This window comes from Gemmobacter aquaticus (genome assembly GCF_007859075.1).
GTDB classification, from domain to species: domain Bacteria; phylum Pseudomonadota; class Alphaproteobacteria; order Rhodobacterales; family Rhodobacteraceae; genus Gemmobacter; species Gemmobacter aquaticus.
Map to the genome: position 1 here is coordinate 664,838 of NZ_VOAK01000011.1, position 109,158 is coordinate 773,995.

At 63.0% G+C, this 109,158-nt stretch carries 123 protein-coding genes and 2 tRNA genes (2 of these 125 only partly in view); 77 read left to right on the forward strand and 48 right to left on the reverse strand.

Going from position 1 to position 109,158, the window contains the following annotated elements; translation table 11 throughout:
- The 13 genes from FQU74_RS05290 to FQU74_RS05350 form a co-directional block, all read left to right on the forward strand.
- Positions 1–79, forward strand: the 3' portion of a protein-coding gene (locus tag FQU74_RS05290) for a hypothetical protein (RefSeq protein WP_146285373.1). 353 nt of this gene lie to the left of the window's left edge; only the last 79 of its 432 coding nucleotides appear in the window; its start codon lies beyond the left edge, outside the window; the stop codon is at positions 77–79.
- Positions 80–114: 35 nt separating this feature from the next.
- A complete protein-coding gene (gene nuoH, locus FQU74_RS05295; protein ID WP_146285374.1) occupies positions 115–1,152 on the forward strand; it encodes an NADH-quinone oxidoreductase subunit NuoH in 1,038 nt (345 codons plus the stop codon).
- Position 1,153: 1 nt separating this feature from the next.
- Entirely contained in the window at positions 1,154–1,657 is a 504-nt protein-coding gene (nuoI, locus tag FQU74_RS05300) for an NADH-quinone oxidoreductase subunit NuoI (protein WP_146285375.1), read from the forward strand.
- 18 nt (positions 1,658–1,675) lie between these two features.
- On the forward strand, positions 1,676–2,086 hold the full coding sequence (locus FQU74_RS05305; RefSeq protein WP_146285376.1) for a carboxymuconolactone decarboxylase family protein: 411 nt from the start codon (positions 1,676–1,678) through the stop codon (positions 2,084–2,086).
- Positions 2,083–2,697, forward strand: coding sequence for an NADH-quinone oxidoreductase subunit J (locus FQU74_RS05310; RefSeq protein WP_146285377.1), 615 nt, complete (start codon positions 2,083–2,085; stop codon positions 2,695–2,697). Before FQU74_RS05305 ends, FQU74_RS05310 begins: the two co-directional genes overlap by 4 nt.
- A gap of 27 nt (positions 2,698–2,724) precedes the next feature.
- Positions 2,725–3,375, forward strand: a complete 651-nt coding sequence (locus FQU74_RS05315) for a hypothetical protein (RefSeq protein ID WP_146285378.1) — start codon at positions 2,725–2,727, stop codon at positions 3,373–3,375.
- 74 nt (positions 3,376–3,449) lie between these two features.
- Complete coding sequence (gene nuoK / locus FQU74_RS05320) at positions 3,450–3,755, forward strand: NADH-quinone oxidoreductase subunit NuoK (RefSeq protein WP_146285379.1); 306 nt, start codon at positions 3,450–3,452, stop codon at positions 3,753–3,755.
- A gap of 4 nt (positions 3,756–3,759) precedes the next feature.
- A complete protein-coding gene (gene nuoL, locus FQU74_RS05325) occupies positions 3,760–5,970 on the forward strand; it encodes an NADH-quinone oxidoreductase subunit L (RefSeq protein ID WP_146285380.1) in 2,211 nt (736 codons plus the stop codon).
- Positions 5,970–7,511, forward strand: coding sequence for an NADH-quinone oxidoreductase subunit M (locus FQU74_RS05330; RefSeq protein WP_146285381.1), 1,542 nt, complete (start codon positions 5,970–5,972; stop codon positions 7,509–7,511). The genes nuoL and FQU74_RS05330 overlap by 1 nt, the downstream gene beginning before the upstream one ends.
- 9 nt (positions 7,512–7,520) lie before the next feature.
- The gene (gene nuoN / locus FQU74_RS05335; RefSeq protein WP_146285382.1) at positions 7,521–8,960 is read left to right on the forward strand and encodes an NADH-quinone oxidoreductase subunit NuoN; all 1,440 of its coding nucleotides are present in this window, start codon (positions 7,521–7,523) and stop codon (positions 8,958–8,960) included.
- The gene (locus FQU74_RS05340; protein WP_146285383.1) at positions 8,920–9,720 is read left to right on the forward strand and encodes a biotin--[acetyl-CoA-carboxylase] ligase; all 801 of its coding nucleotides are present in this window, start codon (positions 8,920–8,922) and stop codon (positions 9,718–9,720) included. The genes nuoN and FQU74_RS05340 overlap by 41 nt, the downstream gene beginning before the upstream one ends.
- A 12-nt stretch (positions 9,721–9,732) precedes the next feature.
- Positions 9,733–10,512: a type III pantothenate kinase gene (locus FQU74_RS05345; protein WP_146285384.1), complete on the forward strand. Its 780-nt coding sequence runs from the start codon at positions 9,733–9,735 to the stop codon at positions 10,510–10,512.
- Positions 10,509–12,188 carry a ribonuclease J gene (locus tag FQU74_RS05350; RefSeq protein ID WP_146285385.1) on the forward strand — a complete coding sequence of 560 codons (1,680 nt, stop codon included), beginning with the start codon at positions 10,509–10,511 and terminating at the stop codon, positions 12,186–12,188. Before FQU74_RS05345 ends, FQU74_RS05350 begins: the two co-directional genes overlap by 4 nt.
- 51 nt (positions 12,189–12,239) lie before the next feature.
- Here FQU74_RS05350 and FQU74_RS05355 read toward each other — a convergent pair whose 3' ends face one another.
- The 4 genes from FQU74_RS05355 to FQU74_RS05370 all read right to left on the reverse strand — a co-directional run bounded on the left by FQU74_RS05355 (position 12,240) and on the right by FQU74_RS05370 (position 17,792).
- Positions 12,240–13,796: a DEAD/DEAH box helicase gene (locus FQU74_RS05355; protein WP_146285386.1), complete on the reverse strand. Its 1,557-nt coding sequence runs from the start codon at positions 13,794–13,796 to the stop codon at positions 12,240–12,242.
- Between the two features lie 674 nt (positions 13,797–14,470).
- Positions 14,471–15,094, reverse strand: coding sequence for a hypothetical protein (locus tag FQU74_RS05360; protein WP_146285387.1), 624 nt, complete (start codon positions 15,092–15,094; stop codon positions 14,471–14,473).
- Positions 15,091–16,689, reverse strand: a complete 1,599-nt coding sequence (locus FQU74_RS05365; protein ID WP_146285388.1) for a peptide chain release factor 3 — start codon at positions 16,687–16,689, stop codon at positions 15,091–15,093. The genes FQU74_RS05360 and FQU74_RS05365 overlap by 4 nt, the downstream gene beginning before the upstream one ends.
- 89 nt (positions 16,690–16,778) lie before the next feature.
- Entirely contained in the window at positions 16,779–17,792 is a 1,014-nt protein-coding gene (locus FQU74_RS05370) for a Hint domain-containing protein (RefSeq protein ID WP_229704318.1), read from the reverse strand.
- Positions 17,793–18,002: 210 nt separating this feature from the next.
- Here FQU74_RS05370 and FQU74_RS05375 point away from each other — a divergent pair, with 210 nt between their 5' ends.
- Positions 18,003–18,782: an SDR family oxidoreductase gene (locus FQU74_RS05375; protein ID WP_146285389.1), complete on the forward strand. Its 780-nt coding sequence runs from the start codon at positions 18,003–18,005 to the stop codon at positions 18,780–18,782.
- 91 nt (positions 18,783–18,873) lie between these two features.
- Positions 18,874–19,962: an ABC transporter ATP-binding protein gene (locus tag FQU74_RS05380; RefSeq protein WP_146285390.1), complete on the forward strand. Its 1,089-nt coding sequence runs from the start codon at positions 18,874–18,876 to the stop codon at positions 19,960–19,962.
- On the opposite strand, the gene FQU74_RS05385 is transcribed toward FQU74_RS05380, so the two are convergent.
- Both FQU74_RS05385 and FQU74_RS05390 read right to left on the reverse strand, forming a co-directional pair.
- Complete coding sequence (locus FQU74_RS05385) at positions 19,859–20,650, reverse strand: helix-turn-helix transcriptional regulator (protein WP_146285391.1); 792 nt, start codon at positions 20,648–20,650, stop codon at positions 19,859–19,861. The genes FQU74_RS05380 and FQU74_RS05385 overlap by 104 nt on opposite strands.
- 33 nt (positions 20,651–20,683) lie before the next feature.
- Positions 20,684–21,052, reverse strand: a complete 369-nt coding sequence (locus tag FQU74_RS05390) for a hypothetical protein (RefSeq protein ID WP_146285392.1) — start codon at positions 21,050–21,052, stop codon at positions 20,684–20,686.
- A gap of 164 nt (positions 21,053–21,216) precedes the next feature.
- Between FQU74_RS05390 and tatA the strand changes: the two genes are divergently transcribed.
- From tatA to FQU74_RS05410, 4 genes are read left to right on the forward strand one after another with little or no spacing between them, the layout of a single operon-like run.
- Positions 21,217–21,438, forward strand: a complete 222-nt coding sequence (gene tatA, locus FQU74_RS05395) for a twin-arginine translocase TatA/TatE family subunit (protein ID WP_146285393.1) — start codon at positions 21,217–21,219, stop codon at positions 21,436–21,438.
- Positions 21,439–21,483: 45 nt separating this feature from the next.
- Positions 21,484–21,933 carry a Sec-independent protein translocase protein TatB gene (gene tatB, locus FQU74_RS05400; RefSeq protein ID WP_146285394.1) on the forward strand — a complete coding sequence of 150 codons (450 nt, stop codon included), beginning with the start codon at positions 21,484–21,486 and terminating at the stop codon, positions 21,931–21,933.
- On the forward strand, positions 21,930–22,814 hold the full coding sequence (gene tatC / locus FQU74_RS05405; RefSeq protein WP_146285395.1) for a twin-arginine translocase subunit TatC: 885 nt from the start codon (positions 21,930–21,932) through the stop codon (positions 22,812–22,814). The genes tatB and tatC overlap by 4 nt, the downstream gene beginning before the upstream one ends.
- Positions 22,811–23,668, forward strand: coding sequence for an ATP-binding protein (locus FQU74_RS05410; RefSeq protein WP_146285396.1), 858 nt, complete (start codon positions 22,811–22,813; stop codon positions 23,666–23,668). The genes tatC and FQU74_RS05410 overlap by 4 nt, the downstream gene beginning before the upstream one ends.
- Before the next feature lie 75 nt (positions 23,669–23,743).
- On the opposite strand, the gene FQU74_RS05415 is transcribed toward FQU74_RS05410, so the two are convergent.
- The 4 genes from FQU74_RS05415 to FQU74_RS05430 all read right to left on the reverse strand — a co-directional run bounded on the left by FQU74_RS05415 (position 23,744) and on the right by FQU74_RS05430 (position 28,846).
- Positions 23,744–24,991 carry a M23 family metallopeptidase gene (locus tag FQU74_RS05415; protein ID WP_188781563.1) on the reverse strand — a complete coding sequence of 416 codons (1,248 nt, stop codon included), beginning with the start codon at positions 24,989–24,991 and terminating at the stop codon, positions 23,744–23,746.
- 68 nt (positions 24,992–25,059) lie between these two features.
- The gene (locus tag FQU74_RS05420) at positions 25,060–25,737 is read right to left on the reverse strand and encodes a protein-L-isoaspartate(D-aspartate) O-methyltransferase (RefSeq protein WP_146285397.1); all 678 of its coding nucleotides are present in this window, start codon (positions 25,735–25,737) and stop codon (positions 25,060–25,062) included.
- The gene (gene surE / locus FQU74_RS05425; RefSeq protein ID WP_146285398.1) at positions 25,734–26,522 is read right to left on the reverse strand and encodes a 5'/3'-nucleotidase SurE; all 789 of its coding nucleotides are present in this window, start codon (positions 26,520–26,522) and stop codon (positions 25,734–25,736) included. The genes FQU74_RS05420 and surE overlap by 4 nt, the downstream gene beginning before the upstream one ends.
- Before the next feature lie 143 nt (positions 26,523–26,665).
- Positions 26,666–28,846: an esterase-like activity of phytase family protein gene (locus FQU74_RS05430; protein WP_146285399.1), complete on the reverse strand. Its 2,181-nt coding sequence runs from the start codon at positions 28,844–28,846 to the stop codon at positions 26,666–26,668.
- 168 nt (positions 28,847–29,014) lie between these two features.
- Between FQU74_RS05430 and tgt the strand changes: the two genes are divergently transcribed.
- From tgt to FQU74_RS05505, 15 genes are all read left to right on the forward strand, one after another.
- On the forward strand, positions 29,015–30,145 hold the full coding sequence (tgt, locus tag FQU74_RS05435; RefSeq protein ID WP_146285400.1) for a tRNA guanosine(34) transglycosylase Tgt: 1,131 nt from the start codon (positions 29,015–29,017) through the stop codon (positions 30,143–30,145).
- A gap of 146 nt (positions 30,146–30,291) precedes the next feature.
- Positions 30,292–32,697, forward strand: a complete 2,406-nt coding sequence (lon, locus tag FQU74_RS05440; RefSeq protein WP_146285401.1) for an endopeptidase La — start codon at positions 30,292–30,294, stop codon at positions 32,695–32,697.
- A gap of 129 nt (positions 32,698–32,826) precedes the next feature.
- Positions 32,827–33,183 carry an HU family DNA-binding protein gene (locus tag FQU74_RS05445; RefSeq protein ID WP_158635533.1) on the forward strand — a complete coding sequence of 119 codons (357 nt, stop codon included), beginning with the start codon at positions 32,827–32,829 and terminating at the stop codon, positions 33,181–33,183.
- Positions 33,184–33,202: 19 nt separating this feature from the next.
- Positions 33,203–33,277, forward strand: a tRNA-Val gene (locus FQU74_RS05450).
- A gap of 134 nt (positions 33,278–33,411) precedes the next feature.
- Entirely contained in the window at positions 33,412–34,860 is a 1,449-nt protein-coding gene (gene cysS / locus FQU74_RS05455; RefSeq protein ID WP_146285403.1) for a cysteine--tRNA ligase, read from the forward strand.
- On the forward strand, positions 34,860–35,903 hold the full coding sequence (locus FQU74_RS05460; RefSeq protein WP_146285404.1) for a cysteine desulfurase family protein: 1,044 nt from the start codon (positions 34,860–34,862) through the stop codon (positions 35,901–35,903). Before cysS ends, FQU74_RS05460 begins: the two co-directional genes overlap by 1 nt.
- Positions 35,904–35,909: 6 nt before the next feature.
- Positions 35,910–37,439 (forward strand): Fe-S cluster assembly protein SufB, encoded by a 1,530-nt coding sequence (gene sufB / locus FQU74_RS05465; RefSeq protein ID WP_146285405.1) that lies wholly within the window; start codon positions 35,910–35,912, stop codon positions 37,437–37,439.
- Positions 37,440–37,481: 42 nt separating this feature from the next.
- Positions 37,482–38,237 carry a Fe-S cluster assembly ATPase SufC gene (gene sufC, locus FQU74_RS05470; RefSeq protein WP_146285406.1) on the forward strand — a complete coding sequence of 252 codons (756 nt, stop codon included), beginning with the start codon at positions 37,482–37,484 and terminating at the stop codon, positions 38,235–38,237.
- On the forward strand, positions 38,237–39,514 hold the full coding sequence (gene sufD, locus FQU74_RS05475; protein ID WP_146285407.1) for a Fe-S cluster assembly protein SufD: 1,278 nt from the start codon (positions 38,237–38,239) through the stop codon (positions 39,512–39,514). Before sufC ends, sufD begins: the two co-directional genes overlap by 1 nt.
- Positions 39,514–39,999, forward strand: coding sequence for a YIP1 family protein (locus FQU74_RS05480; RefSeq protein WP_146285408.1), 486 nt, complete (start codon positions 39,514–39,516; stop codon positions 39,997–39,999). Before sufD ends, FQU74_RS05480 begins: the two co-directional genes overlap by 1 nt.
- Positions 39,999–41,219: a cysteine desulfurase gene (locus FQU74_RS05485; RefSeq protein WP_146285409.1), complete on the forward strand. Its 1,221-nt coding sequence runs from the start codon at positions 39,999–40,001 to the stop codon at positions 41,217–41,219. The genes FQU74_RS05480 and FQU74_RS05485 overlap by 1 nt, the downstream gene beginning before the upstream one ends.
- A gap of 47 nt (positions 41,220–41,266) precedes the next feature.
- Positions 41,267–41,343 (forward strand) — tRNA-Arg (locus FQU74_RS05490).
- 559 nt (positions 41,344–41,902) lie between these two features.
- Entirely contained in the window at positions 41,903–42,166 is a 264-nt protein-coding gene (locus tag FQU74_RS05495; protein ID WP_146285410.1) for a PepSY domain-containing protein, read from the forward strand.
- Positions 42,159–42,746 carry a cytochrome b/b6 domain-containing protein gene (locus tag FQU74_RS05500; RefSeq protein ID WP_146285411.1) on the forward strand — a complete coding sequence of 196 codons (588 nt, stop codon included), beginning with the start codon at positions 42,159–42,161 and terminating at the stop codon, positions 42,744–42,746. Before FQU74_RS05495 ends, FQU74_RS05500 begins: the two co-directional genes overlap by 8 nt.
- Before the next feature lie 148 nt (positions 42,747–42,894).
- Positions 42,895–43,191 carry a DUF718 domain-containing protein gene (locus FQU74_RS05505; RefSeq protein WP_146285412.1) on the forward strand — a complete coding sequence of 99 codons (297 nt, stop codon included), beginning with the start codon at positions 42,895–42,897 and terminating at the stop codon, positions 43,189–43,191.
- 4 nt (positions 43,192–43,195) lie between these two features.
- On the opposite strand, the gene FQU74_RS05510 is transcribed toward FQU74_RS05505, so the two are convergent.
- Positions 43,196–43,699, reverse strand: a complete 504-nt coding sequence (locus tag FQU74_RS05510) for a GNAT family N-acetyltransferase (RefSeq protein WP_206664998.1) — start codon at positions 43,697–43,699, stop codon at positions 43,196–43,198.
- Between the two features lie 43 nt (positions 43,700–43,742).
- Entirely contained in the window at positions 43,743–44,846 is a 1,104-nt protein-coding gene (locus tag FQU74_RS05515; protein ID WP_146285414.1) for an alpha/beta hydrolase, read from the reverse strand.
- Positions 44,847–45,066: 220 nt separating this feature from the next.
- On the opposite strand from FQU74_RS05515, the gene FQU74_RS05520 reads away from it, so the two are divergent.
- Both FQU74_RS05520 and FQU74_RS05525 read left to right on the forward strand, forming a co-directional pair.
- Positions 45,067–45,669, forward strand: coding sequence for a superoxide dismutase (locus FQU74_RS05520; RefSeq protein WP_146285415.1), 603 nt, complete (start codon positions 45,067–45,069; stop codon positions 45,667–45,669).
- 133 nt (positions 45,670–45,802) lie between these two features.
- Positions 45,803–46,114: a hypothetical protein gene (locus tag FQU74_RS05525; RefSeq protein ID WP_146285416.1), complete on the forward strand. Its 312-nt coding sequence runs from the start codon at positions 45,803–45,805 to the stop codon at positions 46,112–46,114.
- Here FQU74_RS05525 and FQU74_RS05530 read toward each other — a convergent pair.
- A complete protein-coding gene (locus FQU74_RS05530; protein WP_146285417.1) occupies positions 46,089–46,277 on the reverse strand; it encodes a hypothetical protein in 189 nt (62 codons plus the stop codon). The two genes, FQU74_RS05525 and FQU74_RS05530, sit on opposite strands and share 26 nt — an antisense overlap.
- Before the next feature lie 49 nt (positions 46,278–46,326).
- On the opposite strand from FQU74_RS05530, the gene FQU74_RS05535 reads away from it, so the two are divergent.
- Both FQU74_RS05535 and FQU74_RS05540 read left to right on the forward strand, forming a co-directional pair.
- Positions 46,327–46,650, forward strand: a complete 324-nt coding sequence (locus FQU74_RS05535) for an antibiotic biosynthesis monooxygenase family protein (protein WP_146285418.1) — start codon at positions 46,327–46,329, stop codon at positions 46,648–46,650.
- Between the two features lie 15 nt (positions 46,651–46,665).
- Positions 46,666–47,274, forward strand: coding sequence for an NYN domain-containing protein (locus FQU74_RS05540; RefSeq protein WP_146285419.1), 609 nt, complete (start codon positions 46,666–46,668; stop codon positions 47,272–47,274).
- A gap of 4 nt (positions 47,275–47,278) precedes the next feature.
- Here FQU74_RS05540 and uvrB read toward each other — a convergent pair whose 3' ends face one another.
- Positions 47,279–49,459, reverse strand: coding sequence for an excinuclease ABC subunit UvrB (gene uvrB / locus FQU74_RS05545; protein ID WP_146285420.1), 2,181 nt, complete (start codon positions 49,457–49,459; stop codon positions 47,279–47,281).
- A gap of 347 nt (positions 49,460–49,806) precedes the next feature.
- Between uvrB and FQU74_RS05550 the strand changes: the two genes are divergently transcribed.
- A complete protein-coding gene (locus FQU74_RS05550) occupies positions 49,807–50,118 on the forward strand; it encodes an ETC complex I subunit (protein WP_146285421.1) in 312 nt (103 codons plus the stop codon).
- Positions 50,119–50,142: 24 nt separating this feature from the next.
- Here FQU74_RS05550 and FQU74_RS05555 read toward each other — a convergent pair whose 3' ends face one another.
- Genes FQU74_RS05555 through FQU74_RS05565 form a run of 3 tightly spaced genes read right to left on the reverse strand, consistent with a single transcriptional unit; the run spans position 50,143 to position 52,244 of the window.
- Complete coding sequence (locus FQU74_RS05555) at positions 50,143–50,517, reverse strand: AAA+ family ATPase (protein ID WP_146285422.1); 375 nt, start codon at positions 50,515–50,517, stop codon at positions 50,143–50,145.
- Between the two features lie 30 nt (positions 50,518–50,547).
- The gene (locus FQU74_RS05560) at positions 50,548–51,552 is read right to left on the reverse strand and encodes an endonuclease/exonuclease/phosphatase family protein (RefSeq protein ID WP_146285423.1); all 1,005 of its coding nucleotides are present in this window, start codon (positions 51,550–51,552) and stop codon (positions 50,548–50,550) included.
- Complete coding sequence (locus tag FQU74_RS05565) at positions 51,549–52,244, reverse strand: molecular chaperone DjiA (protein ID WP_146285424.1); 696 nt, start codon at positions 52,242–52,244, stop codon at positions 51,549–51,551. The genes FQU74_RS05560 and FQU74_RS05565 overlap by 4 nt, the downstream gene beginning before the upstream one ends.
- Before the next feature lie 157 nt (positions 52,245–52,401).
- Here FQU74_RS05565 and FQU74_RS05570 point away from each other — a divergent pair, with 157 nt between their 5' ends.
- From FQU74_RS05570 to FQU74_RS05595, 6 genes are all read left to right on the forward strand, one after another.
- Positions 52,402–53,493, forward strand: a complete 1,092-nt coding sequence (locus FQU74_RS05570; protein ID WP_146285425.1) for an AI-2E family transporter — start codon at positions 52,402–52,404, stop codon at positions 53,491–53,493.
- A complete protein-coding gene (locus FQU74_RS05575) occupies positions 53,490–54,161 on the forward strand; it encodes a P-loop NTPase family protein (protein ID WP_146285426.1) in 672 nt (223 codons plus the stop codon). Before FQU74_RS05570 ends, FQU74_RS05575 begins: the two co-directional genes overlap by 4 nt.
- A gap of 48 nt (positions 54,162–54,209) precedes the next feature.
- Positions 54,210–56,399 (forward strand): RNA degradosome polyphosphate kinase, encoded by a 2,190-nt coding sequence (locus FQU74_RS05580; protein ID WP_146285427.1) that lies wholly within the window; start codon positions 54,210–54,212, stop codon positions 56,397–56,399.
- 91 nt (positions 56,400–56,490) lie between these two features.
- Positions 56,491–58,047, forward strand: a complete 1,557-nt coding sequence (locus FQU74_RS05585) for a Ppx/GppA family phosphatase (RefSeq protein ID WP_146285428.1) — start codon at positions 56,491–56,493, stop codon at positions 58,045–58,047.
- 60 nt (positions 58,048–58,107) lie between these two features.
- Entirely contained in the window at positions 58,108–58,497 is a 390-nt protein-coding gene (locus tag FQU74_RS05590) for an MbcA/ParS/Xre antitoxin family protein (protein WP_373288988.1), read from the forward strand.
- Positions 58,494–59,195 carry an RES family NAD+ phosphorylase gene (locus FQU74_RS05595; RefSeq protein ID WP_146285429.1) on the forward strand — a complete coding sequence of 234 codons (702 nt, stop codon included), beginning with the start codon at positions 58,494–58,496 and terminating at the stop codon, positions 59,193–59,195. The genes FQU74_RS05590 and FQU74_RS05595 overlap by 4 nt, the downstream gene beginning before the upstream one ends.
- Before the next feature lie 20 nt (positions 59,196–59,215).
- Here FQU74_RS05595 and FQU74_RS05600 read toward each other — a convergent pair whose 3' ends face one another.
- From FQU74_RS05600 to FQU74_RS05635, 8 genes are all read right to left on the reverse strand, one after another.
- Positions 59,216–59,959, reverse strand: coding sequence for an outer membrane beta-barrel protein (locus FQU74_RS05600; RefSeq protein WP_229704317.1), 744 nt, complete (start codon positions 59,957–59,959; stop codon positions 59,216–59,218).
- A gap of 363 nt (positions 59,960–60,322) precedes the next feature.
- The gene (locus FQU74_RS05605) at positions 60,323–60,931 is read right to left on the reverse strand and encodes a DUF6134 family protein (RefSeq protein ID WP_146285430.1); all 609 of its coding nucleotides are present in this window, start codon (positions 60,929–60,931) and stop codon (positions 60,323–60,325) included.
- Between the two features lies 1 nt (position 60,932).
- Positions 60,933–61,796, reverse strand: a complete 864-nt coding sequence (locus tag FQU74_RS05610; protein ID WP_146285431.1) for a TauD/TfdA family dioxygenase — start codon at positions 61,794–61,796, stop codon at positions 60,933–60,935.
- 13 nt (positions 61,797–61,809) lie between these two features.
- Positions 61,810–62,583, reverse strand: coding sequence for an SDR family NAD(P)-dependent oxidoreductase (locus FQU74_RS05615; protein WP_146285432.1), 774 nt, complete (start codon positions 62,581–62,583; stop codon positions 61,810–61,812).
- Entirely contained in the window at positions 62,580–63,944 is a 1,365-nt protein-coding gene (locus FQU74_RS05620; RefSeq protein ID WP_146285433.1) for an AMP-binding protein, read from the reverse strand. Before FQU74_RS05620 ends, FQU74_RS05615 begins: the two co-directional genes overlap by 4 nt.
- Positions 63,941–64,522, reverse strand: coding sequence for a thermostable hemolysin (locus FQU74_RS05625; protein WP_158635534.1), 582 nt, complete (start codon positions 64,520–64,522; stop codon positions 63,941–63,943). Before FQU74_RS05625 ends, FQU74_RS05620 begins: the two co-directional genes overlap by 4 nt.
- Positions 64,523–64,632: 110 nt before the next feature.
- Positions 64,633–65,889, reverse strand: coding sequence for a histidine kinase dimerization/phospho-acceptor domain-containing protein (locus tag FQU74_RS05630; RefSeq protein WP_146285435.1), 1,257 nt, complete (start codon positions 65,887–65,889; stop codon positions 64,633–64,635).
- On the reverse strand, positions 65,886–66,539 hold the full coding sequence (locus tag FQU74_RS05635; protein ID WP_146285436.1) for a response regulator: 654 nt from the start codon (positions 66,537–66,539) through the stop codon (positions 65,886–65,888). The genes FQU74_RS05630 and FQU74_RS05635 overlap by 4 nt, the downstream gene beginning before the upstream one ends.
- A 140-nt stretch (positions 66,540–66,679) precedes the next feature.
- Here FQU74_RS05635 and FQU74_RS05640 point away from each other — a divergent pair, with 140 nt between their 5' ends.
- The 4 genes from FQU74_RS05640 (at position 66,680) to FQU74_RS05655 (ending at position 70,796) form a co-directional block, all read left to right on the forward strand.
- Entirely contained in the window at positions 66,680–68,329 is a 1,650-nt protein-coding gene (locus tag FQU74_RS05640) for a phosphoethanolamine transferase (RefSeq protein WP_146285437.1), read from the forward strand.
- A 17-nt stretch (positions 68,330–68,346) separates the two neighbouring features.
- Entirely contained in the window at positions 68,347–68,724 is a 378-nt protein-coding gene (locus FQU74_RS05645; protein WP_146285438.1) for a diacylglycerol kinase, read from the forward strand.
- 154 nt (positions 68,725–68,878) lie between these two features.
- A complete protein-coding gene (gene dusA / locus FQU74_RS05650) occupies positions 68,879–69,889 on the forward strand; it encodes a tRNA dihydrouridine(20/20a) synthase DusA (protein WP_146285439.1) in 1,011 nt (336 codons plus the stop codon).
- 88 nt (positions 69,890–69,977) lie between these two features.
- On the forward strand, positions 69,978–70,796 hold the full coding sequence (locus FQU74_RS05655) for a sulfite exporter TauE/SafE family protein (RefSeq protein ID WP_146285440.1): 819 nt from the start codon (positions 69,978–69,980) through the stop codon (positions 70,794–70,796).
- A gap of 4 nt (positions 70,797–70,800) precedes the next feature.
- Here FQU74_RS05655 and FQU74_RS05660 read toward each other — a convergent pair whose 3' ends face one another.
- From FQU74_RS05660 to ccmI, 3 genes are read right to left on the reverse strand one after another with little or no spacing between them, the layout of a single operon-like run.
- Entirely contained in the window at positions 70,801–71,076 is a 276-nt protein-coding gene (locus FQU74_RS05660) for a DUF1289 domain-containing protein (protein WP_229704314.1), read from the reverse strand.
- Positions 71,069–71,554, reverse strand: a complete 486-nt coding sequence (gene ruvX / locus FQU74_RS05665; protein ID WP_146285442.1) for a Holliday junction resolvase RuvX — start codon at positions 71,552–71,554, stop codon at positions 71,069–71,071. The genes FQU74_RS05660 and ruvX overlap by 8 nt, the downstream gene beginning before the upstream one ends.
- On the reverse strand, positions 71,551–72,780 hold the full coding sequence (gene ccmI, locus FQU74_RS05670) for a c-type cytochrome biogenesis protein CcmI (RefSeq protein ID WP_146285443.1): 1,230 nt from the start codon (positions 72,778–72,780) through the stop codon (positions 71,551–71,553). The genes ruvX and ccmI overlap by 4 nt, the downstream gene beginning before the upstream one ends.
- A gap of 219 nt (positions 72,781–72,999) precedes the next feature.
- Between ccmI and FQU74_RS05675 the strand changes: the two genes are divergently transcribed.
- The 4 genes from FQU74_RS05675 (at position 73,000) to FQU74_RS05690 (ending at position 78,187) form a co-directional block, all read left to right on the forward strand.
- On the forward strand, positions 73,000–74,247 hold the full coding sequence (locus FQU74_RS05675) for a sarcosine oxidase subunit beta family protein (RefSeq protein ID WP_146285444.1): 1,248 nt from the start codon (positions 73,000–73,002) through the stop codon (positions 74,245–74,247).
- Between the two features lie 82 nt (positions 74,248–74,329).
- Positions 74,330–74,653 carry a sarcosine oxidase subunit delta gene (locus FQU74_RS05680; protein ID WP_146285445.1) on the forward strand — a complete coding sequence of 108 codons (324 nt, stop codon included), beginning with the start codon at positions 74,330–74,332 and terminating at the stop codon, positions 74,651–74,653.
- Positions 74,650–77,628 (forward strand): sarcosine oxidase subunit alpha family protein, encoded by a 2,979-nt coding sequence (locus FQU74_RS05685; protein WP_146285446.1) that lies wholly within the window; start codon positions 74,650–74,652, stop codon positions 77,626–77,628. The genes FQU74_RS05680 and FQU74_RS05685 overlap by 4 nt, the downstream gene beginning before the upstream one ends.
- The gene (locus FQU74_RS05690) at positions 77,621–78,187 is read left to right on the forward strand and encodes a sarcosine oxidase subunit gamma (RefSeq protein ID WP_146285447.1); all 567 of its coding nucleotides are present in this window, start codon (positions 77,621–77,623) and stop codon (positions 78,185–78,187) included. Before FQU74_RS05685 ends, FQU74_RS05690 begins: the two co-directional genes overlap by 8 nt.
- A gap of 349 nt (positions 78,188–78,536) precedes the next feature.
- On the opposite strand, the gene FQU74_RS05695 is transcribed toward FQU74_RS05690, so the two are convergent.
- The 19 genes from FQU74_RS05695 to FQU74_RS05770 all read right to left on the reverse strand — a co-directional run bounded on the left by FQU74_RS05695 (position 78,537) and on the right by FQU74_RS05770 (position 88,006).
- A complete protein-coding gene (locus tag FQU74_RS05695; protein WP_158635535.1) occupies positions 78,537–79,436 on the reverse strand; it encodes a tyrosine-type recombinase/integrase in 900 nt (299 codons plus the stop codon).
- A gap of 77 nt (positions 79,437–79,513) precedes the next feature.
- Positions 79,514–79,675: a hypothetical protein gene (locus FQU74_RS19240; protein WP_158635536.1), complete on the reverse strand. Its 162-nt coding sequence runs from the start codon at positions 79,673–79,675 to the stop codon at positions 79,514–79,516.
- Positions 79,676–79,813 carry a hypothetical protein gene (locus FQU74_RS19245; protein ID WP_158635537.1) on the reverse strand — a complete coding sequence of 46 codons (138 nt, stop codon included), beginning with the start codon at positions 79,811–79,813 and terminating at the stop codon, positions 79,676–79,678. It lies immediately after the preceding gene.
- A complete protein-coding gene (locus FQU74_RS05700; RefSeq protein WP_146285449.1) occupies positions 79,813–80,196 on the reverse strand; it encodes a hypothetical protein in 384 nt (127 codons plus the stop codon). Before FQU74_RS05700 ends, FQU74_RS19245 begins: the two co-directional genes overlap by 1 nt.
- Positions 80,193–82,391, reverse strand: a complete 2,199-nt coding sequence (locus tag FQU74_RS05705) for a DNA cytosine methyltransferase (protein WP_146286219.1) — start codon at positions 82,389–82,391, stop codon at positions 80,193–80,195. The genes FQU74_RS05700 and FQU74_RS05705 overlap by 4 nt, the downstream gene beginning before the upstream one ends.
- A 19-nt stretch (positions 82,392–82,410) precedes the next feature.
- Positions 82,411–82,632, reverse strand: coding sequence for a hypothetical protein (locus tag FQU74_RS05710; RefSeq protein WP_146285450.1), 222 nt, complete (start codon positions 82,630–82,632; stop codon positions 82,411–82,413).
- The gene (locus FQU74_RS05715; RefSeq protein WP_146285451.1) at positions 82,625–82,807 is read right to left on the reverse strand and encodes a hypothetical protein; all 183 of its coding nucleotides are present in this window, start codon (positions 82,805–82,807) and stop codon (positions 82,625–82,627) included. Before FQU74_RS05715 ends, FQU74_RS05710 begins: the two co-directional genes overlap by 8 nt.
- Positions 82,804–82,971: a hypothetical protein gene (locus FQU74_RS19250; RefSeq protein WP_158635538.1), complete on the reverse strand. Its 168-nt coding sequence runs from the start codon at positions 82,969–82,971 to the stop codon at positions 82,804–82,806. The genes FQU74_RS05715 and FQU74_RS19250 overlap by 4 nt, the downstream gene beginning before the upstream one ends.
- A 59-nt stretch (positions 82,972–83,030) precedes the next feature.
- Positions 83,031–83,285, reverse strand: coding sequence for an acyl carrier protein (gene acpP / locus FQU74_RS05720; RefSeq protein WP_146285452.1), 255 nt, complete (start codon positions 83,283–83,285; stop codon positions 83,031–83,033).
- 130 nt (positions 83,286–83,415) lie between these two features.
- On the reverse strand, positions 83,416–83,691 hold the full coding sequence (locus FQU74_RS05725) for a DUF2312 domain-containing protein (RefSeq protein ID WP_146286220.1): 276 nt from the start codon (positions 83,689–83,691) through the stop codon (positions 83,416–83,418).
- Between the two features lie 98 nt (positions 83,692–83,789).
- A complete protein-coding gene (locus FQU74_RS05730) occupies positions 83,790–84,002 on the reverse strand; it encodes a hypothetical protein (protein ID WP_146285453.1) in 213 nt (70 codons plus the stop codon).
- Positions 84,003–84,068: 66 nt separating this feature from the next.
- On the reverse strand, positions 84,069–84,395 hold the full coding sequence (locus tag FQU74_RS05735; protein ID WP_146285454.1) for a hypothetical protein: 327 nt from the start codon (positions 84,393–84,395) through the stop codon (positions 84,069–84,071).
- The gene (locus FQU74_RS05740; protein WP_206664999.1) at positions 84,392–84,682 is read right to left on the reverse strand and encodes a hypothetical protein; all 291 of its coding nucleotides are present in this window, start codon (positions 84,680–84,682) and stop codon (positions 84,392–84,394) included. The genes FQU74_RS05735 and FQU74_RS05740 overlap by 4 nt, the downstream gene beginning before the upstream one ends.
- A 220-nt stretch (positions 84,683–84,902) precedes the next feature.
- A complete protein-coding gene (locus FQU74_RS05745) occupies positions 84,903–85,283 on the reverse strand; it encodes a hypothetical protein (RefSeq protein ID WP_146285456.1) in 381 nt (126 codons plus the stop codon).
- A gap of 6 nt (positions 85,284–85,289) precedes the next feature.
- Positions 85,290–85,814 carry a helix-turn-helix domain-containing protein gene (locus tag FQU74_RS05750; protein ID WP_146285457.1) on the reverse strand — a complete coding sequence of 175 codons (525 nt, stop codon included), beginning with the start codon at positions 85,812–85,814 and terminating at the stop codon, positions 85,290–85,292.
- Positions 85,786–86,412, reverse strand: coding sequence for a hypothetical protein (locus tag FQU74_RS05755; RefSeq protein WP_158635539.1), 627 nt, complete (start codon positions 86,410–86,412; stop codon positions 85,786–85,788). Before FQU74_RS05755 ends, FQU74_RS05750 begins: the two co-directional genes overlap by 29 nt.
- A gap of 48 nt (positions 86,413–86,460) precedes the next feature.
- The gene (locus tag FQU74_RS05760) at positions 86,461–86,913 is read right to left on the reverse strand and encodes a YbjQ family protein (RefSeq protein WP_146285459.1); all 453 of its coding nucleotides are present in this window, start codon (positions 86,911–86,913) and stop codon (positions 86,461–86,463) included.
- A 117-nt stretch (positions 86,914–87,030) separates the two neighbouring features.
- The gene (locus FQU74_RS05765) at positions 87,031–87,330 is read right to left on the reverse strand and encodes a hypothetical protein (RefSeq protein WP_146285460.1); all 300 of its coding nucleotides are present in this window, start codon (positions 87,328–87,330) and stop codon (positions 87,031–87,033) included.
- A gap of 358 nt (positions 87,331–87,688) precedes the next feature.
- Complete coding sequence (locus FQU74_RS05770; RefSeq protein ID WP_158635540.1) at positions 87,689–88,006, reverse strand: helix-turn-helix domain-containing protein; 318 nt, start codon at positions 88,004–88,006, stop codon at positions 87,689–87,691.
- 94 nt (positions 88,007–88,100) lie between these two features.
- On the opposite strand from FQU74_RS05770, the gene FQU74_RS05775 reads away from it, so the two are divergent.
- From FQU74_RS05775 to FQU74_RS05875, 22 genes are all read left to right on the forward strand, one after another.
- Positions 88,101–88,346: a helix-turn-helix transcriptional regulator gene (locus FQU74_RS05775; protein WP_146285462.1), complete on the forward strand. Its 246-nt coding sequence runs from the start codon at positions 88,101–88,103 to the stop codon at positions 88,344–88,346.
- A 59-nt stretch (positions 88,347–88,405) separates the two neighbouring features.
- On the forward strand, positions 88,406–88,708 hold the full coding sequence (locus FQU74_RS05780; protein ID WP_146285463.1) for a hypothetical protein: 303 nt from the start codon (positions 88,406–88,408) through the stop codon (positions 88,706–88,708).
- Positions 88,709–88,977: 269 nt separating this feature from the next.
- Positions 88,978–89,205, forward strand: a complete 228-nt coding sequence (locus tag FQU74_RS05785; RefSeq protein ID WP_146285464.1) for a DUF3310 domain-containing protein — start codon at positions 88,978–88,980, stop codon at positions 89,203–89,205.
- Complete coding sequence (locus FQU74_RS05790; RefSeq protein ID WP_146285465.1) at positions 89,202–90,635, forward strand: helix-turn-helix domain-containing protein; 1,434 nt, start codon at positions 89,202–89,204, stop codon at positions 90,633–90,635. The genes FQU74_RS05785 and FQU74_RS05790 overlap by 4 nt, the downstream gene beginning before the upstream one ends.
- On the forward strand, positions 90,635–91,069 hold the full coding sequence (locus tag FQU74_RS19580; protein ID WP_229704313.1) for a hypothetical protein: 435 nt from the start codon (positions 90,635–90,637) through the stop codon (positions 91,067–91,069). The genes FQU74_RS05790 and FQU74_RS19580 overlap by 1 nt, the downstream gene beginning before the upstream one ends.
- Before the next feature lie 109 nt (positions 91,070–91,178).
- On the forward strand, positions 91,179–92,984 hold the full coding sequence (locus tag FQU74_RS05800) for a DNA primase family protein (RefSeq protein WP_146285466.1): 1,806 nt from the start codon (positions 91,179–91,181) through the stop codon (positions 92,982–92,984).
- Positions 92,985–93,253: 269 nt separating this feature from the next.
- Positions 93,254–93,421, forward strand: a complete 168-nt coding sequence (locus FQU74_RS19490) for a hypothetical protein (RefSeq protein WP_206665000.1) — start codon at positions 93,254–93,256, stop codon at positions 93,419–93,421.
- Positions 93,418–94,284, forward strand: a complete 867-nt coding sequence (locus FQU74_RS05805) for a hypothetical protein (RefSeq protein ID WP_146285467.1) — start codon at positions 93,418–93,420, stop codon at positions 94,282–94,284. Before FQU74_RS19490 ends, FQU74_RS05805 begins: the two co-directional genes overlap by 4 nt.
- Positions 94,285–94,376: 92 nt before the next feature.
- A complete protein-coding gene (locus FQU74_RS05810) occupies positions 94,377–95,093 on the forward strand; it encodes a hypothetical protein (RefSeq protein WP_146285468.1) in 717 nt (238 codons plus the stop codon).
- Positions 95,094–95,245: 152 nt separating this feature from the next.
- Positions 95,246–95,872, forward strand: coding sequence for a helix-turn-helix domain-containing protein (locus FQU74_RS05815; RefSeq protein ID WP_229704312.1), 627 nt, complete (start codon positions 95,246–95,248; stop codon positions 95,870–95,872).
- Positions 95,872–97,935: a phage terminase large subunit family protein gene (locus tag FQU74_RS05820; RefSeq protein WP_146285470.1), complete on the forward strand. Its 2,064-nt coding sequence runs from the start codon at positions 95,872–95,874 to the stop codon at positions 97,933–97,935. Before FQU74_RS05815 ends, FQU74_RS05820 begins: the two co-directional genes overlap by 1 nt.
- Entirely contained in the window at positions 97,932–98,135 is a 204-nt protein-coding gene (locus FQU74_RS05825; RefSeq protein WP_146285471.1) for a phage head-tail joining protein, read from the forward strand. Before FQU74_RS05820 ends, FQU74_RS05825 begins: the two co-directional genes overlap by 4 nt.
- 11 nt (positions 98,136–98,146) lie before the next feature.
- On the forward strand, positions 98,147–99,628 hold the full coding sequence (locus FQU74_RS05830) for a phage portal protein (protein WP_146285472.1): 1,482 nt from the start codon (positions 98,147–98,149) through the stop codon (positions 99,626–99,628).
- A complete protein-coding gene (locus FQU74_RS05835; RefSeq protein WP_146285473.1) occupies positions 99,625–101,688 on the forward strand; it encodes a ClpP-like prohead protease/major capsid protein fusion protein in 2,064 nt (687 codons plus the stop codon). Before FQU74_RS05830 ends, FQU74_RS05835 begins: the two co-directional genes overlap by 4 nt.
- 82 nt (positions 101,689–101,770) lie before the next feature.
- On the forward strand, positions 101,771–102,100 hold the full coding sequence (locus FQU74_RS05840) for a DUF2190 family protein (RefSeq protein WP_146285474.1): 330 nt from the start codon (positions 101,771–101,773) through the stop codon (positions 102,098–102,100).
- Positions 102,101–102,104: 4 nt separating this feature from the next.
- Positions 102,105–102,434, forward strand: coding sequence for a head-tail joining protein (locus tag FQU74_RS05845; protein ID WP_229704311.1), 330 nt, complete (start codon positions 102,105–102,107; stop codon positions 102,432–102,434).
- Complete coding sequence (locus tag FQU74_RS05850; RefSeq protein ID WP_146285475.1) at positions 102,431–102,853, forward strand: hypothetical protein; 423 nt, start codon at positions 102,431–102,433, stop codon at positions 102,851–102,853. Before FQU74_RS05845 ends, FQU74_RS05850 begins: the two co-directional genes overlap by 4 nt.
- 65 nt (positions 102,854–102,918) lie before the next feature.
- Positions 102,919–103,263 (forward strand): hypothetical protein, encoded by a 345-nt coding sequence (locus FQU74_RS05855; RefSeq protein WP_146285476.1) that lies wholly within the window; start codon positions 102,919–102,921, stop codon positions 103,261–103,263.
- 8 nt (positions 103,264–103,271) lie between these two features.
- Positions 103,272–103,559 carry a hypothetical protein gene (locus FQU74_RS05860; protein WP_146285477.1) on the forward strand — a complete coding sequence of 96 codons (288 nt, stop codon included), beginning with the start codon at positions 103,272–103,274 and terminating at the stop codon, positions 103,557–103,559.
- 114 nt (positions 103,560–103,673) lie between these two features.
- On the forward strand, positions 103,674–104,111 hold the full coding sequence (locus FQU74_RS05865) for a hypothetical protein (RefSeq protein ID WP_146285478.1): 438 nt from the start codon (positions 103,674–103,676) through the stop codon (positions 104,109–104,111).
- Positions 104,112–104,208: 97 nt separating this feature from the next.
- Positions 104,209–104,652 (forward strand): hypothetical protein, encoded by a 444-nt coding sequence (locus FQU74_RS05870; protein ID WP_146285479.1) that lies wholly within the window; start codon positions 104,209–104,211, stop codon positions 104,650–104,652.
- A 35-nt stretch (positions 104,653–104,687) separates the two neighbouring features.
- A complete protein-coding gene (locus FQU74_RS05875; RefSeq protein WP_146285480.1) occupies positions 104,688–105,017 on the forward strand; it encodes a phage tail assembly chaperone in 330 nt (109 codons plus the stop codon).
- Positions 105,018–105,034: 17 nt separating this feature from the next.
- On the opposite strand, the gene FQU74_RS05880 is transcribed toward FQU74_RS05875, so the two are convergent.
- Positions 105,035–105,802: a DUF4145 domain-containing protein gene (locus FQU74_RS05880; RefSeq protein WP_146285481.1), complete on the reverse strand. Its 768-nt coding sequence runs from the start codon at positions 105,800–105,802 to the stop codon at positions 105,035–105,037.
- Between FQU74_RS05880 and FQU74_RS19255 the strand changes: the two genes are divergently transcribed.
- Positions 105,801–105,992 carry a hypothetical protein gene (locus FQU74_RS19255; RefSeq protein WP_158635541.1) on the forward strand — a complete coding sequence of 64 codons (192 nt, stop codon included), beginning with the start codon at positions 105,801–105,803 and terminating at the stop codon, positions 105,990–105,992. The two genes, FQU74_RS05880 and FQU74_RS19255, sit on opposite strands and share 2 nt — an antisense overlap.
- A 141-nt stretch (positions 105,993–106,133) precedes the next feature.
- Positions 106,134–109,158: the 5' portion of a hypothetical protein gene (locus tag FQU74_RS05885; RefSeq protein WP_146285482.1), read on the forward strand. It continues 1,538 nt past the right edge of the window; 3,025 of the gene's 4,563 nt are visible here — the first part of the coding sequence; the start codon lies at positions 106,134–106,136; its stop codon lies off the right edge, out of view.

Sequence of the window (109,158 nt, forward strand, 5' to 3'; positions counted from 1 at the left end):
TCTGCCCCGCGGAATCAAGGTCATCACAGCCGGGGAAACCCTGGCAGAGTGCCGAAAACTTGAAATTCCGACGGTATGAACGAACGAGACTTGGGCTGAGGGACCAGAGGCAAAATGGCTGAATTTCTTCAAACGGGACTGGGGACGGCGCTGCTGATCGCGGCGCAGAGTCTTCTGGTCATCGCCTTCGTGATGATCTCGCTTCTGTTCCTCGTCTACGGCGACCGCAAGATCTGGGCGGCCGTGCAGATGCGGCGCGGGCCGAACGTGGTGGGGGCCTTTGGCCTGCTGCAATCGGTGGCGGACGCCCTGAAATATGTGGTGAAGGAAGTCGTGGTCCCGGCGGGTGCCGACCGGGCCGTGTTCTTCCTGGCGCCGATGCTGTCCTTCGTGCTGGCGATGATCGCCTGGGCGGTGATCCCGTTCAACGAGGGCTGGGTTCTGGCCGATATCAACGTGGCCATCCTCTATGTCTTCGCGATCTCCTCGCTTGAGGTCTATGGCGTGATCATGGGGGGGTGGGCGTCGAACTCCAAATACCCGTTCCTCGGCTCGCTGCGCTCGGCCGCGCAGATGATCTCGTACGAGGTGTCGCTGGGCCTGATCATCATCGGGATCATCATCTCTACCGGCTCGATGAACTTCTCCAACATCGTCGCGGCGCAGGATACCGGCTGGGGCCTCTTTGGCTGGTACTGGCTGCCGCACCTGCCGATGGTGGCGCTGTTCTTCATCTCGGCGCTGGCTGAGACCAACCGCCCGCCCTTTGACCTGCCTGAGGCGGAATCGGAACTGGTGGCCGGCTATCAGGTGGAATACTCGGCAACGCCGTTCCTGTTGTTCATGGCCGGCGAATACATCGCGATCTTCCTGATGTGCGCGCTGATCTCGCTGCTGTTCTTTGGCGGCTGGCTCTCGCCCATTCCGGGACTGCCGGACGGTCCGCTGTGGATGGTGGGCAAGATGGCGTTCTTCTTCTTCATGTTCGCCATGGTGAAGGCGATCGTGCCGCGCTATCGCTACGACCAGCTGATGCGGATCGGCTGGAAAGTCTTCCTGCCGCTGTCGCTCGCCTGGGTGGTGATCGTGGCGTTCCTTGCAAAATTCGAAGTTCTCGGCGGCTTCTGGGCTCGCTGGGCGATCGGGGGCTGAAATGGGCCAACAACGCGCAATCGACTTCAACCGGGCGGCCAAGTACTTTCTGCTGGTCGACTTCATCAAGGGTTTCGGTCTGGGGCTGAAGTACTTCTTCGCCCCCAAGGCGACGCTGAACTATCCGCATGAAAAGGGGCCGCTCTCGCCCCGCTTCCGCGGTGAACATGCGCTGCGCCGCTATCCGAACGGTGAGGAACGCTGCATCGCCTGCAAGCTCTGCGAGGCGATCTGTCCGGCGCAGGCCATCACCATCGATGCCGAACCGCGGGAGGACGGCAGCCGCCGCACCACGCGCTACGACATTGACATGACCAAATGCATCTACTGCGGCTTCTGCCAGGAGGCGTGCCCGGTCGATGCCATCGTCGAGGGTCCGAACTTCGAGTTCTCGACCGAGACGCGCGAGGAACTCTACTACACCAAGGAAAAGCTGCTCGATAACGGTGCCCGCTGGGAAGCCGAGATCGCGCGGAACCTTGAACTTGATGCCCCTTATCGGTAATCGGCGCGGGATACGGTCATGAACGAGGATTTCGCCAAGCTTTTCAAGACGATGATGGAGCAGAGCCAGGAAATGGTTCGCGCCTTCAACCCTGCGCTGGAAAGCCTGACGGTGAAAGGCCTCGAGAATTACTTCCCCACCATGACGAAAGACATGATGGAGATGTGGTTCGGCCGGACCTTCAACCGCGAGGGACTGGATGCCAAGACCCGGCTTCTGGTCACCATCGCGGCGCTGACCGTTCTTGGCGCGCATGCCGAACCGCAGCTGAAGCTTGCGATCCGTCATGCGCTTGAGGCGGGGGCCACCAAACGCGAGATCGCCGAGGTGATCTGGCAGATGAGCATGTTCGGCGGCGTGCCCGCCATGCAAAAGGCGCTTGAGCTTGCCCAGGCCGTCTTTGCGGAAACCGAGGAGAAAGCGCCATGAGCGTTGCGGATATCGCCTTCTTTTGCTTTGCCGTGGTGACGGTGACGGCGGGCCTTTTTGTCACCGTGTCGCGCAACCCCGTGCATTCGGTGCTGTGGCTGATCCTGGCCTTCCTCAGCTCGGCGGGCCTCTTCGTCCTTCTGGGGGCCGAGTTCGTGGCGATGCTGCTGATCATCGTCTACGTGGGCGCGGTCGCGGTTCTCTTCCTCTTCGTCGTCATGATGCTGGACGTCGACTTTGCCGAGTTGAAGGGCGAGATGGCACGCACCATGCCGCTGGCGCTGCTGATCGGGGTGATCATCATCCTGCAGTTTGGCATGGCCTATGCTGCATGGGTTCAGGCGGATGGCGCGCTTGGCCTGCGCCAGTCGGTGACGCCCGATGTGGCCGAGGTAGAGAATGCCAAGGCGCTCGGCCTGCTGATCTATGACAAGTACATCTACCTGTTCCAGGCTGCGGGGCTGGTGCTGCTGGTTGCCATGATCGGCGCCATCGTGTTGACGCTGCGCCACCGCAAGGACGTAAAGCGCCAGAACGTGCTGCACCAGATGTGGCGCGACCCGGCCAAGGCGATGGAGCTGAAAGACGTGAAGCCGGGGCAGGGGCTGTAAGGGCTAAGGGTTGAAAGGGTGACAACAATGTTGCGTTCGCTGCGAATGCTGGCCGTGATGACCGCGCTTTGCGTGGCATCCCTGCTTGCGTCAAGTCCGGCGAGCGCGAGCTTCGTGTGTGAAGTGGAGGTCGCTGACTATCCTTCTGACTTCGTGACTGAACACTTTGCTCATAACCCTGATGGGTCCTTTCACATCTTTGCTTACGATATCCGAAGGGACAACGGACGGCGCATCAAGTTGGAGAATGGCAAATACCTGGTTGTCAGCTATGTCGGTCAAGCGGTCGTGGATGTCGGGGGGGGACGAGTGGGTCAGGTGGTTTCTGGCCTCCCGGACGCTTCTTGTCCCAATGATGAGAGGTTGCTGTTCATCGATTGCACCACATCGGAAGCTATCTTGCTTGATGGTCGGTCCAAGAAAATCCCGGAAAGTTTGGAACGACTGTTGATGGGCGCGGGACGGCGTACTGTGCGCCAGATTCAGCCCCCCTATGGCCCGATTGGGTTAACTAAGGACATCACCGTGGGAGAAGTGGCCGCGATTGCGACCAAGCATGAAATCAGCTTTACCCGTGATCTCGAGGTGCTGAACGCGAACATTATCAAACGCATGCGCGTTAACCCCTATCAGGGCTGCAAGATTTTCTACCCGGACAGTCCGGGCGCAAAGCGCTGAACAGGCGCGAAACAGATACGGGGCCCTATGCCCCCGCATGAAAGACAAACGGGCAAACACCCGGAGGGACGAGAATGGTGGGACTTGAACATTACCTGATGGTGGCGGCGGCACTCTTCGTCATCGGCATCTTCGGCATCTTCCTCAACAGGAAGAACGTGATCGTCATCCTCATGTCGATCGAGCTCATGCTTCTGTCGGTGAACATCAACCTCGTCGCCTTTTCCAGCTTCCTGGGCGATCTGACGGGGCAGGTCTTCACCATGTTCGTGCTGACCGTCGCCGCCGCCGAGGCCGCGATCGGCCTTGCGATCCTGGTGAGCTTCTTCCGCACCCGCGGCACCATCGACGTCGAAGACGCCAACGTGATGAAAGGCTGAACGAATGGCCACGATCATTCTCCTCGCGCCCCTTGTCGGGGCCCTGATCTGCGGCTTCGGCTGGCGCTTCATCGGGGAAAAGGCCGCGCAGGTCTTTACCACCTCGATGATCTTCCTGGCGGCGTTCCTGTCCTGGATCATCTTCCTGGGTTTCGATGGCGAGACGCAGCACATCGTTCTTCTGCGCTGGATCGAAAGCGGCGCGCTTTCGACCGACTGGGGCATCCGGCTTGACCGGCTGACCGCCATCATGCTGGTCGTGGTGAACTCGGTCTCGGCGCTCGTGCACCTCTATAGCTTTGGCTACATGGCGCATGACGAAAACTGGCATGAAGGCGAGCACTACAAGGCGCGGTTCTTCGCCTACCTTTCGTTCTTCACCTTTGCCATGCTGACGCTTGTCACCTCGGACAACCTTGTCCAGATGTTCTTCGGCTGGGAAGGCGTGGGTGTCGCGTCCTACCTGCTGATTAGCTTCTACTACCGCAAGCCTTCGGCCAATGCCGCGGCGATGAAGGCCTTTGTTGTCAACCGCGTGGGTGACTTCGGCTTTGCGCTTGGTATCTTTGCGCTGTTCTATCTGACGGACTCGATCCGGCTGGATGACGTCTTCGCCGCCGCGCCGACGCTGGCGGAAACCAACCTCAGCTTCCTGTGGACCGAATGGAATGCCGCGAACCTGATCGGGGTTCTGCTCTTCATCGGGGCGATGGGCAAATCGGCGCAGCTTGGCCTGCACACCTGGCTTCCCGACGCGATGGAAGGCCCGACCCCGGTGTCGGCGCTGATCCACGCGGCGACCATGGTGACCGCGGGTGTGTTCCTCGTCTGCCGCATGTCGCCGCTTTACGAATATGCGCCGGATGCCAAGACGATGATCGTCGTCCTTGGGGCAACCACTGCCTTCTTCGCGGCAACCGTGGGGCTGGTGCAGAATGACATCAAGCGTGTGATCGCCTATTCGACCTGTTCTCAGCTTGGCTACATGTTTGTGGCGGCGGGTGTCGGCGTCTATTCGGTGGCCATGTTCCACCTGTTCACGCATGCCTTCTTCAAGGCCATGCTGTTCCTTGGCGCGGGTTCCGTGATCCACGCGACCCACCACGAGCAGGACATGCGGAACTACGGTGGCCTGCGCAAGAAGATCCCGGTGACGTTCTGGGCGATGATGATCGGCACGCTGGCCATCACGGGCGTGGGCATCCCGCTGACCCATTTCGGCTTTGCGGGCTTCCTGTCGAAGGACGCTGTGATCGAAAGTGCCTGGGTTGGCTCGCAATATGCCTTCTGGCTGCTCGTCGTCGCGGCCTGCTTCACCAGCTTCTATTCATGGCGCCTGATGTTCCTGACCTTCTACGGCGAAAGCCGCGCGAATGGTCATGCGCATGGCCACGATGCCCACGGGCATGACGATCATGGGCACGGCGATCACGGGCATGGGCATCATGAGCCGCATGAAAGCCCGATGGTCATGTTGATCCCGCTGGGCGTGCTGGCCCTTGGCGCGATCTTCTCGGGTATGCTGTGGTACAACGTCTTCTTCGGGGACGAGGCGAAGATGCGCAGCTGGTTCGGGATGGAGGCGGCTGTCGAGCATGCCGCCGCTGAGGGTGAACACGCGGCCCCTGCGGAAGGTGAGGGCCACGCCGCTCCTGCCGCGACCGAGGATCACGCGGCCACCACGCCGACCGAGGATAACGCCGCACCTGCCGCGACTGACGCCCATGCCGCACCGGCAGAGGCGCATGCCGCCGCCGCCGCGCCGAAGGGGGCGATCTATCTGGGGGCAGACAATCACATGATCCATGCCGCGCATGAAGCGCCGACCTGGGTCAAGGTCTCGCCGTTCATCGCGATGCTGATCGGTTTCTTCACGGCTTGGGTCTTCTATATCAAGAACCCGCAGCTGCCGAAGCGACTGGCTGCGGCACAGCGTCCGCTCTACGAATTCCTGCTGAACAAGTGGTACTTCGACGAGCTTTACAACGCGGTCTTTGTCGGACCCGCCCGCTGGCTGGGCAACTTCCTGTGGAAGAAGGGTGACGGCAAGGTCATCGACGGTTCGCTGAACGGCGTCGCTATGGGGCTGATCCCGGCTGTGACCCGCGCCATCAACCGGATGCAATCCGGCTATATCTTCCACTACGCTTTCGCCATGGTTCTGGGCATCGCCGCCCTGATCACCTGGATGTCGCTCTCGGGGGGCGCTCACTAATGGAAAACCTCCTTTCCATCATCACCTTCATCCCGGCGGTCGCCGCGGCGATCCTCGCGCTGTTCCTGCGCGGGAACGATGCGGCGGCGCAGCGCAACGCCAAATGGGTTGCGCTCTTTGCCACGGTCTTCACGTTCCTCGTGTCGCTTTTTGTTCTGGCGGGTTTTGATCCGGCGAACACCGGCATGCAGTTTGTCGAGGACCGTGAATGGATCATGGGCCTACACTACAAGATGGGCGTTGACGGCATCTCGGTTCTGTTCGTGATGCTGACGACGTTCCTGATGCCGGTCACGATTGCTGCCTGCTGGGGTGTCGAGCACCGCACCAAGGAATACATGATCGCCTTCCTGATGCTGGAAACGCTCATGCTGGGCGTGTTCATGGCGCTGGATCTGGTGCTGTTCTACCTGTTCTTCGAAGCGGGCCTGATCCCGATGTTCCTGATCATCGGGATCTGGGGGGGCAAGGATCGCATCTATGCCTCGTTCAAGTTCTTCCTCTACACCTTCCTCGGCTCGGTGCTGATGCTGGTCGCGATGGTGGCGATGTATGTTGACGCTGGAACCACCGATATCGTCGCGCTGATGGATCACACCTTCGCGTCCGAGACGCTCTCGGTCGCCGGTATCCAGGTGATCGGAGGTCTGCAGACGCTGCTGTTCCTTGCCTTCTTCGCAAGCTTCGCCGTGAAGATGCCGATGTGGCCGGTTCACACCTGGCTGCCGGACGCCCACGTGCAAGCACCGACCGCGGGCTCGGTCGTGCTGGCCGCGATCCTGTTGAAGATGGGGGGCTATGGCTTCCTGCGATTCAGCCTGCCGATGTTCCCGGTTGGCGCCGACGTGATGACGCCGCTTGTTCTGTGGATGTCGGCGATTGCGATCGTCTACACCTCGCTCGTCGCGCTGGCGCAGCAGGACATGAAGAAGCTGATCGCCTACTCCTCGGTCGCGCACATGGGCTATGTGACCATGGGGATATTCGCGGCGAACCAGCAGGGTGTTGACGGTGCGATCTTTCAGATGCTCTCGCACGGCTTCATCTCGGGTGCGCTCTTCCTTTGCGTCGGCGTGATCTACGACCGGATGCATACGCGTGACATTGACGCTTATGGTGGCCTTGTCATCCGCATGCCCGCCTATGCGCTGATCTTCATGTTCTTCACCATGGCGAACGTGGGTCTGCCCGGCACCAGCGGGTTCATCGGCGAATTCCTGACGCTGATGGGCATCTTCCAGGTGAACACCTGGGTTGCCGCGGTCGCCACCTCGGGCGTGATCTTCTCGGCGGCATATGCGCTCTACCTCTATCGTCGCGTCGTGTTTGGCGATCTGGTCAAGGAAGCGCTGAAGTCGATCACCGATATGGACATCCGTGAACGGGTCATCTTTGCACCGCTGGTTGTGATGACGCTGCTTCTGGGTGTCTACCCGTCCCTGGTGACCGACATCATCGGCCCCTCGGTCGAGGCGCTGGTTACTGAATATCATGCTGCGATCCCCGCGTCTGTCGACGTGGCGGAAGCAGCTTCGCACTGAGGGCCCGCCATGATCGGCACCGATATCCAAATCATCCTGCCCGAGCTGCTGCTTGCGGTCTTTGCCATGGCGGCGCTGCTCTTCGGCGTCTACACCTCGCAGGACAAGGCGGCGCGGGTGATCACCTGGGCCACCGGCATTGTCTTTCTGGTCCTGGCCTTCTGGATCGGCGTGAACGGCGCGGGTGAGCGGACAGCCTTTGGCGGCATGTTCATCGACGACCCCTTCGCGCGCTTCGCGAAGGTCACCATCCTGTTGTCGGCCGCAGCCGTACTACTGATGAGCTTCGAGACGATGAACCGCCGCGGCATCGCGCGGTTCGAGTATCCGATCCTTGTCGCACTCGCGACCGTCGGCATGATGATGATGGTCTCGGCGGGCGACCTCATGGCGCTCTACGTCGGGCTGGAGCTGCAGTCGCTGGCGCTTTACGTCATCGCCTCGTTCCGCCGCGACAGCGCGAAGTCAACCGAGGCGGGTCTGAAGTACTTCGTGTTGGGTTCGATGTCCTCGGGCCTTCTGCTCTACGGTGCGTCGCTGACCTATGGCTATGCGGGCACGACGCTCTTCTCGGGGATCCTGTCCACGCTGGGCGAGGATATGCCGCTCGGTCTGCTGTTCGGTCTGGTCTTCATGCTCTCGGGCCTTGCCTTCAAGGTCTCGGCCGCTCCCTTCCACATGTGGACGCCCGACGTCTACGAAGGCTCGCCCACGCCTGTGACCGCCTTCTTCGCCACCGCGCCGAAAATGGCCGCCATGGCGCTGCTTGCACGGCTTGCGCATGACAGCTTTGGCGGTGCCGTGCATGACTGGCAACAGGTGGTCGTGGCGATGGCGCTGCTGTCGATGTTCGTGGGCGCCATTGCCGCCATCGGACAGCGCGACATCAAGCGTCTGATGGCCTATTCCTCGATCGCGCATATGGGTTATGCCCTGTTGGGTCTGGCCGCGGGCACTGCCTATGGCGTGCAGTCGATGCTGGTTTACATGGCGATCTATGTCACCATGAACATCGGGACCTTCGCCTTTATCCTGTCGATGGAGCGCGACGGCAAGCCGGTGTCGGACATCGCCTCGCTGAACATGCTGTCGAAGCGTGAGCCGATGAAAGCTTATGCGCTGCTCGTCCTGATGTTCAGCCTTGCAGGTGTGCCGCCGTTCATCGGCTTCTTCGCCAAGTTCGCCGTTCTGACGGCGGCGGTCGAGGCGGGTCTGACCTGGGCCGCCGTTGCCGGCGTGATCGCCTCGGTGATCGGTGCGTTCTACTATCTGCGCATCGTCTACTTCACCTTCTTCGGCGCGGATACCGACGGTGCCGACAGCCGGATGGATGCGGTGCAGTGGCTGGTCTTCGTCGCTGCCGTTCTGGTGGTGGCGGGCGGCGCGGCTGTGTCGCTGTTCGGGATCGATGGCTCGGCCGCAATCGCGGCAGAAGCCCTTGTCCGCTGATCCTGCAGGTGCCGCTCCATGGCCCCTTGGGGTCGGGCGGCACCTACTCGACGTTGTTGACAGCACAAATGCCCATGCGGCCTCTCTCGCGCCGGATCTGACAGGTCCGGCGTGGGTTTTGGCGGCGGAGCAGACGGCAGGCCGGGGCAGGCGGGGCCGTCCATGGCAAAGCCCACGCGGCAACTTCTACGGCAGCTTGGTGATGAAGCCGGAAGGCGCGGCCGATCAGGCCTCGCTGCGCAGCTTCATCGCCGCACTTGCGCTCTATGACGCCTGCGCCGAGTTGACCGGAGTTCCGCAGGCGTTCTCGCTGAAGTGGCCGAACGATGTTCTGCTGAATGGCGGCAAGCTTGCCGGGATCCTGTTGGAGAGCACCGGGGCGGCGGGACGGGTCAGCCATCTGGTGATCGGGATCGGGGTCAACCTGATCGCGGCGCCGCCGGTCGAGACGGTCGAGCCCGGTGCGGTCACCCCGGTCAGCCTGCTTGCGGAAACCGGGGTCCGCATCACGCCCGAGAACTTCCTGACCCATCTCGCCGCGTCCTTCGCGCAGTGGGAGGAGACGTTTCAGCGCCAGGGCTTTGCCCCGATCCGCGAGGTCTGGCTTGATCGCGCTGCCCGGTTGGGGGAACCTGTGCGGGCCCGGACCGGCACGCGTGAGCGCAGAGGCATCTTTGAAACCATCGACGCAACGGGCGCGCTGGTTCTGAACATCGACGGCCAGCGCGAGGCAATCCCCGCGGCCGAGGTCTTTTTCTGAAAGAGGTCGCCCATGCTGTTGGCAATCGACTGCGGCAATACCAACACCGTCTTTTCTATCTGGGATGGAGAGCAGTTTCTGGCGACATGGCGCATCGCATCGGATCACAAACGGACGGCGGACGAATACTACGTCTGGCTGCAGACGTTGATGACGCTAAAAAAACTGGATGTGGTGATATCCGAGGCGATCATCTCATCGACCGTGCCGCGGGTCGTCTTCAACCTTCGCGTGCTCTGCAACCGCTATTTCGACTGCCGCCCGCTGGTGGTGGGCAAGCCGGAATGTGCGCTTCCTGTTGCGCCGCGCGTGGACCAAGGGACGACCGTCGGGCCTGACCGGCTGGTGAACACCGTGGCAGGCTTCGACCGCCATGCCGGTGACCTGATCGTCGTGGATTTTGGTACCGCGACGACCTTTGACGTGGTCGATATCGACGGTGCCTATATCGGCGGCGTGATCGCCCCCGGCGTGAACCTGAGCCTTGAGGCGCTGCATATGGCGGCGGCAGCCTTGCCGCATGTGGATGTCACGAAACCTGCATCTGCCATTGGCACGAATACGGTGGCCTGCATGCAGGCGGGCGTGTATTGGGGATACATCGGCCTCGTCGAGGGTATCGTGCGGCAGATCCGGGCCGAGCGCGAGCGCCCGATGAAGGTTATTGCGACCGGGGGTCTTGCCCCCCTGTTCCAGCAGGGAACCGAACTATTTGACTCGGTGGAGGACGATCTGACCATGCATGGCCTCGTTCTCATCCACCGCTACAACAAGGAACTGGAAACCGCATGAGCGTGAGCAACCGCCTGATCTATCTGCCTCTTGGCGGCGCCGGCGAGATCGGGATGAACACCTATGTCTATGGGTATGGCCCCGAGGACCGTGAGCGGCTGATCGTCGTCGATCTGGGGGTGACCTTTGCCGATATGGGCACGACGCCGGGCATCGACCTGATCATGGCTGATGTGTCCTGGCTGGAAGAGCGTGCCGACCGGATCGAGGCGATCTTCATCACCCATGCGCATGAAGACCATATCGGCGCGCTTGGGCATCTGTGGCCCCGGCTGAAGAAGCGCGTCTACGCCCGCCGCTTTACCGCCGCGATTGGGCGGCTCAAGTTCGACGAGCTTGGCCTGCCGACCGACGTGATCCAGACGGTCGCATCGCGCCCCGAAACCATCGAGGCAGGCCCGTTCCGTGTGCAGTTCGTGCCGGTCGCCCATTCCATCCCCGAAAGTGCTGCTCTGATCATCGACACACCCGCCGGGCGGATCGTCCATTCGGGCGACTTCAAGCTCGACCCCACCCCCATCGTGGGTGAGGGGTGGAGCGAGGTGCTGTTCCGCGAAATCGCGGCAGAGACGCCGGTGAAGGCGCTGATGTGCGATTCCACCAACGTCTTTTCGCCGCACGCCGGCCGGTCAGAGGCAAGCCTTGCCGACCCGATCCATGGGCTGATCGCGGGCGCGGGTGGGCTTGTGGTGGCGACGACCTTTGCCTCGAACGTCGCGCGGCTAAAGACACTTGCCGAGGCGGGCCGGGCGGCGGGCCGTTCGGTCTGTCTTCTGGGCCGGGCCATGCAGCGCATGGTGAAGGTGGCCGAAGAAACCGGCGTCCTGACCGACTTCCCCTCCACCATTCCGGTTGAGCAGGCGGTTGAGGTGTCGCGCCAGAACCTGATGCTGATCGTGACCGGCAGTCAGGGCGAACGCCGCGCGGCAACCGCGCAGCTTTCCCGGGGCAAGTACCTGGGGATGGAGCTGAAAGAGGGCGACCTCTTCCTCTTTTCCTCCAAGACCATTCCGGGGAACGAACGTGATGTGCTGCGCATCATGAACGCCTTCTCGGAAATGGGCGTCGATGTGATGGACGATGCAGGCGGGCGCTATCATGTGTCGGGCCACGCGAACCGGCCGGATCTGGAGTTGATGCACGAGATCATCAAGCCCCAGATGCTGATCCCGATGCACGGCGAGCACCGCCACCTGCGCGAGCATGTGAAGCTGGGTGCCACACGTGGCATCGTGGGCGAGATTGCGACCAATGGCATGATGATCGACCTGACGGGCGACCGTCCCGAGGTGGCCGAATACGTTGATGTCGGCCGCGTCTATCTGGATGGCTCGGTGCTGATTGGTGCGATGGATGGGGTGGTGCGTGACCGTATCCGCCTTGCGCTGAACGGCCATGCGATGGTCAGCGTGATCCTTGACGAGAACGATGATCCATTGGGCGATGCCTGGGTCGAACTGATGGGCCTGCCCGAGATTGGCCGCAGTGAAAAGCCGCTTGCAGACCTGATGGAGACGGAACTGACCGAAGTTCTGGGCTCTGCCCCCGCCAAGGTCATGCGCGACGATGACAAGCTGGAAGAGACGGTGCGCCGGATCATCCGTCAGGTCGCCGTCGAAGAGATCGGCAAGAAACCCGAGGTTACAGTGGTCGTCAGCCGGCTTGCCGAGGAGTGACCGGCAAAAGACCGAACCGTAAATGACAAGGGGCGCCGAAGCGCCCCTTTTTCATTCTGCGTTTGCGTCTTCTGGCGTCGGCGCCTCAAGTTCGGGCTCGTCTGCCACATGGCGCTCGACCAGCTTGAAGCTGCGCAGGATAAAGTCGGGGACGTGGTCGCCCATACCCACCACACGGTCATCGCGATCGTGCCGATTGCGGTCACGACGATCATCGCGGCGATCATCCCGCCGCTCCTCGCGCCGTTCTTCGCGGTGGTGCGGATGCGGGCTGGTGCCATGGTGATGCACATGCGGCGCGGGTGCTGCGGCCGCCGGACGGGGCGCGCGCTCTTCCCGGCGCTCTTCGCGGCGGTCGTCACGTTTTTCCTCGCGCGGGGCCTCGGCGGGCTTGCTCTTGCCCCGGCGATCATCGCGGCGCTCACGCTCGGCACGTTCACGCGGTTCGGGCAGGGCGAATCCTTCGGGCAGGGTGCCGCGCGGGATCTGTTGCTTGACCAGATTCTCGATGCTGGTCAGATATTTGTCGTCAAAGGGCGTCGCGATGGAAAACGCTTTGCCCTTGCGTCCTGCGCGCCCGGTGCGGCCAATCCGGTGGACGTAATCTTCGGGGTGGCTGGGCAAGTCAAAGTTGAACACATGGCTGACGGACGGAATGTCGAGCCCACGCGCCGCCACGTCCGAGGCCACCAGCAACTGCAATGATCCATCGCGGAAACCATCCAGCGTCTTGGTGCGCTGCGACTGGTCCAGATCACCATGGATCGGGGCAGCGTTGAATCCATGCGCCTTCAGCGACTTGGCGACCACGTCCACATCCATCTTGCGGTTGCAGAAGATGATCGCGTTGGTGCAGCTTTCGCCCTCGGCCTTGATCAGCGCGCGCAGAACGGCGCGCTTCTCGGCAAAGCTGCGGTCCTTGCGCGAGGGCGTGAACTGGATCAGCGCCTGCTCGATCGTCTCGGATGTGGTCGACTGGCGTGCGACCTCGATCTTGACGGGGTTGGACAGGAAGGTCTTGGTGATCCGCTCGATCTCGGGCGCCATGGTCGCCGAGAAGAAGAAGGTCTGCCGGGTAAAGGGCGTCAGGTTGAAGATGCGTTCGATGTCGGGGATGAACCCCATGTCGAGCATCCGGTCGGCCTCGTCCACCACCATGATCTGAACGCCGGTCAGCAACAGCTTGCCGCGTTCGAAGTGGTCAAGCAGCCGACCCGGAGTTGCGATCAGCACATCGACGCCGCGGTCAATGAGCTTGTCCTGCTCGCCAAAAGCCACGCCACCAATCAGCAGCGCCTTGGTCAGCTTGGTGTGCTTGGCGTAGGTGTCGAAGTTCTCGGCCACCTGTGCAGCCAGTTCGCGCGTGGGACACAGCACGAGGCTGCGCGGCATGCGCGCCCGCGCACGACCTTGTCCCAGCAGGGTGATCATCGGCAGCGAGAAGCTGGCGGTCTTGCCCGTTCCCGTCTGGGCGATGCCCAATACGTCGCGACCTTCCAAAGCGGGCGGAATCGCCTGCGCCTGAATGGGGGTGGGGGTTTCGTAGCCGGTATCTGCCACGGCTTGCAGCACGCGCGGATCCAGCGCGAGGTCGGAAAACTTGGTCATCAGCGTCCTGTCACGGCGGGATCGGCCCGCAGAGGAATTCAAGGGACGCGGCATCCGGGCGTCCCGGCGTCTTCGCGGTGGGAAAATCCGTAAGGAAATCCACCCATGCTCTGCGCGGTTAGCTGAAATGGGCCCCCGCGTCAAGGCTTTGGCGGAAATACCCCTGTGAATGCGCCCGAAACGATGGGGCATTGTTGCCAAAGCAGAGACGGCGTTGGCTGAAAGGCCGTGTCGTGGTATCATATTGTATTCAATTTTTATGTGAGTCCTTTGCCATGTATTATTCTGTATCTGTGGCCGTTCTGGCCGCTCTTCTCGCTTTGCCGGTCGAAACATCGCTCGCCTCACCTGTGGGGAACCACGAGGCGACAGCGGTATACTTGCGGTCATCGAGCGAAAACCGGCGCTATGCCCTTTGGCTGGAGCCTGCTACCCCCGGTTGCGCGGTGACCGCACACGCCATCACCCAGAACGGGAAAGTCCGGGCGCGGGCTGTGCCGGGCCTCGGTGTGCTTTTGCGCATCGGTGCGGGGTTTGCGCCGGGCCTGCATCGTCTCGACCTGCGCAGTCCGGGCTGCGATCGCCCGCCACGCGTGCTCCGACAGGTTGTCCTGGGCAGGCAAGGACCGGATCCTGGCTGGCGGGGCAATGCTCTGATGCCTGCGCGCTGAGGCCTAGTTTCCGCTCAGGCTGGTATGGGGCTGCGCCGCGTATCCGGCTGCCAGAACGCCCAGTGTCGGGCGTGGCGTCAGAACCTGCACGAGCGTATCGGGGCTGGGCACTGCGGGGGCGTAGCCTTGCGCGCCCCAGCGATGCAGCGCGCCGTGCCACACCAAGGCGGGAGCATTGCTATCGGGGTGCAGGATCATCGCGCCATCGGGCAAGGTTCTGGCCCGTGCCAGATGGCGAACTTGCGTTCGTGACCGCGACTGCACGCGCGCCTTATGCAGGACAGCGTCCATCTCGGGCGCCGAGGCGATCGCTCCATGCGCGCGCGACCAGGCGCCGCGGAAGGCGAGGTAATCGTCCCGGCGACACTCGGCGCAGGGGCGATGGCCTGCCGCAAGCGCCGTCGGCTCGTCGAGGAAGAAGAGCTCGGTATAGGCGCCAGGCGACATGGGCACACGCTGGCGCCCCTTGAAGCGCAGGACACAGCAAATCCAGGCCTTGTGCCGCCAGCGCGCCACTCCGAGCTGGCGGTTTTCATCATGCAGGATTCCGCGGTTTCCCATCCACTCGCCCCGATACGGCAGCGCCGTGATCTCGCCAGTGGGAAGGACGCGGTTCTGCAGGGTCAAACCATCATCTCTTTCGTGGCGCCCAGCTTCAGTTCCGGGTGGTCGCGCTCGACGCGGTCAATGTCCCATTTCAGGCGCGTCAGGTAGACCACATCGCCGTCATGGTCATAGGCGATGTGGCCCTTGTTCACGTTGATGAACTTCTCCACATCCGCCTTCGCGCCCGAAACCCAGCGGGCCGAGGTGAATTGCGAAGGCTCAAAGCGCACGGGCAGCGAATATTCCTGCTCGATCCGGCTGGCCAGCACCTCGAATTGCAGGGCGCCCACGACGCCAACGATGAAGCCCGAGCCGATCATGGGCTTGAAAACCTTGGCCGCGCCTTCCTCGGCGAACTGCATCAGCGCCTTTTCCAGATGCTTGGCCTTCATCGGGTCGCCCGCGCGCACACCTTGCAGCAGTTCGGGTGCGAATGAGGGGATGCCGGTAAAATGCAACGTCTCGCCCTCGGTCAGGGCATCGCCGATGCGCAATTGGCCGTGGTTCGGAATGCCGATGATGTCGCCCGCCCAGGCCTCTTCGGCGAGCTCGCGGTCGGCCGCGAGGAACAGCACCGGGTTCGACACGGCGAGCGGCTTTTTCGTGCGCACATGGGTCAGCTTCATGCCGCGCTCGAAATGGCCCGATGCCAGACGGACAAAGGCCACGCGGTCGCGGTGTTTGGGGTCCATATTGGCCTGCACCTTGAAGACAAAGCCAGTGACGGCCTCTTCTTCGGCGCTGATCTGGCGTTCGGCGGCCTTCTGGGGTTGCGGTTCGGGGCCGAATTCGCCCATGCCGTCCATCAACTCTTTCACTCCGAACGAGTTGATGGCCGAGCCGAACCAGATCGGCGTCATATGGCCTTCAAGGAAGGACTGGCGGTTGAAGGCAGGCAAAAGTTCGCGCGCCATTTCAATTTCTTCGCGGAACTTCTGAAGCAGATCGGCCGGAACGTGATCGGCAAGCTTCGGATCATCGAGACCGTTGATCGCAATGGATTCGGCCACCTTGTTACGGTCGGCGCGATCCATGATCTCCAACCGGTCATGCAAGAGGTCATAGGCACCGATGAACTCGCGCCCCATGCCGATGGGCCAGCTGGCCGGGCAGACGTCGATGGCGAGGTTTTCCTGGATCTCGTCGATGATCTCGAACGTGTCCCGGCTTTCGCGGTCCATCTTGTTGCAGAAGGTCAGGATCGGCAGATCGCGCAGGCGGCAGACCTCAAACAACTTGCGGGTCTGGCTTTCCACGCCCTTGGCCCCGTCGATCACCATGATGGCGGCATCAACCGCCGTCAGTGTGCGATAGGTGTCTTCGGAAAAGTCGCTGTGGCCGGGCGTGTCGACCAGATTGAAGCGGTAATGCCGAAAGTCGAACGACATGGCCGAGGCGCTGACGGAAATGCCACGCTCCTGCTCCATCTTCATGAAATCCGACCGCGTGCGGCGGGCTTCGCCCTTGGCGCGGACCTGACCGGCCATCTGGATTGCGCCCCCGAACAGCAGGAACTTTTCGGTCAGAGTCGTCTTGCCAGCGTCGGGGTGCGAGATGATCGCAAAGGTCCGGCGGCGGGCGATTTCAGGCGGGAGGGTCGGGCGATTGTCCAGCATGGGCAGGCCATAGCCCGGACGGCGGTTTTTCGCAATGGCCGGGCAGGGGCTTTGCGGACGGTGCGTTGCAGAACCCTGATCGGTGTCGTTCAGGCCCGCGCGCCGCTGCCCTTGCCCAAACGGGCTGGCAGGCCGGGATTAAGCGGGCGTTGAGGCTCGGTGCCCAGATGCTGCGTCTGCCGCAAGCCGGGGAAGTGCGCCCGCACGCCTGTTGCAATTTCGCCCGGAAGGCGCTCCAGCACCGCATCTGTGACCAACAGGCTTTCGACGGGAACCCCCTCGGCATAGATGATCTCGTGGCCGTCGAACACCAGAGAGAAGTAGTCGACGAAGCCACCCTCGCGCCGGAAGATCATATCCTCGTCGATCAGGTCGCGGGCCTGTATCAGAACCTCTGCCGTCGTGACGCCGGGCAGGCGGTCGCGTTGATAGAGAAACAGCCGGTGATGCTGGCTCAGCACCAGATCGCCCGCGTTGCCAAGTGTGCCCGCCGAGATGACCACGGGGGCCAGCGCCCCGATCGCCCGCAACGTGGCCCGCCCGATCCAGCGGACGGCTTGCGGTCCGTGGTCGCGGGTCAGAACCAGATCGCCGGTCCGCAGGTGTTCGATGGCGCGCAATGTGCCGTCCGCCATGGTAATGCGAGTGCCATGACCGAAGCTGACGCAGATCGGGTCGATGTTCGGCGCGGCAGAGAGGGCGTCGGCCGCCTCGACCTGCAAGAGTTGATAGTCAACACCAGCCGCAATCGGCGAGAGCGGTAGCAGGAACAGCCGAGGCTCCGGCCAATCCGCTGTGATCATCGAAAGCTCGATGCGCGTGCCATCGTCGGCCATCAGCGTGTAGCGGGCAATGGCGCCCAGAAGCTCACCCACGCGCCCGATATCAGACCCCTCCGCTGCAATGGCCTGACCGTCCACCCATGCCAGGCAGAGGCGCAACCCCGCCGCAGACCGGTCAAGCTGGTAGATATCGCCCACGCAGACATCGTCGGGGCCAGCCAGAGCATCGCCTTGATTCACCCCGTGGCGCACGCGCATGGAATGGGCGGGATAGGCCCGGCCATTGCGTCCTTGCGCTGCGCCCTTGTTGCGTTGCCCCATCAGTCAATCCGCAGGAGAGTAATTTGATCACGTTCCATTACGATATCTAGACCCCGTACATGTTTAAGAACAGTGCATCTTGTGCCTGATATGCAGAATATTTGGCATTTCGCCCCCTGTGCACGCGCCCGAGGGCCAAAGACGGGTCCTTTCGCAGCTTCCGCCCATCCGCTAGGCTTTGGCCCGAGTCAGGACATAAGGGGCGAAGCGATGGATCTGGGCATTCGTGGGAAGCGCGCGTTGGTTTGTGCAGCGTCAAAGGGGCTGGGCCGGGGGTGCGCCGAGGCGCTGGCCGAGGCGGGCGTGGCGCTAGTTCTGAACGCACGCGGCGCCGAAGCGCTTGAGGCGACCGCCGACGCGATCCGCCAGAAGTTTGGCGTGCCGGTGACCACCGTCGCCGCCGATATCACGACAGAGGCGGGGCGGGCCGAAGTGCTGGCAGCAGCGGGGGACGTCGACATTCTGGTGACAAACGCAGGCGGGCCCCCGCCGGGGATGTGGAGCGATTGGGATCGCGACGATTTCATCCGCGCCCTTGACGCCAACATGCTGACTCCCATCGCGCTGATGAAGGCCCTGCTGCCCGGCATGATCGCGCGCGGATGGGGGCGGGTGGTTAATATCACCTCCGCTTCTGTCCGCTCGCCTGTACCGATCCTCGGCCTGTCCAACTCGGCGAGGGCGGGGCTTACGGGCTATGTCGCCGGGACCTCGCGTCAGGTGGCCCCGTTCGGCGTGATCATCAACAACCTGCTGCCCGGCATCCACGACACCGACCGCGCGGAATCACTCGACCGTGGAGTGATGGCGGCCGAGGGCGTCAGCATGGAGGAGGCGCGCAAGGCGCGGATGCAGACCATTCCGGCCCGCCGCTATGGTCAGCCCTCGGAGTTCGGCGCGGCTTGTGCCTTCCTCGCCTCGCAGCACGCGGCCTTCATGGTGGGGCAGAACATCCTGCTCGATGGCGGCGCCTTCAACGCAACCATGTAGTTGGCGGCGATCAGGCCCCATGCCTTGTCCCCCGAGTCTTGCTCCCGGCAGGGTCGGCTGTTAGGCAGGGGCCGTTGAAAATCTCTGGTGGATGAACGTGGCGCAGCCCCGGCTTCAGGTGCAGTCCTTGACGCGCAGCTTCGGCGGCAGGGCAGTTGTGAACGCCGTCTCGCTTGAGATCGCGGCGGGGCAGGTCACCTGCCTGCTAGGCCCGTCAGGCTGCGGCAAGTCGACGACCTTGCGCATGATCGCGGGCGTCGAGATGCCCGATTCCGGGCGCATCGTCATTGATGGGCAAGAGGTTTGCGGGCCTGCGCGAATCCTGCCACCCGAGGCGCGCGGCGTGGGGCTGATGTTTCAGGACTTCGCGCTGTTCCCGCATCTGACCGTGGCTGAAAATGTAGGCTTCGGCCTGCGCGGGGATCGCACAGAGCGCGGCCGACGTATCGGCGAGCTGCTCGAGAAAGTGAACCTTTCGGGCTATGGGGAAAAGCACCCGCACCAGCTTTCCGGGGGCGAGCAGCAACGGGTCGCCCTTGCGCGGGCGCTGGCGCCAAAGCCCCGCGTCATGTTGATGGATGAGCCGTTTTCAGGGCTGGACAACCGGCTGCGCGACGGTATCCGCGATACGACGCTTGAACTGCTCAAGGCCGAGGGCACGGCCGTGCTGCTGGTGACGCATGAACCGGATGAGGCGATGCGCATGGCCGACGAGATTGCCCTGATGCGCGGCGGGCACATCGTGCAAAGCGGCTCTCCCTACAACATCTACACCCGCCCCGCAGATCGCGCGGCGGCGGCATTCTTCAGCGATGTCAACGTGATACGCGGCGTCTCTCGGGGCGCGCTGACGCAGACACCCTTTGGCGATTTTCTGACCCCCGGCCACGCCGATGGTGCGGATGTGGAAATCGTGATCCGGCCGCAGCACCTCAAGATCGACTTTGACCGCAATGGTCGCGGGCCGAACCCGACGCCGCTGGATGGCACGCCTGCGCGCGGGACGGTTCTGCGCTCGCGCTTTCTGGGGCGCGAGAGCCTTGTCGAGTTCGCCATGGATTTTGAGGGCGCGCGCCTTAGCGCAGCCGTGCCGGGGGTGTTCCTGCCCCGGCCGGGGACGGTTCTGTGGCTGATGATCCGGCGGGATCGCTGCTTTGTCTTTCCGGCGCAGCGCCACTGACCCCGGTTTCCCCTTCGCCAGCCGCAATCCGTGCGCGGTAATCGGCAAGCCCGCGACCGGGCTCATCGGGGAATTGTTCGGCGGTGTCGGTCAATGCGGTGATGCGGTCCACCCGGAACGCCCGGAAATCGCCGCGGGCCTCGCACCAGGCGGCCAGCGTCCAGACCCGCCCCCAGAATTCCAGCTGCAAGGGGCGGATGTCGCGGTGCGTCTCGTTCCCCTGCATGTCGATATAACTGATGGCGAGCCGTCGCCGTTCGCGGATCGCCGCCCGGATCATCGGCAGGTGTGGCGCCGCACGCTGAGTCTCGGACCCGGTGAACACGAAAAGATCGTCGGGCTCGTCCTGCGGCGCGGTGGGCAGGACCGATCCGATCTTGCCTGCAAGGCTGCGCGCCGCGCGGGCAAGTCCGGGATCAGCACCCTCGGACACCAGCCGCACGCCAAGGCGCAGGGCCTCCATCTCGGCGGATGTCAGCACCATGGGGGGCAGGGTGATGGGCGCGCGCAGGATGTAGCCTACACCGCGCTCGCCCTCGACCGGCAGGCCTGACGCCATAAGGGTCGCCATGTCGCGCCAGATGGTTCGGACCGAAACCTCAAGAGTTTCGGCCAGTTCCGAGGCACGGTGCAGCCGCCCGTCGCGCAGGAGTTGAATAAGGTCGAACAGGCGGTCGGTGCGGCGCATGATGGCCAAGGCTGCGCGACCGCCCGCCGCGCGTCAACCGTCCATCGACCAGAAGACCTGCTGATGCGACAACTCGATGCTGCTGACATCGATTGCTGCCATGAAGGGCGCGAATTCGGCCGCCTGCATCACGGCAGTCGCCGCCGCGCGGGCGCAGGCGGCACTCTGCCAGATCACGAAATCCGTCCAGACGCCGCTATCGGCACGAATAAGGTAGCGCGCCAGAAAGCCCGACTGGGCGCGGACCAGGCCTTCTGTCGCGCGCGCTGCAGAAATAAATTCTGTATCGTCAATGCCTTGGTGGATACGAAAGCTGACGACCTCGGCGATTGCCGTGGGGGGCGTGCCGCGGGCGGAATCAGCCGGGGCCATGATGATCGGTGGCGGGAAAGGGAAACGCATGGGAACCTCTATTGTCTGTGCGAGGCCCCTTTCTGCCAGAGGGCAACTGACATATAGCTGTCAGCAACATGGCCCTGACTTGCTGGCAACGCATTGCGCTGCTGGACCACAGGTTTAGGTTGCCGCAATGACGGGGGCGGGATGCCCCTCGGATGGAGAAAGACATGGGACGTTTTGGACCGCTGGAAATTCTGATCATTGCCGTCGTGCTTCTGGTTCTGTTCGGGCGCGGCAAGATTTCGAACCTGATGGGTGAGGTGGGCAAGGGCATCACCGCGTTCAAGAAGGGCGTGAAAGATAGTGCGACCGAGATTGAGGCCGCTTCCGCCGATACCGCAAAGGACGTAACGCCGAAGGTGCAAGACGCCGACAAGGACAAAGTCTGATTGCGTCCGACCTGACCTGCAACTGCGACGGAAGCGAGACTGCCAATGCTGGATATCGGCTGGAGCGAGTTGATCCTGATCGGGATCGTGGCCCTGATCGTGGTGGGCCCCAAGGACCTGCCACGCATGTTCCACACTCTTGGACGCTTCACCGGCAAGCTGCGGGCAATGGGGCGTGAGTTCCAGATGGCGATGAACGATGCTGCAAAGTCCTCGGGCCTTGATGAGGTGCGCAAGGACATGAACGACATCGTCTCCAAAAAGAACCTCGGGCTCGATGCGCTGGAGACGGCGGCCAAGCGGTTTGAGACGTGGGATCCGACGCGCCCGACCACGCCCGCAACAGCAAGCGCTGCGGTTGCAGCGGCATCTGCGGCGGCAGCGGCCGAAGCCACTGCCGATGAAATTGCGGCGGACGAGGCCCTTGGCCTGCATGAGACGGAAAAGCCCCTTCCCCCTGCAAGCGGGGCGGCCCCGGCAAAGAGTGACACATGACCGAAGACACCATCGACGATACCGCCGCGCCCCTGATCGAGCATCTTGCGGAACTGCGCCGCCGGCTGATCTGGTCGGTGTTGGCCTTTATCGTGGCGATGTTCGCCGTCTATCCATTTGCAATGCAGGTCTTCAATTTCCTGTCGCATCCGATTTGTCGTGCGCTGGCCGAGACCGGGCAGAACTGCCTCTTGCAGCTGATTTCTCCCCAAGAGGGGTTCTTCGTCGCCATCAATATCTCCCTCTTCGGCGGGCTGTTCCTCGCCTTTCCGGTGATCGGCTTCCAGCTATGGCGTTTTGTTGCGCCGGGGCTCTACCGGTCGGAAAAGAACGCGATGCTTCCCTTCTTGCTCGCATCGCCGGTGATGTTCTTTCTGGGCGCTGTTTTCGCCTACTACGTCGTGCTGCCGATGGCTTTCGGCTTCTTCCTCACGTTCCAACAAATGGGACAAGAGGCGGCGAACGTAGTTGCGAATGCTCCTGGCTCTGACGTCGCGACCCAAGGAACAGCCGCGGCTGGCGAGGCGCCTATTCCCGGCATTGTGTTTCAGGGATCTGCACAGGAATACCTTGGCCTGACGATGAAATTCGTGCTGGCCTTTGGTCTGTGCTTCCAGCTTCCGGTTCTGCTGGTGCTTCTTGGCAAGGCCGGGATCATCAGTTCGCACGGGCTGACCGCCATGCGCAAATATGCCATCGTCGCCATACTGGTTCTCGCCGCAGTCGCGACACCGCCCGATGTCATGAGCCAGGTCATCCTCTTTGCGGCGGTTTACCCCCTCTATGAGGTGTCGGTCATCCTGATCCGTATGATCGAGAAGAAGCGTGAGGCGCGGCTGAGGGCGGAAGGCCTGTGGGAAGACGAGGAGGAGGCGGAATGACCGGCCCCGACACGGCGGATGCGTTGATCCGCATTGCCGAGGCGCTGGAACGCCTGTCGCCGCCCCCGCCGCCCGTGCCTGATGTCAGCGCGGCGGGGGCCTTCATCTGGCACACGAACCCTGACCGGCTTGAGCCGGTCGAGCGGGTCTCTCGCGTGGATCTATCGCTCTTGGTGGGCGTGAACCGCGCCCGCGACACGCTGATGGACAATACGCTTCACTTTGCGCAGGGGCTGCCCGCGAACAATGCGCTTCTGTGGGGCTCGCGCGGGATGGGGAAGTCGAGCCTCGTGAAGGCTGTTCATGCCGCGATCCGTGAGAAAGGGCATGACCTGAAACTGGTAGAGCTCGCGCGCGAGGATTTGCCCTCGGTCGGGCGGCTGCTCAATGTCTTGCGCGACCGGCCAGCCCAGTTCGTGCTGTTTTGTGATGACCTGTCGTTCAGCCATGATGACCAGCATTACAAAAGCCTCAAGGCAGTGCTGGATGGCGGGATCGAGGGGCGCCCGGCCAATGTCATCCTCTATGCGACGTCGAACCGGCGGCATCTGATGCCACGCGACATGATCGAGAATGAACGCTCCACCGCCATCAGCCCGTCCGAGGCAGTCGAGGAGAAGGTCTCGTTGTCGGACCGGTTCGGACTGTGGCTGGGATTCCACCCCTGTACGCAGGACGACTATCTGGCCATGATCGATGGCTACTGCGCCGCCCATGGCGTGACGGTCGATCCGGCAGTTCTACGGGCCGAGGCCATCGAGTGGCAGGCCACGCGCGGCGCGCGTTCTGGGCGCGTCGCGTGGCAGTTCTTCACCGATCTGGCCGCCCGGCATGGGGTTCAGGTTCAGGGCTGAAGCCTGCGGGAACGGTGGACATGAAAAAGGCCGGGCATCAGCCCGGCCTTTTGTTTCTTACCAATACCCGTGAGCTTACTGCAGGTACTTCATCGGGTCGACCGAATCGAAGCCTTGGCGCACCTCGAAATGAACGAAGGCGGGGTTGCCGGTGCGCACCTTGGCGATGGGTTGGCCTCTCTTGACGGTTGCGCCCTTGGCGACGGTCACGCCATCGATTCCGCCATAGACGGTCAGAAGGTTGTCGGCATGGCGGATCACGACGATCGGTACGCCCTCGGTGTTTTTGGTGATGGCCGCGACGGTGCCATCGCCTGCGGCTGCGACCGAAGCCCCGGCCGAGGCGCCGATGTCGATGCCGTCGTTCTTGCCCTTGCTGTAGGGGCGGATGATCTGCCCGCCCACGGGCATGGCAAGCTTGCTGCTGCTGGCGGCTGTGCGGCTTGCGCCCAGATCGGCCACAGGCTTGGCCGCAGGGGCCGCTGCCGCAGGGGCAGAGGTCGCGACGGGCGGCTCATCCTTGGTTGGCAGGGGTTTTGCGGCAGATGGCGGAACCGGTGTGGGTGATCCGGTGCCGGGCGCAGTGGTTACAGCAACCGGCGCCGGGGCGGGTGCCGCCGCAGCCGTCTTGACCGGGATCAGCAGATACTGGCCTTCACGCACCGTCAGGTTGGCATCGAGGCCGTTCCAGTCCGCCAGATCCTTGGCCGAAATATTGTAGGCGCGGGCAATGGTATACGCGGTTTCGCCGCGCTTGACCTGATGGCGCGCCGGTTCGACGCCGGGGGCCTGATTGCTGGCATCGGGGCCTTTCTGCCAGCCGTTCGGTGTGGGCGTCGTGGTGCTGGCCTTGTTGATCGCGCCGCCAGCAACGCTGGCCACATCGACCGAGCCCTGACGGATCGGTGTTCCAACAATGGCGCCGGTTCCGGTTGCCGTGGGCGCCGGTGCAGATTCGGCCACGCGACGGGGCAGGGCCAGAACCTCGCCCTCACGCAGGGTATTGGTGGGCTGAATTGCATTGTAGCGCGCCAGTTCCCCTGCATCGACACCGACACGCGCGGCAAGCGTTGCGACCGTGTCATTGCGCTGCGCGACCGCCACCTGATAGCCGGGATAGGATATGACGCCGCGGGCGTCCGGCGCCGGGCGGCTTGCCACGGCATTCAGCGCCGCATCGGCAGTGGAAACATCCCCGGGCCGCAGATCCCAGTCGAACGGCTTCATGCCGCCGCCCTGGCCGCATGCGCCCAGAAGCGCCAGCGTCGTTCCGATACCCAGAAGGCGCAGGCCGCCTTTGGCCTTGAATGGTGTTGGATGCATCGCTCCGCCTCGATCCTGCCCGGTTCGATCCGGGTCATTCGGTTACGCTTCATATTGTGCGCAACTGGCTACTCGGACGCAAGCCCTTCGATCAGGGGAACGAAGCGGACCGGGCGCAATTCCTCGTAGTCAAAACCTGTGTCGGTCCGCGTGACCTTGATCAGGCTTTGCACGGCGTCCGACTGGCCGACCGGCAGCACCATGACGCCACCGGCCTTCAATTGCGCCAACAGCGGTCCGGGCGGGTCTTCGGCGGCCGCGGTGACGATGATCTTGTCAAAGGGCGCCTGCTCGGGCCAGCCGAAGCTGCCGTCGCGTGCCAGTGCCGTGATGTTGGTAAGCCCAAGGGTGCGGAACAGGTCAGCCGCCTCGCGCACCAGCCGCTTGTGGCGATCAACCGTGTAGACCCGCCGTGCGAGATGGCTGAGGATCGCCGCCTGATAGCCCGAGCCTGTTCCAACCTCCAGCACCACGTCGCGGGGTTGCACGTTCAGCGCCTGCGTCATCAATCCAACGACCGAGGGTTGGCTGATCGTCTGGCCGCAGGCGATGGGCAGGGGCATGTCCTCATAGGCGCGGTCGGCAAAGATACCGCGCACGAAATGGCCGCGATCGATCCGCTCCATCGCGGTCAGGACGCGGGCATCCGTAACACCGCGTGAGCGCAGGGCAAAAAGGAAACGCATCTTGCGCTCGGCCAGATCGCCGGTCGGGTCAGAAGGCTGATCCGGACCGGTTGTTGTCATGCCAGTGCCGCCTCCAGCGCAGGTAGCACGTCATGCGCGGTCAGGTCCGCCCGCATCGGCGTGACCGAGATCCAGCCTTCAAGGTTGATGGCGGCGTCGGTGCCGGGGGCGGTTGGGGTATGCTGCGGGCCACCCTTGATCCAGAGGAACCGGCGGCCTGCGGGCGAAATCTGGGGCACCGCCGAAAAGCCGGTGTCGCGCCGGAACCCCTGCGGGGCGACGCGATGGCCCTTGACCGAGGCTGCGGCGACCGGCGGGAAGTTGATGTTGTAGAACAGCCGGTAATCGGCCTCGGGCTGCCAGAGGTTCGATGACAGGATCGCCCGCACCACAGCCGGGCCATGGTGGCGCGCAGCCTCGAACGGATCGGTAAGCTCGGCGGTCTCTGGCCCCATGAACTGCGACAGCGCCATCGCGGGGATGCCTTGCAGGGCTGCCTCCATCGCGCCGCCGATCGTGCCGGAATAAAGCGTGTTCTCGGCCGCATTATTTCCGCGGTTCACGCCAGAGAGCACCAGATCGGGACGCGCCCCATCCAGCACGTCATAAAGCCCCGCCAGAACGCAATCGGCCGGGCTACCCTCGGCGGCGAAGCGGCGGTGATCGAGCTTTGCAATCATCATCGGGCGGCTGTAGCTGATGCAATGGCCGACGCCCGATTGCTCGAAAGCGGGCGCCACGGTCCAGACCTCACCCTCGGGGCCGGCGATCTCTTGCGCGATGGCGTGCAGCGTCTCGAGGCCAGGTGCGTTGATCCCGTCGTCATTGGTGATGAGAATGCGCATTTGGTCCCCTCCGTGCGGTTGATCCCTGATTAGTCGAGCCCGCGCCGCCCGGCAAGCGCGCAGGGCCGATGGGGCAGAGGGCGTGGCGCAAATGACGATGGCCCCGGTACTTCCCGGGGCCATGTCGGCAGGTTTGGTGTCGCTTATTCGATCTTGCCGATGGTGCGGAAGATCGTCTCGCCCGTGCTGTCGTCGATGCCGTCATTGTCTGTGACGATCCAGCCATTTCCGGCGGCGTCGATGGCAAAGCCCTCGACCTTGTCGGGCGCAAAGCCGTTCAGCACGCGAAGGTCGGGCAGCAGATCGCGAACCTGTTCCTTGGTCACCACCGGCAGCGCCTCACCCAGTTTCGCGGGCTTCAGGTCGGCCAGCTTGATGCGGGTCAGGTTCTTGATCGCCGCCTTGTCTGCGATCTGGTTGTCACGCTCGATCAGATACATCCAGTCGCCGGCGATAGTCACCTCTGAAAGGCCGACCCAGGCGTCGCCCTCAGGCGTGTCGAGCGGATAGTGGACGGCCGACCAGGCCTCGGCCTCATCCTCGGCGCTGGTATCAAAGGCCAGAAGCTTGGCCATGCCCTTGGGGTCGTCCTTCCATTCGCGCTGGACGGCAAGCCACAGCGTCTTGTCCTGCAAGGCGATCCCCTCAAAGCCGAAGCGGGTTTCACCCTTCAGCAGGTCGGCGGGCAGGGCGATTTCGCGGTCAATCGCGCCCGTCGCATCGACGTGGTAGATCGCATGCGGCACCAGCTTGTCGCTGCGCCCTTCCGAGGCCAGCCAGAACCCGCCATCGCCATCCAGCGCCACGCCTTCAAGATCAAGCTTCTGCGCCGCATCGCCATTGCGCGTGACGGTCAGCGCGGCGGTGATCTTTGCGGGCGTCTGCGTCGCATCGATCGTGTAGATGGTCGGCGCCCCCGACAGAACCGAGTCGCTGACGGCGTAGAAGGTGCCCGCCTTGGCGGGATCCGCCGCAAGACCGGACAGTGCGGCCCAACCGATCAGCGGGTCGGTGCCGGCGCTGGTCAGCGTCGGATAGGCGGCCACCCCTTCGGCACGTTCAAAGAGCATGACATGGGCCGGGGCCAGACCGTCTTCGCGCAGATCCACCTCGTTCGCGGTTGCGATCAGATTGCGGGAGGGGATCGCCACCATCCCTTCGGGCGAGACACCCGAGGGCAGCATCTGCAAAAGCTTCGGCGCGGCGAGGTCCGTCAGGTCGTAGACGCCCACGATCGAGGCACGTTCCGAGATCACGAACAGCAGGCGCTGGTCGCCAAAGGTGGCCACGTCAACCGTCTCGATCTCGGCGCCCTTCTTGTTGCGGTGGTCGGGGTAGTGGCCGATCGCGGCAATCTCACGCTCGAACCCGGCGCCGGATTCAAAGACCACGGTGCCGTCCTTCTTCCAGATCGTGAACCCACGCGAGCCGCCTTCATAGTCGCCCTCGTTGGCGGCTACGAAGTGGTCGGCGTCGATCCATTTGACGGCGTCAGGCTCGCGCAGAACGCCCTCTTTCGACTTGGTGAAGTCGAGCTTGCCGTCCTTCTTGGTGTCGATGCCCGAAAGATCGACCGCGCCTGCGCTGAAATGCGCGGCCACCTTGCCGTCGGCGCCAATCACCACGATGTGGTTGTTTTCCTGAAGTGTCACAACCACTTCGCCTGCGTCGTTGATGTCAACGAATTCGGGCTCTGGGTCATCTGCGCCGACCCCGGCAAGGCCGGTCATCTCGATCTTCTGCAGCCCGGCGCAATCAACGGCGCCGTCTTTCAGCGGCAGCTTGACCACAAAGCCCGCGGGCATCTGCGGGAGCGCGCCGTCGTTCACCTCTTCGTCGCGCTCGTTCTCGATGGCGATGGCGAGGAAGCTGTGGCCGGGGGCGAGGGCCACCGAGTCCGGCTGACCGCCCAGATCACATTCTGCGACAACGGCTTTGGTTGCCAGATCGACCGTCACCAGCTTGCCCGAAGGGTTGGTGAAGGATTCCGACGTGTTCACGCCGGCAAATGCCAGCCCGCCCAGAACCTTGGTCGTCGTGGGTTCACCGCCCATGTCGATCTGGCCAAGCGGCTTGGGCGCGCGGGCGTCGGTGATGTCGATCAGGCCGAGCACGCCTTTGGGGCTGTCCGAATAGATCAGCGTCATGCCGTCCTCCGTCGCCGCGATGATCTCGGCCGACGAGGGCTTGGCGGCATCCTCGGCATCGGCTGCGTTCAACGGCGTCGCGAAGGCAGAGATGCGGTTGAACACCATGTCAGCCTGGGCGGGCATGGCGACCGTCAAGGCGAGGAGCGAGGTCAGGCAAAGCGGGCGAAACATCATGTCGCGATCCTTCTGATGTGATTGCGGCAGGGATGGCGGCAATCCGTGACGGCAGTGCAACGCGCCTGCGACACTTTCATGAAACACCTGAGCGGATCCGGCACCCTTGCACGGCGTGGCAATTCCGCGGCCTTTGTCCTATCTAGGCCGCCTGAAAGGTGGTGCGGCATGGTGGAAAGATTCGGGTTTCAGGTAAACGCAACCGATGGGCGCGCGCGTACCGGCATCATCAGCACGCCGCGCGGCGAGATCCGCACCCCGGCCTTCATGCCGGTGGGCACGGCCGCGACCGTCAAGGCGATGATGCCGGAATCGGTGCGCGCCACCGGCGCCGACATTCTGCTCGGCAACACCTACCACCTGATGCTGCGACCGGGCGCCGAACGCATCGCGCGCCTTGGGGGGCTGCATCGCTTCATGAACTGGGATCGCCCGATCCTGACCGACTCGGGCGGGTTTCAGGTTATGAGCCTTGCCGCCCTGCGCAAGCTGACCGAAGAGGGTGTGCGCTTTGCCAGCCATATCGACGGCAGCAAGCATATGCTGAGCCCCGAACGCAGCATGGAGATCCAGAAGCTGCTCGGGTCTGACATCGTCATGTGCTTTGACGAATGCCCCGCACTGCCCGCAACCGAGGATCAGGTCGCAAAGTCCATGCGCCTGTCGATGCGTTGGGCACAGCGGTCGCGCGATGCCTTCGGTGACCGTCCGGGACACGCGCTCTTTGGGATCATGCAGGGCGGCGTCACGCGCGAGCTGCGCGAGGAATCCGCGACGGCTTTGAAAAGCATCGGTTTTGACGGATATGCCGTCGGCGGCCTTGCGGTGGGCGAGGGGCAAGAGGCGATGTTCGGCGTGCTGGACTATGCCCCCGGTTTCCTGCCCGAGGACAAGCCGCGGTACCTTATGGGGGTCGGCAAGCCCGATGACATCGTCGGCGCGGTGGAACGTGGCATTGACATGATGGACTGCGTGTTGCCCTCCCGCTCGGGGCGCACCGCACAGGCCTGGACGCGGCGCGGTCAGGTGAACCTGAAGAATGCTCGCCATCAGGACGATCCGCGCCCGTTGGACGAGAACTGCACCTGCCCGGCATGCCGGAACTACAGCCGTGCTTATCTGCACCATGTTGTGCGTGCGCAAGAGATCATCGCATCCATGCTGCTGACCTGGCACAATCTGCACTACTATCAAGAATTGATGCAGGGCCTGCGGGGGGCCATCGCCGAGGGGCGGCTTTCGGCCTTTGTCGCAGGCTTTCACGCCGCGCGCGCCGAAGGGGACATAGAGCCCCTCTGACACGCTCCGTGCGCGGGCTGCGCCTGCAATATGAAGCAAGGCGCAGTTGACAGTAACATGACAGGCCCCCAGATATGGAGCCGAGACGGGGAAGACCGGGCTGCCGATGGTCGGGGCCGGCGCTTCCGCCAGACGAGGAAATGCGCATGAGCGAACTTCACTCCCAAAGCCATCCGGTTCTGCCGTTGCGCGACATCGTGGTGTTCCCCCACATGATCGTGCCGCTGTTCGTGGGCCGGGAAAAATCGGTGCGGGCGCTTGAGGAAGTCATGGCCGAGGACCGGCAGATCCTGCTGTCCAGCCAGATCGACCCCACCGTTGACGAACCCACCGCCGAAGGCATCTATCGCACCGGCGTGCTGGCAAATGTATTGCAGCTGCTGAAACTGCCCGATGGCACCGTGAAGGTGCTGGTCGAAGGCAAGTCGCGCGTGAAGATCACCGAATTCGTTGCAAACGAGTCGTATTTCGAGGCGCGCGCAGAACCGCTTGAAGAACTGCCGGGCGACCAGGCCGTGGTCGATGCGCTGGTGCGCACCGTCGGCGAGGAATTCGAGCGTTACGCCAAGATCAAGAAGAACATCCCCGAAGAGGCGCTTTCAGCCGTTTCGGAAACGCGCGAGCCTGCGCGGCTTGCCGACCTTGTCGCCGGTCATCTGGGTGTTCAGGTCGCCTCCAAGCAGGAACTGCTCGAAACGCTCAACATCGCCGAGCGGCTTGAGAAGGTCTACGGCCACATGCAGGGCGAACTTTCGGTCCTGCAGGTGGAAAAGAAGATCAAGAGCCGCGTGAAAAGCCAGATGGAGCGTACGCAACGCGAGTACTATCTGAATGAGCAGATGAAGGCCATTCAGAAGGAACTTGGCGACGGCGAGGAAGGCCAGAACGAGCTGAACGAGCTGGAAGAGCGCATCCGCAAGACCGAGCTGTCGAAAGAGGCGCGCGAGAAGGCCGAGGGCGAGCTCAAGAAGCTCAAATCCATGAGCCCGATGAGCGCCGAGGCGACGGTGGTGCGCAACTACCTCGACTGGCTTCTGGGCGTGCCGTGGGGCACCAAGAGCCGCGTGAAGAAGGACCTGAACGCGGCGCAAAAGGTGCTCGATGCCGATCACTATGGTCTGGAAAAGGTCAAAGAGCGGATTGTCGAGTATCTTGCGGTACAGGCGCGTTCGACCAAGCTCAAAGGCCCGATCCTCTGCCTCGTAGGCCCCCCCGGCGTGGGCAAGACCTCGCTCGGGCGTAGCGTTGCCAAGGCTACGGGGCGCGAGTTCATCCGCATCAGCCTGGGCGGCGTGCGTGACGAATCCGAGATCCGCGGCCACCGTCGGACCTATATCGGCTCGATGCCCGGCAAGATCATCCAGGCGCTGAAGAAGGCCAAGACCACCAACCCGCTGATCCTGCTCGATGAAATCGACAAGATGGGGCAGGACTTCCGCGGCGATCCGGCAAGTGCGATGCTCGAGGTGCTCGATCCGGAACAGAACTCGACCTTCGTGGACCACTATCTTGAAGTGGAATACGATCTGTCGAACGTGATGTTCCTGACCACGGCCAACAGCTACAACATGCCCGGACCGCTTCTGGACCGGATGGAGATCATAAGCCTCGCCGGCTACACCGAGGACGAGAAGCGCGAGATTGCGCGGCAGCACCTGCTGCCCAAGCAGATCGAGGCGAATGGCCTGAAGAAGGGCGAGTTCGAGGTGACGGACGACGCGTTGAACCACGTCATCCGTTATTACACCCGTGAGGCGGGCGTGCGGAACCTTGAACGCGAGATTGCAAAGCTCGCGCGCAAGGCGGTGACCGAGATCCTGAAGAAGACCGCAAAAACGGTCAGCGTCGATCCGGCCAAGGTCGAGGAGTATCTGGGCGTCCAGCGCTTCCGCTATGGTCTGGCCGAACAGGAGGATCAGGTCGGCGTGGTCACGGGTCTTGCCTGGACCAGCGTGGGCGGCGATCTTCTGCAGATCGAAGCGCTGAAGCTGCCGGGCAAGGGCCGGATGAAGACCACCGGCAAGCTGGGCGATGTGATGAAGGAATCGATCGATGCGGCGTCGAGCTATGTGCGCTCGATCAGCCCCGACATCGGGGTGAAGCCGCCGAAGTTCGAGGCGATCGACATCCACGTCCACGTCCCCGACGGCGCGACGCCGAAGGACGGTCCAAGCGCGGGTCTGGCCATGGTGACGGCCATCGTGTCGGTGCTGACCGGGATTCCGGTTCGCAAGGACATCGCGATGACCGGCGAGGTCACCTTGCGCGGCAATGCCAGCGCCATCGGGGGCCTTAAGGAAAAGCTGCTGGCAGCACTTCGGGGCGGCATCAAGACGGTGCTGATCCCCGAAGAGAACGCCAAGGATCTGGCCGAGATCCCCGACAACGTGAAGGAAGGGCTGACCATCATCCCGGTTTCCCACGTTCGCGAGGTGCTCAAGCAGGCGCTGGTCCGCACGCCCGAGCCCGTTGAATGGGACGAGGCCGCCGAGGAGGCCGCTGCCGCCTCGCGTGCGGCGTCCGAGCCGCAGGCGGGACAGCTGCCGCATTGATTTGCGGCACGTCGCTGACTTTTGAAAGGGCGCGGGAAACCGCGCCCTTTATTCATGTGGTCAACGCAGGATTGCAGTTCCGGGGCGAGCATCTATTGTCGCAGCCAAAAGACAGATGCAGGAGTGAACATGGCCACCAAGGTTTCCGATGCCGTTCCGGCGGTAAAGAAGAAGCGCCCCGCCGGATCCGCACCCTCCGGTGCGGGCGAGGCGTTGAAGCTGAAGGCGCTGGTCGATCAGGTCACCGCCACCACCGGTGGCAAGAAAAAGGACATGCGCGCGGCCGTTTCGGCCACGCTTCAGGCACTTGGCGAGGCGCTGTCGGCGGGGCAGGAGCTGAACCTTCCGCCGCTGGGCAAGGCCAAGGTCAGCCGCAAGATCGACACCGCCAAGGGGGGTGTTCTGATTGTCCGTCTGCGTCGAAACGCGGGCGATGCCGACGACGAAAAAGATGTGTCGGAGGGGGTTGCAGCGGCTGGGGAGTGAGGTTAAACACCCCCGCATCGGGCGATTAGCTCAGCGGTAGAGCGCTTCGTTCACATCGAAGATGTCAGCGGTTCAAATCCGTTATCGCCCACCATCCATACGTTGAAACGCCTCGGAACTTTCCGGGGCGTTTCGCGTTTTGGGCCGTCCCTGCGGCACCTGTCCTGTTTTCTTCGTGGCGCAAAGCGGGTATTGCCCTGCGCACGGGGAAGTTGGAGACCCGCGCCGATGACGACAATCCGCCTGCACAATACAAAATCACGCCAGCTGGAAGAGCTGCGGCCCGTAACGCCCGGCAACGTTCGCATGTATGTCTGCGGCCCGACTGTCTATGACCGCGCCCATATCGGCAACGCGCGCCCTGTGGTGGTGTTCGACACGCTGTTCCGCCTGCTGCGCCATGTCTATGGCGAGAAGCATGTGACCTATGTGCGCAACTTCACCGACGTTGACGACAAGATCAACGCCGCCGCCTTGGCGCGAAAAGATGCTGGAGAGCCCGGAACGCTGGAAGAAATGATCCGGCAGCGTACCGATGAAACCATCGGCTGGTATCACGCCGACATGGACGCCCTTGGCGCCCTGCGCCCGCAGTCAGGCCCCAATCCGAATATGAACTGCGAGCCGCGCGCGACCGAATACATCCCGCAGATGATCGCCATGATCGAGGCGCTGATCGCCCGTGGCCACGCCTATGCCGCCGAGGGTCATGTGCTGTTCGATGTGCGCAGCTTTCCGGCCTACGGTGCGCTTTCGGGCCGGTCGGTCGATGACATGATCGCAGGCGCGCGGGTTGAGGTTGCGCCCTACAAGCGCGACCCGATGGATTTCGTGCTGTGGAAACCTTCGACCGACGATCTGCCGGGCTGGGACAGCCCCTGGGGTCGTGGGCGGCCCGGCTGGCACATCGAATGCTCGGCCATGTCGAAATCCCTTTTGGGAGAGATCTTCGACATCCACGGCGGCGGCATCGACCTGCAGTTCCCGCACCATGAAAACGAGATCGCCCAAAGCTGCTGCGCCAATGAATCTGGCCGCTTTGCCAATATCTGGATGCACAACGAGATGCTTCAGGTCGAGGGCAAGAAGATGTCCAAGAGCCTGGGCAACTTCTTTACGGTCCGCGACCTGCTGGATCAGGGCGTGCCGGGCGAGGTGATCCGGTTTGTCTACATGATGACGCATTACTCAAAGCCGATGGACTGGACTGCGGAAAAAAGAGTGACCGCTGAGGTGAAGATAAGGGACTATGTCGCCTTGGCTGATCTGTACTGCGACTTCGCGGCGGCGCGCCTGCGGCGACCCGACGAAGCGATTGTCGAGGCCTTGGCAGACAACCTGAACACGCACGCAGCGTTGGTCATCATCGACCGGATGGCGGGCCAATCCGATCTCGTGACAGATATGGCTGTTGGTCTGGATTTTCTGGGTATCCTCGGTCTGGATAAGCTTGAGGCAAAGGTGAATGCGCGTCGTGCTACAGTTGCGTCGCTTGGCACATTCGCTGACCGGCTTGCAGCGCTGCGTGAGGAGGCGATGAAGACAAAGGACTTTGGCCCAGTCGATGCGCTCAAGTCGAAGCTTCAATCCGCTGGTGTGCAGGTGCAGATGTCCAAGTCTGGTATCGAGTTGCTGCCTGGGCCGAACTTTGACATCGATACGTTGAAAGAGATCTGATGGCCCCGCGCGTCTATCTCGACTGGAACGCGACCACGCCCCTGCGGGCAGAGGCGCGGGCGGCGATGATTGCGGCGATGGATGTCGTGGGCAATCCGTCCTCGGTTCATGCCGAGGGGCGCGCGGCCAAGTCATTAATGGAAAAGGCGCGCGGTCAGATCGCGGCGGCGCTTGGCGCGGATGGGGCGGATATCGTGTTCACCTCGGGCGCGACCGAAGCCGCCGCGCTGGCCTGCGCGGGTCGCACCCTGCATTGCGCCGACATCGAACATGAGGCAGTCAGCGCGTGGTGCGTTCCGGATCTTGGCGTCGATGCGGCGGGGCAGGTGGAGGTCGTAGAGCCCGCGCAATCGGCACTGCAACTGGCGAACTCGGAAACCGGGATCGTGCAGACCCTGCCCGAAGGGCTGGCGGTTTCGGACCTGACGCAGGCTTTTGGCAAGCTGCCCCTGGCCTTCAACTGGATGGGCTGCGACATGGGGCTTGTCTCGGCGCACAAGCTGGGCGGGCCAAAGGGCGCGGGCGCGCTGATCCTGCGGCGGGGCCTTGATGTCGCGGCGCAATTGAAGGGCGGCGGGCAAGAGATGGGCCGCCGCGCGGGGACCGAAAACCTGATCGGCATCGCGGGCTTCGCCGCCGCCGCAGAGGCTGCCGCGCGCGACCTCGCCGATGGCGTCTGGGAACGGGTATCTGGAATTAGAAATATTCTAGAGTCAGCATTGTCAGCCGAAGCAAACGAGACTATTTCTGTCGGGAAAGGTGGCGCGCGGCTACCCAACACCATTTGCCTTGTGACCCCAGGATGGAAGGGGGAGACGCAGGTGATGCAGATGGATCTGGCGGGGTTCGCGGTCTCTGCGGGCTCGGCCTGTTCGTCAGGCAAGGTGCGGGCAAGCCGGGTTTTGCGCGCCATGGGCTTTGATGAGGGTGCAGCCGCATCTGCGCTGCGGATCTCGCTCGGGCCCGAGACGACCGAAGAGCAGGTGCTGCGCTTTGCCGACGCCTGGACCGCACAGTTGAGAAGGGCCCGCGCACGGGCATGAGGAAGGATGGGAAACGTGGTTGAACTGGATGTCGAAGACCAGATCGAGGTACGCGAGGGCGTTGACCGCGAGACCATCGAAACCGTGCAGGCCATGGCCGGCAAGTACAAGCACGGCTGGGAAACCGAGATCGAGACTGAATACGCGCCCAAAGGGCTGAACGAGGATATCGTTCGCCTGATCTCTGACAAGAACGGCGAGCCGGAATGGATGCTTGAGTGGCGGCTCGCCGCATACCGCCGCTGGCTGACGATGGAAGAGCCTCGCTGGGCGATGCTGAACTATCCTGAAATCGACTATCAGGACCAGTATTACTACGCCAAGCCCAAGAGTATGGGCGCCAAACCAAAGTCGCTGGATGAGGTCGATCCGAAGCTTCTGGCGACCTATGAAAAGCTTGGGATTCCTCTGAAAGAACAGATGCTTCTGGCCGGAGTTGAAGGTGCGGATGAGCCGCGCAAGGTGGCGGTGGACGCGGTCTTTGACAGCGTTTCAGTCGGCACGACCTTCAAGGAAGAGCTCAAGAAGGCGGGCGTGATCTTCTGCGCAATCTCTGAGGCGATCCGCGAGTATCCGGAGCTTGTGAAGAAATACCTGGGCTCTGTCGTGCCGCAGTCGGACAACTTCTTCGCCACGCTTAACAGCGCCGTCTTCTCGGATGGCTCTTTCGTCTACATCCCCGAGGGCGTGCGCTGCCCGATGGAGCTGTCGACCTATTTCCGCATCAATGCCGAGAATACCGGGCAGTTTGAACGCACGCTGATCGTGGCCGAGAAGGGCTCTTACGTCAGCTATCTGGAAGGCTGCACCGCGCCCAAGCGCGACACCCACCAACTGCACGCGGCCGTGGTGGAAATCGTCATTCTGGAAGACGCCGAGGTGAAGTACTCGACCGTCCAGAACTGGTATCCGGGCGACGAGGAAGGCAAGGGCGGCATCTACAACTTTGTGACCAAGCGCGCCGATTGCCGTGGCGCGCGGTCCAAGGTGATGTGGACGCAGGTGGAAACCGGCTCGGCGATCACGTGGAAGTACCCGTCGTGCATTCTGCGTGGCGACGATTCGCAGGGCGAGTTCTATTCGATCGCCATCGCGAACAACGCCCAGCAGGCCGATACCGGCACCAAGATGATCCATCTGGGCAAGAACACCAAGTCGCGCATCGTCTCCAAGGGGATCAGCGCAGGGCGGGCGCAGAATACCTACCGCGGCCTTGTGACCATGCACCCCAAGGCCACGAACAGCCGCAACTACACCCAATGCGACAGCTTGCTGATTGGCGACAAATGCGGGGCGCATACGGTGCCCTACATCGAGGTCAAGAACAACTCGAGCCGGGTGGAGCATGAGGCCACAACCTCCAAGGTCGATGACGATCAGCTCTTCTATTGCCGCTCGCGCGGGATGGACGAGGAAGAGGCCGTGGCGCTGGTGGTGAATGGCTTCTGCAAGGAAGTGCTGCAAGCCCTGCCGATGGAGTTCGCCATGGAGGCACAAAGCCTTGTCGCGATCAGCCTTGAAGGCTCGGTCGGCTGAGATTCATGCCCTATGCGGGCAAAGGGTATGAAGGAAAGAAAAATGCTGGAAATCAAGAACCTGCACGTCAAACTTGAAGAAGATGACAAGGTGATCCTGAAAGGTGTGGACCTGACGGTCGAGGCCGGCAAGGTGCATGCGATCATGGGGCCGAACGGGTCGGGCAAGTCCACGCTGAGCTACGTTCTGTCCGGCCGCGATGGATATGAGGTGACCGACGGATCGGCGACGCTCGACGGCGAGGAGCTGCTGGATATGGAGCCGGAAGAGCGGGCCGCAGCGGGGCTCTTCCTTGCGTTTCAATATCCGGTCGAGATTCCGGGTGTTGGCAACATGACTTTCCTGCGTACGGCGGTGAACGCTCAACGCAAGGCGCGTGGCGAGGAAGAAATGTCGGCGGGCGAATTCCTGAAGGTCGTCCGCGAAAAGGCCAAGCAGTTGAAGATCGACGCGGAAATGATGAAGCGTCCTGTCAACGTGGGCTTCTCGGGCGGTGAGAAGAAGCGCAACGAGATCCTGCAGATGGCCATGCTGGAACCGAAGATGTGCATCCTCGACGAGACCGACTCGGGGCTGGATGTCGATGCGATGAAACTGGTGGCCGATGGCGTGAACGCCCTGCGCGACGAAGGTCGGGCTTTCCTGGTTATCACGCATTATCAACGGCTTCTGGATCACATTAAACCTGATGTCGTGCACATTATGGCGGATGGCCGCATCGTGAAGACCGGTGGGCCTGAACTGGCGCTTGAGGTGGAGCATAACGGTTACGCCGGTATTCTGGCCGAGGTGCTGTGATGGCGGTTCTGCAGGCAAAACTCGACGCGGCCGAGGCCCGGCTTGCGGCGCTGGACGTGGCCCATGCCGGTTGGTCTGCGGCTGCACGCAAGGACGCGGCGACGCGTCTGCGGGCGATGGGTCTGCCGGTCAAGCGAGATGAATACTGGCGCTACACTGACCCCACGTCGCTGACCGTGGCGGCGCCGGTTACGGCCGCGCTTTTTGACGCAGGCGATGAGGCGCCGCTTTTCAACGGCATCGACCGGGTGCGGCTCGTCTTTGTCGATGGTGTTTTCGACCCGACGCAGTCCGATGATCCGACAACCGCGGGCGTTGAGCTTTTGAGCGCCAGCACCGCCGACATCCACTGGGCGCAGGGCCTTTATGGTGTGCTGGAGGCGCGCGGGCAGACCCCGGTCGCCCGGCCGCTCGCCGCGCTGAACACCGCTGCGGCAACCGAGGGCGTTCTGATCCGCGTGACCGGAAAGGCCGACAAGCCGATCAACCTGATTTATCTACATAAATCAGAACATTCCGATGCGATCCTTCATCATGTTGTGAAGCTGGAAGAGGGCGCGGAGCTCACCCTTCTTGAGAACGGCCCCGGTGCCGCGCGCTTCAACAAGGTGCTGGAGGTTGACGTCGCCGATGGCGCGCGCTTCCACCATATTCGCGCGCAAGGCCGCGATCATGAACGCCGTGCCGCGACGCATATCTTTGCCCGACTTGGCGCCAAGTCGCTGTTCAAAAGCTTTACGCTGACCGCCAATGGCGTCTTGACCCGCAACGAGGCAGTGCTCGAACTGACTGGCGACGATGCTGTGGCACATGTGGCAGGGGCGGCAGTCGGCGATGGCAACTTCCATCACGATGACACGGTCTTTGTGACCCATGCGGCAGAGCGGTGTGAAAGCCGTCAGGTCTTCAAGAAAGTGCTGAAGAATGGCGCGGTCGGCGTGTTCCAGGGCAAGATCCTCGTCAAGCCCGGCGCGCAAAAGACAGACGGCTACCAGATCAGCCAAAGCCTTCTGCTGGATGAGGATTCGCAGTTTCTGGCGAAGCCCGAGTTGGAGATCTATGCAGACGACGTGAAATGCTCTCACGGCTCGACCTCGGGTGCGATTGACGAGACCGCGCTCTATTACCTGCGTTCGCGTGGCGTGCCGCTGCGTCAGGCGCAGTCGCTGCTTGTTCTCGCCTTCCTGGCCGAAGCGATAAGCGAGATTGAGGACGAGGCGATCGCCGAGGACATCCGCGCGCGGCTTGAGGGCTGGCTTGCCCGGCACGATCGGTAATGGCCGTCACCTCGGATATCGTTGAAAGCTGGAAAAGACCCCGCGCGGTGTTCAGACGGCACCTTGCGCGGGGCCGATCCGAGGCATTTGCCTTCAGCCTGCTCTTCGTCTTTCTGCTGATCGCGCTGATCGCCCAATATCCGATGGCGGCGCGAAAGGCGTATGAGATGCCCGAGGCGCCGATTTCGGCGCAGATGTTCGCGATCGGGTTGGGGTTGCTCGCGACAATTCCGTTCTTCTATGGGCTGGCCTCGCTGTCACGTCTTGTGTCCCGCCTGTTGGGCGGCAAGGGCGACTGGTACGGTGCACGGATGGCGCTCTTCTGGGCGCTGGTGACGATCACGCCGCTGGTTTTGCTGACGGGCCTTGTGGCCGGGATGATCGGGCCGGGAACGCAGCTGCGCTTGACCGGGGCAGTGACCTTCCTTGGTTTTCTGGTGCAATGGCTGACGGCATTGCGCCTGTCCGAGACAGGAGATTTCTGATGTTCGACGTGGCGAAGGTGCGGGCCGATTTCCCCATTCTCGGGCGCGAGGTGAACGGGAAGCCGCTCGTCTATCTGGACAACGGCGCCTCGGCCCAGAAGCCGCAGGTGGTTATTGACGCGATGACGCAGGCCTATTCGATGGAATACGCCAATGTGCATCGTGGGCTTCATTACCTCTCAAACCTCGCCACCGAGAAATATGAGGCCGTGCGCGGCATTGTCGCCCGCTTTCTGAATGCGCCAAGTGAAGACGAGATCGTCTTCACCACCGGCACGACCGAAGGCATCAACCTGATCTCCTACGCCTGGGCCGCACCGCGCCTGCAGGCGGGGGATGAGATTGTGCTCTCGATTCTCGAGCATCACGCCAACATCGTCCCTTGGCATTTCCTGCGCGAACGGCAGGGCGTTGTCCTGAAATGGGTCGAATGCGATGCAAATGGCGATCTCGATCCGCAGGCGGTGATTGACGCGATCGGGCCACGGACGAAACTAGTGGCAATCACCCAGATGTCGAATGTGACCGGCACTGTGGTTGATGTGGCCTCGATCTGTCGAGCGGCACGCGAACGCGGGGTTCCGGTGCTCGTTGACGGCTCGCAGGGTGCTGTGCATATGCCGGTCGATGTGCAGGCAATCGGGTGCGACTTCTACGCGATCACCGGTCACAAGCTTTATGGCCCGTCGGGATCGGGGGCGATCTATATCCGGCACGAGCGGATGGCAGAGATGCGCCCCTTCCTCGGCGGCGGCGACATGATCCGCGAGGTGTCGCGCGATGTCGTGACCTATGCCGACCCGCCGATGAAGTTTGAGGCCGGAACCCCCGGCATCGTACAGCAGATCGGCATGGGCGTCGCGCTGGACTATCTGATGAACCTCGGTATGCAGAACGTCGCCGCCCATGAACGGGTGCTGCGCGACTATGCACGGACGCGGCTTTCAGGTCTCAACTGGCTGAACGTGCAGGGCAATTCTGCGGGGAAGGGCGCGATCTTCTCATTCACCCTGCAAGGGCCTGCCCATGCCCATGACATTTCGACGGTGCTCGACAAAAAGGGAATCGCCGTGCGTGCCGGCACCCATTGCGCGATGCCGCTGATGGAGCATCTGGGCGTCACCGCGACTTGCCGTGCGTCTTTTGGCCTCTACAACACCGAGGCCGAGGTCGACAAACTGGTCGAGGCGCTGGAACTTTGTCACGAGCTTTTTGCCTGATTTCAGGTTGCAGGCTCAAGGCGCATCGTCTAACAAGACCGCACGACGCACCCATAGCTCAGCTGGATAGAGCGTTGCCCTCCGAAGGCAAAGGTCGCACGTTCGAATCGTGCTGGGTGCGCCAATCTCCCAATAGATCGCTGTATAAGACGTTGGCCGACGGGCGTCGTTTTCGCCCTAGCCATTTCGGTATGATAAAGCGGACTGCTGACACAGCCTTGCGTTCCGGACCAATCAATTGTCTGGAAATGGAAAGAGCGGTGGGGTGGCGTTTCGCCAGCCCCACTGCCTCTCATGGCAAATCACTCTTACCAGAACTTTGCGGCCAATAGCTGGACCGCCGAACTCGTACTGTACAAAATTACCGTTCAACACACACGCAAGACACCAGTGTTTCACCAACACACCGAAGCAACGAGCCCACCGATCGACTTTGCTTCTTCAACTTTAACCGCCACCGGCGCTTGCGTAAGGACAACTAGCCATTGTGTGGGTGATTCCGGTAGATGTCTTTTTAGACATGTCCTTTTAGACAGGTATGGAAAGCCTCGCCCCAAGATCTTGGGTCTGCCTTTGGGCTGGCTGTCTTGCGCGCGAAGGCCACAAAACACCCTTCAACTGTAAGCCTGGTGAAAGGTTGGCACGCGATCAGTGCTGCGTCACAGCAAGAATGGAGATGACACATGCTGCGCAAGACCCTGATCCTTTCGGTTGCACTTTCTACCACTGCATTTTCGGCGATGGCATCTGATCTCTGCTCTGTGCCCGAGGCCGAATGGCGCCCTCAGGCCGAGCTGGAGGCAGAGCTGACCGCAAAGGGCTGGACCATCAGCAACGTCAAGAAAGAGGATGGCTGCTACGAGGTCTACGGCAAGAACGAAAAGGGTGAGAAGGTCGAGGTCTTCATTGATCCCAAGACCTTTGCCGTGGTCGGATCGGATGACTGATCGGCTGATCACCGGACGGGACGGAGGCGACTCCGTCCCTGATCGCACGGTCCGGGTATGGGACCCACTTGTGCGGATCTTTCACTGGTCGCAGGCGGCGCTGATCGCGGTTGCATGGCTGACCGAGGATGGCCCGAAGACCCTGCATCAGACCGCAGGCTACATCATTGCCGGGATGCTGGCGCTGCGTGTCGTCTGGGGTTTTGTCGGCCCGCGTCACGCCCGATTTTCCGACTTTGTACGTGGCCCATCGACCGTGCTGGGTTATCTGCGTGCCATGGTCGCGGGGCGCGAGCCGCGCTATCTGGGCCACAATCCCGCTGGTGGCGCGATGGTTGTCGCACTGCTACTGACCGTTGCAGGCACCGCCATGACGGGGTGGCTGCAGACAACGGATACCTTCTGGGGCTCTTCGGTCATGGAAGAGATCCACGAGACGCTGGCGTCTCTGATCCTCGTTCTGGTTGCCGCGCATCTGGCCGGGGTGACACTGGCGAGCATGCGGCACGATGAGAACCTGGCCAGATCCATGGTTGATGGTCGCAAGCGGCCACTTGAAACGGACGCGACCACAGACTGATCCCCATCTGTGATCGCGCTTCTGTCGCCGGGCGTCCTGCTGTATGATGCAGGTGCCCGGCGCTTTCTGATCGCCGCTTGGTGCCAGAGTCGGGTGCCGCGCCTGTAGCCCATCAATATCAATTGTCACCGAACTGGGGGAGGCTGCCATGACAGCGTTCAATGTCGTGCGATTCAGGATCAAGCCGGGTATGGAGGGCGCCTTTCTGGATGCCCACCGGGGCCTTGGCGCAGATTGGCAGGGTTTGCGCCACGCCAACATCATCAAGACCGGTGACGGGCGCCACTGCATCATTGCCGAATGGGAGAGCATGGAGGCGCTGGCGGAGGCCAGGCCAAAAATGATCGCCACGCTCGACAGCTTTCGCCATACGCTGGAAGACCTCGGCAATGGGCTGGGCGTGACGGACCCGGTCTCGGGCGCGGTCGTGCTTGAAGTGCGCTAGCTGGTCACGGGGCCCAGAGGGCGGCTGACATCCACGGCGGCGGCGGGCGCAAGGTGCCTGCAGCCGGCTCGGCGGGGGTGCCGATTGGAAGCGACTGCCACGCGCCGCGCCACTCCTCGGGCAGCGGAAAAGGTGGGGCAACGCGCGTTTCGGGCTGAAAGCCAAGGCGGCCATAGTAGGCGGGATCGCCCAGAACCAGCAGGCACTTCACGCGCTCCGCGTCCAGCCGCTCGATTCCTGCGCGGATCAGCGCGGCGCCACGGCCTTGCCGTTGGTGGGCCGGCGCTACGCAGAGTGGCCCCAGAAGTGCGGCATGGTGCGGCCCTTCGGTCAGGCAGGGGGTGATCGCGATATGGGCAGTTGGCCCTTCTACGGCTGATTCCGCGACCAGAGAAACAATGTCCGGCACCTCGGTCAAAAGGCGCCGGACGAGGGGCATCAGGTCTTCGTCCGGAAACGCCGACGCATAAAGCGTCTCAAGGGCGGGCAGGTCGGATAGTGTCGTCATCCTGATCGGATGTGCCGTCGACATATACCCTCCCACGCCCGCGTCAGTTGCCCAGAATGCGGATCGGAACGCCCACAATCAACTCGCGCAGTTGCGGTGATCGTTCACTAAACGCCCCCACATTATTGAGCCCCGCGCCGATCAGCTGCACGACCTCGGGCGATCCGGTGAACTTGGAGTGGCTGCCGCTGGACGAGTCCTCGATTTCGGACAGGTCGATCACGGTCAGGCCCAGTTTCTCAAGCTCTGCCGCGTCTGTGGCGCCGACACGCGGCACGCCACCAGCAATCAGACGTGAGACACGCAGTGCCTTGTCATCCTTGGATACCAGCAAGAACATGCGGTTCAGCACAGGCCGTGGCAACTGGGCGATCTGCGTGCGGAAAAGGTCGATATCGATGTCAGGCGAGGCCAGCATGACCGTATTGATCATGCCGCGCGTTCCCAGCGTGCCGCGCTGTTGCGCCTCGACCAGCCCCTCCATCGTCAGGAAAGTGCCCATCGAATGGGCGAGGATATCGACCTGTTCGGCGCGCGATGCGGCAAGTATGTTCGCCATCTCGCCCAGCTTTTCGCGCGCAACGAGCGCGCTGTTCAGGTCATAGACGTAGCGCGGGGTCTTTGCCGCCGATGCCCATGTGAAAAGGACCGGCACGCCGGTAAAGCCGGTATCCTCGACAAACTGCGACAGGTGCAGGATCGCGTCACTGGTCGTCGTGTTGTAGCCGTGGATGAACAGCAGGATCCGCCGGTCGCCGGCCTTGCGCTTCATCAGTTCTTTATTCAGCTCTGACAGAAAAGCGCTTTCGCCTTTATAGATCGCGGGGTCGACGACCGCGAATTCCGTGCGCGGGTCGGGCGGCAGGCGCCGAGGGCGCTCAACCTTGCCGACCTCGTGATTGGGGGGGATCGTCACATCGACCGACGCAAGGCCGAGCTCTGGCGCGCGCTCGGCCGAGAACAGGGCGCCAACAACCTCGGACGCCTCACGCGTGGTGATGATGAACAGTCTATGCCGACTGACATCAGGCAGCGATTCGGCCGGGTGTTCAGGGTTGTCGATGCCAACCAGATCCGGCGGACGAGAGCATCCGGCCACCAGCAGGGCTACTGACAGAAGGAGAGGGGCAGCAATTGTCAGTCGCATGAGGTATCCTGAATCTGGGATGTTGTCGTATCGCACCCAACCGGGCGCTGAGCCCCGGTTGTTCTGGCCCCGGAACGTAACAAGCAAGTGTCTTGCGGGCAAGCGAGGCCTGCAGTCGTTCGACCCGCCCGGCGCGGCATTTTCCCGTCTGACCCTTGACCTTGGCGGCTGCCACCCTCTTATTGGGTGCCAAAGGACCGCCCCGAACAGGAGAGAACCCATGGCCTTTACGCTTCCCGATCTTCCCTATGCCCATGATGCGCTTGCATCGCTTGGCATGTCGAAGGAAACGCTGGAGTACCACCACGACCTTCACCACAAGGCCTATGTCGACAACGGCAACAAGTTGATCGCCGGGACCGAGTGGGAATCGAAATCGCTGGAGGATATCGTCAAGGGTACCTACCAGGCGGGCGCCGTCGCCCAGAATGGTATATTCAACAACGCCTCGCAGCACTGGAACCACAACCTGTTCTGGGAAGTGATGGGCCCGGGCGAAGACAAGAAGATCCCCGGCACGCTCGAAAAGGCGTTGGTCGAGGCTTTTGGTTCGGTCGCCAAATTCAAGGAAGACTTCGCCGCTGCCGGTGCAGGCCAGTTCGGCTCGGGTTGGGCATGGCTGGTCAAGGACAAGGACGGCGCGCTGAAGGTCACCAAGACCGAGAACGGCGTGAACCCGCTGTGCTTTGGGCAGACCGCACTTCTGGGCTGCGACGTATGGGAGCATTCCTACTACATTGACTTCCGCAACAAGCGCCCGGCCTACCTGACCAACTTCCTGGACAAGCTGGTGAACTGGGAAGCGGTTGCCGCGCGGATGTAATCTGCGCGCCTGCGACCGTGACGATATTGCGCCCGCCGGTCCAACCGGCGGGCGCTTCTTTTGGCATGATGGCACCCGCTTGGGCTCGGCGCGATTAACGGCTGGTTAAGGTCTGGGCGCGAAGCTTTGGCCCATGATCCGCATATGCCAACTGATTCTTCTTGCACTGCTTGGGGCCTGTGGTGCCCAGCCTGCGCCCCTGATGTTTGGTGGCGCGCGACACGAAACCACCGTGAATGGCCGCGACTATGTGCTTTACCGCAAGGATGACCGGGTGGAGGTGATCCGGATGGGCTGGGCCTCGTCCGGGGAACATCAGGAAATCCGTGCCACGATGATCGAAATCGTCCCGTGGCTGACGGGATGTGACGTCGTCCCCTCATCCGTGCAAGGCGACAGCGGCGAAATGCGCGCGCGGGTTACTTGTCCGAAGGGCCTACGATGATCAACTGCCAGAAGGCCAGCGCACCGGCCGCCCCGAACAGGATTGCCCAACCGGGGTTTCCCGTCGCAAGCTCAAACCCCGCCCATGCGAGGGGCGCGACAGCGGTTGTCCAGCGCACCCATGCGCGGCTGAAGAAAGGATGATCGGGGTCGATGAAGCGCATGTTTTCCCTTTGAGATCTGTTATCCTGTCCCAAAAGGGAGGAGACCAGAATGCCAGAGATCAGCACCGACTTTCAAGGTCAGACCGTGATCACCACCTTTGAGGTCAGCCCCGGAACAGCGCATGACCTTATGGATGCCTTGCAGGATGCCTATCGCGATTTCATCCGGCATCAGCCAGGGTTTCTGGGTGCCGGCCTTCATATGAATGATGCACAGACACGGATCTGCAACTACTCGCAATGGGTGCGGCGCGAAGATTATCAGGCCATGCTGCGGAGTGCCGAAATGCGTGAGAGGAACCGTCGCATCGCCGCCCTGTCGCGCAGCTTCGAGCCGGTGATGTACGAGGTGCAGGCGGTGTTCAATCTCTGACGACCGGGTTTGGCGATGGTGTTTCTACGAGTGATCCTTGTTCTATCGCTGCTGGCGATCCTGCCGGGGCTGGTCTTGCCCGACGGCATCTGGCGCGACATCGCCTTTCTTGCGGCGATACTCGCCGTCGCAAGCGGCATCATCGTTCTGCGCGGCGCGGGGCGTGCCCAGCCTCCCCGCACGCCAAGACCGAAGCGTCGCAGGAGGGGGCGTCCCATCGTGGTCGATGGGTCGAACGTCATGCACTGGAAAGATCAGGTCGCCCGGCTCGATGTCCTGCGTGAGGTGGTGCGCGTCCTTGACGCGCAGGGGTATCGGCCGGGCGTCGTCTTCGATGCCAACGCGGGCTACAAGCTTCAAGGACGGTATCTGGACGACCGCCCTCTGGCCCGCCTGCTGGGCCTGCCAGAGGATCAGGTGCTGGTCGTGCAGAAGGGCAGTCCGGCCGATCCGGTCATCCTGCAGACGGCCCGCGCGCTTGGTGCGCGCATCGTCACGAATGATCGCTATCGAGACTGGGCCGCGACCTATCCAGAGGTCGACCAGCCCGGCCACCTTGTCCGAGGGGGCTTTCAGGACGGCAGGCTGGTGTTGCGTCTTGCGGCAGAGGCCAAGGCAGCCTGAGGCGTCACCGCTTGCGTCGCTTGTTGCCGCCGCGCTGGCCTGCCCGCCCCGCAGTCGAGCGGCCCGAGGACTTGACGGCCACTTCAACCGCCTCGTCGATCGCGCTTTGCCGGGCCAGCGGGTCGTCCGACACGGCCAGTTCCACCGCCTCAAGCCGCTTCACCTCGTCGCGCAGGCGTGCGGCCTCCTCGAACTCCAGGTTCTCGGCGGCCTTGCGCATCTGGGTGCGCAGCGCATCGAGATGCGCGGCAAGGTTTGCGCCGAACATCGGCTTTTCGACCTGTGCGGTAACACGCGACATGTCCGTGTCGCCCTGCCACAGACCCGCCAGCACGTCCTCGACGTTCTTCTTGACCGTCTGCGGTGTAATGCCGTGGGCAAGGTTATAGGCCATCTGCTTTTCGCGCCGCCGGTTGGTCTCGGCCAGCGCGCGCTCCATGCTGCCGGTGATGCGGTCGGCATACATGATGACGCGCCCCTCGGCGTTGCGCGCGGCGCGGCCGATGGTCTGGATCAGCGAAGTCTCAGAGCGCAGGAAGCCCTCCTTGTCGGCATCCAGAATGGCCACCAAGCCACATTCCGGAATATCGAGCCCCTCGCGCAGCAGGTTGATGCCAACGAGCACGTCAAAGGCACCAAGCCGCAGGTCGCGCAGAATTTCGATCCGCTCGATCGTGTCGATGTCCGAGTGCATATAGCGGATGCGGATGCCCTGTTCGTGGAAGTACTCCGTCAGGTCCTCGGCCATGCGCTTTGTCAGCGTGGTGACCAGAATCCGCAGGCCTTGCGCGGCCACGCGGCGGATCTCGTCCAGCAGATCATCGACCTGCATCTCGACGGGTCTGATTTCAACCACCGGGTCCAGAAGCCCCGTCGGCCGGATCACCTGCTCGGCGAAGACGCCACCGGCCTGCTCCATCTCCCATGCCGCAGGGGTTGCCGAGACGAAGATCGACTGCGGGCGCATCGCATCCCATTCCTCGAACTTGAGCGGGCGGTTGTCCATGCAGCTTGGCAAGCGGAACCCATGTTCGGCCAGCGTGAACTTGCGCCGATAGTCGCCCCGGTACATGCCGCCGATCTGGGGCACGCTGACGTGGGATTCGTCAGCAAAGACAATCGCATTGTCGGGGATGAACTCGAAAAGGGTAGGGGGCGGCTCGCCCGGCGCGCGCCCGGTCAGATAGCGCGAATAGTTCTCGATCCCGTTGCAGACGCCCGTGGCCTCCAGCATCTCCAGATCAAAGTTGGTGCGCTGCTCCAGCCGCTGCGCCTCAAGCAGTTTGCCTTCGGCGATCAACTGCTCTAGCCGCTGCTTCAGCTCCAGCTTGATGCCCTTGATCGCCTGCTGCATCGTCGGACGCGGGGTCACGTAGTGGCTGTTGGCATAGATGCGGATCTGCTTGAAGACATCGGTTCTGGCCCCGGTCAAGGGGTCGAACTCGACAATGCTTTCCAGTTCGGGCCCGAAGAAGGAAAAGCGCCAGGCCCGGTCCTCAAGGTGGGCGGGCCAGACCTCCAGGCTATCGCCCCGCACCCGGAACGCGCCGCGGGCGAAGCCCTGATCGTTGCGGCGGTACTGCTGCGCCACCAGTTCCGAGATCACCTGTCGCTGGTCATACATCTGTCCCACGACCAGATCCTGCGTCATTGCCGAATAGGTTTCGACCGAGCCGATGCCGTAGATGCAGCTGACCGAGGCGACGATGATCACATCGTCCCGCTCCAGCAGTGCCCGGGTCGCCGAGTGGCGCATCCGGTCGATCTGTTCGTTGATCTGGCTTTCCTTCTCGATATAGGTGTCCGAGCGCGCGACATAGGCCTCGGGCTGGTAGTAGTCATAGTAGGACACAAAGTATTCGACGGCGTTTTCGGGAAAGAAGCCCTTGAATTCGCCATACAATTGCGCAGCCAGGGTCTTGTTGGGGGCAAGGATGATCGCGGGGCGCTGCGTCTCCTCGATGATCTTGGCCATGGTAAAGGTCTTGCCGGTGCCGGTGGCGCCCAGAAGCACCTGATCACGCTCGCCCGACTGGATACCCCCGGCCAGCTCGGCAATGGCTGTGGGTTGATCGCCCGCTGGCTGGAAGGGCGACTGCATGACGAATCGCCGACCACCTTCAAGCTTTGGGCGCGTCAGCACGTTGGGCCGTTCGGTAAGGGCGTTGATGTTGTTGTGGGGCATGGCAGGTCTCCGCAATCGACTCCAAGATGATCTGTTTTTGTTCACGTTCAAGGGCCGATTTTCGGTCTCCATCTGACCGTCGGGCAGGTGCTTGCGGAAGGGTTGAGGAAATCGAATCAATTTTTCAGAAAATTCGATACGGGCGGCGCAACTTTGAGTTGATTTGGCGCGGGGGCAGTGCCAGTCTATTTGGGCAAGCAACGTGCTGTCGGCCGGCCACCCACACCCCACCCCACACCCCCGGTCGGCCGACAGACCCCATGCCTGCGACATCGAATTCCGCAGGCGGCCCTTGCCTCGCTTCGCGAATTCGCCAATAAGAAGGTGCCATTGCCAGGAGTTTCGACATGCGCGCCCGCATCTACCAACCCGCCCGCAACGCCATGCAATCGGGCACCGCAAAGACCAAGGGTTGGGTGCTGGAGTTTGCGCAGTCGAGCGCGCGGGAAGTTGATCCGCTGATGGGCTGGACCTCGTCGACCGATACTGCGACCCAGGTCAAGCTGCGGTTTGAAACCCGTGAGGATGCGGAAGACTACGCCCGCGCAAACGGGCTGGAGTTCGAGGTTCTGGTTCCGCAGAGCCGCAAGCCGAACATCCGCCCGATGGGCTATGGCGAAAATTTCGCCACCAATCGTCGCGGTGCCTGGACCCATTGATCCGCCCCAAATGATCCGCCACCGTCAAAGGTCGACTTCGCCTTCCTTGGGCGGCGTTGACCCATCGGGAGCGGCAAGGGGCGGCGCGTCGGGCTTTCGGCGGATCAGGATGTCGCCATTGGGCAGGCGCTCGGGCGACTGATAATTCCGCAGGTCATCTACCAGCGCCAGAAGCTTGCGAATTTCCGGCTGCACATCCTTGAGTGCCGATTCCATCTCGCGCAGCGAGGGGCCCATTTCGTTCATCAGGCCGCGCAGAAACATCTCGGCGCCGCGCTGCATCAGACCCGGGGTCTCTTCCTCGGGCAGATCTGGGGCCGCATCCTGCGCCACTGCCGGCGCGGCGAGCAGGGCAGAGGCAAGTATACCGGCGAGAAGGGTCTGTTTTCCGATCATCATGGCTGGAATATAGGGGCTTCCTCCTGATGCTCAAAGCGGAAGATCAATCGTCACGGGAAAGTGGTCGGACGCGGTCAGCAAGGCATCGCGCAACTCGGGCACATCCCAGCATTTCGGATCGTTCAGCGGATGCCAGATCCGCCAGCGGGGCATCTGGGCGGCAAGACCGGGCGAGACCATGATGAAGTCGAGAAGCGCCTCAAAGTACCGGGCGTGTTCGACGTTCCAGAACCGGGCCGTGGTGGGCTGAAGCCGGCTTTTCCACGCCATTTCGGCATGGGGGTCATAGAGGCGACGCTGCTCGGGCAGGGTGGTGCCCATGACGACCTCCACCCCCGAATGACCGAACAGCCGTTCGAATTCGTCGAGGCCGGGTCCATCATTGAAATCGCCCAGCACAATCAGATCGTCCTGCGCATCAAGATGCTCGTCCACCCGTTCGCGCAACCAGAGGCATTCGGCCAGTTGCTTGCGACGGTTGTCGATCGCGATGCGGGCCGCCTCGGCCTCGTGCCTTGCGCCGTGCGGGGCCTTTGACTTGACGTGCACGCCGATCAGACGCAGGTGGTTTCCCTTTGCCTTGATCGCTAGCTCAAGCGCAGGCTTCGACGGGCGGATCGGCTCGGGCACGCCGTCATTGTTCAGATCATAGCGCCACACCCCGTCAAAGCGGACGGCCCCGCGCGGATCGTGTCGTGCCTCAATTCGGTCGGGGTCGAACATGAATGTAATCTCTTGTTCGGTATCCGACCGAAAGCCCGTGACGGCCTGGTTGATGCGGAGGCCGAACCGGCGGGCAAAGTTCTCCAGCGCCCGCACCGAGCTGCGCTTGCCATTGCTGTCTGGCGCCTCGACGATCAGGATGCCGTCAGGGTCCATCGCGATCATCACGATGGCAATGGCGGCCAATTGATCGGACCGGTTGATGCCGTGGCGTTGGGAGGGAGACGGGTCATCCAGCACCCGGCCCTGATCGTCGAACAGGGCGTTGAACCATTCGACGTTCCATGTGGCAAGGCGCAGATTGCCGGTCATGCCGCCTCGCGTGCCTCGATCTCTTCCCATGCGGCGTTGACGGCGATCAGGCGGCGCTGTGCCAGCTCCACGGCCTCATCGGGCACGCCCCGCGCGATCAGCCGGTCAGGGTGGTTTTCGCGGACAGCGGCCTTCCAGGCTGATCGGGCCTCTTCAATCGTGGCGGTATGGGGCAGGCCCAGAATGTCATAGGGGTCGCGCGGCGCATCCGGTACGTAGCGCGCCCGAACCGCGCGGAAGCACCGGTCCGAGATCCCGAAGATGCGCGCAACCTCTGCCAGAAAGGCGTCCTCGCGCGGATGATAGGCCCCGTCCGAGACCGAAACGTGAAAGAGCCCCTCCAGCACATCGGTCAGCACATTGCTGTCATCATTGAACATGGCGCGGATCTTCTGGGCATAGACGTCATAGCCCGCCACGTCCTGCCGGGCGAGGTTGAAGACGCGTGCGGCATTCGCCTCTTCCTCGGGTGGCACATGGAACACCTCGCGGAAGGCCGAGACCTCGTTTCGGGTCACTTCGCCATCAGCCTTGGCCATCTTGGCGCCAAGTGCGATCACGGCGATGGTAAAGGCGACCGTCCGCTCAGGGCAGGCCTCTGGCGGGTTGCGCAGGCGTTCGAACACCGAAGACAGGCTTTCCCCCTGGATCAGTGCTGAAATCGCTTCGAAAATTCGAGACCATATCGTCATGCGGCGACGATAGCGGGGAAATTTCCGACTGTCAGGTCAAGTTTTTATCAGCGCGCTGGCCCCGGAATGTGCTGTTGGCTGCTTCCCGAATGGTGGCGCCCCTTGAAACGGGCGGGGCTTTGGGCAATGTGAGGTCTGGGCAACCAAGGGGCACGGCATGGCTCTCCCGGTGCGGGATCAAATGAAATACTGGGGTGTCGCCGGTGTGGTGCTGCTTCTGGCGCTGTGGCAGCTTGGGAACGTGATCCTTCCCTTCATCGTCGGCGGCGCCATCGCCTACTTCATGGACCCGGTCGCCGACCGGCTGGAAAAGGCAGGCCTTTCGCGTGCTGCTGCGACCGGGACGATATCGATCATCGCGCTTCTGGTCGCGATCCTGATCATGCTGTCCATCGTGCCCACGCTGGTCAAACAGCTGACAAGCCTTGTCAACGACGCGCCAGAGATCTTCCGCAGGCTTCAGGCCTTCCTTCTGCAACGCTTCCCCGAGTTGCAGGACGAAACCTCGACCATGCGCCAGACGCTTGAAAACATTGGCATGGTGATCCAGTCGAGGGGGGGCGAGCTGGTCAATACCGTCATCGGTTCGGCCATCAGTGTGATCTCGGCCGTGGTCTTTATCGTGGTTGTCCCGGTCGTGGCCTTTTACCTGCTGCTGGATTGGGACCACATGGTCAAGCGCGTGGATGATGCCTTGCCGCGCGACCACGCCCCGGTGATCCGGCGCCTCGCGTCCGAGATCGACGGGGTGCTGGCCGCCTTTGTGCGCGGCCAGATCTCGGTCTGTATCGTTCTGGGCGTGTTCTATTCGGTCGCACTGATGCTGGCGGGGCTCGACTATGCGCTGGTCGTAGGGGCCATTGCGGGGGGCGTCACCTTCATACCCTACGTGGGCGCCCTTGTCGGGGGCGCGCTGGCCATCGGTCTTGCACTCTTTCAGTTCTGGGGCGACCCGGTCTCGATCGCCATCGTTGCGGGCATCTTTGCCATCGGTCAGTTCCTTGAAGGCAACGTCATCACGCCGCGGCTGGTGGGCAATTCGGTCGGTCTGCATCCGGTCTGGCTGCTGTTTGCCCTGTCGGCTTTTGGCACGCTCTTTGGTTTTGTCGGCATGTTGGTTGCTGTGCCAGTCGCGGCAGCCATTGGTGTTCTGGCCCGGTTCGGGATAGAGCGGTACAAGTCGAGCCGTCTTTACACGGGCCTTGCCACGCAAGCCGCAAGCGACGATCCGGAGGCGCCTGACGCGTGACGGCGCAGCTTGCCTTTGACCTGCCCGCGCGCGCTTCGCTGCGGCGCGAGGATTATTTCGTCTCTCCGGCCAATGCCTTGGCACTGGCCACGCTGGATGCGGGGGGCTGGCCCCTGGGCAAGATGATGCTTGTCGGGCCCGAGGGCGCAGGCAAAACCCATCTTGCACATATATGGGCCTCGGGTTCGGGTGCCGAGCTAATGGTGGCGGGTTCGCTTGCGCAGGCCGATATCGACGCGCGCAGCCGTGGGCCGCTGGTGGTCGAGGATGCCGACCGTGTCGCCGGGGACCTGCGGCTGGAAACGGCGCTCTTCCATCTGCACAACCGGCTGGCCGAGCGCCGCCTGCCGCTGCTTCTGACCGCCAGCGCGCCGCCGCGGGACTGGGGGCTGGTGCTGCCCGACCTTGCCAGCCGGATGCAGGCGACCGCCATCACGAGGATCGAGGCGCCCGATGACGGGCTTTTGTCCGCGGTGCTGGTCAAGCTCTTTGCCGACCGCCAGATCACGGTACCGCCGGCGCTGATCCCCTGGCTGGTCGCGCGGATGGACCGCAGCCTTGCTGCCGCGCGCAGTCTGGTCAGCCGTCTTGATGCACTTGCGCTTGCGCGGGGCGTTCCAGTTTCGCGTCAACTGGCGGCCGAGGTGCTGGACAGCGATTGGCCGTAGGTTGATAGTGTCTTGCAGGCGTTACAAGATCCGGCAAGAACCAGGACCATGACACAGGCAGATTTCCTCAGATCCCCATTTCCCCAAGCTGTTGAATTACCCGAACGGGAGTTCACAGGGCCGCGGCGCTTCTTCAACCGTGAGCTTAGCTGGCTGGCCTTCAACTGGCGCGTATTGGAGGAGGCGGCCAATCCCGCAGTGCCGCTGCTGGAAAGGCTGCGATTTCTGTCGATTTCGGCGACGAACCTTGATGAATTCTACACCGTCCGCGTGGCGGGTCTGCGTGCAATGGTGCGCAACGGCAGCCCGACTCTTTCGGTTGATGGTTGCACCCCGGCCGAGCAGCTTGGGCTGATCAATGCCGATGCGCGGCGTCTGATGAAGATGCAGCAGATCACCTACAAGAAGCTCAAACGCGAGATGGAGGCGCAGGGGATCGAGATCCTGACCCGGTCCAAGCTGACGGCGCGCGATCTGAAGCTTCTGGAGGCGCATTTCCTGAACAAGGTGTTCCCGGTGCTCTCGCCCCTTGCGATTGACCCGGCACACCCGTTCCCCTTCATCCCCAACACCGGCTTCTGTCTGGCGCTGGAGCTTGAGCGTGAGACCGACAACCGCCGTCTGCAGGCGCTGCTGCCCATCCCGCAGCAGGTTGCGCGCTTTGTATCCCTGCCGGGCAGGCCGGGTGAATACCGCTTCCTGCCCTTGGAGGAGTTGCTGCTGCTGCATCTCGACATGCTGTTCCCCGGCTATGTCGATCGCGGTCACTGCGCCTTCCGCGTGCTGCGTGACAGCGATCTGGAAGTCGAGGATGAGGCCGAAGACCTTGTGCGTTCGTTTGAAACCGCCCTCAAACGCCGGCGCCGGGGCGAGGTGATCCGCATGAAGATCAGCGCGGGCGCCCCGCCCGAACTGCACAGCCTCATCATGGAAGAGCTGCATGTCAGCCCCGATGAGGTGGTCGAGGTGCGCGGCCTTTTGGGTGTGGCTGACCTCAAGGAACTGGTTCTCTCGTCGCGCCCCGATCTTCTCTGGCCGCCCTTCACCCCCCGCGTGCCGGAACGCGTACAGGACAATGAAGGCGACATGTTCGCCGCGATCAAGCAGAAGGACATCCTTCTGCATCACCCGTATGAAACCTTCGATCTGGTGATCCGCTTTCTGGAACAGGCGGCGCGCGACCCCAATGTGCTGGCGATCAAGCAGACGCTGTATCGCACGTCCTGGGACAGCCCGATTGTCTCGGCGCTGTGCGAGGCGGCCGAGGCGGGCAAGTCGGTCACCGCGCTGGTCGAGCTGAAGGCCCGTTTCGACGAGGCCGCGAACATCCGGCAAAGCCGCCGTCTGGAACGGGCCGGGGCGCATGTCGTCTATGGGTTCATGCATCTCAAGACCCATGCCAAGATCTCCACCGTCGTGCGGCGTGAAGGCGAGAACCTGGTGACCTACACCCACTATGGCACCGGCAACTATCACCCGATTACCGCGCGCATCTACACCGACCTCAGCTTCTTCACCTGCGATGCGGCCCTTGGGCGTGACGCGACCAAGGTTTTCAACTTCCTGTCCGGCTATGCGCAGCCGCAGGGGCTTGAAAACATCGCCATCGCGCCAATCACGCTGAAGCCCCGGCTGCTCGAGATGATCCGCGCCGAGGCTGAACATGCCCGCGCCGGGCGCCCGGCAGAGATCTGGATCAAGCTCAACAGCCTGATCGAACCGGATGTGATCGATGAGCTCTATGCCGCCAGTCAGGCGGGCGTCCGCATCAGTCTGGTCGTGCGCGGAATCTGCGGCATTCGTCCCGGCATCAAGGGCCTGTCCGAGAATATACGGGTGAAATCTGTGGTCGGGCGTTTCCTTGAACACAGCCGCATCGTCTGTTTTGGCAATGGCGGGCGGCTTCCCTCGGCGCAGGCGCGTGTCTTTCTGTCATCGGCGGACTGGATGGGGCGCAACCTGAATCGTCGGGTCGAGACGCTGGTCGAAGCCCTGAACCCCACGGTCAAGGATCAGATCATGGGACAGATCATGGCCGCCAACCTCGCGGACGAGACGCAAAGCTGGGTTCTGCGGCCCGATGGCAGCTATGACCGGCAGCTCTCGGGCGCGCAGGATGGGCCGCTGTTCAGCTGCCACCGCTTCTTCATGGACAATCCCTCGCTGTCGGGCCGGGGAACGGCAGGTGCCAAGGATGTGCCGCGCCTTGCGCGGCTGCGCGACGAAACGCCCGCCTGACAGGACCCGTTTGTTTGGGGGGCGGACTAAGACTTGACCGGGCAGGGGGCGCGCTACACTCTCTGCCCAACTTCATGACGGAATACCTCACATGGCCGACCGCACCGAGACTTCTGAGATGACGGATGACGGGGGCCTGTTCGGGCGCCCGCTGTTTGAGGACCCCTCGGCGCGGGCTCTGAGCCGCGTGGGTGTGGTGGACGTCGGATCGAACTCGGTCCGGATGGTCGTATTTGATGGCGCCGCGCGCAGTCCGGCCTACTTTTACAACGAAAAGGTCATGGCGGGCTTGGGCAAAGGACTTGCCGAAACCGGCATGTTGAACCCCGAAGGCGCACGTCGTGCGCTTGCCGCGCTCAAGCGCTTCTCGCTTCTGGCGCGGGGCATGGGCATCCATCCGTTGACCGTGGTGGCCACCGCCGCGATGCGTGAGGCCAAGGATGGCCCGGAGTTTCAGGCCGAGATCCTGCGTGAGACTGGCCTGCATGTGCATGTGATCGACGGGGATGAAGAGGCACGGCTCTCTGCGCAGGGCGTGCTTCTGGGCTGGCCTGACGCCAAGGGCATCGTCTGCGACATCGGTGGCAACTCGATGGAACTGGCGCGGATCGGCAATGGCCGCGTGGGGCGTCGCGGCACCTCGCCCTTGGGTCCGTTCCGTCTGCAGCAGATCGAAGGCGGGCCAAAGAAGCGGCGCGAACATATCCGCAAGGTCCTGCGGTCGTTGCAGGGTGAGCTCGATTCCAAGGGTGAACGGATATACCTTGTCGGGGGCAGTTGGCGGGTGATCGCGCGCCTTGACATGGAGCGGCGAAACTACCCGCTGACGGTGCTGCACGAATACCGCATGACGCCTGCCAATGTGATTGACACGATCGACTGGATCAACGCCTCTGACCTGACGATGTTGCGTGCGCGCACGGGAACCGGGGCCGAGCGGATGGAGCTGGTGCCCCTTGCCTGCGAGGTGCTGCGCGAGCTGGTCGATATTTTCAAGCCATCCGAGATCGACATCTCATCCTACGGTATCCGCGAGGGGATGCTGTACGAGCAGATGCCTGACCGTCTGCGCGCCCGCGATCCGCTGATCGAAGCCTGTCGCGCCGCCGAGGCCGCGCAATCGCGTATCCCCGGTTTTGGCAAGAACCTCTACAACTTCATCCAGCCGATCTTCCGCCATGCGCCGCCCGATCGGCTGCGTCTGGTCAAGGCTGCCTGCCTTCTTCACGACACCACATGGCGAACCCACCCCGACTATCGCGCCGAGGCCTGTTTCGACAATGCGACGCGCGCGAACCTTGGGGGGCTCGATCATCCGGGGCGGGTGTTCCTTGGGCTTGCGCTCTTGCATCGCTACAAGAACAGCCGCGCCGGCAGCCGTATGGAGCCGCTGTTCCGCCTGCTGAGCGAAGAGCAGATGGCCGAGGCCGAGGTTCTGGGCAAGGCAATGCGCTTTGGGGCGATGTTCTCGATCAATCAGGCCGAAGAGGCCGGTACGCTGGAATGGCATCCCCGCAAGAAGGTGCTTGAGTTGCGCCTGACCGAATATGGCGCAGGCCTGATGGGCGAGGTGGCACAGGCACGTTTCGGGGCCTTGGTTCAGGCGCTGAAGGCAACATCGAAGATATCGCTGGCTGAAACTGCGTAAAGGTCCATTTGGACTTTACATTCAGCTCATATGGACCATATTGATTGCATGGAGGTTCCCATGCAAATCGCCGCGCAAATCCCCGAACCCGCCAAACTCACCGCCGTTGCGCTGAAGGCCTATGCCCGTGTGGCCGATGCCTGGTCGCTTGCACAGAAAGAGGCGGCAGGGCTGGCCGACATGTCGGAGAGCACGTGGAAGCGCGCCCGAAAGCCCGGCTTTGCGGGAGAGCTGACCAAGGATCAACTTCTGCGTCTGAGCGCGGTCATCGGCATTTACAAGGCACTGGAGCTCTACTTCTCGGCGCCGCTTTCGCAGTCGTGGATGACCCGACCCAACACCGGCCCACTGTTTGGTGGGGCGCGGCCGATCGACGTTGCGATTGATGGCGGACTGCCGCAGATCCTCGCGGTGCGGACCTATCTGGATGCGCTCCGGGGCGGGGCATGAAGCGAACCGAGCTTTCGGATCGTGCGCTCGTGCGCCTTCTGCCTGCAACCTATCATAAACCGCCCGCGCTGCGCGGTTTGGTCGATACCGAAGAAGAGCTTGCCATCCTCGCGATGATAGAGGGGATGACCAGCGCACGCCTGGTGGCCGAGCGCGGGCGCAACCCCCATCTTGATCCGCGCGAACTGGCATGGCGGCGGCGCAGTCGTGATCTGCGCATCTATGGTGACACCCATGTGAATGCGGCCTTTACCTATACCCGCAAGGGCGGAAACCGCTTCAACAGCGACGAACGTGGTGCTTGGTATTGCGCCTGGGACGTCATGGTTTCGGTAGCCGAGGTGGCGTGGCACCGGACGCGTGAGCTGGGCTATGCTGGAACCTTCCATGATCGCGCCCGCTATGTCGAGATTCTGGCCGATTTCATCGGCCAGTTTGACGACCTGACGGACGAGCCTGACCACCCGGCGCTGCATCCCGACCCAGGTGTGGGTTACCCGCAGGGGCAGGTTCTGGCATTGCAACTGCGACAGGCAGGATCACGTGGGTTGATCTACCCATCCGTGCGGACACCGGTGCCCGGTGGGCGGTGTCTGGTCTGCTTTGTGCCCGACGCGATCCAGAACGTCCGCCCCGGGGCGTCCTGGGATCTGGTCTGGGAGGGTGGCCCCGATTACACGATAGCGGCGGTTGGCTAAGGCGCCAACCGCCTGCGCGATCAGAAGCGGTAGGTGACGCCGATCACTGGTCCCGACTGGGTGAATGACATGGTGCGCCCGTCATCCACCTCGTGGTCAGCGGTCAGATAGCGGTAGCCCGCGCGGATCATCCAGCTGTCGTTGATGGCATAATCCGCCGTCAGCATGGCTTGCCAGGTCTCGTCATCTCCATCGAACCCGCCGTAGTCGACGAACACGGTGCCCGACCAGCGATCGGCAAGCCGGAACCGCGCGCGCATCCCGACCAGTGGGTTGATCCAGTCCTCATCCACCGACAGCCCAGTCGAGACCGACGGCACCAACGAGAGGCGCGTGTCGGTATCAAACCAACGAAGACCCGCAGCAACGTCAACCTTGACCGAAGGGTCCTCATAGACCCGATACGCGGCATAGACGTTCACGATCGAGGTCGTGAGGTCTGTGTCGACACCGTCAAAGACCGGGCCGGGCGTCGAATTTTCGAAGGACAGATCCGTGTACATGTAGTCGGCGAGGAAACTCCACTGGCCATTGGTGGCACCGAACGCCCCCATGAAGGCAAAGTCGAGGTTGGAGAGCGCGTCGCTAAAGCTCAGCGTGCCCTCGATCGACCTGTTCGGGCCCTCGATTCCGGTCGTGGTCTCAGGGGCGAACAGATAGAACGTGGCATCGTATTCCCAGGCCCTGTCCTGAGCCATTGCAGGCGCCGCACCGGTAGCCAGTCCTGCCAGCGCCACGGCCACGATCGGTGAAAGCTTCATCATCTCAACTCCGAAATGCGATTGGTATCTTTCGGGTCCAGAATGCGCGGCGCGTTTGTACAGGCGTTGATGCAGACCCTTTCCGCAATGGTGCATGACGGCGCCTCGCGCTGTCAATAAAACCATAGGCCCACGCAAATACTTGGGTCTTGATGTTGCATCAATCCATCTGTGTCGGCGGTGGAAGCCCCGGCGGTGATGTAGTCACGTTACGAGGTGAACTGCATGAACTGTGCAGGTTCTCAGGGAGCATATGACCGAAGCCTGCGGACCGCTCCGTCCGCCCCTTCGCGGGTGCTGGACAGGAAAAGACTGCAGGTGAAATCTCGCAGGACAGGCCGCCCCGTCCTGCGATACGCTGGCAGTTTACCTGAGCACGTAGTCGATCTGCGAGCCGTCGTCCGCCTGAAAGCGAACATGGACCAGCTTGGCATCGGCAAACCAAAGCTCACGCTGAAGATCGCCGCTAAGGGCAAAGTGCTGCGCCTGGACCGCTCCATGCCCGGTCTCGACGGTCTCGGTTCCCAGATTGCGCACGGAAATGCGGTCGGTGCTGCCATCGATGGTGTTCAGGATCTGGGTCGATTTGACGATATCGGCGCTCCAGAGGCTTGCCGGCACCAGCGCTGTTGCGCCCAGTCGAATGCTGTGCGGCGTGCCGTTGTCGTCGGTTGTCGTCTCAATCGCAGCCAGCTTGCCGTTCTTCCAGGTCTCGGTCCCCGTCTGGTTGAAGTTATAGGCGCTGACACCAATGACCGGCACGCGCACCATCACATCGGTCATGACCGAAACGGTCAGATCATCACCCTTGCCGCGGAACTTGAGCGTGTAGTCCCCGATGTCGCGCCCCTTGCGGATCACGTCGAATTGCAGCTTGCCGGATTCGGGCACGCTGGCCTTGGGAGCCGCGATTGCGCCGGTACCGATCATGGCCGCCAGCGCGGCAATCAGGATTGCGGGTTTCGTGCGGGTCATTTCAGATCATCCCCATGCCGATGAAAAGGTTGCGGTTGGCGTCGGCGATGGCGCGGCGGCCATGCATGACGCGGGTATTGTCCAGAATGGCGATGTCGCCATCCTGCCAGTTGATTTCATGCGTGCAGGTCTCGGCGATCTCACGGATTTCCTCGATTTCATCCGTGCCGACCTCGCTGCCGTCGGCCAGCCGGTAGCGCGGCGGCTGATAGTTGTGCGAGGGGCCAAGCACCGCATTGGCAAAGCCAAGGGTGTCACCGCCAAAAGCCGATCCGCGCACCGGATCGACCGTCAGCCGATAGGTCAACGAGCCATCGTCATGCAGTTCGAACGCCTGTCCGGGTACGGCCTGCTGGAACTGCAGCACATGCTCCATCGTGACCTGAGAGGGGTCGGAAAGCGCCGGATGCTCGTTCGCCAGATAGCGCTTCCACAGCGCCTCGGGCAGAACGCGCTCGACCGTCATCTTTTGCGACCAGCGCGCCTTGCGGGCGTCATCGAAGCCATTCCACACCGCGACACCGTCGCAGATGGTGGTTTGCGAGCCCTCAAAGGCTGCCCGTTCGGCGAAGAAGCAGACGATGTCGGGGCAGCGTGGGGTATTGCCGTTCTCGATATGCAGGCCGATGGGGCCAAGGCCCGCGTCCACCATCTGCGTCTTGTCCGTCGTATGGCTGCGCGCCGGATCGAAGGTCACGCGCGAACACAGCCGCCCGACGAGATCGCCAAAGCCGTCCATGTCGGGGCGAAATCCGCGGAGCAGAGTCCAGCCGTCGCGGGTCAGGTCACCGCGGATGCGGTCTGCAAGGGCGGGATCGGTCAGCCCTTGCCCGAAATCGCGCTGGCGCAGGATGTTGTAGTTCATCAAGGTCTCCTTTTCAGGTCGTTAGGTCGCGCGCGGCGGCGATGACCTGCGGGTCGCGGGCCAGCCGCGTCAGCGCGCGGTCAATCATGCGCGGGCGCAGGCGTTGCAGGGCAACGAACAGCCGCTCACGGGTGGGGGGGTATGAATCACGCCGGCGCGCGGCGATGGCGGCCCATGCGTGGCGGGCCACGGCCTCGGGCGTGTCGGCACTCATCGCCATGGGGCCGACGAGTGCGTGGAAGCTATCCATGGCCGGGGTGTGGGTCGCCCTCGGGGCGATGTAGGTTACGGCTATCCCTTGCGGGGCAACCTCGCGCCGCAGCGCCTCGGAGAACCCGCGCAAGGCGAACTTGGTTGCTGAATAGGCAGTGAAGAAGGGAAAGCCGATATCCCCGAAGACTGATCCCATGTTGACGACCTGTCCGCGCGCGGTCGTCAGAAGCGGCAGCAGGTCGCGGGTCAACGAGATCGGGGCGGCGACATTTACCGCAATCGCCGCCGCAATGGTCGCATCATCCAGATCGGCCAGCGCCCCTGCGGGAACCTGGCCTGCATTGTTGATCAGGATATCAAGCCGATCGGTTTCGGTGCAGATGCGGGCGCGGCCTTCGGCTGTGGTGATATCGGCGTCGATGATGCGCGCCGGGCGCGACAGGCGCCCGGCGGTATCCCGCAAAGGCTCGGCCCGCCGCCCGACAAGGATCAGGTCGTGCCCATGGCGGTCGGCCTCGGCGGCGAGGGCCTGGCCAATGCCCGACCCCGCTCCGGTGATCATGACGGTGCTCATGCTGCGGTCTCCGCAAGTGTAAGGTCCATCAGGGCGCTCGGGTTGCTGGCGACGAGGTCTGCCGCAACGCGGCGGTCGGCGGTGCCCGAGGGGCGGATCAGCCCATCGCTGCGTGGATCGACGATCAGAAGGGCATCCGGGCGGGCATAGACGGGCAAGGCGCCCAGTCGGGTCTGCAGCGCGGCAAGGTCAGGCTGCCGGGCAGCGCCGAGCACGAGAACCAATTGGTCCTCGCCAGTCAGCACGAGCGCCGCCACCGGGATCGCGGGATCGGCCAAGGCTTCGGCCTCGACCCATTCGGGGGCGATGTTGCGGCCCGAGGCGCGCAAGATCATCCCGTCGCGCCGGCCCAGAACGGTCAGGCGTCCATCCTGCAGGCGGCCCATGTCGCCGGTATGCCAGGCGCCATCCTGCGGCGCGCGGCCAAGATAGCCATCCATGACGGCGGGGCCGTCGATGACGATCTCGCCTGCCTCGATGCGGATGGTGGCGCCGGGCAGGGGGATCATGCCATCGCCATCCGGCCGCGCGAGGGCCGCGACCGAGCAGCCCTCGGACAGACCGTAGCCTTCGGCCACCGGCAATCCCAACTCTCGCGCCTCGGCCACCAGCCGGGGTGAGACGGGGGCGCCGCCCACGGCGACCAGCCGCAGACTGTCAGGCACCGGGGCGCCCGCGCGGATCGCTGCGACCCACAGGGTCAACTGGCGCGGGGCAAGCACCGTCACCGTCGGGCGCACCTGTGCTGCGACCGTGGCGAGGGTTCGGCCATCACCGGTGAAGATGCTCGCTCCGGCCTCGGGGCTTATGATGCAAGTGGCCCCCGCCACGATGGGCAGATAGACGCCGCAGATCTGTTCAAGGAGTTGCGCAAGCGGCAGGACCGAGAGGTAGCGATCCTGCGGGCCGGGCGCGATGGCGCGGGACAGTGCGTCGATCTGGGCGCCAAGCTGGCGGTCGCCAAGGATCACGCCCTTGGGGCGACCCGTTGTTCCAGAGGTGTAGATCACCCGATCCGCGCCACCCGGATAGTCGAGCGTGCCACCGCTTGCGGCCGGCAGCGCCTCAAGCAGCGTTGCACCCGAATCGGCCAGCAGATGCTGGACCTGTCCGGGCGAGAAGAACCATGGCACGGGCACGACACGGCAACCCGCAAGGGTTGCGGCCAGATCCGCCACGACCATCGGGATGCCATTCAGGCGCAGCCCGACCACGCGTGGCCCATTGCGGAGGACCGTTGCAGCACCTGCCACGCGGGAAGCAAGTTCAGCCCAGGTGATGCTGGTCTCGCCATCCGCAAAGGCCACGTCACCGGGACGCATCACCGCGTGATGCGCCAAAGCCTCGAACACAGCCTTCATGCGACGCGGGCTCCGTGCTGAATCTCGCCACGTGGCATGAAGTGCAGGCCCTGACTTGCGTCATGAAGCGCGCAAACCCATGGCTCGCTGTCATAATAGCGACCCCAGACCGATGCATCGGCCACGCGGTCTGGCCGCGCCTGCACCAGGGGCATGAGCGGCACGCCGGTGCGGCGCAGCAGTCGCATCAATGGGCCCGTCGCGGTGAACAGTCCCCAGCTTCGCCCTTCGATCCGGCCCTGTGCTGTGATCGCCTCGATCAGCGGCAAGGTCGCCATGGGCGCCGGGCAGGCCATCGAGACGACCTCGATCAGGTCGGCGTCACGCACGGGCCAACCGGCCCGGTCGGTGATTTCGTCAGCCAGCGGGCGGTCAAGGTAGGTCTGCGAAAAGAAACCCTGCGTGTGGTCGCGCGTGCCTGCGGCGCCAAGAATTTCGCCTTGCGATGACCGTGCCACGGCCAGACGCAGCCGAGGTAGCTTGATTGCCGCGCCGTGAACGCGGGCGAAGTGATGCTCGATCATTCGCGCGGCAGCCTGCCATCCGGCATCGTGCCACGATAGGAATTCGACCTGCATGGTGTTCCTGCTCTCTTGTTGCAGGGCGACCATTGCGACTGAACCTTGCACCATCCTTACAGCGGGGCAGGGATTTCAGAGAATTGCACTTTTTCGCAGCCGTGCCGCGCTCAGGCGGGCAGGCGTTCCGGTTGATGCAGGGCGAAGTGCAACTCGTAGCGCACGCGCCCATCCTTGACCGTGCGGGTCATGGGCACATGCATCGCATCCGCCATTGCGTCGATGATCGACAGTCCCAACCCCAACCCGTCCGACCCCTCGCCACGTTCGAACCTTTCGAGGGGCAGGCTGTCGCGCGTGGTCGGGTTCTCGATCGTCAACATGGCATTTGGGGCAAGGCGCATGCGCACCTCGCCTGTTCCATGCTCCAGCGCGTTTTCCAGCAGGTTGCGCAGAAGGATTGCCAGCGCATCGGCATCGTTGGGCACGATCAGCTGGTCTAGGTCGCTGTCGTCAAAGCGGATCGGGTGGCGCCCGGTCGGGCGCAAGTCGTCGATCAGAAGCCTGAGGATGCGCAGCAGATCGCTTGGGCCGCGCCCGATGCCCACGCCCGCCTCTAGCCGCGCGAGTTGCAAGAGCCGCTCAACCCGGCGCGTCAACGCATCGACCGTATCGACCGCCGCCAGCGCGTCGGGGTCGGACGACAGTTCCAGCCGCCCACGCAGGGCCGCCAGAGGGGTGCGCAACTCATGCGCGGCGTTCGCCACAAAGTCGCGCTCGGCCTTTCGCAGGGTGCCAATGCGGGCGAGATAGCCGTCAAACGCCTCGGCCAGCGGGCGGAGTTCCTGCGGGAGGCCACCGCTGCCAACGGGCGAGAGGTCATCCGGTCGACGCCCGGCCACGGCACTCGCCAAAGCGGTCACGGGTGCCGTGGTCTGGGCCACGAACCGGCGCAGACCAAAGAGCAGCAGAAGAACAAGGGGGATCGCCAGATAGAGAAAGGCCTCAGCTGCCTCAAACATCTCTTCACGGCGCCAGCCGGTCGAATGGGCGACTTCGATGACCGAACCCTCTGCCGTGCGCCGAAGGATCCGCCAGCCTGCCGCGTCGTGGAAGCCATCGGTCGCAAGCGGCGCCCATGGCGCAGGTGCGACTGTCTGATCGGGCGAGAGGATTCGCAGGACACGCTCGCCGTTGCTGGTTTCTACGCCCAGGGCGCGGGGAATGCCCGCGCCTTCCGAAGTGTCGAGATAACTGACGGTCGTTTCGACCAGTGCCATAAGCTCCTGGTCGAACATCTCATTCATTTCATGATCCATCGCCACGGCGGCCAGAACGATGGTTGCGATCCACCCGCTCAGAACCAGCAGCACCACCCGCCACGTCAGTCTTTTGCGAAGCGACCAGGGGCGGGGCGACTGTGTCATGGCAGCACGTAGCCCAATCCGCGGCGCGTCTCGATCACAGATGGGCCGAGCTTCGTGCGCAGGCGCGAGATGTAGACCTCGACCGCGTTCCCCTCGATCGTGGCGTCAAAGGCGTAAAGGGCCTCTTCAAGTGCGGCCTTGGTCAAGACGCGACCACGCGCGCCCAGCAGGGCATCAAAGAGCGCCCATTCGCGCGATGTCAGTCGCAACTCTTGCCCGCCCTTCCAGAGGCGCCCGGCAGCGCGGTCCACCTCTAGCCCATCAAGCGCGATGCGTGTCTCGGGCAGGCCCTGACCCCTGCGGGCATTGGCGCGAATGCGGGCCGAGAGTTCGTGTAGGTCGAAAGGTTTAACCACATAGTCGTCGGCGCCGGCGTCAAGACCCGCGATCCGGTCGCTGATCTGGTCGCGCGCTGTCGCGATCAATACGGGCGTCCGGTCACCCGCCCGGCGCCGCGCCTTCAGCACATCGAGCCCCGACCCATCCGGCAGGCCAAGGTCAAGGATCACGCAGGCGTATTCCGCGACCGCCATCGCCTCGGCAGCGGTGGCGGCATCGGGGGCGTGGTCCACTGCATGTCCCTCGGCGCGCAGAAACCGCATCACCGACTGGGCCAGTTCGTCCGTATCTTCAACCAAGAGCAGGCGCATGCCTCTCTTGTAGTCGATGGCCCTGCCAACGGCGAGAGGGCTTTTTCGACGTCCTTGTAAGGTTGGCGCAAGGTCCGGCTGCGAAGGCTGCGCCGCAGATCCGACCGGACCCAAGCCATTCCTGAAAAGCGAAACGTCAGATGCCAGAGCAGATCATTCCGACTTTGACCGCCATCCGCCTTCCGCGGCCGACCGTCACTCAAACCACGTTCAACCTGATCGTCGCCGGATTTGTCATGGCCGCGCTCAATACCGGGTTCTGGCATCGCATGCGCGAGATCTTTGGCGATAACCCGGTGCAGATGGCGCTGTTTTCATTGGCGATCTTTGCCCTGACGGTGCTCACGCTCGAGTTCTTTGGGCCCGGCCGGCTTCAAAAACCCGTGGCGGCCGTGCTGATCCTGCTTTCGGCAAGCGCGAATTACTACGAGCGGGCGTTTGGCGTGCTGATCGATCGCGAAATGGTGCGTAATGTGCTGGAGACGACCTTTACCGAATCGTCACACCTGATGACCTCGGGCGCGGTGCGGACGGTCCTTGTTACCGGTATCCTGCCGGCAGCGCTGGTGTTCCTGCCCCGGATCCGGCGAGTTGGGCGCTGGCAGACCCTGTGGCGCTGGCCGTTGGGCATTATGGTCTCGCTTGCTGTGCTCACCGGCGCGCTTTTTGCCGATTTCAAGACATTCTCGGCCGTTCTGCGCGAGCGGAAGGATCTGATGACCTCGTATCAACCCGGCGCGACCATCGGGGCACTCGCGCGCTATGCCAAACAGCAGATGGCGGCTGAAGCGGCGGCGGTGCAGACTGTCGCACCCGATGCGGCCCCAGGCCCGCTGCTTTCGGCGGCGAAGAAGCCCGTGCTTCTGGTGTTCTTCGTTGGCGAAACCGCGCGGGCGCAGAACTTCGGGCTGGACGGATATGCCCGGCAAACAACGCCCGAGCTTGCCGCCCGCGACGTCATCAACTTTACCGATGTCTCGTCCTGCGGCACGTCGACGGCTGTGTCACTTCCCTGCATGTTCTCGCCCTTTACGCAGGCGGACTATTCCCGCGACCGCTTTCTCGGGCATGAGAACCTGCTTGATGTGATGGCGCGTGCCGGATTTGCGATACGCTGGATCGACAACAACACGGGCGATCAGCACATCGCGACCCGCACCGGCTGGGACAGGGTCGAGACGCTGATCGATCCTGCCGCCTGTGACGGCGAATGTCGGGACGAGGTGTTCCTGCCGCTGATCGAGCAGACCCTTGCGGGGATCAAACAGAACACCGTGCTGGTTCTGCACATGATCGGCAATCACGGCCCCGCCTATCATCTGCGCTATCCGGCGGACCGCGCGGTCTTCAAGCCCGATTGCCAGACGGCCGAATTTTCCGACTGCAAGGTTGAGGAAATCGTCAACGCCTATGACAATGCGATGCTCGAAACCGACCATGTCCTCTGTGCTGCGATCGACATGCTGTCGGGTAGCGACAAGGCGCTGACAGCGATGCTCTATGTTTCCGACCATGGCGAGTCTCTGGGCGAGAACGGTCTTTACCTGCATGCCGCGCCCCTCTTCATGGCGCCCGAGACGCAGAGAAAGGTGCCAATGGTGCTGTGGTTCGACAAGGCGTTTGGCGATGCGATGCAACTTGACGGCGATTGCCTGAGGGCGGAGGCGGACCAGCCGATCAGCCATGACAACCTGTTTCACTCGATGCTGGGTCTGGCGGACGTGGCGACAAAGACCCGCATTCCAGCACTCGATCTTACGAGTGCCTGCCGCACCCATGAGGCCGGATGATGCGTGGGGTGAGTGAGATGTCGTCGCCCGTCGTTGTGCCGCCGCGCGGTGGCCTGCTCCACATCCTTGACGCTGCGGGGTATTCGCTGGCGGGTCTGCGTCGCCTTTGGGCCGAGACGGCGGCGCGGCTCGAATGTGTCGCGGCAATCGTGGTTGCGCTGGCCTTTCTGCTGCGCGGGGTCGAGGTGTGGCACTGGCTGGTCGCTGCGGCACTATTCGCCTTGGTCCTCGCAGTCGAGGCGCTGAACACCGCGATAGAAGTGCTGACCGACCGCATCTCACCCGAGTGGTCGCAAACGGCCAAGGATGCCAAGGATCTGGGCTCTCTCGCCGTCGGTCTGTTGCTGACGGTCAACTGCGTGTTTGTTGGCCTTGTGTTGCTAGGGGTGATCTGATCGAAGCAGCTGGCGCGCTGCGGTGGCATCCCGGCGCGTTTTGTGCGAGATAGTGCGGAACTTTGCCAGCCCGCTCGGGCCTGATGGGCGCACGCAGCCGCACCCCAAGGAACAGGCTGGCCGAAGGATGACGTAGAAGCCCCCGGATCGACTTGTGACCAAGACCGAAGAAAACAAAGCAAAAGCAAGCGCATGCGACGCGTATCGCCTGTCGGTTGCGCCGATGATGGATTGGACGGATCGCCATTGCCGTCACTTCCATCGTCTGATGACGCGTCGCGCGATGCTGTATACCGAGATGGTGACCGCGCCCGCGATCATCCACGGGCCCAAGGCGAGGCTTCTGGACTTTGGCACGGCGGAACATCCGGTGGCGCTGCAACTGGGCGGGTCCGACCCCGATGAACTTGCACGCGCCACAGCGATTGCGGCGCCCTGGGGCTATGATGAGGTCAACCTGAACTGCGGCTGCCCATCAGACCGCGTGCAATCGGGCTGCTTCGGCGCGGTGCTGATGGAGAACGCGCCGCTGGTGGCCGACTGTGTTCGGGCAATGATCCGCGAAAGCGATGTGCCGGTCACCGTCAAATGCCGCATCGGCGTGGATGACCAGAACCCGGCCGAGATACTGCCGCGCTTTATCGAGACGGTTGCCGGGGCAGGGGTCACGCATTTCATCGTCCACGCCCGCAAGGCCTGGCTGCAGGGGCTGTCCCCCAAGGAGAACCGTGAAATTCCGCCTTTGGATTATCCGCTGGTGGTTGCGATGAAGCGGCGCTTCCCGGAACTGGTGATCTGCATCAATGGGGGCATCGCATCGCTGGACGTTGCGCGGGGGCTGCTCGATCAGGGGCTCGACGGGGTGATGCTGGGCCGCGCGGCCTATCACGAGCCGGGCAAGGTTCTGATCGGTGCAGATGCGCTGTGGGGGGATGACCACGCGCCCGATGCGTTTTCGGTGGTCGAGGCGATGAAGCCCTATATCGCTGCGCATCTGGAACAGGGCGGGCGGCTGCATCAGATCACGCGGCATATGCTGGGCCTCTTTGCCGGGCGTCCCGGTGCACGTGGCTGGCGCCGTGTTCTGTCCGAAGGTGTGTCGCGCCCCGGCGCAGGAATCGGGCTGTTGGATGAGGCTATGGCCGAGGTTGCGGCCCTCGCCTGAGCCCCGCGACAGGGTCCCGCAATTCCACGGCTGGACCCTGTCGCTTTGGCACACTAGCCTTTGCCCGACTCCCGGAATGGAATGGATGATGACCGATCTTGCCACCTGGCTGCCGATGCTGCTGCTTCTTGTGTTCATCGGTGGCATTGCCGGTGTGATCGCGGGCCTTTTGGGTGTCGGCGGCGGCATCGTTCTGGTTCCTGCCTTTTTCTACACATTCTCGCATCTCGGCTATGACGGGCCGCAGTTGATGCAGGTCTGCCTGGGCACATCACTTGCCACGATCATGGCGACGGCGATGCGTTCTGTCCGGGCGCATGATCGCAAGGGTGCGGTGGATTGGGATCTGCTGAAGGGTTGGGCGCCGTCGATCGCCATCGGTGCCGTGGCCGGGTTCCTGCTGGCATCGCAGTTGAAATCGGTGACGCTTCAGGCGGTATTCGGTGTTCTGGGCCTGCTGGCTGGCGTCTGGATGGCCTTTGGTCGTGCCGACTGGCATCTGGCCGACCGGCTGCCGCAAGGCCCCGCGAAATGGGGCATGGGTGGCGGGCTTGGTCTTCTGTCGGTGCTGATGGGCATCGGGGGCGGCACCTTTGGCGTGCCGATGATGACGCTGTTCGGAATGCCCATTCACCGCGCAGTTGGAACGGCATCGGGCTTTGGGCTGATCATCGCGATCCCCTCGGCCATCGGGTTCCTGACCATGCGGGTCGAAGGCGCGCCGCCGCTTTCGCTGGGTGCGGTGAACCTGCCGGCCTTCGCGGTGATCGTGGCGATGACGCTTCTGACCACACCGATTGGCGTGCATCTGGCGCATGCGATGAACCCCAAGCCCCTGAAGCGCGCGTTTGCGGCGTTTCTGGTTCTGGTCGCGCTGAACATGCTGCGCAAGGTGGCGGGCTGGTAACGGATCAGCCCGTGATGTGACCCGCGCGACCGCCCCGGCGCTTGCGCAGGCGCGGGGCGCGCGACGGTAGGTCCATCATGATGGCGCGGCGCTCTTCAGACGTCATGGCGGACCAGGCGCCGATCTCGGCCAGTGTGCGCATGCAGCCCACGCAGATCCCTTCGGCGGGGTGCATGACGCAGATCTTCACGCAGGGGCTCTCGATCTCGTCGCGGCGCCAGACCTCGCCAAGGGGCCAGGCCTTGCCATCGGGCCAATCTCCGCTGGGTCCGTCACTCACCGTCTGCCTCCCGCCGCAGATGCGCCAGACGATCCAGCGCGCCTTGCAGGATAAATCCGGCGGCCACATGGTCGATCACCTCAGAGCGACGTTTGCGAGACGTATCCGCCTCCAGAAGCGCACGCTCGGCGGCAACTGTTGAAAGTCGCTCGTCCCAGAACAGCACCGGAAGGTGTGTCAGCTTCTCAAGATTGCGCACGAAGGCGCGGGTCGATTGCGCGCGCGGGCCTTCGCTGCCGTCCATATTTCGTGGCAGGCCGATCACGATGCCGATGGCCTGCCGTTCGGCCAGAATCTTCAGCAGTGCCTCGGCGTCTTTGGTGAACTTCTCACGGCGGATGGTCTGACTTGGCGTCGCAACGCCTCGCATCACGTCCGAGAGCGCAACGCCGATCGTTTTGGTCCCCAGATCCAGCCCCGCCAACGCACCCATGCGTGGCAGCGTGGCGACGAAATCGGCGGCGTCTTCAAAACTCATGGCGTGATCCCGGCGTCAGTGGCGGCTGCCTCGACGATCTTCACCGCTTCGGGCTGATCCTTCAAGGCGGTACGGGCGCGATCAAGCGCCCCGCGCGCCTCTTCGAGCTTGCCCATCACCGCGTAGGACGACACAAGCCGCGCCCACTCCTCGGGCGATCCGCCCTCTGCGGTCAGCCGCGCGTCAAGCTGCCCGACCATGCCCGCGACCATCTCGGCGCGCTCGGCATCGGTCATGTCGGCGGCGGCAGCCATCGAGGCGGCATCGGGGCCGGGTGCGCCTGCGACCATGGGTGCAGCAGGGGGCTCGTAGCGCACGCCTGCCACTTCGGCCAGCGCCGCGATATCGGTGCGGATAGGATCGACCCAGGGGCTGTCGGGCGCAGCGCTTTCCAGAACGTCGCGCCACAGCGGGAAGGCCAGGTCCGGTCGCCCTGTCTGGATCAGCATCAGGCCCGAGAAGTAGCGCGCGCCCTCGGCGCGAGGGTCGCGGCGCAGCGCCTCGGTCAGCGCCACCTCGGCCTCGGGCGAGACATATCCGCCGGCGGCAAAGATTTTCAGTTGCGCCAGGAATTCCCAGTCTGCAGCAGTGGCTTGATCGCCCTTCAGCCGGATCACCGCCTCTTGCGCGGCCCAGGCGGCCCGCAGGTTGCCAAGCTGTGCCTCATTGCGCGCCAGCAGTTGCTGGCCACGCAGGTCATCAGGACGGTCCTTGGTCGCGGCGCGCAACTTCTCCATCAACTCGAGGAATTGCGGATCGACGTCGGTTGCTGGGGGTGGGGCAGGGATTGCCGCCTCGGCCTCGGCCTGAGACTGGCGGTTGGCGCGGGCAACGTCAGCCTCGGCGATCCGCGCAACGAGCGGCATGTCGGGATAACGCGGCGCGCCGATGGTCAGATACAGCGACACCGCCCCGGCCAGCGCGCCGAGGATCAGCAGGGCGGCGACAACGGTGCCCCGCTGCGTCAGACCGGCCCCGGAAAACCTGGCGTTCTTGTCGGCCTCAAGGATGCGCCGTGACACCTCGACCCGCAGGCGGGCCGCCTCATCGGCGGGAATCGTGCCGCGCGCGGCGTCGCGCTCGATCTCGGCCAACTGGTCGCGATAGACCCGCAGGTCAGCCGCGCCGGCGGTATCTGCATCTGGCACACCCCGGCGCAGCGCGATCATCATCGCGATAGCCGAGGCAACGAGCAAAGCCCCTGCCGTGATCCAGAATACCGTCATGAGCCGTCTCCCAGGTGCCGTCGCACCCATCTAACCTTTCGGCGCCGTCTCCGAAAGTGCGCCTTCGTCGCAGAGGCGATCACGAAATGTCATGAACTGCCCCGGCGCCCGATTTCGACGCAATGTCGCAATTTTCCCGATTGTGCCGCTGCGCGCGGCGGAACATTTTGTGGTCCACGGCATCTTTGTCGGCATACCCGAAGCGGGAGTTGAACACCCATGAAACGATACTCGGTCTTTGCCATCGCCCGTGAGGCCATGCGCTACCATCAGGGATGGGAAAAGGCCTGGCGCTCTCCCGCGCCCAAGGCCTCTTATGATGCCATCATCATCGGCGCGGGCGGACACGGACTTGCGACCGCCTATTACCTTGGCAAGAACTTCGGCATCACCAATGTGGCGGTGATCGAAAAGGGCTGGCTGGGCGGCGGCAACACCGGCCGCAACACCACGATCATCCGGTCGAACTATTTGCAGGACCCCTCTGCCGCGATCTACAACAAGGCGCTCAGCCTTTACGAGGATCTGAGCCAGGATCTGAACTACAACGTGATGTTCAGCCCGCGCGGCCTGTTGATGCTGGCGCAGACCCACCATGAGGTGCGCGGCTACCTGCGCACGGTCCACGCCAACAACCTCCAGGGCGTCAAGACCGAATGGATCGGCCCGGAAAAGGTCAAGGAACTGGTTCCGATCATCAATATCGACGGGCCGCGCTATCCGGTTCTCGGCGCGCTATATCAGGCGCGGGGCGGCACCGCACGGCATGACGCGGTCGCCTGGGGCTATGCGCGGGCCTGCTCTGCCATGGGCATGGACATCATCCAGCAAACCGAAGTCACCGGCGTGCGCTCAGAAAATGGTGTGGTGAAGGGGGTCGAGACGACCCGCGGCTTCATCGGCTGCAAGAAGCTGGGCATCGTCGTCGCGGGCCATTCGGGTCAGGTCGCCGATATGGCCGGGTTCCGCCTGCCGGTCGAATCCCTCGCCCTGCAGGCGCTGGTCTCTGAGCCGATCAAACCTTGCATGGATGTGGTCGTGATGGCCAACACAGTGCATGGCTACATGTCGCAATCCGACAAGGGCGAGATGGTCATCGGCGGCGGCACCGACGGGTTCAACAACTTCACCCAACGCGGCAGCTTCCACCACATCGAGGAAACCCTGCGCGCGCTGGTCGAGACCTTCCCGATGATCAGCCGGCTCAAGATGCTGCGCCAATGGGGCGGCATCGTCGACATGACGGGCGACCGCTCTCCCATCATCTCGAAAACGCCGCTTGGCAACTGCTTCATCAACTGTGGCTGGGGCACCGGCGGCTTCAAGGCGATCCCCGGCTCGGGTTGGGCGATGGCCGAGTTGATGGCCAAGGGCGAGCCTGGACCCCTTGCGGCCGAATTCAACATGTGGCGCTTCCGCGAAGGCCAGTTCATCGATGAATCGGTGGCTGCCGGGGTGGCCCACTGATGTCCTCTATTCCTCTTGGCACAAATACCCTGGGGGTTTGGGGGCAAGGCCCCCATAACACCCGCAAAGCAGAGGCCCGCACATGCTGATCCTTGAATGCCCCTATTGCGGCGTGAAGGCCGAAGAAACCGAACTCTCGCCGGGCGGCGAGGCGCATCTGAAGCGTTTCGGCCCCGGATCCTCGGACGAGGATTTCGAGAACTACATGTTCGCCCGCAAGAACCCCAAGGGTGTGCATTTCGAACGCTGGCGCCACAGCTATGGCTGCGGCAAGTGGTTCCTCGCCGCGCGCTGCACCGCAACGCTCGAGGTGTTTGGCACCTATCCCGCGCAGACCACCGAGCCGCCCGCCGACATCATCGACAAGATCAAGGCCAAGCGGCCTGACTGGAAAGGGTACAAATGAGCACCCGTCTTTCAAAGGGTGGCCGGCTGATCGACCGGACCGCACCGCAGGAATTCACCTTCAACGGCAAGCGCCTGCGCGGCTACCGGGGCGATACGCTGGCGGCAGCGCTGCTCGCCAATGACCAGATGCTGGTCGGGCGCAGCTTCAAGTATCACCGCCCGCGCGGCATCGTCGCCAGTGGCGCCGAAGAGCCGAACGCGCTGGTGAACATGGGTGAGGGCGGCCGGTTCGAGCCGAACCAACGCACAACCACGACCGAGCTTTTCGACGGGCTCACCTGCACCTCGCAGAACCACTGGCCGAGCCTCGAGTTCGACGTGGGCGTGGTGAACAACTATGCGGCGCGCTTCCTGCCGGCGGGGTTCTACTACAAGACCTTCATCCATCCACGCTTCGCATGGAAGCATGTGTTTGAGCCGGTCGTGCGGCAGTCGGCGGGTCTGGGGAAGGTTCCGAAAGAGCGTGACGCCGACCGCTATGAGCAGGCCTATGCCTTCTGCGACATCCTTGTCGTGGGTGGTGGCATCGCGGGCCTTCAGGCTGCGCTGACCGCTGGCCGTGCGGGCAAGCGCGTGTGGCTGGTCGAACAGACCGCCCATTGGGGAGGCCGCGCCGTCGTTGACGGGGCCGAGATCGACGGCCAGCCTGCCGAGGCTTGGGTGAAGTCTGCGCTGCAAGCGCTTGAGGGCATGGCGAACGTCACGATTCGCAGCCGCTGCATGGCGGCAGGGTCCTATGACCATGGCTATGTGCTGTGCGACGAAAAGGTTGCCGACCATACGCCCGGCGACGGGCGTCCCCGGCATCGCCTGTGGCGGCTTCGCGCGGGCCAGATCATCGCGGCAACCGGCGCAATCGAACGCCCGCTCTCGTTTGCGGGCAACGATATTCCCGGCGTGATGCTCGCCTCGGCGGTGCGCGACTACGTGATCAACTGGGCCGTGGCGCCCGGTGACCGTACCGTGGTCGTCACCAACAACGACGATGCCTATCGCACCGCCATCGCCCTGAAAGAGGCGGGGCTCGAGGTTCCGGTGATCCTGGACGCCCGCGCCAGCGTGACCGGCGATCTGCCTGCCCGTGCCCGCGCAATGGGCATCCGGGTGGAGGCCGGGCGCGCCATCGCCAAGGTCAAGGGCGGCAAGCGGGTCACGGGTGTCGCAATCTGTGCGCAAGCCGGGCAGGGCGCCGTTCTTGAAGAGATCGCCTGCGATGCGGTTGCCATGTCTGGCGGCTGGTCCCCGGTGGTCCATCTGTGGAGCCATTGCGGCGGCAAGTTGAAGTGGGACGATGCGCAAGCCCAGTTCACCCCCGACAAGGCCCGCCCGCCGCTGAACCATGACGGCTCGGCACTTGTGCAAACCGCAGGCTGCGCCTCTGGCGTGCTTGCTACCGCCGAAGTGCTGGCCGACGCGACCGAGGCCGCAGGTGGCGGCGCGGTGCCCGCAGCCAATGGTCCGGCTGAGGCGGCATTGGAGCCGATCTGGGTCATGCCGCAGGGCGCCCCGGTGCAACTGCGCATGAAGATGTGGCTCGACTATCAGAACGACGTGAAGGTCAGCGACGTCCAGCTTGCCGCGCGTGAGGGCTATACCTCTGTCGAGCATACCAAACGTTACACCACGCTTGGCATGGCAACCGATCAGGGCAAGCTCAGCAATATCAACGGCCTGGCCGTTCTGGCTGATAGCCTGTCCTCGCCCATCCCGCAGGTCGGAACCACCACCTTCCGTCCGCCCTATACGCCGGTCACCATCGGTGCGCTGGCGGGTGAGGCACGGGGCGAGATCTTCCAGCCGCTGCGTCGCAGCCCGATGCACGACTGGCACCTTGCCCAGAACGCCTATATGGAACCGGTGGGCCTGTGGCAGCGCCCCTATTGCTACCCGCGCCCCGGTGAGACGCATGAGCAAGCGGTGCACCGAGAGGTGCGCAATACCCGCAGCAACGTGGGCCTGCTGGATGCCTCGACCCTTGGCAAGATCATCGTCAAGGGGCCGGATGCGGGCCGCTTCCTCGACATGCTTTACACCAACGTCATGTCGAACCTCGCCATCGGCAAGTGCCGCTATGGCCTGATGTGCAACGAGCAGGGCTTCCTCTCGGACGACGGCGTGGTGGCACGCATCGACGAGGATACATGGCTTTGCCACACCACCTCGGGCGGGTCGGATCGCATCCACGCCTGGATGGAAGACTGGCTGCAGTGCGAGTGGTGGGACTGGCAGGTCTATACCGCTAACGTGACCGAGCAATTCGCGCAGATCGCCGTGGTTGGCCCCAATGCGCGCAAGGTGCTGGAAAAGCTGGGTGGCATGGATGTCTCGAAAGAGGCGCTGCCCTTCATGACCTGGGCCGACGGTGTGCTGGGCGGCTTCCGTGTGCGGGCCTACCGGATTTCGTTCTCGGGCGAGCTTAGCTACGAGATCGCGGTCCCGGCCTCGGAAGGCCGCGCCTTCTGGGATGCCCTCGTCGCAGTCGGCGCCGAATTCGGCATGATGCCCTATGGCACCGAAGGGCTGCACGTCCTGCGCGCCGAGAAGGGCTTCATCATGATCGGCGATGAAACCGATGGAACGGTGATCCCGCAGGATCTCAACCTTGGCTGGGCGATTTCCAAGAAGAAGGACGACTATCTCGGCAAGCGCGGGCAGGAGCGGCCCTATCTCGCCAGCCCAGACCGGTGGAAACTGGTGGGGCTCGAGACGCTGGATGGCTCGGTCATTCAGGACGGTGCCTACGCGCCTGCGCCGGGGTTCAACGCCAATGGCCAGCGCAATACGCAAGGCAGGGTCACCTCAACCTACTTCTCGCCGACCCTGAACAAGGGCATCGCGATGGGGTTGGTCAAGGGCGGCCTCTCCCGCCTGGGCGAGGTGATCGAGATGACCAAGCTCGATGGCACGACCCAACAGGTCCGGATCGTCGACCCGGTGTTCTATGACAAGGAAGGGGAAAAGCAGAATGTCTGAGGTTGCCAATATCCCCGTTGTCAGCGCCCTTGGTGGGGCCAGCTTTGACGGCTTCGCGCGTGTCCGCGAGATCGGCCCGCTGGGCATGATCACCCTGCGCGCCAAACCCGAGGTCAAGGGCCTGTCCGCGGCGATCAAGGCCGTCACCGGAACGGCGATGCCCAAACAGCGCCGGATCGAGGTGAAGGGCGAGAAGGCTGCCGGCTGGATGAGCCCGGATGAGTATCTGCTGGTCCTGCCCTATACCGATGTGAAGGCCGCGCTTGCGACGCTGGCGGAAAAGCTTGCCGATCAGCACCATCTGGCTGTCGATGTCTCGGACGCCCGCGCGGTGTTCCGCATCGAGGGTGATCGTGCGTCCGAGGTCTTGTCAAAGCTTGCCCCCGCCGATCTGGCGGCGCTTGAAAAGGGAGAGCTGCGTCGCACCCGCATTGCGCAGGTGGCAGGCGCGTTCTGGCAGGATGAAACGGGCTTTACCGTTGTCTGCTTCCGCTCGGTCGCGGGCTATGTGATGGGCGCGCTCAGCCATTCGGCGCAGCCCGGAAGCGAGTTGTTCTGACCTGCCTCCGCAGGGCGGTCAATTGGACGAGACAGAGGGAATCGCCTGCAGTGCTCTGCGGGCGATTTTCTTATGAAGTTCAGGTTCTTCTGGCTTGGTTTTCAGTGCTGCGGGCTATTCTCGAGGCCTGGAAACAGCCACCATAGAAAGCATGGCGCGCGCTTTGTTGAGAGGCGCCTCTTGCGCTTGCCAACGATGCGGGCTAAACGCGTCTCACCTCGAAGGAACGGCGGGTTGGCGGAGAGGTTACGCAGCGGATTGCAAATCACAAGCAATGCCCTGATTTCACGCAGAAATGCGTTGAGAAAACCCCGGAACCAATCGGAAACAAAAACGGAATGTTGCGGCGTTAGTTCCGCTTGCTCTGCGCCTCTTTTGCCCGCGCCACCTGTCGTGCTGGACCGGCGTATTTCCTCACCATTGCTGACGTCGCGTGCCCGGTCACGGCCATGATCAATTCATCGCTGCACCCGAGAGCTGCCAGTTCTGCCGCCGCTGAATAGCGCAGCCCGTGCAGGTCGTAGGCTTCGGCGCCAATCTCTCGCCTCACGCTCATCACCATGTCGGCCGCGCCGCGATAGCTTGTCGGCTTACCGCGCCCCCATGCGCAGATCGTCACGCCCACTTTCTGTGTGGATGCCAGCACCTCGCGCAGTTGCGGCGTGAAAGGCACCCATAGAACGGCACCCGTCTTGCCCTGCGTGACCTTGATCCCATCACCCTCGATATCGCTCCAGCGCATCTTGAGCACGTCGCCAATGCGCTGCCCCGTGCCAAGGCACAGCTCGAAGATCAGGCGCGCACGCCCATCAGCTGCGGTGCGGAACGCCTCGATCTTGTCGACCGGCCACGCCTCGCGCGGCGCCGTATCCGCCTTGAGCAGCGACACCCCCTTTGCCGGGTTGTCCTGACGCCATCCAATATCGACGGCGTGTTCCATCAGAATACGAAGAACCTGAACGATGTAGTTGGCAAACCTCACAGTTTCGGCATTTGCGTCTCTTGCGCGGATCACGTCCTTGCGCTGCATGTTCGCCACCGGCAGTGGGCCGAGCTTTGCCTTGGCCCAGTCCAGCACCTTGTCATAGTCCCGCCCTGTGCGCGGTGCCAACTTCCGATAGCGCTGGCTTCCAATGTAGCTGGCGATCAGTGCCGAGAACGTCTTTCCGGTCTGCACAACTGGTTGAGCACCATTCATCAAGGCCGCGTATTCCAAGGCAAATTCCTTGGTACCGGGCTGGTGCTGCATTCTGGTTGTTTTCTGGCCGCGCCGCTGAAAATACAGCACGCCCTTCTTGTCGTAGACGTGAGCCGGGAGGTGACGCTTCACTTGCGCATATCCACCATGTCAAAGGCGTCGCCCGAGGGCTTCGGGGTCGGCGGTGTGATCGTGATCGTCCCATCAGGCTGGACGGTTACGGCGAAGCCTTGCGCCACCCACTCGGACACCGCGCGGCGAATGTCTGATGGTCGCATGATCTGGCCCATTTACTCCCCCTTCCGCGCATCGCACATTGACGCGAGCATTTCGCCGACTTCCTCAGGCCATTGCAGAGCACGCCAGAAACCACGCCCGCGACCCATGAAGCCTGCCGCGATCATCAGATAGACCATCCAGATCGCCATCACAGCACCTTCGCCAGCATCAGCTTCACCACGATGACCGGCCGGGGATAGGCGATCTTGGTCCCGTAGCGCCAGGTGTCCGACCAATATGGGTGCACGTTGTCGATGTAATGCCCGTTGTAGAACAGGACTGCATGCCCGCCGCCGTTGAACTTGGTGTAGATGATCTGCGCATCGCCACGCCACAGGGCCTGCTTGGCAGCCTTCTTGCTGCCCAAGGTCGCGGCAAGGGTGGTCAGTGCAAAGTCCTCGCAGTCGCCGACGATCTTGTCTGTCTTCGGGTCGATGATCACCCATTTGTCGATCTTGCTGTCACGGCGATAGGTGAAGCGGGCGCGCATGAGTTCTGCAGCGTCTCGCATGGCTGGGGTGATGTGGGTCATGCTGCACCTCTGATCTGTTCGACGGCCAGATGGCCGCAGTTGGCCCGCACCAGCGCCTCGGCCAGCGGTGGGCAAACGCTGTTGCCGCAGCAGCTCACCTGGACGTGGCCGGGGAAGGGGTTCCATTTCGGGTGGTCGGTATCGGTGCCCGTCCAGACGCCTTCGATCACATAGTCAGGCGGGAAGCCCTGGGCGTTGAACAGCTCGCGCGGGGTCAGCATCCGCATGCCGATATCGACCACCACGAAGTCCTGCCCGTCGATCGAGAGCGTGACATACTCGCCACCTTCCCAAGCGCCATGGGCGCGCAGGAACTCGGCCACCTCGCGGGCCCGGTCGTGATGCTCGGGGCCGAACGGCGGGGCGGCCAGATCGGCCTGAATGTGCCCCATGCGGTCTTTGACCGTGATCGTGTGGCAGGGCTCGTCCGACCGTGCGCCGTCGCCTGTGCCGTAGTATTTGGCGAAGAACGCGGCGATGGGCGTCTGATGGCTGCCGCTGCCTGTCACAGTGCTAATCGGCTCGCGCGCATCTCGCCCGCTGTGTGCCTCCATGCGGGGCCCGCCGTTCTGCTGGGCGAGGAAGGCGGCAACAGGGTACTGCCGCACACCGCTTGCGACCACGGTATTCAGCGGCGCCTCAATGTCGAGCGCGCGCGGCTGCTGGCCTTGGCGTTCGCCATTGCCGATGTGAACCATGGTCGCGGCGATCAAGCTGTTCTGATCCTTGCGGCTGGCGCAGATGGTGTGATGCGGATCGGACGCGGGCCGGTTGCCTCCGCCCTGCTGGGCATAGGTCAGGACAGGGGCGATGAGTGTCAGACCTGCGCCGCCAGCGGTGACTGTGTGGGTCGGTTCGTCGGCACCCTGCCAAGGCTTCTGGCTGTTACGCATCGTTGCCAGGAACGGGGCAAGAACCGCATGCTGGATGCCACCCACGGGCACAGTGCCAAGCGGATCCGTGAGCGGGTATTCCCGCCGACCGCCGCTGTAGCCGTGGGCAATGCTGGCGAGGTAAGGTGTTACGAGCGCATGTCCGTTCGCGCCCGTAATTGTCCGAAGGGCGTCCGTGATCGGCCAGGCGTTCGGCCCGCGACCGGTCGTCTTCCCATTGGCGACGTTTGCAAGCGTCGGTGCGATCAGCGCATGGCGGTTCTCCACCGTCACTGTGCGCAGAGGCTGTTGCAGATCGGCAGCGCGAGTACCGCGACCGCCGCCATGTCCATAGAACGTGGCAAGTGCCGGGGCCACCACCGCCTTTTCGCCGCGGTGCGCTGCCGTGATGGTGCGGAAGGGCTCCGCTGCATTCTCCAGCCGCCCGCCATGGGTCAGGTTCACGATGAACGGCCGATCCGCCTCGAGCACATAGCGCTTCATGCCGCGCGCCACCCGGGCCAGCGTATTGTCTGCCAGCGGGCGCTGTGCGCGCAGGCCGTGCTTGGCCATGATCTGTGGCGCCGTGTCGAAGATCGAGGGGCAGGGCAATGACCAGTCGATGCACTCTGCCGCAGTGCGCCAAGGTAGCAGCTTGCCCGCGCGGACCTCTGGCGAATCCGGGGCGCCGTGAGTGGGCTTCGGCCAGACGATACGCTGCCTGTCAAAGCGCACCACGACGAACAGGCGCTTGCGGATCGTCGGTGCGCCATAGTCGCAGGCGCGCAGCTCGCGCATCTCGATCTTGCCGCCCAATTTGCGCAGCGCCTTGCACCACGCCTGGAACGTCTCGCCCGAGCGCGCCGGATCCGGCAGCAGGCCTTTTTCGGTTTCGATCAGCGGGCCCCACGTCTTGAACTCTTCGACGTTCTCCAGAAGCACCACGTCGACGCGGCCGCCAGACTTCTGGATGCGCTCGATCCAGCCGGGGATGATCCAAGCCAGATCGCGGATGTTGCGCTTTACCGGCGCGCCACCCTTGGCCTTGCTGAAATGCTTGCAGTCCGGGCTGAACCACATCAGGCCGATGTGCCGCCCGTGCATGTGGTGCAGCGGGTCGACCCGATAGACATTCTCGGAAAGGTGCAGCGTCTCGGGGTGGTTCGCGGCATGCAGGGCCAGCGCGGATTCGCTGTGGTTGATGGCGATATCGGGGCCACGGCCAAGCGCGAGCTCGATCCCGGTCGAAGCGCCACCACCGCCGGCAAAGCTGTCCACGATCAGCGGGCGCGGATCAATCGGCGCGACTTGCACTGCGGGCATGGGGAAAAGGGTCAGGCTGTCAAACACGCCGCCCCCCATAGGTCTGCGCCTCCGTCACGATTCCATCCTCGGGGCACCAAAGCTGATGCGTGTATCCAATTGGCCGGTGGCATTCCTCGCAGCGGTTCCAGAACTCCGGCGGATCATCCGGCAGGCGCCCGACGATCCGGCGCACATCGGCCGGTGTGCCTTGAATGGCGTGATAGGGGCTGACGTGGTGGGTGATGATGCGGTCAGGCATGCTGCTTCCTCCGCTGCTTGCGCGCGGCTTTGACCTTGTCTCGGTTATTGCCCTTGCGGACTGGCTTGGCCTTTTGATTTCGGCTCAATCGGTAAGTGATTGGCTCTCGTGGCTGCTCGCTGAGCATTTCGGCCACTGCAGCGAGCGCGAGGATGCGCCACGTGTCGATGCTCATCTCGTGCACTCCCATTGCGCTGTGCTGGGCCATTGGCGGGGCTCGATCTCCGGCTGCGCGAAGACCACGACGAAAATCAGCAGGGCCGCACACAGCAGCGCGGCGGGCAGGGCGTAGCTACCTGGGTCTCCGATCGGGGTTTGGGGCTTGCCGGGTTCGTCCATGTCGATGATCTCCAGTGGCGCTCTGGATGCCACCCGGCGCGCGGGTGGGCACCGGAACGTCACGCCGCCTTGCTCTTGTCGCTGGTCAGCTGGGTGACGGCCTTGATGGCATCGCCCACGGTGCGCATGCTCTCGGCGATCTCGTCTGTGATCTCGATGCCGAACTCTTCCTCTAGCGTCATCACGACCTCGATCGTGTCGAGGCTGTCGGCGTCCAGGTCGCCAATCAGCTTGGCCTCGGGCGTGACCCGCTCCGGATCGACGTTGAGGACAAAGCAAAGGACGTTGGAGACGCGGGCGGGGATGTCGGACATGGGGGGCTCCGGTGTTCGGCTGTGTCTGAAGATGCGCCCCGACCCGTTTCAGTGGTGGCTTCATGGGCCGGGGCAGTTCCAACAGGGAGTGCGGGGAGGGCGCCGCCCCGCGCGGCATGGGGCGGGCGGCTCAGGTCATGCCGAGCGCCTGCTTGTACATTTCGAGGATGGCTTCCTCTTCTGCGATGTCGTCAGGCTTGCGCTTGCGCAGTGCGATCAATTTGCGGATGACCTTGGTGTCGTAGCCACGGCCCTTGGCCTCGGCCATCACCTCTTTCTGCTGATCCGCGATGTCTGCCTTTTCGGCGGCCAGCTGCTCGAACCGCTCGATGAAGTTGCGCAGTTCTGCGCCGGTCACCGAATAGGCGTTGTCGCTGACCTTCCGATCATCGGCGGTTTCCTTCATCGGCAGTCGGCCGATCTTGCTCGCGGCGCTTTTCAGTTCGCCCATTGTCGTGTCAAACGACATTCCGCCGCCGCTGATGGTGACCCGTGTCGCGTCCATCACCACCCCCGCAGCGCTTCGGCCTGGGCGTGGATGGTCTGCAGATCGCCCGAGGCCAGCCTCAGGTAGCCATCGGCTAGAAGCAGCACGGCAAAGGCGAACGGGATGAACGGTAGCATCTCGCGACCGATCTGGAGCGCGGTGCGGCAAGTGCGGTTCAGCTTCTCCCTGCGGATGGTGCGCGCATTGATCTGCGCTTGTGGCGAAAACATTGGGCAAATCCTTTTGGGCTGAGGGTCTCGGGATGCCGCCCCCGCGAGGGCGGTCACCGGAAAGCCTCAGGCAGCCTTGGGGTGACCGCCGAGACGGGCGGGCAGTTCCAGCGCGACATGGGCAATGGGGGCATAGGGGCCGGGCGTAGCGATGCGGATCTGCAGCGCATCGTCATAGATGCAGGCGTGCAGTTCGCGGCCATCGGGGCAGTCACCGCGCAGAACCCAAGTCGAGCTGACGGCAACCTCGCGGAGGGAGGGGCGGCCCTTGTCGAAGTCCTGCACGGCGGGATGCGTGGCCCGCGCCCAGTCCCATGCGGCGCGAAGGTGGTCCAGCGCCATGCGTGAGTGAACGGCGGGCGTATCGATGCGGGGGTGGCGGCTGTCCATCATGCTGCATCCCCATCGGTGGGCCAGCTGCGCGAGGGCGCGGCAACCGGGTTGCGGGATGCGCGGATCAGGTCAGCGTTGAAGCGCCACAGGACGCGCTGATCGGCGGCCGACAATGCGTGAAAGGCTGCGAAGTCGCGCAGGATGCGCATGGCGCGGGCGGCGTTGGTGTGGCTCGCTTCTGGGCGCAGGTTCGGTGGTTCCGGCGCATTGGCCGGCGCCTGTTGAGCGAAGATGAAGATAAGTGGCACGGTGGCCTCCATCGGGTTGCGATGGATTGAAGTTTGCACATTGCGAACTAATGCGCAAGGCAAAAAGTTTGCGCATGGCGAACATGCTTGCGGCCTCTCGTTGTATCACCGGGAATCACTCAGGATCCGTGCAAATTTCTGCCGAAAAGGGGATCCGGTGTGAGAGATCAATTTAACGAAAAAGCCCCGCGCGGGGCGGGGCTCAGGGCCAATCGCGACGATCGTTGCGCGAGTGGCGAGTGGAAGCCGGAGATCGATGTTACGCGGGCTGTTTCTGAACGCTCAGGTAGTGCCTTGCGGAAAAGGTGATGTCGTCAATCTTCCCCTCGATCATAATGGCGGTTGGGGCGCCGATCTGGATGGCGGCCGGGGGGATAGCGAGCGCGATCGTCTCATTGTCGATCGTGTTCTCGAAGTCGCCGTCTATTTTCACTTCAGTGAGGTGCTCACCGAAGATGCGTAACGACATCTGGTGAGCGCCAGCTGGCAGGTTCCAGATGCGCACCAAGGCGCCCAGGCGGATCGTGGCCGGCAGACTGGCAAGAAGCAATGACCCTGCGAACACGCCTACCAATATGAACTTTCCATTGGCTTCTTGGCGAATGTCCTCGCAAAACAGTGCGTCAAAATCGATCGTCATGCTTCCCTATCCAATCGCTTCGCTCGTCACCGGATTGAGCTTGATCCGGTGGGCTCCTGAACTTTCTGTTGTGGCTATCTCAGTTTGCCCGTTTGGCTTGACGATAACCCTTAATGTCGGCCGCGCGTTACTTGTGTCTGCGGTCGATGAGACGGATCTCAGGGCAACATGGCCGCCCGGCATTGGGGCTGCCGCCTCTTTTTCCGAGCGACTGCGTCGATTTCTGGGAGGGGCCGTCTTGTGGGCATCATCCTCAGAGATATGAACGAAGCTACCACTTATGGCGAAGACGATATCACTGATGGTATCGATGGTCATATTCCCAGGGCCGCCAAACCATCTGGTCATCTGCTCTGGTCGCTTCCCGAGGATCTCGGCAACATCGGTTTTAGTCATGCCGGAGTCGCGAAGCAGCTTGAGAATGAAGCTGTGCATCTTGTTGCGATTCCTGCCGCGGATGTAGCCAAGCGTCACCGGATCAATCTTCGATCCTTTCTTGGGCTTAGACAGGTTCAGCGTTAGCCGAGACATATCTGCTTACTTCCTCTTCAACTAATGGCTTTATGCCCGGAAACAGGCTTGCCCATCTTGCATCGGCATTGTTAATGGCCTGCTGCCATAGCGGCCCGTTGGGGCCGTCCAGTTCGCGGCGAAGACAGGTGCACAACGCGATGAATGTGTCCTGACAGATAAATGCGCCCAAGACGCGGATCGCCGGACGCGGTTCCGTGCTTCGTATGGACCAAAGTCCTCTCGATGTGGGGCCCAATCTTGCCATGAATGCGCTCTTCGGCTTGTCGTATGGATCTAAGGCGACTTCGATCAGGTCCCCGACAACGAAGCGGTCAAAGTCTGACCGAAGTTGACCGAAGCGGTAGCCAAGCTCGGCGTCTTCCCAGCCGTTAGAGTCTAGCTCGTCGGCAATCACCTTCGTAATGTACAAGTCCCGCGCCCAAGCGTCGGAAGGAAGTTGTGGTGCGCATTCGATTAGGTCCCCTTCGTCCACCAGTCGTTCGAGCATCGACTCAATTGACATATAAGTCAAATCACCTTTGGCATGAGAGTTGAAACAGATAGTTGAACATCGGTTGTGCAGTGCTAGGGAACCGTCGATCGTTGGCAGGCGCATGGTTGCAGAGAGCGACCTTTTCAATCAGTTCTTGCTCGGTATCTTCGGTCATGTTGTGCCTTTCAGCTTTACCGCTGTGCCGCTCGCCACCAAGAACAGCATCGACTTCCCGCCTCCGCTGATCTCACTGTAATCGAGGTCCACGCCAATCACGGCATCGGCTCCCAGTTCGGCGGCTTCAGACCGCAACTCCTCAAGGGCAACCTTGCGTGCGTCTTTCAGTGTGTTCTGTACCGCCTCGCTGCGGCCGCCAAACAAATCCCGCATTTCGGCAAAGAGGTCCTTGAATAGGTGCATGCCGAAAACGCACTCAGCCGCGACCACGCCGAGGCGCTCAGCAATCACCAGGTCATGCGCAGATGTCTCTGTCGTGAGGATCAGCCGCTTCGAGCGCTCTGATCTTTCCTTGAGTGCTAGATCCTCTTGGACCTTGCGATCTGGCAGTGCCGCCAGAAGTGCTTTGCGCCGGGTCTCAGCTTCGGCGGCGCAACTCGGGCACATGCCGTTAATGCTGTCTAGGCGCCAAATGCTGGTTCCGCATTGTGAGCACTTTGCCAATATGTTGCCTCCTCAAATGGTTCACTTTAGCTCCCACAGTTGAGCCTCCGGCGCTGATGTCTATCCGTTGTTGGCGTTGACTAGGCCGAACATGTCGAACTCGGGTGGCTCAGGCAACTCGCAGCCTTTTGCGATCATCATGTCAACGATGATGCTTTGCCGGGCAAAGATGTTGTTGAGCGCGGAGAGCGCCGTTTCTTGCCGCAGCGTGCTGTTGTCGACTTTGCTTGTCCGGTCAAAGAAGGTCGCGGCAACATTGTACTTCGAGTACTTGGTCGCAAGCCCAGCGCAATCGCTGGCGGTGGCTGGAGTGCTCATCGCGGCAATGGCAAGAGCTGCAGAGAAGGTCGTCAGCTTCAACGGAACAGTCCTCATGAAACAAGTTGATGGCAAATGATCGTGTCGAGCCTTCGGCTAGTCAATCGTGCGCACTGGGAAACCAAGTTCGACCTGCTCGGTGCGGCTCACCGGAAGGGAATACCATGAACCGGGACCCAGGCGGCTGTCTATATGTTGATCTCTGTTGATTCTAAATCAACATGTTGTGCTGAATTCCACTAGTTGATGCCGTTGAGGTTGTCCACAGCGGACCTAGAGGATGGACACTGCCGTGATGTTCTGGAATCGTTCCCCGCATTGGCGTGAGAGGATTCAATGAAAATCGAGGCGTTTGAGAACGTGCTGGCAGAGCTGCCCTGCGACAGTCGCGAGGCCATCCTCAGGATGATCCGAGATGCTTCGCTAGCAACCCAAGTGCAGCCTTCTCGATCGCCTGACGATCCTCAGGTGGAAGCTGCTCCATCACCTCAAGGTGAGCTGCCATAGCAGCCCTTTCCCGAGTGGCAGGATCGCCCTCATACAGATCAGCAACGGATACACCAAGCGCGTCCGCCAGACGGATTACAAGACCAGCCCCTGGCGTCTTCTTTCCCGACTCCATCTCAGAGATGTAGCCCTTCGAGACGCCGACCATCTCACCGAGCTGCTCGCCCGTGAGGCCTTTGGATTTTCGCAGTGCTCTGATCCTGAGTGACATGTTCACTTGATGCCATCTTTCCAAACAATTGCCTAATCGCACATAGCGAACTTTTGGGTTGCGTGGCGGTTCGCTATGTGCAAACTAACGAGGTATGACCCAGCTTCGAGACTTCCTCGCCACAACCAAGACCAAACAGTCCGACCTCGCGAAGAGGCTGGGCGTTTCGGTCGCGTATATGAGTGAACTGGTCAACGGCAGTAAATCGCCGGGCTATGAGCTGGCCTTTCGCATCGAAGACGCGACTAGCGGTGCCGTGTCGGCGCGGTCGTGGTTGCCATCCCCTGACACTCAATCTGACCAACCGGGCCCGCTGCCCGAGCATAAGGACGTCGCCTGATGTCACCTCGCACCCTCCATTCCATCGCTGGCGGCCAGTCTGCCGCGCCTCGGGGCCAAATGTCCCGGTCCAGTGCTTTTGTCCCATCGGGCGGGCGGGGGCGCAGTGCTCAGGCCATGCGCCGGGTTCAGGCGCTGCCGGTGATCGAGATCAGCCGGGATGAGGCGATGGAGTTCTGGGCGGGCGTGATGCGCCGCCGCTGCGGCAATCCTGAAACATGTGCAGTGATGTTCGGCGTGACCGTCCAGACCGCGCGCAACTGGTTCACGGCGTTCTCGCGCCCGCACATTGATGTGGTTCTGCAAGCCATGCGCTGGTGGCCTGACGATTTCTCCGGCGCCGATCTGGGGCAGGGCAGGTAAATGCCCGGCAGCAGTCGTGCCGATGCCCGCAATCACCTTCCTGCTTCTGGTGCTGCGGAAGACTCGGGCGGCGCTATGCCGTCGCCCGCTTTCTCTTCGAACTCGATCCTTCTCGCTGGCTCCCTCCTCCTCCCGGGGTCAGCACCGCACCGGGGCGCGGCGGCGGGGATCGGTGGCGCGCCCAAACTCCGTTTGGAGAGTGCGAGCCCCGCGGGTCGGGCAACCGACCTGCGGGTGCTTGAGAGCAAAAAGATTTGCTGGGGACAGGCATGACAAAGCCCGACATGGTCAATCATCCGCCACACTACACGGGCCATCCGAGCGGTGTCGAGTGCATCCAGATCACCGAACACATGGGGTTCTGCCTCGGCAATGCGGTGAAGTACATCTGGCGCGCTGACCTGAAAGCAGATGCCGTCGAGGATCTGCGCAAGGCGCGCTGGTATCTCGATCGGGAGATTGAATGGCGACTTGCCGCCGGGGTGGTTCCGGCATGACGCGCGAGCAACAGATCGCGGCCGAGGTTGCCGCACGCTACGGATGCCCGGTTCCAGATGCCGCCGTGCAGATGCTGCCAGTTGGGAAGAGTTCCTGGCAGGCGCCGGTTTGGGATCCAAAGACCAACCAGCTGCGTTACCCTGATGCCGAGGCCAGAAAGCGGGCAGCGCGCGATGCGCCATACATCCGTGCCCGCAAGGCACCTGTCCGGGCGGAAGAGATTGCTGCGCGTCGTGCCGAGGTGGCCCGGATGCATGCAGAGGGCGTCTGGTCGTCAGAGATCGCCCGCAGGCTGGGCGTCAATCCCAGCACAATTTCGACTGACCTCTTCGTTCTGGGGCTCGAGCCGGTCAAGCCGCCCACCAGCATTTTCGCCAAGAAGACGCCATATGCCGTTCATCCGGCTGTTCTGGCCCGCAATGCCCGGATCGCCGAGCTTGCGGCACTTGGCTGGACCGCCGACCAGATCGGTCTTGATGTTGGCTTTTCGCGCAAGGTCGTTCGGGCCGTCGCGGCCAAGCTCGGGATTGAAATCAAGCATCCGGAAAGGCCCAAGGCCAAGCCTCGGGTAAAGGCTGAATGCTCGGCCACGCGCGCAGCCATACTGTCGCGGCGCGCGGAGGTGCGCAGGTTGATCGAGGCAGGGCACTATATGTCCGAAGTGTCGCGGATTCTGTGCCTGTCGAACCGCGTGGTGGCGCTCGACGTGAAGAGGATGGGACTGCAGCCAGTCAGCGGCGTCTCGATGACGTCTGCCAAGTCAGAGCGGCTGGCGATGCAGCGGGAACAGCAGAGCCAGCGTCGTGCTCGCGTCCAGGCGCTCTATAATCAGGGAATGACCGTCAGTGCCATTGCCGCCGAGGTTGGCGTGCATGTCATCACGGCGCGGAAAGACCTCCGCGCGCTTGGTTTCGCGATCCTTCCGCAGAAAGAAGCCCTGATGCGGGGGCGGTCGGGCCGCGCGGCAGAGATCCGGGAGGCGATCGCCAAGCGGGATGACGTGATCCGCGATCTGGTCGCCGATGGGCTGACACAGGACGAGATCGCCTCAAGGGTCGGATTGGCCGTCAACACTGTCCGCCGCACCCTTGCACGCCTCGGACTGCGGACAGGCAGGGTCAATGTAATAGAGATCAGGCGTCAGAAAGTCGCAAAGATGCGCGCTGCAGGCGCAACGCTGGCCGAGATCACCGCCGCATTGGGCATCAGCTCCTACACCGTCACGATGGACATTCGCGCGCTTGGGTTGGTCGGCGAGAAAAATGCCAAGGCGGAACGCCAGAAGCAGGTGGAGCGGCTGCGCGCCGAGGGCATGAGCATCCGGAAGATGGCAGAGGCGCTTCGCGTCAGCCATGCGACGATCTCGGTGGATATTGCTGAACTCGGGCTTGCCGGAAAGCCAAACCGTCCGATGAAGGCGGCAGCGTGATGGATGGGGCAGCCACCAGTGCGGACGATATCCGTTCAGCCTATGAGGCCACGGCCGAGTTTCGGGCATGGAAGCGAGACATGGTCGCGGTGGCCGCCCTGCGCGCGCTCTATCGCCTTGCCGAGATGGACAATCGCGCAGCGCTGGAAGCTGCGGCCGGGTTCCTGGAGGAAGCCGGGGCAGGGTCGCCGGAACTTGCCTTCTTCGCGGAAAATATGCGCAGCGATGCCACCTTCTGGGCTGACATCGCGAGCCCGGCCGAACTCGAGGCCTATGTCGGTGCGGGCCTGCGGCGCATGGGCACAACGGCCTTTGCGACCGAAACCCGCAAGCGGCTGTTCGTCGCGCTGTGGCAGAGCATGCCAGATACGGAAAAGCGCGCGTTCTTGTCCCGCGTAGATCCCAAGGGCGTGTTCAGGGGGAAGGCAAGATGATGCCACCCGCACCGCCCGCACCCACCGACAAAAGCTGGCGCCAGATCGCTGAGGTCGTGCGCGCCATCGTAGACCGGGCCGAAGCCCGGCAGGGCAGAGAGAAGCAGGAATGAGCGACCATGACGATGATGATGCTTTCGCGGGCATAAGTCCGTTGGCGGAGCGCCGCGCCCGTCCTTCCGCCGACCCAATGGCGGGGCTTGGCCCTGATGAAGATCCGGAACTCTGGGCGCGGATCGCCAAATGTGCCGAGCAAACGCTGAACGACACCGGCAATGGCCAGAGATTCCGCATCCATTTCGGTGAGAACCTGATCTGGGTGCCCCGCGTCGGCTGGTATGACTGGAGTGGGCAGGTTTGGGTCAAAGACCCAGACATGCTCGTGGTGCGCGGAAAGGCGCAGACACTCGGCCCCCTGATCGAAAAGGAGGTCCGCTTTATCTCGGTGCCTCCGGATCGGGCAGAACTGGTCGAACGGCGTGCTGAGATCGAGGCCGATATTGCGCGACTGAAGCGCATCCCGCCCAGCAAGCGGACGCCGGAACAAGAGGCCGAGTTGTCTGATCTGCAGCCGCAGCTCGATGAGATCATGCATGTGCTGTCTGGCGTCCAGGACAGGATCGGCCAGCGCCTGCGGCACGCCAAGAACGCGGGCAACTCAGCGCCGATCGGCAACATGATCAATGAGGCATCGATCGCGCTTTCTCGCCAGGTCGATCAACTGGACGCAGGCGCTCTGGACGTGAACTGCGCCTCTGGTGTGCTCCGATTCAGTGTTGATGGGGGTGGTGACGCAGGCTTTTCCAAGGTGTCTCGGGTCGATGTCATTCCGCATGCGCGTGATCAGCTGCTGACGAAGATTATTCCGCACTCCTACGATCCGAAAGCGACTTGCCCGCGGTTCGATGACTTCCTGCGTCGGATCATGCCGGAAGAGCGCATGCGTCGTTTCCTGCAGCGCTGGTTCGGGTTGTGCATGACTGCGCTGACGGGCGAGCAGAAGCTCTGCTACTTCTATGGCACCGGGGCCAACGGCAAGTCTGTGCTGGTTGACCTCATGGCCTGGCTGCTCAGTGACTATGCTGCCGTTGCCAAGATCGAGAGTTTGACGGGCTCGAACCGGCGCGGCGGGGGCGATGCAACTCCGGACCTCGTGCAACTCGTCGGCGCCCGTTTTGTGCGCGCCAGTGAGCCCGATGAGGGGGTGAAGTGGCAAGAGGGCCTGATCAAGGAACTAACCGGCGGGGAACCCATGCTGGTTCGGGCGTTGCAGCAGGACTTCTTTGAGTTCCTGCCGTGCTTCAAGCTGACGATCAGCGGCAACCACAAGCCGGATATCCGGGGCACGGATGAGGGCATATGGCGCCGCCTGCTGCTGGTGCCCTTTGACCAGCACATCACGAAGGACGAGCGTGATCCGGATCTGCAGAAGAAGCTCAGGCAAGAGGCGCCTGGCATCCTGCGGTGGGCTGTCGAGGGCCTGCTCGACTATCTGGAAGGCGGTCTGGATGAGCCTGAGGAAGTGCGGGTGGCAACTGCCGAGTTCCGGGCCGAGAGTGACCCGATCGGCCAGTTCCTGACCGACTGCACCACTGTGACCGGTGACCCGACAGACAAGATCATGGCCAAGGACATGATCGAGGCGTTCAACTTCTGGCGTGCCCGCGATGGCCTCGGGGAATGGCAGCCAAACACCATCGCCAAGCGCATCAAGGGCGAGAAGGCCGGCAAGTGGCGACACCCTGCGACCGGGCGCAGTTTCGAGGCGCACAAGGCCTCGACCACGTTCTACCTCGGCGTCAGGTGGACAGACATGTTCGGTCGAGACTTGCGCCATGCCCCTCGCGACCAGCGCGGCAAGATCATCGGATCGCCGGTCGATATGGGCGGCTATGGCGATGAAGGGGGCATGTGATGCAGACGCCCCGCACCCCATTGATGTTCGGCGCCGGGACGGTAGGGACGCAAACCGAAAATTTGGGACGGAGAAACCTTAACGGGGGTCCGGGGGAAGTCGTTTGCAATCAACGCGTTGGTGCATGTTTTGGGACGCTAGGGACGCTAGGGAGGCATTTTGCGGCCTACGTATGCGCGCGCGCAAATATGATGCCGGAATGCTTCAAACCATTTCTTACGCGTAGGCGGAAAACTCCTTCCCCATCGTCCCTACCGTCCCTGAACTTCATGCAAGCCGATGAACTGAAAGGGAAAAACTTTTGGCTCCGTGGCGCAATGTCCGTCCCTGAAAACCATGTGTCCGTCCCTGCCGTCCCTGATGGCCGGGGCGTTTTCTCAACATCTGGTGGTGGCGTGTTTAATAGCAACAAAATGAGCGATGAGGCCGTGAAATGATCAGGGCGGTGGTGATGGAAATGGCGATGTCGGAGACCTTCTCGCGTCCAGCGGATCTCGATGCGGCGGTTCTGGCCGAGGTTCGCAGCCTGCGGGATGCGCTGAACTGGGCCTGCAACACGCTGCACTGTGAAATGGAGCACCTGCGCAAGCTGTCGTCCTTCGAGATCGATCAGCTGCAACTGCGCTATCGCATGGCCATGGCCGCCCCGCCTGAGCGTTGTGGCCCTGACATGATCGCCCAGCCTGCGCGCGGCCCGATGGTGGCTGTCAGCCCCATGGGCCTGATGCCGGAAGGCGAGGCGGGCTGGAAGGTGGAACATGTCGGTTATCGTGGCCGCGACTGCGCCCGTGCGGCTGATGCATTCGACGTGATGGAACGGCAGGCACGCCGCGCTGCCCGCAAGGGTGGCGAGCAGCAGGCGCCTTTGTTCTCTGCCCTGCAGGTCTCCACGGGACGGCGCTATGCCATGCTTGTCGAGCGGCATGCATCATCGGGCATGCGCTGCTCTTCGGTCGAGGCTCAGGGCGGCGGTAGCGGGCAAGGTGGATCGTTCATCGATACGGTCATCCATGAAGGCGACCTGATCCGCGCCATGCACCGCGCCATCGGTGACGGATCTTCGCTGGCAATTCGCCGCATCCGCCCATCGCAGCGCGGCACAAGGGCCGGTATCCGTGACAGGGCGCTCGTTGATGCTGTCTGCTTGGGTGGGATGACGGTCAGTGCCGTGCTGTCTGCGCATGGGTGGTCGGTCTATGGCGACAATGTTACATCGGCGCGGCGAGCGCTGTGCGCTGCGCTGGATCGCATGACCATGGCCTATGCCCCACCGCGCGGATCAAAGGGGATTGACGCTTAACTCAGCCGCCCGCATCTTGTGTGACATCATCGAGACGTGCGCCCGGAGGGATACACCCTACCGGGCGCACGCATTTCTAGGGGGGTTGGGACATGGACACGTCTATGTCCATCGACACCGGGCCTTTCACCCTTGCCCTGCGCCAGATGGCCGAGCGTGATCTGCGTATCGCTGCCACCTGGGCACTGAACGACATGGCCGAGGATATCCGCCTCGATGTGCAGAAGCGCATGCAGGTGGTGTTCGATCGCCCGACACGCTGGACGCTGAATTCGTTCGAGGTCGTCAAGGCAAACCCGACCGGGTTGCAGGCTGTGGTGCAGCAGCGGGCTGGCTCGGCCTCGCGCCACTACCTGCGGGTCGAGGAAGAGGGTGGGCCGCGCCCGCAAACCGGGTTCGAGACGCTGCTGTCTCGCAGTCTGGCCTATGAGGGGATCATCCAGTCCATCGTGCCCGCCGACAATGCGCGGCTCGATGCATATGGCAACTGGTCCTCGGGTGAGAAAAGCCGGGTGCTGTCGGATCTGCAGGCGCAGCGGGATGGCACGGCCAACAGCACGGCGGCATCGCGGAAGCGGCACCGGGCGAGGGCACGCTACTTCGTGCCCAAGGGTGGGCTGACCGCCAATGCGATCTATAAGCGCGAGGCCAGCGGGCAGATCGGCGTGGTTGCTGTGATCAGCGCCAAGGTGCCGGTCTATCAACAGCGCCTCGGCTTCTTCGATAATGCCGGGCGGATCTTCGAGGCCAAGATGCCGGATCATCTGGCCCGGACGCTGGCCAAGATGATGGCGAAGCGGTTCGGGTAGGCCTTCGGGTCCTTCCGGGGCACCTCGGTAGCGCGGGTAATTCGCACCCCGCAGGTTCAGCCCGGCTTAACTCGCTGAAAAGCCTTAACTGCCCGGCTAAACACGAAAAGGGCGGCTTAACTCTTGCAGAAATGCACAGAAAGGGATGCCTGATGCTGAATGCGACGCAACTGGCTGACCGGCTGGGCGTCTCGAAAGCGCGGGTATCGCAATACCTGTCCGAGGGGAAGCTCGTCGGGTGTTATGAAGGCGAGGGTCGCTCGCGGCGCTTCGATCTGTCGAAAGTGCAGGCGGCACTGCAAGGGCGCCTCGATCCGGGCCAGATGCTGGGCAATGGCGCCTCTACCAAGCGGGCGCTGACCGATCTAGGTGATCCGGGTGACGCTCCGGCGGATATGCGGCCGCGCCCTGCGGCCAAGACGGATGGCGCGCTATCGCCGCGCGATCCTGATCGCTACGAGCTGGCGCGCATTCAGAACGCCGAAGAGGATGCACGGCGGAAGCGCCGGGACAATGAGCGTGATGAGGGCCGGTGGGTTCTCGCCGAAGAGGTCGAACGGTCGACGGCAAAGTTGCTGTCCCGTGAGATCGGGCAGTTCGAAACCGTGATCCGCGACGGCGCCCGCGCTATCGCCGATCGGTTGGGTGTCGATTTCCGGGAGGCCCGGCAGATCCTGATGCAGGTCTGGCGTGCGCATCGCGGGGAGAGGGCTGAAGCGCTGTCCGCCGAATCTCAGGCGGCCCCGATGACTGAGGCCGAGCAAGAGGCGAACGGCTGATGGGGTTTCTTGGTTCTGCGGAATCGGCGGTGCTTCGCGGCATCGCGCTGGCGATCCTGCCGCCGCCGCCGCCGGACATCACGCGCTGGTGTGAAGAGAATATCGAGTTTGACGAGCGGTCGCCGTTTCCCGGGCCGTTCCGCATCGACAGGTTTCCGTTCCTGCGGCGCATCCATGACGTTCTGTCCCCTGAGCATCCTTGCCGGGAAGTGACGGTGCGCGGGTCGGCGCAATGGGGCAAGACTGTCTCGGTTTTGAACCCGACCGTCGCCGCCTGGCATGAATATGGGCCGCTCGACAGTCTTGTCGTGCATCCCACGACATCTTCGGCGACCGAATGGGTGCGGACCAAATGGATGCCGATGCGGCGGCAGGCCCCGAGCCTGCGGCTGATCTTCGGGGACGGGCGTGGCGAGCAGACCGACACGTTACACAATCAGGAAACCATCCGGCGCGATGGAAGCCTGAAAGTGGTTTCTGCCGGGTCACCGGATGACCTGGCCGGCACCACCCGGCGCCTCGTCCTAATGGACGATGTGTCGAAGTTCGAAATGACGCCGAAGGGTGATCCCGAGCAGCTGGCCGTCAGCCGGGCGGCGGGCTTCGAGGATGCAAAGATCGTGCGCATCTCGACGCCTCAGGTCGTTGGGACGTGCCGAGTGTCGCGGGCCTTTACCCGGTCGACGCAGGAATTCTACCACGTGCCATGCCCGCACTGCGGCAACATGGCTCCCCTGACATGGGAGAACTTTCGGAAGAACCTGCAGCCCGAACGGCTGTCGGCGGCGCATTTCACCTGCGAGGCTTGCGGTTGCGTGATCGACCACAGCCACAAGGTCGCGATGGTCGCGGCGGGACAGTGGGTGGCACACAATCCCGCTGGTGACCATCCCGGGTTCCATCTTTGGCGCGCCTATGTTCCGCAGCGGGACTGGGCCAGCATCGCAGTGGAATACGCGCAAGTGATGGGCTGGACAGGGCTGGCGCTGACCGAAGCGGGGCAGGCTGCGATGCGCGATCCGGTGGACGCGCAAACAGAGCAGACCTTCTGGAACGACGTCCTGGGTCTGCCCTATGAGCAGGCGAGCAAGGGCCCGGATTGGGAAAAGCTGCGCGACCGGGTCGAGAACGCGGACAGCGAGACCGGGCGGCCGATCCAGCGGGGGATGGTTCCGGCAACGGGTGTCATTCTCGCGGCTGGTGTCGACTGTCAGGGCGACCGTATCGAGGTGCAGATCGTCGCCTTCGGGCGGAACTATCGGCGGTGGGTGATCGACAATCAGGTGATCCCGCACCACATCAGCACGGATGAGGCCCGTGGCGCGTTGAACCAGCTTCTGAAAAGCAGCTGGCGCACCGAAGCCGGTCGGAGGATCGGCCTCGACGTGCTGGCGATCGACGGTGGCGCCTACACCGAGGATGTCTGGGACTGGGCGCTGACGCATCCGTTCACGCGGGTCATGGTGACCAAAGGCGCCACCAGCGCCATGGCACCGCCGCTGAAGCGGATGGAGTTCGACAAGCGCACGGATCGGATGGCGCGGCGCAAGCGCAAGCAGGGGTTCGTGGTGGGGGTCAGCCAGCTCAAGGCGGACTTCTACACATGGCTCGACAAGGTTGATCCGGCTGAGCGTGGGTTTTGCCGGTTCGCAGCAGGTCTTGGCGACGAATACTACCGTCAGATCACCTCTGAGGTGCGCATCCTGAAACGGGCCACCTCGGGCGTGATGGTCAGCCGGTGGGTGATTGCCGAGGCGGGGCGCCGCAACGAGGCGCTCGACACGATGATCATGGCTGAAGCCGGTGCCCGCTACAAACAGTGGACCTACATGAGTGATGCGGCTTGGGACCAGCTCGATGCCGAACGTGGCGGACCAGCCGAGGAACCGCAAGGCGATCTGTTCAGCCTCGCGATCCCGGTTGTAGCGCCGCAGCCGGTGGCCGAGACCCCGGAACCGCCCACCGTGCCGCCGGTATCTGGGCAGATCGCGCCGCGGCCAACCGCAGCGCCGCAAGTGGATGATGGCCCCGCATGGGTGCCCGAACGGAAGGACTGGATATGAGCTACACGCAAGCCCAGGTCGACGCGCTGCGCGCAGCCATCGCCACCGGCGCTCTGGAAGTCCAGAACGGTCAGGAGCGGGTCAAGTATCGCAGCCTCGAGGAGATGCAGCGCGTTCTCGCGATGGCGGAAGCCTCGATGGCTGGTGCGGCAAGTGCCCGCCCGACGCATTTTCATCCGACCTTTGATCGCGGCCTCTGAGGGGATTGGGTATGAACCTGCTTGACCGCGCAATCGGGGCAGTCGCGCCGATGGCTGCGCTACGCCGTGTGCGGGCTAGGGCTGCTCTGAAGGCCGTGATGCACTTTGAGGCGGCAACGGCTGGTCGGCGCGGGGCGTCCTGGCGTCCTGCCGCGAGTGACGCCGACACCGCCGCCGATCCGGCCCGTCAGCGGCTGGCCTTCATTGCGCGGGACATGGTGCGCAACACGGCCTTCGCAAGCCGTGTGCAGGGCGTTGTGGCCAACAATGTGGTGGGCGATGGCATCATCCCGAAAGTAAGGGGGAAGTCGAAGGCTGCTCGCCAGAGCCTGCTGGCGGCGATCGAGGCGCATTGCGACACCACGGCGATTGATGCGGATGGCCGGCAGAACCTCTATGGCCTGCAGCGCCTCGTGATGAACACCGTGGTCGAGGCCGGTGAGGTTCTGATCCGGCGGCGCCCGCGTGACCTTTCGGACAAGCTGCCGCTGCCGTTCCAGATCCAGATCCTCGAGCCCGACTATCTGGACGACAGCCGCGATGGCCAATTGGACAACGGCAACATTGTCGAAGGCGGGATCGAGTTCGACAGGATCGGGCGCAGGGTAGCCTATTACCTGTTCTCGCAGCATCCCGGCGCGATGGGGTCGCTGCGTCGTCGTTGGGAAAGCCACCGCATCCCGGCGGATTCGGTCTTGCACATCTACCGTCAGGACCGCCCGGGACAAATGCGCGGTGTCAGCTGGTTTGCGCCGGTTGCGCTACGGTTGCAGGACTTTGCAGATGGGCAAGATGCCCACCTGATGCGTCAGAAGATTGCGGCCTGCTTCACGGCATTCCGTGTAGCGCCGGATGCCGAGCATCCCGGCACCGATCCGCAGGACCCTGCCGGGCTCTCCAGCCTGTCGCCGGGTCGGGTGCAGAGCCTGCAGCCGGGTGAGGATATCCGCTTTGGCACACCGCCCGGCGTGACAGGCGTCGAAGAATTTTACCGCTGGGTCATGCGCGCTGTCAGTGCGGACATGGGCCTGACCTATGAGGCTGTGACCAACGACTTTTCGGGCGTCAACTTTTCCTCGGCGCGCATGGCGCGGATGGAGATGGATCGGAACGTCAGCAGCTGGCAATGGCTGATGATGGTTCCTCAGATGATGCAGCCGATCGGGCGCTGGATCATCGAAGACTGGGCCATCGTGAACGGCAAGAATCCGGCCAGCGTGTCGCTGGACTGGGTGCCGCCGCCGCGGGTGATTGTCGATCCGACCCGGGAAATCCCGGCCATGGCCGACCAGGTGCGGGCAGGGTTCACCAGCCGCGGCGAGATCGTCCGGCGGCTCGGATACGATCCGGAGCGGGTCAACGAGGAAATTGTCGAAGAGCGCGCAGCCGACCGCGTGGCAGGGCTGATCTTCGACAGCGATGCGGGCGCGGTGAAGGGGCTGCGGCCCTATCCACCCGAAGATGCGCCCCCTCAAAAAGGAGATGAGGCATGAACGAGATCAGGCTCTACGGCAGCGTCGGGGGCAGCTGGTGGGATGAAGAGTTCTTCACCGCCGCCCAGGTGCGCGAGCAGCTGGACAGCGTGTCAGGCCCCCTGACTGTCCGGATCAACTCCGGTGGCGGGATCGCCTCGGAAGGGCAGGCGATCTACACCATGCTGGTCGACTATCCAGACGAGGTGCATGTGGTGATCGATGCGGTGGCCATGTCGGCCGCCAGCCTGATCGCCATGGCGGGCGACACGATCACCATGCGCCTTGGTAGCTACATGCTGGTGCATGACCCGGCTAATCCGGGGACCGATGGACGTGGGACGGCGGACGATCACACTCGAGCAGCCAAGCAACTCGAGATTATCTCGCGCTCTTATGCTGCCGTATATGCGAAGCGCGCCGGGATCAGTGTCGAGGAAGCTCGGCAGATCATGCGCGACGAAACCGTAATGGACGGACCTACCGCGCTGATGATGGGCTTTGCGACGGCCGTCGATGAGGCCGTCGAGGCCGAGCCGGTCGCGCGGTTCGACTACAGGATTTACGCCCACGCGCCGCAGTCGCTGCGCGAGGCTTCACAGGTTCTGGGCGCACAGCCCGGAAAGGCGGCCATTGTGGCCATGATGTCGGGCATGCCCCGCAAACCGAAACAGGAGACCACGATGGCGGAAGAAGCCACCGAAACGCCGGCGGTGGAGGCCGCCGAAGAGGAACTGACCCAAACCGAATCCGGCGAGGGACAGCAGGAAGAACAGCCCGCACCTGAGACAGTGACGGCATCGGCCGCTGATCGCCAGCGCGCGGCGCGCATCCGCGACACCGTGGCCATGGCCGGATTCGAGCCGACGATGGCGCTCGACATGATCACCCGTGGCCTCTCCGCCGAACAGGCGCTGGCCGAAGTCCTGACGAAACGCAAAGAGGGAGACGCGACCATGAGCGGCGCGAACCATTCGGGTCACCGCCCGGCCACGATCACCGCAGATGCGCGTGACAAGTTCCGCGAGGGTGCCGAGCGCGCCCTGATGATGAAGGCAGGCCTGAAAGGCGGCGAGCGGAACGAGTTTTCCAGCTTTTCGCTGGCCGAGATGGCGCGCGAATGCTTGATCGTGTCGGGCCACAATGGCCGCTTTACCACGGCCTCTGAAATGGTGGGCCATGCCTTCACCATGGCTGGCGCTCATTCGACCAGCGACTTCGGCAAAATCCTGCAGAACATTCAGGGCAAATCTGCACTGGCTGGCTGGGATGAGCAGCCCGAAACCTATCCTTTGTTCACGCGCGCGATCCCACTCAGCGACTTCAAGGAAACATCCGTTGTCGGGTTGGGCCTCACTTCCTCCCTGCCCAAGGTCGAAGAGGGCGCCAACTACACGTACGGCACTGTGTCGGACCGCAGTGAGAAAATCGTTCTCGCCAAGTACGGCCAGCTCTTCAGGATTACTCGTGAGGCCATCCTTGGCGATGAAATGGGGATGCTTGCAGAGGTTCCGCGGAAGCTCGGCCGTGCCGCACGCCGCACGATCGGCGATCTGGTCTTTGCGGTGATCAATGGCAACCCTGTGATGTCTGACGGTGTTGCGCTGTTCCATGCCACCCATGCCAACTTGGCAGGAACGGTAGGTGCGCCCAGTGTGACAACCATGTCGGCGGCGCGGACTGCGATGCGCACCCAGCGTGAAAAGGCAGGTGGGCCGGTGCTGAACATCGCGCCGAAATACATGCTTGTTCCGGCGGCACTGGAAACGGTTTCGATGCAGCTGCTGACCTCGAGCTTCGAGCCGACCGCGAACAAGGGGCATGCCACCAACCCTGTTGCGGGCATGGCTGAGCTGATCGTTGATGGCCGCCTCGATGCTGTCTCGTCCACCGCTTGGTATCTGGCCGCTGATCAGCGTGCCTTTGACACCATCGCGGTTGGCTATCTGAATGGCGTGCAGGAGCCTTTCATCGAGCAGCAGCAGATGTGGACGGCAGACGGGGTGGAGATGAAGGTCCGCATCGATGCGGGCGTTGCTCCGCTCGACTTCCGCACCCTCTACAAGAACGCCGGCGCCTGATCCGGACTGACCTGATGTGACGAAGGGGCGGCCATCGTGCCGCCCTTCGTCGTTCTGCAACCATGAAACCTGAGGGTTGAACATGAAAAACTACGTCGACAACGGCGATACCGTCACGGTCGCCGCCCCGTATGCCGTCACCTCGGGCCTTGGCGCGCTGGTCGGCACCCTGTTTGGTGTCGCGCAAGCCGATGCCGCAAACGGCGCCACGGTCGTGCTTGTCACGCGCGGCACCTTCGATCTCGTGAAGGCAGCATCGCAGGCCTGGACGGTCGGCGCTGCGATCTATTGGGACAACGCCGCGCGCGCATGCACCACCACGGTGGGTTCCAACACGCTCATCGGCAAGGCCGTCGCGGCAGTCGGCGGCGGTGCTGGCGAGACCATTGGTCGCGTCCGGCTGAACGGCTAACGCCGTGTCCGGCCTGTTCTCCGGCATGTCCGGGATCATCGTCGGCACCTTCGGCCAACCGGATATCCTCTACGTGCCGAGAGTCGGCGGTGCGAGGCGCATTCCCGGCGTGTTTCGCGAGGCACCGACCGAGGCGATCGATCAGGACGGGCACCCTGTCCTGATCGTTGCCCCGACATGGCGGGTGCAGCGCCATCTCGTGCCGGAAATCGCCAAGGGCGACCGGGTCGAGCCTGGGAATGGCAAGATCTATGCCGTGTTGGATCACGACCCGTCAGGATCGCCCGCCGAGGATGCCTTCCTGATCTGTAAATTGGAAAGGATCTTCGATTGAGCCAGAGGTCTGCATTCCGTGCCCTTGCGCGTCAGGCGCTGTCGGCTGATCCGCGCATGGGCGAGCTGACGCAGCTTTCGGCTTGGGCGGGTGGTATCCCGGCCGAGATTCTGCCGGTGATCGGTGTCGTCACCCCGCAAGAGCGGGCGGCGATGGACAGCATGGGCGTGATGGAGCGCTCGACGCTGCTTCAGGTCGTGGTGAAGCGCCTCGGCGGGGATGATCTGGAAGACATCCTCGATCTGGATGGCGATGCGATCGAGAAATGCATCGTCGCCGCGTTCTTCAATGCCGACTTCCGCTGCCTGCCCGAAAACATGACCGTCACGCTGAATGGCGAGGGCGAGCAGCGCGTCGGGACGATCCTGGTGGACTTCCGCGTCACCTGGTTCCGCGACCTCGACGGGACACTCGCCTGACACCCGCGCCCGGCTGCTGATCGCGGCCGGACGCTTCCCCGAAACCCTGCCAATGAGGACATCCCATGGCGACCATCGCGAAGACCCAGATGCGCGGCCCCGGCCAGCGCACCGTGACCGAGACCACGCTTGGTGCCTCGAACGACTTTGTCTATGCGCCGGGCAACGGCGAGATCCTGATCCTGCGCAACCCGACTGCTGGCGCGGTCGCGTCGGTCATCGATGGCGCCGGGGCGACGTCGAAGGCAGTTCCAGGGGTGGGCAACGTCGATCTTTCGGCGGGCTACAGTGTCGGCTCCATTCCGGCCGGCGGCGTCCGCGCCATCCCGCTCGACACCATTGCGGCCTATCTCGAGGGCGCCATCAGCATCACCGGCACCGGCCTTGTGGCCGCGCTGCTTACGTTCTGAGGCCTGCGATGGCACGTCTCATCAACTCCACGCGCCGCGACATCGTTCTGCCAACCCGGCACGTTGTCCCTGCGCAGGGCCAGCTGGAAACCACGAACGAGGTGATCGGCTGCACGGATAACTGGCCCAAAGTGAATGGCCTGGTCCTGTCCGGTGATCTGGTTGCAGAACTCGACCCGCCACCCGAGGTTGCGGAAGCCTCGGCGCCGGTCGTCGCTACTGCGCCCGCAACCCAAGACGTGGAAGCCGGTTCTGAGCCGACTGCCGCAGGCAAGGCCCCTCGCCAGAAATCCTGATTGCCGCTGTCCGCGGGCTGGCCCGATCGGGCCGAACAGCGGGCACCTCTGAAAACCGGATCAGCATAAGTCGCCGCGGGCGACCCTGATCGCATGCCAAGAAAGGGCAATCCCATGGCGAACGCCATTTCCTACATCGGGGCCACCATCGGCTGTGTGGTCGGTGTCCCCGCGACTGTCGACTCGGCCGGCTTCGGCGCGTTGGTCTACACCACCATCGGCAAGATCGCCTCCTTCGGTGAAGTGGGCGATACGGCTGCCGATACGACTGTCGATCTGCTCGATGGACGTATCGAGCACGTCAACGGCGCGAAGGATGGCGGTGCTGTGCCCTTCACGATCCGCGCCGACGCGGACGACCTCGGTCAGCCGATCCTCAAGGCGCAGTCGAACGGGAACAATGAGGTCTCGTTCCGCATCGTCGATCCGGATGGCCGGATTTCTTACTTCTACGGCAAGGTTGCGAATGTCCGCGACACCGAAAGAACGTCAAGCAACTACAAGGGGTTCACCGGTGAAGTTCGTGTGAACAGCCCGACGATCCGCACCTGACGCCTTCGCGCCCCGTGTCCGGGGTGTGATCGGGCCGTCGAGGCCGTGGTTCAGCCTCGGCGGCCCACCATGAACCAGAACCGCAAGGAACACAGATATGGATTTCACCAAGTTCGACAGCCGCGCTGCGGCCGAGGTCGCTGGCCGCCTGCACCTGACGCATCCCGCAACGGGAGAGTTGCTCTTCGCTGACAAGGCCCAGGAAAAGCCCTGCATCGTGCTGGTTCTCGGCTCGGAAAGCCGGTCAGCGCAAGCGGCCCTGCGTGCGGTTCGCAATGCAAAGCTGTCGGGTCCGAAGAAGGCCGAGAGCGCCCAGACCCTTGAGGATCTGCATCAGGCGATGGTCGATGGTGCTAAGCCCTTGATCGTCGGATTCGAGAATGTCGCGCGTGGGGAGGCTGCTGCCACCGCCGCCGATGCTGACTGGTTCCTGAACCTGCAGCTGATCAATGGGCGTGAAGGCGAGAAGGCCTTTGTCGAACAGGTGATCGAGTTCGCGACCGATCGCGCGAACTACCTGGGAAACGCATCGCAAAGCTGATCCTGACGGCGCGGCAGTGGGGGCACCTGCATGCCGTGCCGAAGGACTGCGGCGGCGAGAGCTGGTTGAAGCGGGCGCAGCGGTTGAAGGAACCGCTGGGCCTGCCGGAACTCGATGAAGGCGAGTATCTGATCGAGGCCTTTTTCAGGCTTGGGCCGACGCGGAACAACGGCATGTCGGTCACCCCTACAGACTGGTCAGAGATCAAGTCGTTCGCCGATCTAACCGGCCGGATTTCGGAGCCATGGGAAGCCGAAGCGTTGTTCGACATGTGTCGCGGCTATCATGAGGCCCGAGTCGCAGGGGAGGACCCGCTTGCGATGTCGCCGGTCGAGATCGAGGCGGAGGGCGATGTTTTGGTGTGAATAGTGTGGCGCAGTCGTCAGGCTTTGTGTTCGCTGGATGTCAGTGCACTTTTGACGTCCGCGCCAAGTTCGTATGCGGCTCGAAGAAAGAACCGCAGGAAGGTTGCAAAGGCTCTCGCCTCGTCTTCTCCGCCATCTGCATCGTGTGTGGCATTTGCGCCGAGGCTTCGGATGTGGTGAGCCCAATCAGCGATTGGCTTTGTTATCACGCCCTTGACTAGCAGGCTGTCAATTCTATCGGCGATGTTCTTTCCGGTTCCGCCCAAGTCTTTAGTGCAAAGGTCGATCACGGTCCTACAGGTCGCAACCGCGATGCTGGGGTCGAAGCTCTGTTGCAGCATCCGTTCGATGTCTGGCATGAGTCTTTGAACGCGCTCAGGCCATGATGAGTGGACAGGCAAAGAGTTCGGTTGTGGAAATAGCCGAAGCTCGTCCATGGTGAATCGCGTATTGGCTCGACCTGTGCCGATCTTATGAAGTTCTTTCTGATGGTTGATGAGCTCGATCCTGCTCATCTCAACAGTTGCCAATATCGGAAGAAAGCAGGCTTGGCAGATCAGCAGTGCGGCGACGGACACTGGGTCGTCGGCCCCAAGGCGATGCCTACTTGGCTTGGGGAGGATGTCAGTACTGGTGTTGGCTCTTCTTACGGATCGCTCAAACTCCATGACTGACTTTGCGTCATCAGCAGGAAGGAACGGTCGATCTCCAAATTCGTGGAGTTCGGAAAAGGTTGCGAGGTCTGACTTGTTGCAGTGCGGACAGACAATGGAGGCGGTCAACATGATGGATAAAGAAGCTCAGAATCAGATATGGATCGTATCATCAGAGACGATCCAGTCGGTTGTTGCGAGTCATTCTTCCGATCGACCGCGATTGGAAAAGGCCATGCTCGAATTTGCGAGGCTTGGTGATCCAAGCGCCGTGATCCGCGGTCTTCTCGACTATATTTGCAGCCCAGTGCCAATTGAGTGATGGTCTGCGGGTGGCCCCGGCCACTTGGGCGAACTGGGCAATTCCGATGCCAAAACTGCTACTTGGCGCGTGACGCGCCGCTTTCCTGATCAACCGCAATGACCGCGGGCGCCCCTTGGGCGGCCCGTCTCGAGGTATGGCATGACCACTTCTGCGCAGATGAAAGCCACGCTAGGGCTTGATGTCTCTCAGTTTGAGACGCGTGCCCGAGGTGCGGCCAATACCGCGAAGCAGATGGGCGCCGAGATTTCGCGTGCATTGGATGGTTCGAAGGCTTCGGCGCGGTCGCAGGCAGCGGCATTTGAGCATCTGCGCGCCTCGATCGATCCAGCCTATGCGGCCACACAACGCTATGCGCAGTTGCAGCGCCAGATTTCGGGTTATGTCGACGCCGGTGTTACCAGCCAGCGCACGGCTAACATGGTGCTGGAACAGGCCGCGTCGAAGTATATGGGGGTCGCGACGTCGGCTGAGAGGGCGCAGGCGGCGCAGCGCGAGCAGGCACAGTCGACTATGCTTGCCAAGCAAAGCTATGACGCCCTGCGTACGTCCCTCGACCCGCTCTATGCCAGCAGCAAGCGCTATGAGCAGGCGCAAGAGACCCTGACTGCCGCAGTGGCGGCGGGGATCATCAAGCAGGAAGAGGCCGCACGCGTCCTGCAGATGGCTAATCAAAGGTATCTCTCAGTTGGACCTGCCGCAAATGCAGCGACTTCTGGTGTGAACAAGTTCACGCCTGCGATCACCAATGCAGGCTTCCAGGTGCAAGACTTCGCGGTACAGGTGGCAAGCGGTCAGTCTGCGATGATGGCCTTTGCGCAGCAGTTCCCTCAGCTAATGGGCGTTCTCGGGTTCAGCGGGAAGCTGGCGCTGGCAGGTTCGTTGATCGGGACTTTCGCAGCAGTGGCCTTCGCGGTTGCGCCGATGCTGTTCGATATCGGCGAGGCTGCAGCGAAGACCTCTGACACTGTCGCGGATCTCGGATCGGCTTTGCAGTCATATCAGGAGTACGCGGCCAAGGCCCGCGGCACCTCGGCTGAACTCTTTGCGGAATTTGGCATGGGAGCCGCGCGCGGTCGCGAGCTTTATGACGCGCTTTCCCTTCTAGAGCGCATCAAGTTCGACCAGAACCTTTCGGCCTCGATCAAGTCGCTGACTGGTGATCTGCAGGGCGTCACCGATATGATCGCCCAGTGGGACTACGCCACCCTCGAATTGCCGCCAGCACTCCGTGCAGAGACCATTTATCTCTCGCAGGAGGCGGTTCAGAAGCTCGGGGATGAATATGGTCTGACCCTTGGCCAGGCTCGACAAGTCACAAACGCGCTGTCTGATCTCTCAATGGCGGCGGGCCCTGAGCAGGCCGCCATTGCCGCAAAGAACTTGGCGCAATCGCTCCTTTCTGCCCACGCCGCCGGTGCTAAGCTGCCGCCGGAACTTGTCGAAGCGGCGCGTTCCGCGGCGGAAACTGGCGTTGCCGCCGAGCGCATGAATGCAATTCTGAACAGTTCGGTCGGACTTGGCACTTCCCTTGCGTCGGAGTTCGATCGGCTCGCGGCCTCCATTGGATATGCTGCAGCCTCCGCTGCTCAGCTTGCGGCGCAACTTGGCGCAGCGGCTGTGGCCGGGGCTCAGCAGGCCGACCGGCAACTCAAGGTCATCAATGCACAGATCGCGGCAGTGAAATCCGGTCAGGATGAGGTTGTGGCGGGTAAGCTGCGCGGGCTTGAACTGGATAAGGAGGCGTTCCGAAATGCCCACCGGACTGCAGGGGTCGACGCGGGTATTGTTGAGACAATGGTTCGCAAGAATTTCGCCAGCCAGGAGGCTGTCGTTTATGCCGAGCGCGAGCTGCAGTCAGCCATCAAGGTGAGGACAGAGACAGAGCGCGCTGCAAAGGCGGGAAGTGGTGGCAAGAGTGCGGCTGCAAAGGAAAGCGAGAAACTGTCGGCTTCGCTCGACAAGGAAGCGCAGAAGTGGCTCGACACCATCGATCCCATGAACCGCTACCAGCGCGAAATGTCCGAGCTGCTGCAGCTTCAAGGTCGCCTGTCGAAAGAGGACATGGCCAAGGCCATCAAGAAGCTGAACGTCGATCTCGCCGACAGCATCCCGATGGTCGGTGACCTGTCGAATGCCTTCGCGGATTTCGTAGTGTCGGGCGGCAAGGACATCGAAGGGCTCGGCGATCTGTTCAAGGGCGTCCTGAAACAGATGATCGCCGATGCGGCCAAGAACCAGATCATGCTTGCCTTGGGCATCGCGCCCACCGGGACCGCTGGCACGCCGGGCGCTGCAGGTGGCACGGCTGGTGCCGGTGGCACTCTGAGCAACTTCGGTGGGATCTTTGCCGAGGATGGCTGGCTGATGACCGGCCTCAACAGCGGCAAGGGTTTTCTCGGCACCGTGGGTGGCTGGCTCGGGATGGGCGGTCAGGCCGCCGGAACCGCAGGCACGGCCAGCGGGATCATGGGCTCGCTCGGTAGCCTCGGGTCCATGATGGGTACGGTGGGGGCGATCATTGGCGGCATCGGCATGGTGGTGTCGCTTGGCAAGAAGTTGTTCGGTCGCGAGCTGAAGGACACCGGGATCAGCGGCGCCTTCAGTGGCTCGGGCTTCTCCGGGTCTTCCTACAAGTATTACAAGGGCGGTCTTCTGCGCTCGGACAAGACCTCTTATGAGGCGCTTGATCCGGTGGTGCAGTCCACCATCGGCGCGGCCTATGGTGATCTGCGCAAGAGCGTGAAGGGCATGGCTGGCGTGCTCGACCTTGGTACCGATGCGATCAAGGGCTTTGCTTACGAGTTCAAGATCAGCACGAAGGACATGACCGAGGAAGAGGCCCTGCAGGCGCTGCAGGACGAAATGGCAAAGGCCGGTTCCGGTATGGCCGAGCTGATCCTCGGGACCAAGCGCTACACCGAAGCAGGCGAGACGGCCCTCGACACGCTGACCCGTCTTTCCTCCAGCCTGACCGCAGTGCGCCAGGTCGCGCTTCTGCTGGGGCATACCTTCGACATGGTCGGTCTGCGCGGCGGTGACGTGGCCTCAAACCTTGCCAAGGCGTTCGGTGGCGCCGAGTCGATGGGCACGGCGGTGCAGGCCTATTGGCAGACGTTCTACACCGATGGCGAACGCATCCGCACGCTGACCCGCCAGACGGGGC

Bases quoted from the DNA above. Each gene is read 5' to 3' on its own strand.
- nuoH (WP_146285374.1), top strand. From the start codon at position 115: ATGGCTGAATTTCTTCAAACGGGACTGGGGACGGCGCTGCTGATCGCG.
- nuoI (WP_146285375.1), top strand. From the start codon at position 1,154: ATGGGCCAACAACGCGCAATCGACTTCAACCGGGCGGCCAAGTACTTT.
- FQU74_RS05305 (WP_146285376.1), top strand. From the start codon at position 1,676: ATGAACGAGGATTTCGCCAAGCTTTTCAAGACGATGATGGAGCAGAGC.
- FQU74_RS05310 (WP_146285377.1), top strand. From the start codon at position 2,083: ATGAGCGTTGCGGATATCGCCTTCTTTTGCTTTGCCGTGGTGACGGTG.
- FQU74_RS05315 (WP_146285378.1), top strand. From the start codon at position 2,725: ATGTTGCGTTCGCTGCGAATGCTGGCCGTGATGACCGCGCTTTGCGTG.
- nuoK (WP_146285379.1), top strand. From the start codon at position 3,450: ATGGTGGGACTTGAACATTACCTGATGGTGGCGGCGGCACTCTTCGTC.
- nuoL (WP_146285380.1), top strand. From the start codon at position 3,760: ATGGCCACGATCATTCTCCTCGCGCCCCTTGTCGGGGCCCTGATCTGC.
- FQU74_RS05330 (WP_146285381.1), top strand. From the start codon at position 5,970: ATGGAAAACCTCCTTTCCATCATCACCTTCATCCCGGCGGTCGCCGCG.
- nuoN (WP_146285382.1), top strand. From the start codon at position 7,521: ATGATCGGCACCGATATCCAAATCATCCTGCCCGAGCTGCTGCTTGCG.
- FQU74_RS05340 (WP_146285383.1), top strand. From the start codon at position 8,920: ATGGCTCGGCCGCAATCGCGGCAGAAGCCCTTGTCCGCTGATCCTGCA.
- FQU74_RS05345 (WP_146285384.1), top strand. From the start codon at position 9,733: ATGCTGTTGGCAATCGACTGCGGCAATACCAACACCGTCTTTTCTATC.
- FQU74_RS05350 (WP_146285385.1), top strand. From the start codon at position 10,509: ATGAGCGTGAGCAACCGCCTGATCTATCTGCCTCTTGGCGGCGCCGGC.
- FQU74_RS05355 (WP_146285386.1), bottom strand. From the start codon at position 13,796: ATGACCAAGTTTTCCGACCTCGCGCTGGATCCGCGCGTGCTGCAAGCC.
- FQU74_RS05365 (WP_146285388.1), bottom strand. From the start codon at position 16,689: ATGCTGGACAATCGCCCGACCCTCCCGCCTGAAATCGCCCGCCGCCGG.
- FQU74_RS05370 (WP_229704318.1), bottom strand. From the start codon at position 17,792: ATGGGGCAACGCAACAAGGGCGCAGCGCAAGGACGCAATGGCCGGGCC.
- FQU74_RS05375 (WP_146285389.1), top strand. From the start codon at position 18,003: ATGGATCTGGGCATTCGTGGGAAGCGCGCGTTGGTTTGTGCAGCGTCA.
- FQU74_RS05380 (WP_146285390.1), top strand. From the start codon at position 18,874: ATGAACGTGGCGCAGCCCCGGCTTCAGGTGCAGTCCTTGACGCGCAGC.
- FQU74_RS05385 (WP_146285391.1), bottom strand. From the start codon at position 20,650: ATGCGCCGCACCGACCGCCTGTTCGACCTTATTCAACTCCTGCGCGAC.
- FQU74_RS05390 (WP_146285392.1), bottom strand. From the start codon at position 21,052: ATGCGTTTCCCTTTCCCGCCACCGATCATCATGGCCCCGGCTGATTCC.
- tatA (WP_146285393.1), top strand. From the start codon at position 21,217: ATGGGACGTTTTGGACCGCTGGAAATTCTGATCATTGCCGTCGTGCTT.
- tatB (WP_146285394.1), top strand. From the start codon at position 21,484: ATGCTGGATATCGGCTGGAGCGAGTTGATCCTGATCGGGATCGTGGCC.
- tatC (WP_146285395.1), top strand. From the start codon at position 21,930: ATGACCGAAGACACCATCGACGATACCGCCGCGCCCCTGATCGAGCAT.
- FQU74_RS05410 (WP_146285396.1), top strand. From the start codon at position 22,811: ATGACCGGCCCCGACACGGCGGATGCGTTGATCCGCATTGCCGAGGCG.
- FQU74_RS05415 (WP_188781563.1), bottom strand. From the start codon at position 24,991: ATGCATCCAACACCATTCAAGGCCAAAGGCGGCCTGCGCCTTCTGGGT.
- FQU74_RS05420 (WP_146285397.1), bottom strand. From the start codon at position 25,737: ATGACAACAACCGGTCCGGATCAGCCTTCTGACCCGACCGGCGATCTG.
- surE (WP_146285398.1), bottom strand. From the start codon at position 26,522: ATGCGCATTCTCATCACCAATGACGACGGGATCAACGCACCTGGCCTC.
- FQU74_RS05430 (WP_146285399.1), bottom strand. From the start codon at position 28,846: ATGATGTTTCGCCCGCTTTGCCTGACCTCGCTCCTCGCCTTGACGGTC.
- tgt (WP_146285400.1), top strand. From the start codon at position 29,015: ATGGTGGAAAGATTCGGGTTTCAGGTAAACGCAACCGATGGGCGCGCG.
- lon (WP_146285401.1), top strand. From the start codon at position 30,292: ATGAGCGAACTTCACTCCCAAAGCCATCCGGTTCTGCCGTTGCGCGAC.
- FQU74_RS05445 (WP_158635533.1), top strand. From the start codon at position 32,827: ATGGCCACCAAGGTTTCCGATGCCGTTCCGGCGGTAAAGAAGAAGCGC.
- cysS (WP_146285403.1), top strand. From the start codon at position 33,412: ATGACGACAATCCGCCTGCACAATACAAAATCACGCCAGCTGGAAGAG.
- FQU74_RS05460 (WP_146285404.1), top strand. From the start codon at position 34,860: ATGGCCCCGCGCGTCTATCTCGACTGGAACGCGACCACGCCCCTGCGG.
- sufB (WP_146285405.1), top strand. From the start codon at position 35,910: ATGGGAAACGTGGTTGAACTGGATGTCGAAGACCAGATCGAGGTACGC.
- sufC (WP_146285406.1), top strand. From the start codon at position 37,482: ATGCTGGAAATCAAGAACCTGCACGTCAAACTTGAAGAAGATGACAAG.
- sufD (WP_146285407.1), top strand. From the start codon at position 38,237: ATGGCGGTTCTGCAGGCAAAACTCGACGCGGCCGAGGCCCGGCTTGCG.
- FQU74_RS05480 (WP_146285408.1), top strand. From the start codon at position 39,514: ATGGCCGTCACCTCGGATATCGTTGAAAGCTGGAAAAGACCCCGCGCG.
- FQU74_RS05485 (WP_146285409.1), top strand. From the start codon at position 39,999: ATGTTCGACGTGGCGAAGGTGCGGGCCGATTTCCCCATTCTCGGGCGC.
- FQU74_RS05495 (WP_146285410.1), top strand. From the start codon at position 41,903: ATGCTGCGCAAGACCCTGATCCTTTCGGTTGCACTTTCTACCACTGCA.
- FQU74_RS05500 (WP_146285411.1), top strand. From the start codon at position 42,159: ATGACTGATCGGCTGATCACCGGACGGGACGGAGGCGACTCCGTCCCT.
- FQU74_RS05505 (WP_146285412.1), top strand. From the start codon at position 42,895: ATGACAGCGTTCAATGTCGTGCGATTCAGGATCAAGCCGGGTATGGAG.
- FQU74_RS05510 (WP_206664998.1), bottom strand. From the start codon at position 43,699: ATGACGACACTATCCGACCTGCCCGCCCTTGAGACGCTTTATGCGTCG.
- FQU74_RS05515 (WP_146285414.1), bottom strand. From the start codon at position 44,846: ATGCGACTGACAATTGCTGCCCCTCTCCTTCTGTCAGTAGCCCTGCTG.
- FQU74_RS05520 (WP_146285415.1), top strand. From the start codon at position 45,067: ATGGCCTTTACGCTTCCCGATCTTCCCTATGCCCATGATGCGCTTGCA.
- FQU74_RS05525 (WP_146285416.1), top strand. From the start codon at position 45,803: ATGATCCGCATATGCCAACTGATTCTTCTTGCACTGCTTGGGGCCTGT.
- FQU74_RS05530 (WP_146285417.1), bottom strand. From the start codon at position 46,277: ATGCGCTTCATCGACCCCGATCATCCTTTCTTCAGCCGCGCATGGGTG.
- FQU74_RS05535 (WP_146285418.1), top strand. From the start codon at position 46,327: ATGCCAGAGATCAGCACCGACTTTCAAGGTCAGACCGTGATCACCACC.
- FQU74_RS05540 (WP_146285419.1), top strand. From the start codon at position 46,666: ATGGTGTTTCTACGAGTGATCCTTGTTCTATCGCTGCTGGCGATCCTG.
- uvrB (WP_146285420.1), bottom strand. From the start codon at position 49,459: ATGCCCCACAACAACATCAACGCCCTTACCGAACGGCCCAACGTGCTG.
- FQU74_RS05550 (WP_146285421.1), top strand. From the start codon at position 49,807: ATGCGCGCCCGCATCTACCAACCCGCCCGCAACGCCATGCAATCGGGC.
- FQU74_RS05555 (WP_146285422.1), bottom strand. From the start codon at position 50,517: ATGATGATCGGAAAACAGACCCTTCTCGCCGGTATACTTGCCTCTGCC.
- FQU74_RS05560 (WP_146285423.1), bottom strand. From the start codon at position 51,552: ATGACCGGCAATCTGCGCCTTGCCACATGGAACGTCGAATGGTTCAAC.
- FQU74_RS05565 (WP_146285424.1), bottom strand. From the start codon at position 52,244: ATGACGATATGGTCTCGAATTTTCGAAGCGATTTCAGCACTGATCCAG.
- FQU74_RS05570 (WP_146285425.1), top strand. From the start codon at position 52,402: ATGGCTCTCCCGGTGCGGGATCAAATGAAATACTGGGGTGTCGCCGGT.
- FQU74_RS05580 (WP_146285427.1), top strand. From the start codon at position 54,210: ATGACACAGGCAGATTTCCTCAGATCCCCATTTCCCCAAGCTGTTGAA.
- FQU74_RS05585 (WP_146285428.1), top strand. From the start codon at position 56,491: ATGGCCGACCGCACCGAGACTTCTGAGATGACGGATGACGGGGGCCTG.
- FQU74_RS05590 (WP_373288988.1), top strand. From the start codon at position 58,108: ATGCAAATCGCCGCGCAAATCCCCGAACCCGCCAAACTCACCGCCGTT.
- FQU74_RS05595 (WP_146285429.1), top strand. From the start codon at position 58,494: ATGAAGCGAACCGAGCTTTCGGATCGTGCGCTCGTGCGCCTTCTGCCT.
- FQU74_RS05600 (WP_229704317.1), bottom strand. From the start codon at position 59,959: ATGATGAAGCTTTCACCGATCGTGGCCGTGGCGCTGGCAGGACTGGCT.
- FQU74_RS05605 (WP_146285430.1), bottom strand. From the start codon at position 60,931: ATGACCCGCACGAAACCCGCAATCCTGATTGCCGCGCTGGCGGCCATG.
- FQU74_RS05610 (WP_146285431.1), bottom strand. From the start codon at position 61,796: ATGAACTACAACATCCTGCGCCAGCGCGATTTCGGGCAAGGGCTGACC.
- FQU74_RS05615 (WP_146285432.1), bottom strand. From the start codon at position 62,583: ATGAGCACCGTCATGATCACCGGAGCGGGGTCGGGCATTGGCCAGGCC.
- FQU74_RS05620 (WP_146285433.1), bottom strand. From the start codon at position 63,944: ATGAAGGCTGTGTTCGAGGCTTTGGCGCATCACGCGGTGATGCGTCCC.
- FQU74_RS05625 (WP_158635534.1), bottom strand. From the start codon at position 64,522: ATGCAGGTCGAATTCCTATCGTGGCACGATGCCGGATGGCAGGCTGCC.
- FQU74_RS05630 (WP_146285435.1), bottom strand. From the start codon at position 65,889: ATGACACAGTCGCCCCGCCCCTGGTCGCTTCGCAAAAGACTGACGTGG.
- FQU74_RS05635 (WP_146285436.1), bottom strand. From the start codon at position 66,539: ATGCGCCTGCTCTTGGTTGAAGATACGGACGAACTGGCCCAGTCGGTG.
- FQU74_RS05640 (WP_146285437.1), top strand. From the start codon at position 66,680: ATGCCAGAGCAGATCATTCCGACTTTGACCGCCATCCGCCTTCCGCGG.
- FQU74_RS05645 (WP_146285438.1), top strand. From the start codon at position 68,347: ATGTCGTCGCCCGTCGTTGTGCCGCCGCGCGGTGGCCTGCTCCACATC.
- FQU74_RS05655 (WP_146285440.1), top strand. From the start codon at position 69,978: ATGACCGATCTTGCCACCTGGCTGCCGATGCTGCTGCTTCTTGTGTTC.
- ruvX (WP_146285442.1), bottom strand. From the start codon at position 71,554: ATGAGTTTTGAAGACGCCGCCGATTTCGTCGCCACGCTGCCACGCATG.
- ccmI (WP_146285443.1), bottom strand. From the start codon at position 72,780: ATGACGGTATTCTGGATCACGGCAGGGGCTTTGCTCGTTGCCTCGGCT.
- FQU74_RS05675 (WP_146285444.1), top strand. From the start codon at position 73,000: ATGAAACGATACTCGGTCTTTGCCATCGCCCGTGAGGCCATGCGCTAC.
- FQU74_RS05680 (WP_146285445.1), top strand. From the start codon at position 74,330: ATGCTGATCCTTGAATGCCCCTATTGCGGCGTGAAGGCCGAAGAAACC.
- FQU74_RS05685 (WP_146285446.1), top strand. From the start codon at position 74,650: ATGAGCACCCGTCTTTCAAAGGGTGGCCGGCTGATCGACCGGACCGCA.
- FQU74_RS05690 (WP_146285447.1), top strand. From the start codon at position 77,621: ATGTCTGAGGTTGCCAATATCCCCGTTGTCAGCGCCCTTGGTGGGGCC.
- FQU74_RS05695 (WP_158635535.1), bottom strand. From the start codon at position 79,436: ATGCAGCACCAGCCCGGTACCAAGGAATTTGCCTTGGAATACGCGGCC.
- FQU74_RS19240 (WP_158635536.1), bottom strand. From the start codon at position 79,675: ATGGGCCAGATCATGCGACCATCAGACATTCGCCGCGCGGTGTCCGAG.
- FQU74_RS19245 (WP_158635537.1), bottom strand. From the start codon at position 79,813: ATGGCGATCTGGATGGTCTATCTGATGATCGCGGCAGGCTTCATGGGT.
- FQU74_RS05700 (WP_146285449.1), bottom strand. From the start codon at position 80,196: ATGACCCACATCACCCCAGCCATGCGAGACGCTGCAGAACTCATGCGC.
- FQU74_RS05705 (WP_146286219.1), bottom strand. From the start codon at position 82,391: ATGCCCGCAGTGCAAGTCGCGCCGATTGATCCGCGCCCGCTGATCGTG.
- FQU74_RS05710 (WP_146285450.1), bottom strand. From the start codon at position 82,632: ATGCCTGACCGCATCATCACCCACCACGTCAGCCCCTATCACGCCATT.
- FQU74_RS05715 (WP_146285451.1), bottom strand. From the start codon at position 82,807: ATGAGCATCGACACGTGGCGCATCCTCGCGCTCGCTGCAGTGGCCGAA.
- FQU74_RS19250 (WP_158635538.1), bottom strand. From the start codon at position 82,971: ATGGACGAACCCGGCAAGCCCCAAACCCCGATCGGAGACCCAGGTAGC.
- acpP (WP_146285452.1), bottom strand. From the start codon at position 83,285: ATGTCCGACATCCCCGCCCGCGTCTCCAACGTCCTTTGCTTTGTCCTC.
- FQU74_RS05725 (WP_146286220.1), bottom strand. From the start codon at position 83,691: ATGAAGGAAACCGCCGATGATCGGAAGGTCAGCGACAACGCCTATTCG.
- FQU74_RS05730 (WP_146285453.1), bottom strand. From the start codon at position 84,002: ATGTTTTCGCCACAAGCGCAGATCAATGCGCGCACCATCCGCAGGGAG.
- FQU74_RS05735 (WP_146285454.1), bottom strand. From the start codon at position 84,395: ATGATGGACAGCCGCCACCCCCGCATCGATACGCCCGCCGTTCACTCA.
- FQU74_RS05745 (WP_146285456.1), bottom strand. From the start codon at position 85,283: ATGACGATCGATTTTGACGCACTGTTTTGCGAGGACATTCGCCAAGAA.
- FQU74_RS05750 (WP_146285457.1), bottom strand. From the start codon at position 85,814: ATGTCTCGGCTAACGCTGAACCTGTCTAAGCCCAAGAAAGGATCGAAG.
- FQU74_RS05755 (WP_158635539.1), bottom strand. From the start codon at position 86,412: ATGCGCCTGCCAACGATCGACGGTTCCCTAGCACTGCACAACCGATGT.
- FQU74_RS05760 (WP_146285459.1), bottom strand. From the start codon at position 86,913: ATGTGCCCGAGTTGCGCCGCCGAAGCTGAGACCCGGCGCAAAGCACTT.
- FQU74_RS05770 (WP_158635540.1), bottom strand. From the start codon at position 88,006: ATGTCACTCAGGATCAGAGCACTGCGAAAATCCAAAGGCCTCACGGGC.
- FQU74_RS05775 (WP_146285462.1), top strand. From the start codon at position 88,101: ATGACCCAGCTTCGAGACTTCCTCGCCACAACCAAGACCAAACAGTCC.
- FQU74_RS05780 (WP_146285463.1), top strand. From the start codon at position 88,406: ATGTCCCGGTCCAGTGCTTTTGTCCCATCGGGCGGGCGGGGGCGCAGT.
- FQU74_RS05785 (WP_146285464.1), top strand. From the start codon at position 88,978: ATGACAAAGCCCGACATGGTCAATCATCCGCCACACTACACGGGCCAT.
- FQU74_RS05790 (WP_146285465.1), top strand. From the start codon at position 89,202: ATGACGCGCGAGCAACAGATCGCGGCCGAGGTTGCCGCACGCTACGGA.
- FQU74_RS19580 (WP_229704313.1), top strand. From the start codon at position 90,635: ATGGATGGGGCAGCCACCAGTGCGGACGATATCCGTTCAGCCTATGAG.
- FQU74_RS05800 (WP_146285466.1), top strand. From the start codon at position 91,179: ATGAGCGACCATGACGATGATGATGCTTTCGCGGGCATAAGTCCGTTG.
- FQU74_RS19490 (WP_206665000.1), top strand. From the start codon at position 93,254: ATGCAAGCCGATGAACTGAAAGGGAAAAACTTTTGGCTCCGTGGCGCA.
- FQU74_RS05805 (WP_146285467.1), top strand. From the start codon at position 93,418: ATGATCAGGGCGGTGGTGATGGAAATGGCGATGTCGGAGACCTTCTCG.
- FQU74_RS05810 (WP_146285468.1), top strand. From the start codon at position 94,377: ATGGACACGTCTATGTCCATCGACACCGGGCCTTTCACCCTTGCCCTG.
- FQU74_RS05815 (WP_229704312.1), top strand. From the start codon at position 95,246: ATGCTGAATGCGACGCAACTGGCTGACCGGCTGGGCGTCTCGAAAGCG.
- FQU74_RS05820 (WP_146285470.1), top strand. From the start codon at position 95,872: ATGGGGTTTCTTGGTTCTGCGGAATCGGCGGTGCTTCGCGGCATCGCG.
- FQU74_RS05825 (WP_146285471.1), top strand. From the start codon at position 97,932: ATGAGCTACACGCAAGCCCAGGTCGACGCGCTGCGCGCAGCCATCGCC.
- FQU74_RS05830 (WP_146285472.1), top strand. From the start codon at position 98,147: ATGAACCTGCTTGACCGCGCAATCGGGGCAGTCGCGCCGATGGCTGCG.
- FQU74_RS05835 (WP_146285473.1), top strand. From the start codon at position 99,625: ATGAACGAGATCAGGCTCTACGGCAGCGTCGGGGGCAGCTGGTGGGAT.
- FQU74_RS05840 (WP_146285474.1), top strand. From the start codon at position 101,771: ATGAAAAACTACGTCGACAACGGCGATACCGTCACGGTCGCCGCCCCG.
- FQU74_RS05855 (WP_146285476.1), top strand. From the start codon at position 102,919: ATGGCGACCATCGCGAAGACCCAGATGCGCGGCCCCGGCCAGCGCACC.
- FQU74_RS05860 (WP_146285477.1), top strand. From the start codon at position 103,272: ATGGCACGTCTCATCAACTCCACGCGCCGCGACATCGTTCTGCCAACC.
- FQU74_RS05865 (WP_146285478.1), top strand. From the start codon at position 103,674: ATGGCGAACGCCATTTCCTACATCGGGGCCACCATCGGCTGTGTGGTC.
- FQU74_RS05870 (WP_146285479.1), top strand. From the start codon at position 104,209: ATGGATTTCACCAAGTTCGACAGCCGCGCTGCGGCCGAGGTCGCTGGC.
- FQU74_RS19255 (WP_158635541.1), top strand. From the start codon at position 105,801: ATGATGGATAAAGAAGCTCAGAATCAGATATGGATCGTATCATCAGAG.
- FQU74_RS05880 (WP_146285481.1), bottom strand. From the start codon at position 105,802: ATGTTGACCGCCTCCATTGTCTGTCCGCACTGCAACAAGTCAGACCTC.